This window comes from Psychrobacillus sp. (assembly GCF_032154225.1).
Lineage (GTDB): Bacteria > Bacillota > Bacilli > Bacillales_A > Planococcaceae > Psychrobacillus.
Genome location: NZ_JALDYF010000003.1, coordinates 173,014 through 288,356 on the forward strand (window position 1 = coordinate 173,014; position 115,343 = coordinate 288,356).

The 115,343-nt window shown below is 36.6% G+C and carries 118 protein-coding genes, 2 riboswitches and 4 other annotated features (1 of these 124 running past the window's edge); of the genes, 40 read left to right on the top strand and 78 right to left on the bottom strand.

Translation table 11 applies throughout. The annotated features are described in order from the left end of the window. Positions 1-101: 101 nt before the first annotated feature. The 5 genes from RUH95_RS06570 to RUH95_RS06590 form a co-directional block, all read right to left on the bottom strand. Positions 102-530, bottom strand: a complete 429-nt coding sequence (locus RUH95_RS06570) for a DUF1801 domain-containing protein (protein WP_313892041.1) — start codon at positions 528-530, stop codon at positions 102-104. A 136-nt stretch (positions 531-666) separates the two neighbouring features. Beyond that, on the bottom strand, positions 667-1,179 hold the full coding sequence (locus tag RUH95_RS06575; protein WP_397469483.1) for a DUF2179 domain-containing protein: 513 nt from the start codon (positions 1,177-1,179) through the stop codon (positions 667-669). Between the two features lie 224 nt (positions 1,180-1,403). Further along, positions 1,404-3,116, bottom strand: a complete 1,713-nt coding sequence (locus RUH95_RS06580; protein ID WP_313892042.1) for a methyl-accepting chemotaxis protein — start codon at positions 3,114-3,116, stop codon at positions 1,404-1,406. 606 nt (positions 3,117-3,722) lie between these two features. Further along, complete coding sequence (locus RUH95_RS06585; protein WP_313892043.1) at positions 3,723-4,154, bottom strand: MarR family winged helix-turn-helix transcriptional regulator; 432 nt, start codon at positions 4,152-4,154, stop codon at positions 3,723-3,725. A gap of 80 nt (positions 4,155-4,234) precedes the next feature. Continuing rightward, the gene (locus RUH95_RS06590; RefSeq protein ID WP_313892044.1) at positions 4,235-5,830 is read right to left on the bottom strand and encodes a DUF2339 domain-containing protein; all 1,596 of its coding nucleotides are present in this window, start codon (positions 5,828-5,830) and stop codon (positions 4,235-4,237) included. Between the two features lie 102 nt (positions 5,831-5,932). Between RUH95_RS06590 and RUH95_RS06595 the strand changes: the two genes are divergently transcribed. Continuing rightward, positions 5,933-6,325 (top strand): NUDIX hydrolase, encoded by a 393-nt coding sequence (locus RUH95_RS06595; protein WP_313892045.1) that lies wholly within the window; start codon positions 5,933-5,935, stop codon positions 6,323-6,325. Positions 6,326-6,386: 61 nt separating this feature from the next. Continuing rightward, complete coding sequence (locus RUH95_RS06600) at positions 6,387-7,250, top strand: AraC family transcriptional regulator (RefSeq protein WP_313892046.1); 864 nt, start codon at positions 6,387-6,389, stop codon at positions 7,248-7,250. 68 nt (positions 7,251-7,318) lie between these two features. On the opposite strand, the gene RUH95_RS06605 is transcribed toward RUH95_RS06600, so the two are convergent. Beyond that, the gene (locus tag RUH95_RS06605; protein WP_313892047.1) at positions 7,319-7,732 is read right to left on the bottom strand and encodes a VOC family protein; all 414 of its coding nucleotides are present in this window, start codon (positions 7,730-7,732) and stop codon (positions 7,319-7,321) included. 75 nt (positions 7,733-7,807) lie between these two features. Between RUH95_RS06605 and RUH95_RS06610 the strand changes: the two genes are divergently transcribed. Beyond that, positions 7,808-8,275 carry a VanZ family protein gene (locus RUH95_RS06610; protein WP_313892048.1) on the top strand — a complete coding sequence of 156 codons (468 nt, stop codon included), beginning with the start codon at positions 7,808-7,810 and terminating at the stop codon, positions 8,273-8,275. Positions 8,276-8,293: 18 nt separating this feature from the next. Here RUH95_RS06610 and RUH95_RS06615 read toward each other — a convergent pair whose 3' ends face one another. Both RUH95_RS06615 and RUH95_RS06620 read right to left on the bottom strand, forming a co-directional pair. Further along, positions 8,294-8,692 (bottom strand): GerW family sporulation protein, encoded by a 399-nt coding sequence (locus RUH95_RS06615; protein WP_313892049.1) that lies wholly within the window; start codon positions 8,690-8,692, stop codon positions 8,294-8,296. Between the two features lie 60 nt (positions 8,693-8,752). Then, positions 8,753-9,259, bottom strand: coding sequence for a GNAT family N-acetyltransferase (locus RUH95_RS06620; protein WP_313892050.1), 507 nt, complete (start codon positions 9,257-9,259; stop codon positions 8,753-8,755). Positions 9,260-9,440: 181 nt separating this feature from the next. On the opposite strand from RUH95_RS06620, the gene RUH95_RS06625 reads away from it, so the two are divergent. Continuing rightward, on the top strand, positions 9,441-10,289 hold the full coding sequence (locus RUH95_RS06625) for a DegV family protein (protein WP_313892051.1): 849 nt from the start codon (positions 9,441-9,443) through the stop codon (positions 10,287-10,289). A 265-nt stretch (positions 10,290-10,554) separates the two neighbouring features. Here the strand turns inward: RUH95_RS06625 and thrS are convergent, their stop codons facing one another. Continuing rightward, the gene (thrS, locus tag RUH95_RS06630) at positions 10,555-11,757 is read right to left on the bottom strand and encodes a threonine--tRNA ligase (protein WP_313892052.1); all 1,203 of its coding nucleotides are present in this window, start codon (positions 11,755-11,757) and stop codon (positions 10,555-10,557) included. Positions 11,758-11,807: 50 nt separating this feature from the next. Continuing rightward, positions 11,808-12,031 (bottom strand) — a binding site (T-box leader). 38 nt (positions 12,032-12,069) lie between these two features. Next, positions 12,070-12,295: a binding site (T-box leader), on the bottom strand. A gap of 51 nt (positions 12,296-12,346) precedes the next feature. Then, complete coding sequence (locus tag RUH95_RS06635; protein ID WP_313892053.1) at positions 12,347-13,684, bottom strand: CoA-disulfide reductase; 1,338 nt, start codon at positions 13,682-13,684, stop codon at positions 12,347-12,349. Positions 13,685-13,862: 178 nt separating this feature from the next. Between RUH95_RS06635 and RUH95_RS06640 the strand changes: the two genes are divergently transcribed. Together RUH95_RS06640 and RUH95_RS06645 are read left to right on the top strand one after the other, a co-directional pair. After that, positions 13,863-14,210, top strand: a complete 348-nt coding sequence (locus RUH95_RS06640) for a PadR family transcriptional regulator (RefSeq protein WP_313892054.1) — start codon at positions 13,863-13,865, stop codon at positions 14,208-14,210. After that, a complete protein-coding gene (locus tag RUH95_RS06645) occupies positions 14,197-15,204 on the top strand; it encodes a hypothetical protein (protein WP_313892055.1) in 1,008 nt (335 codons plus the stop codon). Before RUH95_RS06640 ends, RUH95_RS06645 begins: the two co-directional genes overlap by 14 nt. A gap of 40 nt (positions 15,205-15,244) precedes the next feature. Here the strand turns inward: RUH95_RS06645 and RUH95_RS06650 are convergent, their stop codons facing one another. Both RUH95_RS06650 and metG read right to left on the bottom strand, forming a co-directional pair. Then, entirely contained in the window at positions 15,245-15,775 is a 531-nt protein-coding gene (locus tag RUH95_RS06650) for a GNAT family N-acetyltransferase (RefSeq protein WP_313892056.1), read from the bottom strand. Positions 15,776-15,793: 18 nt separating this feature from the next. Beyond that, a complete protein-coding gene (gene metG / locus RUH95_RS06655; protein WP_313892057.1) occupies positions 15,794-17,428 on the bottom strand; it encodes a methionine--tRNA ligase in 1,635 nt (544 codons plus the stop codon). Positions 17,429-17,476: 48 nt separating this feature from the next. Continuing rightward, positions 17,477-17,734: a binding site (T-box leader), on the bottom strand. Between the two features lie 784 nt (positions 17,735-18,518). Between metG and RUH95_RS06660 the strand changes: the two genes are divergently transcribed. The 6 genes from RUH95_RS06660 (at position 18,519) to RUH95_RS06685 (ending at position 23,615) form a co-directional block, all read left to right on the top strand. Further along, positions 18,519-19,061: a hypothetical protein gene (locus RUH95_RS06660; protein WP_313892058.1), complete on the top strand. Its 543-nt coding sequence runs from the start codon at positions 18,519-18,521 to the stop codon at positions 19,059-19,061. A gap of 98 nt (positions 19,062-19,159) precedes the next feature. Beyond that, positions 19,160-19,264: riboswitch (SAM riboswitch) on the top strand. Between the two features lie 109 nt (positions 19,265-19,373). Next, complete coding sequence (locus RUH95_RS06665) at positions 19,374-20,549, top strand: acyl-CoA dehydrogenase family protein (RefSeq protein ID WP_313892059.1); 1,176 nt, start codon at positions 19,374-19,376, stop codon at positions 20,547-20,549. Between the two features lie 13 nt (positions 20,550-20,562). Further along, positions 20,563-21,411, top strand: coding sequence for a transporter substrate-binding domain-containing protein (locus RUH95_RS06670; protein WP_313892060.1), 849 nt, complete (start codon positions 20,563-20,565; stop codon positions 21,409-21,411). Position 21,412: 1 nt separating this feature from the next. Next, complete coding sequence (locus RUH95_RS06675; protein WP_313892061.1) at positions 21,413-22,120, top strand: amino acid ABC transporter permease; 708 nt, start codon at positions 21,413-21,415, stop codon at positions 22,118-22,120. 12 nt (positions 22,121-22,132) lie between these two features. Then, positions 22,133-22,846 (top strand): amino acid ABC transporter permease, encoded by a 714-nt coding sequence (locus tag RUH95_RS06680; RefSeq protein WP_313892062.1) that lies wholly within the window; start codon positions 22,133-22,135, stop codon positions 22,844-22,846. A gap of 13 nt (positions 22,847-22,859) precedes the next feature. Beyond that, a complete protein-coding gene (locus tag RUH95_RS06685) occupies positions 22,860-23,615 on the top strand; it encodes an amino acid ABC transporter ATP-binding protein (RefSeq protein ID WP_313892063.1) in 756 nt (251 codons plus the stop codon). 47 nt (positions 23,616-23,662) lie between these two features. Here RUH95_RS06685 and fabI read toward each other — a convergent pair whose 3' ends face one another. Then, the gene (gene fabI, locus RUH95_RS06690) at positions 23,663-24,442 is read right to left on the bottom strand and encodes an enoyl-ACP reductase FabI (protein WP_313892064.1); all 780 of its coding nucleotides are present in this window, start codon (positions 24,440-24,442) and stop codon (positions 23,663-23,665) included. 337 nt (positions 24,443-24,779) lie between these two features. On the opposite strand from fabI, the gene RUH95_RS06695 reads away from it, so the two are divergent. From RUH95_RS06695 to RUH95_RS06735, 9 genes are all read left to right on the top strand, one after another. Further along, complete coding sequence (locus RUH95_RS06695) at positions 24,780-25,784, top strand: LacI family DNA-binding transcriptional regulator (protein ID WP_313892065.1); 1,005 nt, start codon at positions 24,780-24,782, stop codon at positions 25,782-25,784. 11 nt (positions 25,785-25,795) lie between these two features. After that, complete coding sequence (locus RUH95_RS06700) at positions 25,796-26,752, top strand: nucleoside hydrolase (RefSeq protein WP_313892066.1); 957 nt, start codon at positions 25,796-25,798, stop codon at positions 26,750-26,752. A gap of 23 nt (positions 26,753-26,775) precedes the next feature. Then, entirely contained in the window at positions 26,776-27,378 is a 603-nt protein-coding gene (locus RUH95_RS06705; protein ID WP_313892067.1) for an ECF transporter S component, read from the top strand. Between the two features lie 66 nt (positions 27,379-27,444). Next, complete coding sequence (locus tag RUH95_RS06710) at positions 27,445-28,188, top strand: energy-coupling factor transporter transmembrane component T (protein WP_313892068.1); 744 nt, start codon at positions 27,445-27,447, stop codon at positions 28,186-28,188. Then, entirely contained in the window at positions 28,185-29,045 is an 861-nt protein-coding gene (locus tag RUH95_RS06715) for an energy-coupling factor ABC transporter ATP-binding protein (protein ID WP_313892069.1), read from the top strand. Before RUH95_RS06710 ends, RUH95_RS06715 begins: the two co-directional genes overlap by 4 nt. Further along, a complete protein-coding gene (locus RUH95_RS06720) occupies positions 29,038-29,850 on the top strand; it encodes an energy-coupling factor ABC transporter ATP-binding protein (protein WP_313892070.1) in 813 nt (270 codons plus the stop codon). Before RUH95_RS06715 ends, RUH95_RS06720 begins: the two co-directional genes overlap by 8 nt. Positions 29,851-29,867: 17 nt before the next feature. Beyond that, complete coding sequence (gene rbsK / locus RUH95_RS06725) at positions 29,868-30,764, top strand: ribokinase (RefSeq protein WP_313892071.1); 897 nt, start codon at positions 29,868-29,870, stop codon at positions 30,762-30,764. Continuing rightward, complete coding sequence (locus tag RUH95_RS06730) at positions 30,761-31,645, top strand: DMT family transporter (RefSeq protein ID WP_313892073.1); 885 nt, start codon at positions 30,761-30,763, stop codon at positions 31,643-31,645. Before rbsK ends, RUH95_RS06730 begins: the two co-directional genes overlap by 4 nt. 83 nt (positions 31,646-31,728) lie before the next feature. After that, positions 31,729-32,892 (top strand): aminotransferase class I/II-fold pyridoxal phosphate-dependent enzyme, encoded by a 1,164-nt coding sequence (locus RUH95_RS06735; RefSeq protein WP_483880130.1) that lies wholly within the window; start codon positions 31,729-31,731, stop codon positions 32,890-32,892. Between the two features lie 28 nt (positions 32,893-32,920). Here RUH95_RS06735 and RUH95_RS06740 read toward each other — a convergent pair whose 3' ends face one another. After that, a complete protein-coding gene (locus RUH95_RS06740) occupies positions 32,921-34,309 on the bottom strand; it encodes an MATE family efflux transporter (protein WP_313892074.1) in 1,389 nt (462 codons plus the stop codon). A gap of 139 nt (positions 34,310-34,448) precedes the next feature. After that, positions 34,449-34,546, top strand: a riboswitch (guanidine-I (ykkC/yxkD leader). Positions 34,547-34,614: 68 nt separating this feature from the next. On the opposite strand from RUH95_RS06740, the gene RUH95_RS06745 reads away from it, so the two are divergent. Both RUH95_RS06745 and RUH95_RS06750 read left to right on the top strand, forming a co-directional pair. Beyond that, entirely contained in the window at positions 34,615-34,956 is a 342-nt protein-coding gene (locus tag RUH95_RS06745) for a DMT family transporter (RefSeq protein WP_313892075.1), read from the top strand. After that, positions 34,956-35,270 carry a DMT family transporter gene (locus tag RUH95_RS06750; protein ID WP_313892076.1) on the top strand — a complete coding sequence of 105 codons (315 nt, stop codon included), beginning with the start codon at positions 34,956-34,958 and terminating at the stop codon, positions 35,268-35,270. Before RUH95_RS06745 ends, RUH95_RS06750 begins: the two co-directional genes overlap by 1 nt. A 35-nt stretch (positions 35,271-35,305) precedes the next feature. On the opposite strand, the gene RUH95_RS06755 is transcribed toward RUH95_RS06750, so the two are convergent. The 10 genes from RUH95_RS06755 to RUH95_RS06800 all read right to left on the bottom strand — a co-directional run bounded on the left by RUH95_RS06755 (position 35,306) and on the right by RUH95_RS06800 (position 45,496). Beyond that, on the bottom strand, positions 35,306-35,563 hold the full coding sequence (locus RUH95_RS06755) for a hypothetical protein (protein ID WP_313892077.1): 258 nt from the start codon (positions 35,561-35,563) through the stop codon (positions 35,306-35,308). A gap of 864 nt (positions 35,564-36,427) precedes the next feature. Continuing rightward, positions 36,428-37,102, bottom strand: a complete 675-nt coding sequence (locus RUH95_RS06760; protein WP_313892078.1) for a response regulator transcription factor — start codon at positions 37,100-37,102, stop codon at positions 36,428-36,430. Next, a complete protein-coding gene (locus RUH95_RS06765; protein ID WP_313892079.1) occupies positions 37,099-39,417 on the bottom strand; it encodes a sensor histidine kinase in 2,319 nt (772 codons plus the stop codon). Before RUH95_RS06765 ends, RUH95_RS06760 begins: the two co-directional genes overlap by 4 nt. Positions 39,418-39,452: 35 nt before the next feature. Then, the gene (gene comX / locus RUH95_RS06770; protein WP_313892080.1) at positions 39,453-39,611 is read right to left on the bottom strand and encodes a competence pheromone ComX; all 159 of its coding nucleotides are present in this window, start codon (positions 39,609-39,611) and stop codon (positions 39,453-39,455) included. A 10-nt stretch (positions 39,612-39,621) separates the two neighbouring features. After that, on the bottom strand, positions 39,622-40,536 hold the full coding sequence (locus tag RUH95_RS06775) for a polyprenyl synthetase family protein (RefSeq protein ID WP_313892081.1): 915 nt from the start codon (positions 40,534-40,536) through the stop codon (positions 39,622-39,624). A 506-nt stretch (positions 40,537-41,042) separates the two neighbouring features. Next, the gene (locus RUH95_RS06780) at positions 41,043-41,732 is read right to left on the bottom strand and encodes an aspartate/glutamate racemase family protein (RefSeq protein WP_313892082.1); all 690 of its coding nucleotides are present in this window, start codon (positions 41,730-41,732) and stop codon (positions 41,043-41,045) included. Positions 41,733-41,832: 100 nt separating this feature from the next. Next, a complete protein-coding gene (locus RUH95_RS06785) occupies positions 41,833-42,588 on the bottom strand; it encodes an IucA/IucC family C-terminal-domain containing protein (protein ID WP_313892083.1) in 756 nt (251 codons plus the stop codon). Beyond that, positions 42,589-43,401 carry an ABC transporter ATP-binding protein gene (locus RUH95_RS06790; protein ID WP_313892084.1) on the bottom strand — a complete coding sequence of 271 codons (813 nt, stop codon included), beginning with the start codon at positions 43,399-43,401 and terminating at the stop codon, positions 42,589-42,591. 38 nt (positions 43,402-43,439) lie between these two features. Further along, positions 43,440-44,495 carry a FecCD family ABC transporter permease gene (locus RUH95_RS06795; protein WP_313892085.1) on the bottom strand — a complete coding sequence of 352 codons (1,056 nt, stop codon included), beginning with the start codon at positions 44,493-44,495 and terminating at the stop codon, positions 43,440-43,442. After that, positions 44,492-45,496, bottom strand: coding sequence for a FecCD family ABC transporter permease (locus tag RUH95_RS06800; protein ID WP_313892086.1), 1,005 nt, complete (start codon positions 45,494-45,496; stop codon positions 44,492-44,494). Before RUH95_RS06800 ends, RUH95_RS06795 begins: the two co-directional genes overlap by 4 nt. 196 nt (positions 45,497-45,692) lie before the next feature. On the opposite strand from RUH95_RS06800, the gene RUH95_RS06805 reads away from it, so the two are divergent. Beyond that, positions 45,693-46,682, top strand: a complete 990-nt coding sequence (locus RUH95_RS06805) for an ABC transporter substrate-binding protein (RefSeq protein ID WP_313892087.1) — start codon at positions 45,693-45,695, stop codon at positions 46,680-46,682. A gap of 586 nt (positions 46,683-47,268) precedes the next feature. Here RUH95_RS06805 and RUH95_RS06810 read toward each other — a convergent pair. From RUH95_RS06810 to RUH95_RS06875, 14 genes are all read right to left on the bottom strand, one after another. Beyond that, complete coding sequence (locus RUH95_RS06810; RefSeq protein WP_313892088.1) at positions 47,269-47,802, bottom strand: peptidylprolyl isomerase; 534 nt, start codon at positions 47,800-47,802, stop codon at positions 47,269-47,271. A gap of 2 nt (positions 47,803-47,804) precedes the next feature. After that, a complete protein-coding gene (locus RUH95_RS06815) occupies positions 47,805-49,484 on the bottom strand; it encodes a peptide ABC transporter substrate-binding protein (protein WP_313892089.1) in 1,680 nt (559 codons plus the stop codon). A 19-nt stretch (positions 49,485-49,503) separates the two neighbouring features. Beyond that, positions 49,504-50,478: an ABC transporter ATP-binding protein gene (locus RUH95_RS06820; protein WP_313892090.1), complete on the bottom strand. Its 975-nt coding sequence runs from the start codon at positions 50,476-50,478 to the stop codon at positions 49,504-49,506. Further along, the gene (locus RUH95_RS06825; protein ID WP_397469484.1) at positions 50,471-51,508 is read right to left on the bottom strand and encodes an ABC transporter ATP-binding protein; all 1,038 of its coding nucleotides are present in this window, start codon (positions 51,506-51,508) and stop codon (positions 50,471-50,473) included. The genes RUH95_RS06820 and RUH95_RS06825 overlap by 8 nt, the downstream gene beginning before the upstream one ends. A 26-nt stretch (positions 51,509-51,534) precedes the next feature. Further along, complete coding sequence (locus tag RUH95_RS06830; RefSeq protein WP_313892091.1) at positions 51,535-52,734, bottom strand: ABC transporter permease; 1,200 nt, start codon at positions 52,732-52,734, stop codon at positions 51,535-51,537. Position 52,735: 1 nt separating this feature from the next. After that, on the bottom strand, positions 52,736-53,665 hold the full coding sequence (locus RUH95_RS06835; protein WP_313892092.1) for an ABC transporter permease: 930 nt from the start codon (positions 53,663-53,665) through the stop codon (positions 52,736-52,738). A gap of 107 nt (positions 53,666-53,772) precedes the next feature. Continuing rightward, positions 53,773-54,663, bottom strand: a complete 891-nt coding sequence (locus RUH95_RS06840) for a DMT family transporter (protein ID WP_313892093.1) — start codon at positions 54,661-54,663, stop codon at positions 53,773-53,775. 44 nt (positions 54,664-54,707) lie between these two features. Further along, on the bottom strand, positions 54,708-55,100 hold the full coding sequence (locus RUH95_RS06845) for a hypothetical protein (protein WP_313892094.1): 393 nt from the start codon (positions 55,098-55,100) through the stop codon (positions 54,708-54,710). Between the two features lie 33 nt (positions 55,101-55,133). Further along, positions 55,134-56,198 (bottom strand): DmpA family aminopeptidase, encoded by a 1,065-nt coding sequence (locus RUH95_RS06850; RefSeq protein ID WP_313892095.1) that lies wholly within the window; start codon positions 56,196-56,198, stop codon positions 55,134-55,136. A gap of 681 nt (positions 56,199-56,879) precedes the next feature. Next, the gene (locus tag RUH95_RS06855; protein WP_313892096.1) at positions 56,880-57,788 is read right to left on the bottom strand and encodes an NAD-dependent epimerase/dehydratase family protein; all 909 of its coding nucleotides are present in this window, start codon (positions 57,786-57,788) and stop codon (positions 56,880-56,882) included. A 69-nt stretch (positions 57,789-57,857) separates the two neighbouring features. Then, a complete protein-coding gene (locus tag RUH95_RS06860) occupies positions 57,858-58,778 on the bottom strand; it encodes an NAD-dependent epimerase/dehydratase family protein (RefSeq protein WP_313892097.1) in 921 nt (306 codons plus the stop codon). A 149-nt stretch (positions 58,779-58,927) separates the two neighbouring features. After that, positions 58,928-59,554, bottom strand: a complete 627-nt coding sequence (locus RUH95_RS06865; RefSeq protein ID WP_313892098.1) for a hypothetical protein — start codon at positions 59,552-59,554, stop codon at positions 58,928-58,930. After that, positions 59,538-60,791 (bottom strand): glycosyltransferase family 4 protein, encoded by a 1,254-nt coding sequence (locus tag RUH95_RS06870; protein ID WP_313892099.1) that lies wholly within the window; start codon positions 60,789-60,791, stop codon positions 59,538-59,540. Before RUH95_RS06870 ends, RUH95_RS06865 begins: the two co-directional genes overlap by 17 nt. Before the next feature lie 93 nt (positions 60,792-60,884). Then, positions 60,885-61,244, bottom strand: coding sequence for a DUF4183 domain-containing protein (locus RUH95_RS06875; protein WP_313892100.1), 360 nt, complete (start codon positions 61,242-61,244; stop codon positions 60,885-60,887). A gap of 196 nt (positions 61,245-61,440) precedes the next feature. Between RUH95_RS06875 and RUH95_RS06880 the strand changes: the two genes are divergently transcribed. The 3 genes from RUH95_RS06880 to RUH95_RS06890 all read left to right on the top strand — a co-directional run bounded on the left by RUH95_RS06880 (position 61,441) and on the right by RUH95_RS06890 (position 64,578). Then, positions 61,441-61,818, top strand: coding sequence for a DUF4183 domain-containing protein (locus tag RUH95_RS06880; RefSeq protein ID WP_313892101.1), 378 nt, complete (start codon positions 61,441-61,443; stop codon positions 61,816-61,818). 1,144 nt (positions 61,819-62,962) lie between these two features. Next, positions 62,963-63,589 (top strand): DUF1796 family putative cysteine peptidase, encoded by a 627-nt coding sequence (locus RUH95_RS06885; RefSeq protein WP_313892102.1) that lies wholly within the window; start codon positions 62,963-62,965, stop codon positions 63,587-63,589. 14 nt (positions 63,590-63,603) lie between these two features. Further along, positions 63,604-64,578 carry a polysaccharide biosynthesis protein gene (locus tag RUH95_RS06890; RefSeq protein ID WP_313892103.1) on the top strand — a complete coding sequence of 325 codons (975 nt, stop codon included), beginning with the start codon at positions 63,604-63,606 and terminating at the stop codon, positions 64,576-64,578. A 111-nt stretch (positions 64,579-64,689) separates the two neighbouring features. Here RUH95_RS06890 and RUH95_RS06895 read toward each other — a convergent pair whose 3' ends face one another. The 6 genes from RUH95_RS06895 to RUH95_RS06920 all read right to left on the bottom strand — a co-directional run bounded on the left by RUH95_RS06895 (position 64,690) and on the right by RUH95_RS06920 (position 70,145). Continuing rightward, positions 64,690-65,217, bottom strand: coding sequence for a tubby C-terminal domain-like protein (locus tag RUH95_RS06895; protein WP_313892104.1), 528 nt, complete (start codon positions 65,215-65,217; stop codon positions 64,690-64,692). Between the two features lie 580 nt (positions 65,218-65,797). Then, entirely contained in the window at positions 65,798-66,355 is a 558-nt protein-coding gene (locus tag RUH95_RS06900) for a hypothetical protein (protein ID WP_313892105.1), read from the bottom strand. A gap of 137 nt (positions 66,356-66,492) precedes the next feature. Then, positions 66,493-67,071 (bottom strand): ATP-dependent Clp endopeptidase proteolytic subunit ClpP, encoded by a 579-nt coding sequence (clpP, locus tag RUH95_RS06905; RefSeq protein WP_313892106.1) that lies wholly within the window; start codon positions 67,069-67,071, stop codon positions 66,493-66,495. 14 nt (positions 67,072-67,085) lie between these two features. Beyond that, positions 67,086-67,904, bottom strand: coding sequence for an RNA polymerase sigma factor (locus RUH95_RS06910; RefSeq protein WP_313892107.1), 819 nt, complete (start codon positions 67,902-67,904; stop codon positions 67,086-67,088). A gap of 80 nt (positions 67,905-67,984) precedes the next feature. Further along, a complete protein-coding gene (locus tag RUH95_RS06915; protein WP_313892108.1) occupies positions 67,985-68,725 on the bottom strand; it encodes a hypothetical protein in 741 nt (246 codons plus the stop codon). Between the two features lie 172 nt (positions 68,726-68,897). Then, positions 68,898-70,145: a glycosyltransferase family 4 protein gene (locus RUH95_RS06920; RefSeq protein ID WP_313892109.1), complete on the bottom strand. Its 1,248-nt coding sequence runs from the start codon at positions 70,143-70,145 to the stop codon at positions 68,898-68,900. Between the two features lie 280 nt (positions 70,146-70,425). Between RUH95_RS06920 and RUH95_RS06925 the strand changes: the two genes are divergently transcribed. Beyond that, positions 70,426-70,953, top strand: coding sequence for a hypothetical protein (locus RUH95_RS06925; protein WP_313892110.1), 528 nt, complete (start codon positions 70,426-70,428; stop codon positions 70,951-70,953). Positions 70,954-71,055: 102 nt separating this feature from the next. Here RUH95_RS06925 and RUH95_RS06930 read toward each other — a convergent pair whose 3' ends face one another. Together RUH95_RS06930 and RUH95_RS06935 are read right to left on the bottom strand one after the other, a co-directional pair. Then, positions 71,056-71,670, bottom strand: a complete 615-nt coding sequence (locus RUH95_RS06930) for a kinase (protein ID WP_313892111.1) — start codon at positions 71,668-71,670, stop codon at positions 71,056-71,058. Positions 71,671-71,701: 31 nt separating this feature from the next. Then, on the bottom strand, positions 71,702-72,490 hold the full coding sequence (locus RUH95_RS06935) for a GNAT family N-acetyltransferase (protein WP_313892112.1): 789 nt from the start codon (positions 72,488-72,490) through the stop codon (positions 71,702-71,704). A gap of 132 nt (positions 72,491-72,622) precedes the next feature. On the opposite strand from RUH95_RS06935, the gene RUH95_RS06940 reads away from it, so the two are divergent. Both RUH95_RS06940 and RUH95_RS06945 read left to right on the top strand, forming a co-directional pair. After that, the gene (locus tag RUH95_RS06940) at positions 72,623-73,117 is read left to right on the top strand and encodes a nucleoside 2-deoxyribosyltransferase (RefSeq protein WP_313892113.1); all 495 of its coding nucleotides are present in this window, start codon (positions 72,623-72,625) and stop codon (positions 73,115-73,117) included. Positions 73,118-73,261: 144 nt separating this feature from the next. Further along, complete coding sequence (locus tag RUH95_RS06945) at positions 73,262-73,798, top strand: GNAT family N-acetyltransferase (RefSeq protein WP_313892114.1); 537 nt, start codon at positions 73,262-73,264, stop codon at positions 73,796-73,798. A gap of 25 nt (positions 73,799-73,823) precedes the next feature. On the opposite strand, the gene RUH95_RS06950 is transcribed toward RUH95_RS06945, so the two are convergent. Further along, positions 73,824-74,321, bottom strand: a complete 498-nt coding sequence (locus RUH95_RS06950) for a DinB family protein (protein ID WP_313892115.1) — start codon at positions 74,319-74,321, stop codon at positions 73,824-73,826. A gap of 730 nt (positions 74,322-75,051) precedes the next feature. Continuing rightward, positions 75,052-75,327, top strand: a binding site (T-box leader). 71 nt (positions 75,328-75,398) lie between these two features. Between RUH95_RS06950 and RUH95_RS06955 the strand changes: the two genes are divergently transcribed. The 5 genes from RUH95_RS06955 to RUH95_RS06975 all read left to right on the top strand — a co-directional run bounded on the left by RUH95_RS06955 (position 75,399) and on the right by RUH95_RS06975 (position 79,794). Continuing rightward, positions 75,399-76,259, top strand: a complete 861-nt coding sequence (locus RUH95_RS06955; protein ID WP_313892116.1) for an SAM hydrolase/SAM-dependent halogenase family protein — start codon at positions 75,399-75,401, stop codon at positions 76,257-76,259. A 38-nt stretch (positions 76,260-76,297) separates the two neighbouring features. Further along, positions 76,298-76,855: an ECF-type riboflavin transporter substrate-binding protein gene (locus RUH95_RS06960; protein WP_313892117.1), complete on the top strand. Its 558-nt coding sequence runs from the start codon at positions 76,298-76,300 to the stop codon at positions 76,853-76,855. Between the two features lie 18 nt (positions 76,856-76,873). After that, positions 76,874-78,607: an ABC transporter ATP-binding protein gene (locus tag RUH95_RS06965; protein WP_313892118.1), complete on the top strand. Its 1,734-nt coding sequence runs from the start codon at positions 76,874-76,876 to the stop codon at positions 78,605-78,607. Further along, positions 78,579-79,409, top strand: coding sequence for an energy-coupling factor transporter transmembrane component T family protein (locus tag RUH95_RS06970; RefSeq protein WP_313892119.1), 831 nt, complete (start codon positions 78,579-78,581; stop codon positions 79,407-79,409). Before RUH95_RS06965 ends, RUH95_RS06970 begins: the two co-directional genes overlap by 29 nt. Before the next feature lie 91 nt (positions 79,410-79,500). Next, entirely contained in the window at positions 79,501-79,794 is a 294-nt protein-coding gene (locus RUH95_RS06975) for a potassium channel family protein (protein WP_313892120.1), read from the top strand. A 51-nt stretch (positions 79,795-79,845) separates the two neighbouring features. Here the strand turns inward: RUH95_RS06975 and RUH95_RS06980 are convergent, their stop codons facing one another. The 5 genes from RUH95_RS06980 to RUH95_RS07000 form a co-directional block, all read right to left on the bottom strand. Continuing rightward, complete coding sequence (locus RUH95_RS06980; protein ID WP_313892121.1) at positions 79,846-80,961, bottom strand: response regulator; 1,116 nt, start codon at positions 80,959-80,961, stop codon at positions 79,846-79,848. Positions 80,962-81,002: 41 nt separating this feature from the next. Beyond that, the gene (gene cyoE, locus RUH95_RS06985) at positions 81,003-81,938 is read right to left on the bottom strand and encodes a heme o synthase (protein ID WP_313892122.1); all 936 of its coding nucleotides are present in this window, start codon (positions 81,936-81,938) and stop codon (positions 81,003-81,005) included. Between the two features lie 919 nt (positions 81,939-82,857). Next, on the bottom strand, positions 82,858-83,502 hold the full coding sequence (locus tag RUH95_RS06990) for an FMN-dependent NADH-azoreductase (RefSeq protein WP_313892123.1): 645 nt from the start codon (positions 83,500-83,502) through the stop codon (positions 82,858-82,860). A gap of 148 nt (positions 83,503-83,650) precedes the next feature. After that, positions 83,651-83,998 (bottom strand): DUF3147 family protein, encoded by a 348-nt coding sequence (locus tag RUH95_RS06995; RefSeq protein ID WP_313892124.1) that lies wholly within the window; start codon positions 83,996-83,998, stop codon positions 83,651-83,653. Beyond that, positions 83,998-84,399: a MarR family winged helix-turn-helix transcriptional regulator gene (locus RUH95_RS07000; protein WP_313892125.1), complete on the bottom strand. Its 402-nt coding sequence runs from the start codon at positions 84,397-84,399 to the stop codon at positions 83,998-84,000. Before RUH95_RS07000 ends, RUH95_RS06995 begins: the two co-directional genes overlap by 1 nt. A 400-nt stretch (positions 84,400-84,799) precedes the next feature. On the opposite strand from RUH95_RS07000, the gene RUH95_RS07005 reads away from it, so the two are divergent. After that, on the top strand, positions 84,800-85,648 hold the full coding sequence (locus RUH95_RS07005) for a pentapeptide repeat-containing protein (protein ID WP_313892126.1): 849 nt from the start codon (positions 84,800-84,802) through the stop codon (positions 85,646-85,648). A gap of 60 nt (positions 85,649-85,708) precedes the next feature. Here RUH95_RS07005 and RUH95_RS07010 read toward each other — a convergent pair whose 3' ends face one another. Beyond that, complete coding sequence (locus RUH95_RS07010) at positions 85,709-86,293, bottom strand: LysE family transporter (RefSeq protein ID WP_313892127.1); 585 nt, start codon at positions 86,291-86,293, stop codon at positions 85,709-85,711. A 115-nt stretch (positions 86,294-86,408) separates the two neighbouring features. Between RUH95_RS07010 and RUH95_RS07015 the strand changes: the two genes are divergently transcribed. The 3 genes from RUH95_RS07015 to RUH95_RS07025 all read left to right on the top strand — a co-directional run bounded on the left by RUH95_RS07015 (position 86,409) and on the right by RUH95_RS07025 (position 89,123). After that, positions 86,409-86,963, top strand: coding sequence for a helix-turn-helix domain-containing protein (locus tag RUH95_RS07015; RefSeq protein WP_313892128.1), 555 nt, complete (start codon positions 86,409-86,411; stop codon positions 86,961-86,963). 14 nt (positions 86,964-86,977) lie between these two features. After that, the gene (locus RUH95_RS07020; protein ID WP_313892129.1) at positions 86,978-87,763 is read left to right on the top strand and encodes an ABC transporter substrate-binding protein; all 786 of its coding nucleotides are present in this window, start codon (positions 86,978-86,980) and stop codon (positions 87,761-87,763) included. A 79-nt stretch (positions 87,764-87,842) separates the two neighbouring features. Continuing rightward, positions 87,843-89,123, top strand: a complete 1,281-nt coding sequence (locus RUH95_RS07025; protein ID WP_313892130.1) for a glucose-6-phosphate isomerase — start codon at positions 87,843-87,845, stop codon at positions 89,121-89,123. Between the two features lie 48 nt (positions 89,124-89,171). Here RUH95_RS07025 and RUH95_RS07030 read toward each other — a convergent pair whose 3' ends face one another. The 20 genes from RUH95_RS07030 to RUH95_RS07125 all read right to left on the bottom strand — a co-directional run bounded on the left by RUH95_RS07030 (position 89,172) and on the right by RUH95_RS07125 (position 109,236). Continuing rightward, on the bottom strand, positions 89,172-90,839 hold the full coding sequence (locus RUH95_RS07030) for a glycoside hydrolase family 13 protein (RefSeq protein ID WP_313892131.1): 1,668 nt from the start codon (positions 90,837-90,839) through the stop codon (positions 89,172-89,174). A gap of 29 nt (positions 90,840-90,868) precedes the next feature. After that, on the bottom strand, positions 90,869-91,900 hold the full coding sequence (locus RUH95_RS07035) for a LacI family DNA-binding transcriptional regulator (RefSeq protein ID WP_313892132.1): 1,032 nt from the start codon (positions 91,898-91,900) through the stop codon (positions 90,869-90,871). A gap of 22 nt (positions 91,901-91,922) precedes the next feature. Beyond that, the gene (locus RUH95_RS07040) at positions 91,923-92,738 is read right to left on the bottom strand and encodes a carbohydrate ABC transporter permease (RefSeq protein ID WP_313892133.1); all 816 of its coding nucleotides are present in this window, start codon (positions 92,736-92,738) and stop codon (positions 91,923-91,925) included. Continuing rightward, positions 92,738-93,598: a carbohydrate ABC transporter permease gene (locus RUH95_RS07045; RefSeq protein ID WP_313892134.1), complete on the bottom strand. Its 861-nt coding sequence runs from the start codon at positions 93,596-93,598 to the stop codon at positions 92,738-92,740. Before RUH95_RS07045 ends, RUH95_RS07040 begins: the two co-directional genes overlap by 1 nt. 124 nt (positions 93,599-93,722) lie before the next feature. Next, positions 93,723-95,048, bottom strand: coding sequence for an ABC transporter substrate-binding protein (locus RUH95_RS07050; RefSeq protein WP_313892135.1), 1,326 nt, complete (start codon positions 95,046-95,048; stop codon positions 93,723-93,725). A gap of 210 nt (positions 95,049-95,258) precedes the next feature. Continuing rightward, positions 95,259-96,170 carry an ROK family protein gene (locus RUH95_RS07055; protein WP_313892136.1) on the bottom strand — a complete coding sequence of 304 codons (912 nt, stop codon included), beginning with the start codon at positions 96,168-96,170 and terminating at the stop codon, positions 95,259-95,261. Between the two features lie 4 nt (positions 96,171-96,174). Beyond that, positions 96,175-97,863, bottom strand: coding sequence for a glycoside hydrolase family 13 protein (locus RUH95_RS07060; RefSeq protein ID WP_313892137.1), 1,689 nt, complete (start codon positions 97,861-97,863; stop codon positions 96,175-96,177). A 169-nt stretch (positions 97,864-98,032) separates the two neighbouring features. Beyond that, positions 98,033-98,371, bottom strand: coding sequence for a zinc ribbon domain-containing protein YjdM (locus RUH95_RS07065; RefSeq protein ID WP_313892138.1), 339 nt, complete (start codon positions 98,369-98,371; stop codon positions 98,033-98,035). Positions 98,372-98,567: 196 nt separating this feature from the next. Further along, complete coding sequence (locus tag RUH95_RS07070) at positions 98,568-99,266, bottom strand: glucosamine-6-phosphate deaminase (protein WP_313892139.1); 699 nt, start codon at positions 99,264-99,266, stop codon at positions 98,568-98,570. A gap of 81 nt (positions 99,267-99,347) precedes the next feature. Next, positions 99,348-100,439 carry a DUF871 domain-containing protein gene (locus RUH95_RS07075; protein ID WP_313892140.1) on the bottom strand — a complete coding sequence of 364 codons (1,092 nt, stop codon included), beginning with the start codon at positions 100,437-100,439 and terminating at the stop codon, positions 99,348-99,350. A 33-nt stretch (positions 100,440-100,472) separates the two neighbouring features. Then, positions 100,473-101,750 carry a PTS sugar transporter subunit IIC gene (locus RUH95_RS07080; RefSeq protein ID WP_313892141.1) on the bottom strand — a complete coding sequence of 426 codons (1,278 nt, stop codon included), beginning with the start codon at positions 101,748-101,750 and terminating at the stop codon, positions 100,473-100,475. A 44-nt stretch (positions 101,751-101,794) separates the two neighbouring features. After that, a complete protein-coding gene (locus tag RUH95_RS07085) occupies positions 101,795-102,127 on the bottom strand; it encodes a PTS sugar transporter subunit IIA (RefSeq protein ID WP_313892142.1) in 333 nt (110 codons plus the stop codon). 12 nt (positions 102,128-102,139) lie between these two features. Continuing rightward, positions 102,140-102,451 (bottom strand): PTS sugar transporter subunit IIB, encoded by a 312-nt coding sequence (locus RUH95_RS07090; RefSeq protein ID WP_313892143.1) that lies wholly within the window; start codon positions 102,449-102,451, stop codon positions 102,140-102,142. A 210-nt stretch (positions 102,452-102,661) separates the two neighbouring features. Beyond that, positions 102,662-103,837 (bottom strand): GNAT family N-acetyltransferase, encoded by a 1,176-nt coding sequence (locus tag RUH95_RS07095; RefSeq protein ID WP_313892144.1) that lies wholly within the window; start codon positions 103,835-103,837, stop codon positions 102,662-102,664. A gap of 34 nt (positions 103,838-103,871) precedes the next feature. Next, positions 103,872-105,578, bottom strand: a complete 1,707-nt coding sequence (gene ptsP / locus RUH95_RS07100; RefSeq protein WP_313892145.1) for a phosphoenolpyruvate--protein phosphotransferase — start codon at positions 105,576-105,578, stop codon at positions 103,872-103,874. After that, on the bottom strand, positions 105,572-105,841 hold the full coding sequence (locus RUH95_RS07105; protein WP_313892146.1) for a phosphocarrier protein HPr: 270 nt from the start codon (positions 105,839-105,841) through the stop codon (positions 105,572-105,574). The genes ptsP and RUH95_RS07105 overlap by 7 nt, the downstream gene beginning before the upstream one ends. A 20-nt stretch (positions 105,842-105,861) precedes the next feature. Then, positions 105,862-106,581, bottom strand: a complete 720-nt coding sequence (locus RUH95_RS07110; RefSeq protein WP_313892147.1) for a sugar isomerase domain-containing protein — start codon at positions 106,579-106,581, stop codon at positions 105,862-105,864. A 4-nt stretch (positions 106,582-106,585) separates the two neighbouring features. Then, a complete protein-coding gene (locus RUH95_RS07115; RefSeq protein WP_313892208.1) occupies positions 106,586-107,308 on the bottom strand; it encodes a GntR family transcriptional regulator in 723 nt (240 codons plus the stop codon). A gap of 30 nt (positions 107,309-107,338) precedes the next feature. Then, positions 107,339-108,493: an N-acetylglucosamine-6-phosphate deacetylase gene (nagA, locus tag RUH95_RS07120; RefSeq protein WP_313892209.1), complete on the bottom strand. Its 1,155-nt coding sequence runs from the start codon at positions 108,491-108,493 to the stop codon at positions 107,339-107,341. 140 nt (positions 108,494-108,633) lie between these two features. Further along, positions 108,634-109,236 (bottom strand): LysE/ArgO family amino acid transporter, encoded by a 603-nt coding sequence (locus RUH95_RS07125; RefSeq protein ID WP_313892148.1) that lies wholly within the window; start codon positions 109,234-109,236, stop codon positions 108,634-108,636. Between the two features lie 103 nt (positions 109,237-109,339). Between RUH95_RS07125 and RUH95_RS07130 the strand changes: the two genes are divergently transcribed. Further along, positions 109,340-110,770 carry an aminotransferase-like domain-containing protein gene (locus RUH95_RS07130; protein WP_313892149.1) on the top strand — a complete coding sequence of 477 codons (1,431 nt, stop codon included), beginning with the start codon at positions 109,340-109,342 and terminating at the stop codon, positions 110,768-110,770. Positions 110,771-110,800: 30 nt separating this feature from the next. Here RUH95_RS07130 and RUH95_RS07135 read toward each other — a convergent pair whose 3' ends face one another. The 5 genes from RUH95_RS07135 to RUH95_RS07155 form a co-directional block, all read right to left on the bottom strand. Beyond that, entirely contained in the window at positions 110,801-111,280 is a 480-nt protein-coding gene (locus RUH95_RS07135; protein WP_313892210.1) for a DMT family transporter, read from the bottom strand. Between the two features lie 21 nt (positions 111,281-111,301). Beyond that, positions 111,302-112,000, bottom strand: coding sequence for a Crp/Fnr family transcriptional regulator (locus RUH95_RS07140; protein ID WP_313892150.1), 699 nt, complete (start codon positions 111,998-112,000; stop codon positions 111,302-111,304). 16 nt (positions 112,001-112,016) lie between these two features. After that, on the bottom strand, positions 112,017-112,442 hold the full coding sequence (locus RUH95_RS07145; RefSeq protein ID WP_313892151.1) for a DMT family transporter: 426 nt from the start codon (positions 112,440-112,442) through the stop codon (positions 112,017-112,019). A gap of 73 nt (positions 112,443-112,515) precedes the next feature. After that, a complete protein-coding gene (locus tag RUH95_RS07150) occupies positions 112,516-112,950 on the bottom strand; it encodes a VOC family protein (RefSeq protein ID WP_313892152.1) in 435 nt (144 codons plus the stop codon). A 258-nt stretch (positions 112,951-113,208) separates the two neighbouring features. Then, on the bottom strand, positions 113,209-115,343 hold the 3' portion of the coding sequence (locus RUH95_RS07155; RefSeq protein ID WP_313892153.1) for an efflux RND transporter permease subunit. Its footprint extends 952 nt past the window's final position; 2,135 of the gene's 3,087 nt are visible here — the last part of the coding sequence; the start codon falls outside the window, past its right edge; its stop codon occupies positions 113,209-113,211.

Genomic DNA, 115,343 nt, shown 5'->3' on the forward strand with positions numbered 1-115,343 from the left:
GTCCCACTCTCTTTCGATTAAGTTTCTACTTTTATACTGTAGTATTATACATTAATTTTTTATATTTTTACAGAATTATAGACATTAACTTCCATTGAAGTTTACTTACTTGGATATAAGTTCTGTAAAAACGTAATAGATTGGATAATCAATTCTTGTAAAACAGCTATATCAATATCGTCTACTTTGTTAATATATACGCATCCTTTTCCAGAAGTATGCTTGCCGAATCTTTCTAAAATAGCTTCACGTTCTGTATCACCAGTTGCAAAATAGAGACTAGTCTTCGCTTTACGTGGAGAGAATCCAACAAGTGGAGCGTCTCCTTCATGACCCGTCGCATATTTATAATGATAAGATCCAAACCCGATAATACTCGGGCCCCACATTTTCGCTTCAAAACCAGATGTTTGTTCAAAAATCTCAAGAAGTTTATAAGCATCTTCCTTTTTCTTCATACTCTCGATTTTTTCGATAAATTCCACAACATCGTGATCTGTTTCCTTTGTCTTTTGCTCATATTTACTCAAATTTTATACCCCCTTTAGTAATAACCATTTCACCTGTTATCTTTACCCTTATTCTACAGGCAATTCGAGTTTTTGACGAATTGCTATAAAAAAAGAGCCTTTCCCGATTCCTCGAAAAACGGCTCATCTAACTACTCTATTTAGGTGGTTTCACTAAGAAACCTCCATTAAACCTAGTCGGCTCATATGAAATGATAAAGGCTCTTGGAGATAGTGTCATAATATAATCCTTGAGTTTTAATTCATTTTTCCGCTTCGCTAGTACTTTCATACAAAGTCTTTTCCCGTCTTTTCCGTCTGCGACCCAAGATGTTACACCATAGCCTTTTGCACGAATTTGGATAGGCAGTTCTATTTCCAGTGAATCCACAATTACTTCAAATACTACATAACCAAGTGCTAACCGATTTTCAATAATACTGCCGCAATATACACCTAAACCCCATCCTAAACAGTAGGCAGCAATATTTAGAGGTTTATCTAAATTATCTAATACCATTGTTAGTCCCATCAGATAGATAAATACTTCCGCCATTGATAAAAATGATGCTACTACTCTGTACCCCTTAATAACCAATATTAGTCGTAGAGTAGTTAGTGTCATATAAGCTACATTTATAACAACAATTAGCAATACTATTGATTCCACGATTTCCCCAGTCTCCTATCCGTTTTAGTTTGAAACAATATTACCATTTATCTTAGAAATATTCCTCTCCACTTAAACACTCACACATAAATATCTAAATCTATCTATAAGTAATCTGATATGCCTCCAAGTCAAATCCTACACACCTGAACTATAGTACATATTTCGTTATTAGAAAAGGACCGAGACATAACAGTCTCAGCCCTAAACAATTAAAGTAATTCTTAGATTTTAAATTTACCAACCAATTCGTTTAATTCCTCCGCCATTTGTGCTAAAGATTTAGAAGAACCACTAATTTCTTCCATTGAGGCTAATTGCTGTTCTGTAGATGCAGCAACCTCCTCTGAGCTTGAAGCATTTTCTTGTGCAAATGCTGCAAGTTCTTCTGCAACATCAGAAACAGATTGTATATTCCCTGAAATCCCCATAACTGTGGACGTAATTCCCTCAATTTGTGGGGTAATACTTCTCGTTTTTTCAACTATTTGTACAAATTTATTTGCCGTTTCTGTAGTAATTTCCATGCCTTCTCTGGCATTCGTCATTACTTCACTCATATACTGTACCGACTGATTTGAATCGTACTGAATGCTTGTAATAATTTCTGCAATTAATTTAGTTGACGAAAGAGATTGTTCCGCAAGCTTTCTTACTTCGTCTGCAACAACTGCAAAACCTTTTCCATGCTCACCCGCTCTTGCTGCCTCTATTGCTGCATTTAAAGCTAAAAGATTTGTTTGAGCTGCAATAGCATTAATTACATCTAGAATTTGTCCTACTTCATTAGAACGCTTAGAAAGTGAAGAAATAACTTCGTGCGACTTCTGAACAGAAGCTTGTATATTGCTCATTTGGTGTAAGTTGTCTTCAACGATTTTATTTCCTTCTTCTGCTTCTCTTGAAGTTTCCCTAGCTAATTCAGAAACCTGATTCGTACCTTCTGCAATTATGTTAATACCCTTTAATACATCTTGTAATTCACTTGAATTATTTTCTAGTTTATTTGTAGAATGCTCTGCTCCTATCGCAATTTCTTCAATAGCATGAGCAACGTGATTAGTTGCAGCTGAAGTCTGCTCCGCACTAGCTGTGAGCTCCTCGGATGCTGCTGCAACCTGTTGTGAAGTTTCAGCAACGGTTTGAATGATTCCCCTAACTCCATCAATCATTTTGTTAAAAGATGTCGTCAATGCTCCAAGTTCGTCTTTCGATTGATATCCCCCTTGTACAGTAAAATCACCTGCCTCCACTTTTGAAAGAAGTTCCTTCAGTTCATTTGTCGGATTCACAATCATTTTCATAATAACTAGACCTATTAATACGGAAATAGCTATTCCAATGAATAAAATAGCAACTAACATAATTGTCGCTATGGTAATATCTTTCTCGTTTTGTTGATTGGTTTTTTCTGCATATTCGAGGTTAAATTGTTGAAGAGTCGTCAATAACTCATCGATTCGCTCTCTTTTTTCACTTACTACATTTGTATAAATTTCATATGCTTTTGCATTTTCATTTTTAGCAGCAAATTCAATCATTTGATCTCTTGATACTGTTAAGTCAGCGGTACTACGATCATATTCCTCTAGAGCTTCTCTCTCACGATCGAATAACTCCAATTCACGATACTTATCCATTTGAGCAAGGATAATGTCAATGGAGGCATCCATTTCTTTTTTCAATTGTAAATTTTCAGTTTCATTAGAAGTTAAAGTTAAACTCAATAAATTACTATCAATTCTTCCATTTTCATATTGCACATCGCCAAGCCATTTAGTTGGCTTTAATAACTCATTAAATACCATCTCTGACTTATCAGCCATTTCCTTAACATATTTAAATCCTGTCAAACCAATACATAAAGAGGATAGTGCACCAATTACTATTAACACTAACAATTTTTGAGTAACCTTTAAATTCCGTAAAAAACCCATTCAACATTTCTCCCATTCACTTCTAATATTATTATGTTAAAAACATTTGAAAAGGAAAATTAGCAAATGGGACAAAGACTGTATTTCTATTTGCACCATACTATAATTCACTATTCTAATCATATTAAAGCACAGCTTTACAAGCAAATATATACTTTTTTATTGTAAATAACACCATATAAAAGGTAATCCAAACCACATATTATTATTATTAGGATAGTATTTAGGTATGATTTCAAATTTTCTAGGTATTTCACCTTGATATTTATATAAAATATTACTTTAATTTATAATATATTTTTATTTGAGTACAAAAAAACTTACACGTCTCAAGTTCGACATGTAAGTTTTATTTCAAAGTAATATCCGTCACTATTCTCTATAAATATAGAAACTTACCCATTTAGCGCTGCTTTTCAAGAATAATTTTATAATTCCCTTTATCACTAAAGGTTTCCATATCGTACCTTCCCCATAAGCAACAAATTCATGTGTATGAGAAAAAGAATGAAAAACTCCCTTTACCATGACATCTGTAAATTTTATAGGTAGTTCCATCTCACAAACTTTAGGTGATAATCTTTGACGAATACCGAATGGATATTCCTATTTCGCTTCAGTTCCTATGTTTTTCACCATTTTTTCATATAGAAATAGCAGTTGATTTAATTCCTCATCGTTTAATGCATTAAATAATTCGCCATGCAAATCATCGCCAGTTTTTCTTGCTTCTACAAGTAACTCTTCTCCCTTTGGCGTAATTTTCAGCAGTACATGGCGTCGGTCCTCATCATTATATAAACGCTCTGCGTATTCTTCCTTTACAAGCTTCGTCGATATATTTGTAATAGCACCTGGAGTATATCCTAATGCATTTGCCAATACGGTTTGTTTTTGTGGTCCGTATTTTTTTAATTGAGATAATACGAGAATAGGCGATAATCCAATATTTCGATTAAATGATTTCGTAAATCTAATAATCGCTTCATCTGTATATAATTCCATTGTTCTTATTAATTTAAAAATATCTGGTTTCATAAAAATACCTCCAAAATTTCAACTACTTATACTATTCTAGCGTATTTTCACAAATAGTTCGTCTTTTTTTCATATTTCGTTTATTTTTTATAATAAACCCGCGATATAAGCAATCCAACAACACCAAGTACAATAAATAGAAGTGATTTAATAACGACGGAAACAAATAAAACATCAAATAAAATTATTTTCGCTAACGTTACAAATAATATTCCAACACCTACATATTTACCTTGTTGTAACGAAAACCTTCGACCGAAAAGCATGAACAGAATAGCTGTTATAATCCATAGTGCATTCATCGTAACGCTTTCTGCATTACTTCCCATTTTATCTCCAATCAAACTTGAAGCGTTGGATAAAAAATAAAGAACTATGAATGCAAAATACGGAACTCCAAAATTAGCGACAAGTGTTTTATTTTTAGATTGACCTTTTCCAAGAAAATAAATCCCGTAGCCTGTTACGCTTACAAATACAATCCAGTGCAGCATTTCCCACGAAAACCAGCTCATAATATCTAAACTAAATACATAAAAAAGTGTTATAAAATATGTAATTCCACTAAGAATGGCATGCAAAATAGTATGGAATTTTTTATAAACGAATAAATAAACAAAGCTTACACCGACTAATCCTTCTAGCAAAAGATCGCTCGCCAACATCTGTATAAAATACAACACAGAAATCAATGCGTTAGCAATAAAAATTGGTGCTCGAATAATGTCTTTTTGATACATATATAAGCAAAGACCATAGATGATACTGATAACCCCAAACAAACTAGCTGCTTCATTGCTCGTGAAAACAAAGGAAATCCAAAATGCAGTAGTAATCATAATAGAAAACAGAATAGTTGCTTGTTGGTTTACCCATTCCTTTACCTTCAAAATTCCAACTAGTAAAGCACCATGTTGAATAAATATTGGTAAGATTGCAATCCATCTAAATTCATCTGGAATATCAGTAAAAAAGAAAAATAATACTAACGCTATTTGTAAGAACACAACGGATACATAATATAGTATTCTATGTTTATACCGAAGTGCAATCCATAAAAACAAAGTGAATAGAAGGGATTCATACAAAGAAAAAACAGGAATATTCGGCATAGTATTTTGTATTAAAAAGGGAACAAATACCCCTCCTACCGTTGAAACAACCCCTATCCCTTGCGACTTATATTTATATGTAAAGAATAAACCTAATGCTATCCAAGCTACATTCAAAGCAAAAGATGATATTGGACCAGTCATTTCATATAACTGATGCATTGCAAAAGTGGTCAACATCAAAATCGGTATAGCGCCTCCAACTAACATTTGCCCTAATACTTTTCGTCTTTGTTTTAATTGCCAGATTCCAAGTATAACTAAACTTAATGAGACTACAAAGCCTAGTAACACTTTTACATAATTCGTTAAAATCCCATAATCTGAAACTGCCTTTAACCCCCAAAGAACTCCGATAATAAAAACGATTATAAATAAAGGAGGAAGGATTTTCTGAAAAATAAGTACATCCCACTCGACGGATTTCTTCTCCTGTTGAACAACTGGCCTAGCGGAAGTCACTACGGGTATTTTTGACGGAGTCACGGATAATTTATCTTCTAACAGACGCACACGCTCTTCTAAGTATTTAACCCGTTCTTCTAATGGTTTGTTCTGCTCCATATGCACCTTACCTTTCCACATTCACTCTATATACTATTAGACAAATAATGAAAATATCCTTTATGTTATACTTTTAGAAAAAAACACGTATGGGGGAGCCACATGAGAAATAGAGGAGCGACAGTCATTATAGAGAACGGTAAAGTCGCGCTAATTAAAAGAACAAAGCCGAATAGTGTTTATTATGTTTTCCCAGGTGGTGGCATTGAAAAAGAAGAAACTCCAGAACAAGCTGCCATTAGAGAAACTTACGAGGAAATTGGTGTGCACGTTCGTATCGAGCGCTTATTCGAAAAACTAGAATTCAACGGTATGCAATATTATTACCTCGCACATATCATAGGCGGCACTTTTGGGACTGGCACTGGTGAAGAATACTCGCATACTTCTATTGAAAGAGGAAACTATGAACCAATATGGGTCGACTTAGCGGAACTTCCTTCATTAGATGTACGCCCTAAGGAAATAGTCGACAAGATTATCAGTCCAACGTAAGCACAAAATGACAGGCTAGAATTTAAAACTATGCTTAAAATAAATACAAGGAGTGAAATTAGTGGGCTGGGTAGAATCAATTCAGAAAGCAATTCATTATATGGAAGAACATTTACTAGAGGATTTGTCTATTGAACAAATTGCTAAGGAAGCAAATTCTTCTGTATTTCATTTCCAACGTACATTTGCAATTTTAACCGACATGTCTATTGCAGATTATATTCGACGTAGACGATTAACTTTGGCAGCACAGGAGCTTATAAATACAACAATCAAAGTTATTGATCTATCCTTCAAATACGGCTATGACACTCCCGAAGCATTTACAAAAGCATTCCGCAAACAACATGGCGTTACGCCAAGCGATGCTCGAAAAAAAATTGGCAATCTACAATCATACAATCGCCTAGTAATACAGGTGAATTTGAAAGGGGCAGAACCGATGAAGTATAAAATTTTAGAAAAAGAAAGCTTTCAAGTCGTAGGGATCAAAAGAACATATAATGGTAAAAACGGAGAAAACACCACAGGCATTCCTCTATTTTGGGATGAGGTAAACGCTGATGGTACGGACGATTTACTCTTCCAATTAAACAATGGGGAAATAAAAGGTGTACTGGGAGTTTGTGTTGCCGACGAGAGTTTTAAAGATAACGGCCTACTCGATTACTGGATCGCAACTGATCATAAAGGAGAAGTTCCAGAAAATTTATTAACGATGGAAATTCCTGCTACCAAATGGGTCGTATTCGAAGTCCATGGCCCAATGCCAGATGCCATGCAAAACGCGTGGAAACAAATTTTTTCTGAATGGTTTCCATCCAACTCTTATGAACACGCAGGCGGACCTGAACTTGAAGTATACTCCAGTGAAGACGCATCTAACGCCGATTACTATTCCGAAATTTGGATTTCAATTAAATAACAGTAAAACACCGGAGCCACAAAGCCGCTCCGGTGTTTTTTTGTGTCGAGCCATCCGATTTTCGGTATTTATCGTCCGTCTGATGTAAATTTATCTAAGTTTAATTGCCATGAAACGCCAAACTTATCTTGCACCCAACCAAACTTTTTACTAAATGAGTAGCTGTCCAATGGCATTAAAAGTTGTCCACCATCTGAGAGTTTGGCATAAGCTTCATCAATTTCCTCTTCCGAATCACAATTCACATATAAAGAGATCGATGGTGTGAACGTGAATGCATGCTTAACAGAACTATCTGTACATAAAAACTCTTGACCATTAATGGAGATTACTGCTCGCGACACTTCTCCTTCATTTCCAGGTTCTCCAGCTTTGTAACGAGTAAGATGAATAATTTCTGAGTCTTGGAAGATAGAAGTATAAAAATTAATTGCTTCTTCGGCTTTTCCTTCAAACATTAAAAAGGGAGTTATTTTAGACATAGTAGATATGCTCCTTTGTACTTGTATTCAAAGTTATTTTAACAATAAACATCCCATATATGCTACTGTGTGTATATGAAAAAACTTATTCCTTTAATCATCCTATTAATTATTGTGTTTCTATCCTCTGGACAAACTTCTGAACAACAGTCGATTATTCCAGTACTTGAGAAATGGTTGCCGAACAAACCTTTTGAATCTATATTATCTATGCTCCATATCCCATATTGGGGTATATACGTATCTATAGAAGAACGTGGCTATTATCGTTTTGTTGAATTTCTTGTTCGAAAAGGTACTCATTTTTTCTATTTCGCCATAATTGCGCTTGCCATTTATACTGCCTTACCTAAATTCAAGTTACGAATGGTGATCGCAGCTATTGTTACGATGCTGTTTGCAATCGCTGATGAATATCATCAATCCTTAACAAGGGGTCGGGTCGCTTCTTTTCAAGATGTCATGCTAGATACTGCTGGTGCTATTACTGCGCTGTTATGTTTATATTGCATTCAGCTCATGAAACAAAGAAACTCCGCATAGCCTTTGCGGAGTTTTCTATTATTTGCTGGATTTCTTCCAAATCAAAGCGAGCCCTACTGTACATATTGCCAAAATCCCTAGAATAAAGTTTAAATGAATTACGGGCTTAAACTTCACTTTCTCTGCTGTTATTTCAAAAACACCTACTGGTTTAATAGCGAAATGACCACCCCCACCTTCTCCTTGAGTAGTTGGTGTCTTCTCCGTTTGATCAGAAAATCCCCCTCCACCACCAACAGAATATTGTACTTTGGCAACAGGAAGTACTAGTTTGTTGTCCATTTCAATTGGTTCCCCGTAAACAAACGAAGCATCCTTTTGACGAGAGAACTTTTCAAATATTGTCTGAATAGGTGAATGATAAACAGAAGCTTTATTAGTTGTATTCACATGATCAATTTGCTCTTTAGTTTTCATTGGTGATCTCCTCCTTACATTACTAACTACTTCGACAAAATTGGAATAATTCCTTCCTATCTATTTCAAAATAAGGGTCATATGCTCTTCTGTATAGTATGTATCTGCCAGCTTCAACGCTTTTTCTTCAACACCAAATACTTTGAAACCTAGTTTTTCATATAGACGTTTTGCTTGTTTATTGCTTGAAACGACAGATAAATTTAGTTTTACTAACGATTCTATGCTCTTCGCTTTTTCGATTGCCTTTGTTACTAAAGTATTTCCTACCCCTAAACCACGAATGCTGGGACTAACATACACTGCAAAAATATTTGCTCGATGCTTTAGTTTTAAAGGCTGCTCCACTAGTAATGTCAGCATTCCAACAAGCTGCCCATTTTCAAGTGCACCATATGTATAATTTCCTTCTGTACGCAAGTTATTAGCTACTTTTTCTACCGGGTGCTGTCGTTCAATTGCTTCTTCATAGCTTGTCGCAAAAGCTTCTGGATTTTGCAGCAAAGCTTCTAGCCTAAGCTCCCAATATGCATTTGCATCTTCTGCTGTTAATAATCTAATTTCCATAATTTATTCCTCCAAAAAATAGTGTCTCGAAGCCAAATATGTTCAAATTATGTCACCATATACGAAATTTCTACATTATATGATATATATCACTACTCACTTATTCTATGTGTAGTGTACATTAGCGTTAATAGATAATACTTATTTCAGCGCTAAAACAAATTAAGGGGTTCATTTTATAATGACTAAAAAAATTGCTTGGATTACCGATACCGCTCCGTTGCTAGATAAGGCTTTCATTAAAAAGCATGAAGTGCATATTTTGCCACTAAATATAGTGTTTGAAGAAGGCGCTTTCAAGGAAACGATCGATATGACGCATGATGAGTTTTATGATAAATTACGAGTTGCAAAGCATCATCCAAAAACATCTCAGCCAGCTATTGGTGAAATGGTAGCTCTTTATGAGAAACTGAAAAAGGAAGGCTATGATTGTGCTGTTGCCATTCATGTTTCTAGTGAATTATCTGGTACGTTTCATAGTTCACAATCTGCCTCACTAATGGCGGACTTCCAAGTATATTCGATTGACTCGAAAATCGGTTCATATCCTATGGTCAAAATGATTGAAATCGGCCAAGATATGGTTGATAAAGGACATGACGTGAAAGAAGTAGTTGCATATATTGAAACAATGGCAAAAAACTCTGAGTTATCCTTCATCCCATCAAGCCTAAATCAATTGCATAAAAGCGGTCGTGTATCTGGAACACAAACGTTTTTAAGTAACTTATTAAACATTAAAGTCGTTATCTCATTCGATCATGGAAAAGTCGTGATGAAAGAAAAAGTCCGTGCTGATAAACGGGCAAGAAAATATGTGACCAACTTACTTCGTAGCGATATGGACAAAGCCTCTGTCCCAGAAGTTGCTGTGATCAATTGCAACAATACTAAGGATGCGGAAAACTGGAAAGAAGAACTTCTGCTAGAATTTCCAAATTTAAGCGTCCTCGTTCTCCCACTTAGTGCTTGCGTAGGCGTACATGCTGGCGAAGGTACAACTGGGTTAAGCTGGGTTAAATATTAATTCAGAAAAGAGTAAGCGCCTATGTCTGCCCCGACAGGCATGCTCTTCTGCGACGAGTAATCGCAGGAGCAAAATGGGGAAAAGCGAGGAGGCAGCTCCCCAGCCACCACAGCTTTTTTACATTTGACCCCGAGGGGCTAGGCGCTGAAGCTAGACAATTACTTAGTAGAAAAGTTTATACTTTCTTACCAGTTAAGGAAAGAAGGGTGCGTAAACTTGTACGTACTCTTCTTTTCATTCGTGAAAGATGCTCTAAATTCCTCTTTCACTCTGCTTGTGAGTCAGTTAGATGGTCAATAAGCTCATGCATATTCATCTCCCCAATGCTCCCAACTTTATGTTTCCTCACCGACACAACGTTATTTTCCATTTCTTGATCTCCGATAATTAGCATATACGGATGCTTCTGCAATGCCGCTTCTCGTATTTTCAAACCAATTTTCTCAACTCGATTATCGATTTCTACTCGGTAGCCTACTTCCTCTAGCTGTTGTTTTACTTTTTCTGAATAGGCAATATGTGCATCTGCTAACGGCAAAATTTTCACTTGCACAGGTGCTAGCCAAAGTGGGAAACTTCCTTGGAAATGCTCCAAAAGAATTGCCATAAAACGTTCAATAGAGCCGTAAATTGCTCGGTGAATCATAATTGGTTGTCGCAATTGATTTTCTTCATCGATGTATTGGCAATGGAACTTTTCTGGCATTTGGAAATCTAGTTGCACTGTTCCACATTGCCAACTTCGGCCAAGGGAATCTAAAATATGAAAGTCGATTTTCGGACCGTAAAATGCTCCGTCTCCTTCATTCACCTGATAATCTAGACTCTTTTCCTTCAACACTGTTTCTAATGCCTGCTCCGCCTGATCCCAAGCTTCAACTGCTCCCATAAAATTTTCCGGTCGAGTGGAAAGCTCTATTTTATAATTAAAACCAAATTTCGAATAAAACTCATGAACTAAATCCAATATTTTGTCGATTTCACTCTCAATTTGATCCTCGCGGACGAAAAGATGTGCGTCATCTTGTGTAAAAGCTCTCACTCTTAAAAGACCATTCAATGATCCCGACAATTCATGACGATGTACTAGACCAAGCTCTGCATAACGAATTGGCAGCTCACGGTAACTTCTTTTTTTACTATTAAAAATGAGTAACGCCCCCGGACAACTCATTGGCTTAATCGCATATTTTTGATCATCCACATCGGCAAAATACATATTTTCATGGTAATGATCCCAGTGCCCAGATTGCTCCCAAAGCTCTTGCTTCATCATTATTGGAGTTTTTACTTCCTGATATCCGGCTCGTTGATGCTTCATTCTCCAAAAACTTTCAAGCTCATTTCTCAAAACCATTCCCTTTGGCAAATAAAATGGCATTCCTGGTGCTTCCTCCATCGACATAAATAATTCTAATTGCTGTCCTAGTTTTTGATGACTTACTCTTTCCTCTGCTTTGATTGACATTGTAAATTCCTCCTATTTTTTTAACGTAAAAAAGACCACACCCGTCCCGGTAAAGGGACGAGTGTGGTCGTGGTTCCACCCTAATTTTGCAACACAAAAAAGCATTGCGCTCATAGTAGATAACGGTTACACCGATTACGGATAATGACAATATTGCGTTCCCCATAATAGCTCTAAGGTGGTAAATCATTCTTTTTCTGCAAGGCTTTCAGCCAATGACCTTGCTCTCTTTAAGAAAATAATGAATGATTCATGTCCTTTTCTTCGCTTGAAATATTAAATTTTACATACAAAAAACCACACCCATCCCTGGAAAGGGACGAGTGTGGTCGTGGTTCCACCCTAATTTTGCAACACAAAAAAGCATTGCGCTCATAGTAGATAACGGATTTCCCGATTATGGATAATGACAATATTGCGTTCCCCATAATAGCTCTAAGGTGGTAAATCACTCTTTTTTCTTCAGGGCTCTCAGCCAATGACCCCGTTCTCTTGTAAGAAAATAATAAATGATTCATGTCCTTTTCTTCGCTTTTCAATATTTTTACTAGTATATGCAACTATTTTTTTTTAGTCAAGTAATAATTTTTTACACGTTCTTTTTAAAAGCCCTTTTAGCAACTTGCTGTATTGGGTCCCAAACACCATTAAATGGAGGTGCGTATGCAAGATCTAAATCAAGCAAATCACCCAATGACATTTCGTGAAAAAGAGCTGTTGCGAGCACGTCAATTCTTTTGTCTACACCTTTTCCTCCAATGATTTGAGCACCAAGCAGCAACTGATTATCCTTTCGATAAATAAGCTTCAAATTCATCTTCTCTTTTCCTGGATAGTAGCCTGCAATATCAGTTGCTTGCTGAACATGCTTATCATATGGAATACCCAACTTCTCTACTTCTTTTTCGGAAATACCTGTTCGAGCAAGTGTTAAATCAAAAAATTTCATAACAGAAGTACCTACGATTCCTTTAAATATCGTTTCATATCCCGCCATATTTAAACCCGCTATTCTCCCTTGCTTATTAGCTGTTGTACCGAGTGGAATATAATCATTTTGTTGCTTAACACGATTAAAATGAGTGGCACAATCACCTGCCGCGTATATATCTTTCACATTCGTCTCCATGCAAGAATTAACAATAATAGCACCATTAGAAGCAGTTTGTATACCCGCTTTTTCTATAAATGCTGTGCTTGGCTTTACACCAGCAGCTATTAATACAAGATCCGTTTGATAGTTCCCTTTATTCGTTTCGATCGTTTGCACTCTTTTATCTCCAGTGAACGCTTGCACAGATTCATCCAATATAAGCTCTATATGTTGTTTTTTTGCTTCCTCGTGGATAATCTCTGCCATATCCCTATCAAATATCTTCGCTACTTGGTGACCTCGTTGAATAATTCGCACATTCTTTCCAAGCGAGTGGAAACTCTCGGCCATTTCCAGCCCAATATAGCCTGCCCCTATAATTGTAATGTTGTGTGCATGAACCAAATCAGCCATTATTGCTTCTGTATTAGGAATTGTTTTAATCGTGTGGATCCCTTCCAAATTTACTCCATCCCAATCTGGAATTATTGGTGCTGCTCCTGTTGCAATAAGCAATCGATCGTATGAAATTTCAAATGAATTTTCAGACTCTATTATTCCAGACACAGTTTTCGATTTTGGATCAATAGCAGTCACTTCATATCCTATTTTGGCATCGATTCCATACTTCGCTCGAAATGCTTCAACGCTTCGTGCAATTACTTTGTCTGTAGATTCAATCCATCCATTCACAACATAAGGTAATCCACATTGCCCATAAGAATATATCGTGCCCTTTTCAAGTGTAGTAATTTGAGCATCTTTGTCATTTCGCACAATTTCCATTGCAGCACTCATCCCTGCTGCATCTCCACCAATAATTACATAATGCATATTCGCCCACACCTTTCCAATCCTATTGTTTCCTTATTCATCGACATTAATCTAACCATTTCAAATGATGCAAAACTAATTATTTCTTTCAAACAAAAAAATTATGCAATACTATGCCCATTGTTTTCATTTTTATAATAGTGTATTATATACACTATAAAGAAAACGAGGTGATTGTGTGAGTGATTTGTTAAATTCTCTAACCACCGAATTACGCAGAGGAACATTGACACTTGCGGTGTTAAGTCAGTTAAGCAAACCACAATATGGATATTCTTTAGTGCAGCTTTTGGAGAAATCAGGAATTGTCATTGATCAAAGTACACTTTACCCCCTGCTTCGTCGCTTGGAAAAACAAGAGCTACTATCAAGTATTTGGGATACAACGGAAAGTAGACCTAGAAAGTATTATGTATTAAGTGATTATGGAAAAGAAGTATTTGAAACATTAAAAACAGAATGGGAAAAAACATCTAAAGAGTTATCTTTATTACTAAAAGGAGCTGAAGAAGATGGAACGGATTGACTTGTACATTTATGAAGTAACAAGACGGTTACCCGAAAATTCACGTGCCGATATCGAAATGGAATTACGCTCAACTATTTTAGATATGATGCCAGATGATTATACGCAAGATGATGTGGATGTTGCTCTTACACAACTTGGTAATCCATCTAAACTAGCAAATCAGTATAGAGAACGACCAAATTATCTTATTGGTCCGATGTTTTTCGAATCATATATTACCATTTTAAAAATGGCAGCTGCAATTGCTGTTCTAGTTAATATAACTGTACTAGCAATTGAACATATAACCCTTTTTACTGAAGATGTCACCTTCCTCGAATCAAGTATTTCTTTCATTGTCGATTTCATTGGAAGTATCATTGCCGCTTTAGTCGGTGTTTTCTGCTGGGTTACAGCCATCTTTGCGATATTAGAACGAGTACTTGATGACAAATCAAAAGCTTCTATGAAATCAAAACCTTGGAAGCCAGAAGATTTAAAACATGTTATACCAGTAGAAAAAAAGAAGCGCATTTCAAAAGTAGAAACTTTCATTGGTCTTTTAGGGACAGCTATGTGGGCTACCATTTACTTTAAAGCATCTGATATTGTTGGGCTTTATGAAACAACGGAACCGAATGGCAAACTTCAATTTGTAGCGCCATTATTTAATCAAGATGTATTACTTTCTTTTGGGCCAATAATGGGAGCACTCATCGCCTTTCAAGTTGGGCTACTCCTATATAAGTGGATTGTCGGTAAATGGACAAATAAAATAGCTATTTGGAATATGATTTATCACATTGCTCTGATCATTTTCACACTTTTTTTCATCAATCAAGCAAACTTGTTTAATATGGAGTTTATTCGATATACAGGTGAATTATTTGATGTTGTTAATGATAATGTGTTAATTAGTTGGTGGAATAATTCTATTTGGGGATTTGTGTTCGTTGTCATTATTATCTCGGTCGTAGATATTTTCAGCGGTTTCCGGAAAGCAAAAATATAAAATAAAAGTAAGCCCAGTTGCTATTCTGGGCTTATTTTTATTACTCCGAAAATGCACTTGAATATTCGACAATACCTGAAACATGTTGAAGTGCATTTTTTTCTAGTTCCAATGCCATAAACGCTTCTTCTGGCACCTCAAAAGGAGCATTTATATCCCAGCGAGATGCTTTTTCGAATCCAAATTTAGGATAGTATTCATGATGTCCTAGTACAATAACCGATTGATGGCCGAGCTCTTTAGCTATTTTTAGAGCCTCCCGAATTAACAAGCTCCCTATTCCTTTATGCTGATGCTCAGGAAGAAAAGAAACTGGTGCAAGTGCCAATGATTCAACAGCTGTGTCATTTCCTTTAATAGCAATTTTAGATAAAAGAATATGACCTACTATCCCAGAGTTATCCACCGCCACTAGGGATAACTCTGGGATGAATGCCGTTGATTTTCGAATGCGGGCTACTAACTCATGCTCTGTTTGATCACTGAATTCCATTTTAGTAAATGCATGTTTTACAACAGCTTCCGCCTCTTTATAGTCTTCATAACGCTCTTGTCTAATCGTAATTTTCAATTGCTAACACGACCTTTCTTACTTTACTTGCCCATCTAAATAAGCAAGTTCTTCATTTATCAAATCGACATCCAAACGCTCAAATAAAGGAGTAACAACGTTCAACGTGTAAGTAGATTTCTCCATCACTTCCCACTTGTATTCCTCTAAATTTAACATTTCCTTCACTTTCTCACTAGTAAATGGCAAGAACGGCGATAATAATTGTGAAATATTAACGATAATAAACATACAAGTTAGCAACGTATTATCGCACGCTTCTTTGTCTTCATTAATTTGCTTCCAAGGTTGCTCTGTGTCGAAATATTTATTTGCAAATCGTACAAACTCAAAGACCTCATCAATCGCTCGCTTAAAATGACCTGCCTCGATTAACTCCCCAACCTTACTATATAAGCTTTGTATTTTACTTCGTACTTCTTCATTTACAATTCCATCTGCTATTGTACTTCCATATGACTTCTCGATAAATTTCAACGTCCGATTAATAAAGTTTCCGTATGCTCCGAGCAGTTCCGAATTATGGCTTAATATAAATTCTCTCCACGAAAAGTCCGCATCACGATTTTCTGGTGCATTCGTTGTTAAAAAATATCTAATCGAATCTGGATTATACTTTTCTAGAATATACGGTACCCATACAGCCCAGTTTTGGCTTGTGGAAAGCTTCTTTTTCTCAAGCGTTAAATATTCATTCGAAACAATATGTGTTGGTAATGATTTCTTATTAATCCCTAATAATATCGCTGGCCAAATAAGGGAATGGAAAGGAATATTATCTTTCCCATGCACGTAATAAGAAGTTGTATTTTCATCCCAAAATTCTTCATCGTTTAAGTTGTGAATAGAAGCCCATTCTTTACTTGCAGATAAATAACCCGAAACCGCCTCTATCCATACGTAAACCTTCTTGTCTTCGTAGCCTTTTACTGGAATGCTAACCCCATTCGGTAAATCCCGTGACACTGCGCGATCGAGCAGTCCTTCTTGAAGATATCTTTCCGATAAGTTCAACGCATTTTCTCTCCAAGCCCCAGTTGCTTTTGCTTCCCTCACATAAGATTTTATTTCCTGTTGAAATTGACTTAAAGCAAAATAAAAATGCTCTGTTTTTTTCACAGTTGGTTTATTCCCGCATATTTTACATTTTGCATCAATTAAATCTAGCGGATCTAAAATCGTTGAACAATTATCACACTGATCTCCCCTAGATGGATGTGAACAATTTGGACATATGCCCTCTACATATCGATCCGGCAAAAATTGTTTATCGTATTCACAATATGTTTGATCTATTTCTTTTTTATAAATATAGCCGTTTTCTAATAAGGTTAAAAATATTTTTTGTACCACATCATGATGAAATTGCCCGTCCGTCCTTGTATATAAATCATACGTGAATCCTAGTTTATTAAAGCAATCTAAAAATTCCTCATGGTAGCGATCTGCAATTTCCTTTGTCGTTACCCCTTCTTGGCTAGCTCTAATCGAAATTGGCGTCCCATTGCAATCACTGCCAGAAACATATAATACTTTTTTTCCTTTTAAACGATAATACCTCGCTAATACATCACCTGGTAGCAACGCTGCAATATGTCCTAAATGTAATGATCCATTCGCGTAAGGCCAAGCTCCACCTATATAAATACTCATTTCTTTCTCTCCTTTTATTAAAATAAACACAAAAAAAACCCGTCCTTAAAAAAGGACGAGGTTAAACTCGCGGTACCACCTAAATTTATAAACAACTCACGTTGCTTACCTTAGTGAGTATCAAATATAATACTCCGGCTTTTATAACAAGTGCCGTATCTTGTCGTAGCTTACTAGTCTAGTCAATAAACGTTCAGTACGAAGCTCCGAGGTCATTTTCAAATGAGTATTTTTTGCTTCTTTTCAGCAACCGAAGCTCTCTACAAAAAAACAACATCATTTTACTTTTCTCTTCATAGCATGTAGATATATTGTGTTCATCAGAATATATCAAAAAAGAATGCGGAAGTAAAGCAGATCATACTTATTTACTTGTTTCAGACGCAATTGAGCCTTTCCACAAAATAATTTTCATATACAATAACATGCCTGTTGATTAACCATTTTATTCAATTTTATATTTTCGTTCGTTTTCTACATAAAGTGCGTCTCAGTAGAGAGTTTCCGCTGGGATTTACGCTGCAGGGAGGACGCTTTCCGTGGGGCGGGCGGTGAGCCTCCTCGGTCGCTAGCGCCCTGTGGGGTCTCACCTGTCCCGCTTAATCCCACTGGAGTCGCCTCCCTTTCACTTCAATCCACTAGAGCTGGCTACTTAGTTAGAATGGTGGAGCCATTTCTTAAAAAGAGAGAGCAAATGAATGCATTTCCAACTAAACCCTCCATTTTCCCAACTAAGTAGAGGGAAGCTAGATGAAAGTGTAAAAGCATTGAGAAGAGGCAAATTCTTCGTCACTTATTATAGATAAGCTCAAATCTCCATGAATAATAACCTATATAAAAAGCGAAACACTTGTTGCCTTAGCGCGTCGGGCCGCATGAGCCGAAGTATGAGACCCACTTGGGCGCAGCACAAGTTGGCTCATGCAAGGTGCGGCAAGCGCGGAGGCATAGTGGCTATTCATTAAGACGCACTTTATGTAAAGTATGAATGAGTGCGCTTTTCTTTCCTATTAGCAAGAATTCCCAAGAAACTGGACAATCCACAGGCGTGATACAATAAAGATAATAATTAATTTAAAGGAGTGGTATTTTGAATTTAATCGCTTGGACGATTATTGCTTGTGAAATTGGTTTTTGGGTCGTTATATTACTAGGACTTATTACGCGATACGTATTTAAACGTGAAAAACTTGGCTTGTTCTTCTTGGCACTTACTCCTGTTATTGATCTCATTTTGCTCGCTGTTACGGCAAATGATTTATATAATGGGGCAACTGCAACAAGGGTACACGCGATTGCTGCAGTTTATCTTGGATCCTCTATCGCCTTTGGTAAGAGCATGATTCATTGGGCAGATGAAAAATTTCTGTATTACATTCAAAAACAAGGAACGAAACCTGTTCGTAAGACAGGAATGGAGTATGCAAGACACTCATTGAAAGGGTCATTCCAACATCTTCTTGCATATATTATTGGAGGAGGGTTACTTTTTGCGTTAATTTACTTCATCAATGACTCTTCCAGGTCTGAAGTTTTATCTGAAACATTGAAAATATGGGGAATCATTCTTGTTATCGATTTTGCCATTTCCATTACTTATTTCATTTGGCCACGGGGTACAAAATCAAAATAAAAATAAAAAACAAATCATACAATCCAGATTAAAATAATATGAATTAATATTGACTTCTCATTGTTTAGAAAGTACAATCAATTTCAACAACTTCATATTACTTATCAAGAGAAGCGTAGGGACTGGCCCTTTGATGCTTCAGCAACCGCCTACTTTTATGGTATGGTGCTACTTCCAGCAAGAAACATCTTGAGAGATAAGTGTAAATACTACTACATCTTACTCTTTTCGTTTTGGGAAAGGGTTTTTATTTATCCATAAAACCAACTATTCCAATATGATTAACACATATAATTAAGGGGAGAATATTTCATGAGCAATTTGTTTATAAAAAATGAAAACCAGCAACAATGGATTGACCGTTTGTATGAGTTGGAAGAGAAATTTAAAAGTAAATCGGCAGAAATTGACGAGCTCTCTATCTTTCCAAAAGAGAATGTACAGGAATTAGTTAAACTCGGCTACACAAGCTCTACATTACCAAAACAATTTGGAGGAGAAGGACTTTCTGTTTACGACATGGTTCTTTTACAAGAAACGTTAGCAAGCTTTGATGCAAATACAGCACTTTCTGTCGGATGGAGTTTAGGAGTTGTTGGGGAATTATTTGAAAAAAAACTTTGGCCCGAAGAAAAACTAAACTTTTTTGCCAATGAGGTTATAAATGGCGCTCTTGTAAATCGATCCGTTAGCGAAGCACAAACTGGAAGCCCGACTCGTGGAGGACGTCCTGGGACGACTGCTATTAAGAACGCAGATACCTGGGTGTTAAACGGAAGAAAAATTTTCACGACAGCTTCCCCAGTGCTCACCTACTTTTTAACTTCTGCATGGATAGAAGAAAAGCAAAAAATAGGATTTTTCCTCGTTCATCGAAGTTTAGATGGGGTTTCCATTGAAGAAACATGGGATGTTGTATCGATGCGAGGAACTAGTAGCAATGATTTAGTACTAAACAATGTTGTCGTACATGAAACAGATTTAGTAGAACTTCCTGAGTTTGCAAGTGGCGGTAAGATTAATGGTTGGATGCTTCATATCCCAGCTACTTATCTGGGAATTGCCCAAGCAGCTCGCGATTATGCAGTTCATTTTGCTAATACACATGCACCTAATAGTTTGAATGGACCAATTGCACAATTACCAAATGTGCAGCAGTTAATTGGAGAAATTGATTTGGAGCTTACAAAAGCAAGATTTGTCATTTACGGAGTTGCATCTGCCTATGACCATGAAGCAACACGGGATTTATTATCAAATGAAATTGGAGTTGCCAAACATATCGTAACGAACTCAGCTATAGCAATTGTTGATAAAGCGATGCGCTTAGTCGGTGCAAAAAGCTTACAACGAACCAATCCATTACAACGCTATTATCGAGATGTTCGAGCTGGGCTACACAACCCACCAATGGATGATATGACGATAAAAAAACTTGCATTGTCTGCACTTGAAGAAGAAAAAATAAAAAATCTAGTGAACTATTAAGGAGAGTAAAACGATGAAAAAACATTTAAAACTAGCAGTATTAGGCTTAGCGACAATTTCAATTTTAGCAGCTTGTAATTCAAGTGAGGCTTCTAGCCCCTCTGAGGATAAAGCACAAAAAGTAAAAGTGGCATACGATCAAGCTTCTAAACCAATCTCTTGGGTAGATGAAAAAGGAAATCCTACTGGTTATGACGTAGAGGTCATGAAATTAGTAGATGAGCTATTGCCTGAATATGAGTTTGAATATGTTGGAACAACAAGTGATGATTTATTGATCGGCGTGGAGCAAGGCAAATACCAAGTGGGCGTGAAAAATGCATTTTGGACACAAGAACGTACGGAAAAATTTATCTTCCCTAAAGAATTTCTTGGTTTAAGTAGCGCTGGTCTTGTGTTGAAAAAAGAAAATGCACATATTAAATCACTCGCTGATTTCGCGTCTGCTGACTTCTCTCTTGCACCTATTGCCGCAAACAATGCTCAGTATACAATTATCGACGAGTACAATAAAGAAAACCCAGACAATCTAGTAAAACTGCAGGCTGGAGATGCATTTTCAGTGGATGTTGTGCAATGGGTCAATGAAGGACGCGTTGACGGTGGGGTAATTATCGAAGGACCATTTCAAAAACAAGTGCTCGCTGAAGATGGACCTTACTACAACATAAAAGATGAAGTTGTTTACAATGAATTCGCAGTTATAAAGACATGGCCATTATTCAATAAAAAAGAGCAGGCTTTTGCAGACGCATATGACAAAGCGATTAAACAATTACAAGAAGAAAAGAAAACAAATGAGCTTAGCAATGAATTTTATGGTCGTGATCTATTTGAAGTGCTAGAAAATGTAGAACGTTAATATGGATAAATACTTTGATGTGTCCTATATATGGAATTCATTTCCAGCACTACTTCCATTTTTGAAAGTCACTTTCTTAGTTGCAGGATTATCGATTATCTTTGGGATATTTTTTGGTTTTGTTCTTGCTGCCATGAAGCTCTCCAAGAGCAAAGTAGCTCAAAGGCTAGCAAACTTTTATACGACGATTTTAAGGTGTACCCCATCCATCGTCCTGCTATTTTTAGTCTATTACGGGCTGCCTGCGTTAGCGGAAAATATCGGCTTGAATTTGCATAATTTGAATACGGCTGTATTTGTAGTCATTACATTTACACTACAATTCGCAGCCATTATGTCTGAAGTTATTCGTTCGGCCTATGAATCTATCGAAAAAGGTCAATTTGAAGCGGCTGTTAGTGTTGGTTTGAGCCCTTTTCAAGCATATCGACGCATTATTTTTCCACAAGCACTTGTTGTAGCACTCCCTAACTTTGGAAATGGCATGATTGCACTGCTACAAGAAGGTTCTCTAGCTTATACAATAGGGCTGATCGATGTTGTTGGAAAAGCAAACTTAATCATTGCAGCAAATTATAATACGCATGCACTAGAGATATTTATCTCATTAGCCGTAATTTACTGGACATTATCCATCGTAATAGAGAAAGGCTTTTCTAAGCTTGAGAAAATATTTAGTAAAGGTAAACAATCAATTAACGCTACGTAAGAGGTGAAAAAGATGGCGGAAGGTTTAAATTATACGTTTTTATTTGATACATTTTTCATTGCATTATCTGGTGTGCCGATTGCATTGTTCGTTACCATTGTATCTATGCTCATCGCACTACCTCTCGGGTTTTTATTGGCATTAACACGGATTAATCAAGTACCTGTACTCAATCGATTTTCACAAGTATACGTATCATTTGTACGAGGAACACCTATTATTATTCAAATTTTTATCGTGTATGCGAGCATTCCGTTAATCCTCTCTTCACTGTTCGAAAAGTACAATATGAACATCAATGTGTATGATGTGAATCCTATTTGGTATGCTTTTATCGTCTTTTCATTTAGCACAACTGCCATTTTGATCGAAGTGTTCCGATCTGCGCTAAACACGGTAAATAAAGGACAGTTGGAGGCTGCGCAATCTATTGGATTATCCAATTTCCAAGCATACCGACGAATTGTTATCCCTCAAGCTCTAGTAGTAGCGTTACCTAATATTTGCACGGCGACGGTGAATCTAATCAAAGCAACATCTTTAGGTTATGCCATGTCTTTACCCGAAATCACGTTAAAAGCAAAAGTCGCTGCAAATGTAGGCTACAACTACGTAGAAGCATATATCGATATTTTCCTTGTCTACATTATCTTATGTAGTGTCGTGGAATATGGGTTCAAGCTGTATGAAAAACGACTGCGAAAATACAAATATATTGCAGCATGAGGAGGATGTCAGTATGTTAAAAATTAAAAATATCCATAAATCTTTCGGGAAAAATGAAATACTAAAAGGCGTTGATTTGACGATTGATAAAGGAGACGTAGTAGTTATTCTTGGCCCTAGTGGCTCCGGCAAAACAACGCTATTACGCTGCATCAACTTTTTAGAAAAAGCCGATAGCGGAAATGCTTCTTTTGGCGATTTACACGTAGACTTGCATGCTGCATCAAAAAAAGATATTCATAGCATCCGTCAAAAAACAGCTTTCGTGTTTCAAAACTATAATTTATTTAATAATAAAACAGCTTTGGAAAATGTAATAGAAGGCTTAATCGTTGGTCGAAAAATACCAAAGGCGGAAGCAATTGAAATTGGCAAAAAAGCACTCGAAAAGGTCGGATTATCCGATAAATATGATTCTTATCCAAGTCAGTTATCGGGTGGTCAGCAGCAACGAGTTGGAATTGCTCGAGCTGTAGCATTAAACCCAGACATTATTTTATTTGACGAGCCGACTTCTGCCTTAGATCCTGAGCTAGTAGGGGAAGTATTGGAAGTCATGAAAAACATAGCGAACGAAGGTACAACGATGCTTGTCGTAACACATGAAATGTCTTTCGCAAAAGACGTTGCGAAACGAGTTATTTTCATGGACGGCGGCGTTGTAGTAGAAGAAGGCACACCACATGAGATATTCGTTAGACCAAAAGAAGAACGCACGAAGAAATTTTTAAAGCGAGTACTTCCAGAGGATTATACGTTTTATATCTAGCCATAAGAAAACCGGATGAAGACCCCCTCATCCGGTTTTCTTTATTGTTATCCCATAATATTATATCCAGCGTCTACATACACGATTTCCCCAGTTACCCCACTTGATAATTTACCTAAAAGAGCTACCGTCATGTCTCCCACTTCTTCTTGCGTTACGTTTCGTTTTAGTGGTGCTGTTTCTTCAATTTTACGCAAAATCGTATTGAATGAAGAAATTCCTTTCGCCGCTAACGTACGTACTGCTCCAGCAGAAATAGCATTCACTCGGATATTATTTTTTCCTAAATCTAATGCCAAATATTTCACAGATGCTTCAAGCGATGCTTTTGCTACTCCCATCACATTGTATCCATCTAATACACGCTCTGCTCCTAAATAAGTCATTGTGACAATTGAGCCGCCTTCCGTCATGAACGGTGCCGCCTCTCTTGCTGCAGCAATTAATGAATAGGCACTAGTATCTTGCGCAAATGCATAGCCTTCTCTTGAAGTATTAATAAAACCATTCTTTAAATCCTCTGCATGTGCAAACGCAACAGAGTGTACTAATCCGTGGATCACTCCGACTTCATTTCCGATTGCTTCAAATGCAATTTTCATACTCTCGTCGCTATTTACATCGCATTCAACGACTAATTTAGCTTCTAAATTATTATCTGCTAATAGTTTTTCAATCTTCCCTAGCGAACGCTCCTTACGATAAGTGAAGATGACGTTTGCTCCTACTTCAAATAGAGATTTGGCTACTCCCCATGCAAGACTACGCTCATTCGCTACGCCCATAACAACCACATTTTTATCTTTTAGTTTAATTAAATCTTTCATATGAACCTCCAATTATTATCCGTCTATACTGTACCTATTATTAGTACCAGTTACTAATTTTATCATATCATATTTCTTCTCTTTTTACCTAGCTAAAAAATAGAAGACTCCTTTCGTTTTCAAGATAAAGTGCGTCTTAGAGGTTTCGGCAAGGATTTCCGCTGTTGGAAGCTAATATGACCCACTTCATCTAGAAAACGAACAAAAATATAAAATTAATTCACTAATAATCCATAAATACGTATTGACAAAAGAAAGCGTTTCCAATATTCTAAATACTAATTAGAGAAAACGTTTTCGTAAAACGTTTTCTCTAACATAAAGAATAGGTGATCTTATGGAGAAGGTAACGATTAAAGATATCGCTAGAGAGGCAGGTGTTTCAATTACCACCGTTTCACGCGTGTTAAACAAAAAAGAAGAAGGCATGTCTAAAGAAACGCGTGAGAAAGTTCTTCGTGTCATAGAAAAAGTTAACTATCAGCCAAATCAATTAGCACGCAGTCTAGTAACGAAACGGTCCAAAATGCTTGGATTAATCGTCCCAAACATCTCTAACCCTTTCTTTCCCGAACTTTGTCGCGGAGCTGAAGACGAAGCAAATAAAAGCAATTATAGTTTAATCATTTGTAATTCAGACGACCAATCTGAAAAAGAAGAAAATTACTTGCGTCTATTAAAAGAACAACAAGTGGATGGAATTTTACTTTCAAGTAAAGACCAATTATCCCAAACTAGCAAAATACAATTACAAGAAAGCAAGACTCCTTTCATCATATTTGATCGGGGCGAAGAAAGTAATCAACATCCTGGCGTTTTTCTTGATAATGAAAAAGGTGGATATCTTGCTGGTCAACATTTAATACAACTTGGTCATACACAAATTGCTTGTCTAACCGGACCAACTAATATTAATAACTCACAAAAAAGGCTTGCCGGCTTCCAACGAGCATTAAAGGAAGCCTCTATCGAACTACCGGAATCATTCATATTAACTGGTGACTTCCAAATGGATACTGCGCATCGGATAGCAAGAGAATTTCTACCGAATAATACGGTAACCGCAATATTTGCTTGTAATGATTTAATGGCCTGTGGTATTTATCAAGCAGCCCATGAAATAGGTATTCAAATACCTGAGCAACTATCCATTATTGGTTTTGACGATATTCCTTTAATTACTGCTTTAATCCCAAAACTGACGACAATTAGACAAAACACTTATGAAATGGGAAGAAAAGCAATCGAATTACTCATAAATGAAATCGAACATAAACCTTCTGAAGGAGTAATTTTTGAACCTACTCTAGTCGTTCGAGAAAGCACAAAAAAAATCAACTGAGGTGTAGACACATGACAATTCCAGTAATAATCGACTGTGATCCTGGTATAGATGATGTAATGGCATTAACACTTGCTTTTGCACATCCTGAGCTGGACATTAAACTAATTACAACAGAACCAGGTAACCAAACCCAAGCAAAAACGATACACAATGCATTAGCTTTCACTAGCTATATGAAGCAAGATATTGAGATTGCTAGAGGATTGGATGCTCCTTTCTTCCGCAAACTTGAAATTGCAGCTGAAGTGCATGGTGACAATGGACTTGGGGATGTACAATTTCCAGAACCAACTATCCAATTAAGTAATCGAACTGCAATCGAAGCGATGAAAGAGACTTTAATAGCTAGCGAAGAACAAATTGTTCTTATTGCAACAGGTCCACTTACAAACATTGGGGCACTATTATTGGCTCATCCCGAAGTAAAATCAAAGATTAAATATATCTCTTACATGGGTGGCGCAGCTGTTGGTGGGAATATGTCACCTACTGCAGAATTTAATGTATATGTTGATCCACATGCAGCAGAAATTGTTTTCCAATCTGGTATTCCAATTGTAATGAGTGGGCTTGATGTAACACATAAAGCATACGTTACATTAGAGGAACTAGATCGCATTGAAGCAATTGGCTCTGATTTTGCACATAAAGTAGCGGCTATGCTTCGTTTTTATGTACATGCCGCTAAGCAAACTGCATTCCATAGTCCAGAATTCGAAAATCGTATTCGTTTACATGATTTATGTGCCGTGTCCTATGTTTTAACACCAGAATTATTTGAAGGGGACGACTGCTACGTTGCAATCGAAATAGAAGGAAAATATACTGCTGGAACAACTGTTGTCGACTATGAACAACGCACTGGGCTTCCGCATAATGTAAAAGTATTACACACTGTTCACAGAGAGAAATTCGTTGAACAATTTATGGATGCCGTGAAAGTAATGAGCCGTCACATCGGCTAAAAACGATAAGGGGGAGAATAAATATGAAACGTAGTTTTAAAGATGATTTTAATATGATGGCAATGTTACTTATTCCTATTGCAGTAGCTATTAACTTGGTAGGATTTCAATTAGCCAATGTACTTCGTTTACCAATTTTCTTAGACACAATAGGAACAATTTTAGTTGGGGTAATTGCAGGTCCTTGGGTTGCACTGCTTGCTGGACTTATTACTAATTTGATCAATGCCATTTTTAACCCTGTGTACTTGCCTTATGCATTAACATCAATAGCAATCGGGGTTGGAACTGGTTATCTTTCTAAATCTGGATTCTTTAAAACAGTACCAAAATCAATTATATCCGGTGTTATTATTACGTTTATCGCAGTAATCGTTTCTGCTCCAATTACTGTTCTTGTATTTGGAGGAGCAACAGGAAATACTTCTTCTCTTATTACAGCAACATTCCTAGCTTCAGGTCAAGAGCTATGGTCTGCAGTATTTTCGTCTACTTTTATTACTGAGATAGCAGATAAAGTTGTTTCTGTATTAATCGTATTCTTTGTTGTTAGAAAAATGTCGGATCGCTATTTATCTAAGATGAACTACGGTCATTTATACATGAAACGAACGAATAAAAAATAATTTATACTCTTCTCGTTCGATCGGTTGAGCGAGAAGAGATTATTTATTTAAGGAGGCAAATTTATTATGAAAAAGAACGCTCTACTTCAACTTCATCCAATGACTAAATTCTATTTCTCTCTTTTCATTTTAGCAATTGTACTTGTAGTTCCTGGGCACTTATTTGCATTTGCTATGTTCCCTGTTCTAGTGCTTGTTGCAATATTTGCAGGTGTAGCAAAAGAGTTTCTCAATATTGTATTAAAAGCGCTGCTAAGCGTGCTAATCATCGTTTTTATAATGCAAATGTTTTTCTACCCAGGAGAGCATGTACTTTGGAGTTGGAAAGTATTCTCTATAAAACAAGAAGGATTAAATTATGGACTTATATTAACCTCTCGAATTCTTGCGATAGGTTCTGCTTTTATCCTATTTTTCCGCATGACTGAAGTTCGCGATTTTGTTAAGTCGTTAGAAGACAAAGGTTTACCACCAATGGGGGCTTATGTTGTGTTATCGACGCTACAAATTATTCCAGAAATGAAGCGCCAAGCAAATACAATAATGGAAGCGCAAAAAACACGTGGTGTCGAAACAGAAGGTTCTTTATTTATTCGAGCGAAAGCTTTCATACCAACATTAACGCCTCTTATTCTATCCTCTATTGCGGGTACGGAGGAACGTGCCATTACTTTAGAATCTCGTGCATTTTCTGCACCGGTTAAAAAGACGAGCTTACATAAACTTACGAAAAGCTCGGCAGATCGTGTACTACCAATTATGTATGTAATTATTTTCGTAGCTCTATTAGTATGGAGGGTTTTCTTATGACAACTATGATTGATTTGAAAAATGTATCGTATCGTTATCCTGTCAGTGATGATTTCGCTTTGAAAAATGTTTCATTTTCGATTGAAAAAGGAAAATTCACTGCGATTATCGGAAATAATGGTTCGGGAAAAACAACATTATGTAATACAATTCGCGGCTTTGTTCCGCACTTTTACAAAGGTGATTTAGAAGGCGATGTTATTGTTGACCAAACGAACATGAAAGATTATCAACTTGGACAACTCGGAGAGAAAGTCGGCTATGTATTCCAAAATCCTTTCATTCAAGTTTCGGGAGTAAAAGACAATGTCTTTGAAGAAGTAGCATACGGTTTAGAAAATCTTGGAGTTCCTGTCGAAGAGATTAAAGTACGTGTAGAAGAAGTGTTAAAGCTTGTAAAAATCGAGCATTTGCGCGAAAAAAATCCTTTTGAACTTTCAGGTGGACAAAGACAGCGCGTTGCATTAGCATCTATTATCGTAATGGACCCAGAGATTTTAGTTATTGATGAGCCAACTTCACAACTAGATCCAATCGGTACGGAGCATATATTTGATATTATTCGATTAATGAAAGAACGTGGAAAAACTATTATTTTAGTTGAACACAAAATGGATTTAATCGCGGAGTATGCAGATAATTTACTTGTTATGCACGAGGGACAATTAGTTATGCAAGGTCCTGTTAGAGAGGTGTTTGCTAATCCAGCATTCGAACAATATCAGATTCAATATCCACATGTGACGGACATTGCGCTTCAATTACAAAAATCCGGCATACCTCTTTCCTTCCTGCCGATTCGTGATGAAGAATTAGCCGATGCATTAAATATGACTGGAGGGGTTACACATGACTGAACTTCGTTTAAATAATGTAAGCTTCTCCTATCCAGATGGAACAAAAGCGCTTGAAAACCTTACATTATCGATTACAGCTGGAGAACGTGTTGCCATTGTGGGACAAAATGGAGCTGGGAAAACAACCGCTGTTAAACTAATGAATGGTTTACTTAAGCCTACAGAAGGTACTGTACTCGTTGGAGAGTTAGATACGAAAGACTATACAACTGCAAAAATCTCGAGAAAAGTAGGTTATGTTTTTCAAAATCCAGATGATCAAATTTTTCATAATGATGTAGAATCTGAAGTGCGTTTTGGTCCAAAAAACATGGGCTTCGATCCAGAGCGAGTAGATCAACTTACAAATTGGGCAATGGAATTATGTGGAATTGCTAATTTTGCGAATGAAAACCCATATAATCTCCCTTACTCGGTACGAAAATTCGTCACAATCGCCTCTGTTCTTGCAATGGATTCGGATATTATTATTTTGGATGAACCTACTGCTGGACAAGATAAAATAGGATTAGAAGTATTAGGTAACTTACTTCAAGTACTATCCGAAAAACAAAAATCAGTTGTGACAATCACGCATGACATGGAATTTGTAACGGATTATTTTGAACGAATTATCGTAATGGCAAATCGTCAATTAGTTTCAGATGACAGTGCACAACATATTTTTTATAATACGGAAGTTTTGGAGCAAAGTATGTTAAAACCACCGGCTGTTGCTCAAATGGCGAAGTTACTTAGTTTCCCATCTGGAATTTTATCAAAAGATCAATTAATTCAAGCAATTGTAGCACAACAAAAGAAGTGAAAGGAGCGGTACAATTCATGAAAATAGCAATCGTTGGAAGTACCAATATGGATCTTGTCTACCAAGTTCCCCATATTGTTAAACCAGGTGAAACATTACACAGTACAAAACATGAGTTGTTTTTCGGAGGAAAAGGGGCAAACCAAGCTGTCACTGCAGGACAATTAGGTGCAAATGTACACTTTATAGGAAATGTCGGAGCCGATAGTTTTGGAGATCAAATAAAGCAAAACTTGCAAAATAAAGGCGTTAATACAGAAGCTATACAGCAAGTTGGGATGACTGGTCAAGCAATTATCCAACTTTCTAATTCAGGTGAGAATTCAATTGTTTTATTTCCAGGTGCTAACTTCCTTGTAACAACGGAACAAATACAAGATTATAAAGAAAAAATCGAAACGAGTAAGGTTCTTCTTTTACAATTAGAAATTCCAATGCAAGCAGTGGAATTCGCTGCAAATATCGCTGGTCAAAAAGAGGTACAAATTATTTTAAATCCTGCTCCTGCTCAAGCAATAAGCGATTCGCTATTAAGCAAAGTTTCTATTTTAACACCAAATGAAACCGAGTTGGAAGTACTAACTGGGATGAAAACAAATACAGAAGAAGAATTGATACAAGCGTGCTCCTCCTTACTTAGTAAAGGAGTAAAAGCAGTTGTTGTTACTTTAGGTGAAAAGGGTGCTTTCTACATGAATGATAGTGAGCATGGTCATGTACAAGTAAGTAAAGTAGATGTGAAAGATACGACAGGCGCTGGTGATGCATTTAACGGCGCACTAGCAGTAGCATTATGCCAAGGAAATTCGTTGAAGGAAAGCATTGAATACGCTTCAAGAGTTTCTGAATATGTTGTTACACAAATGAGTGCACAGCCAGCTATTCCTACAGCCTTTCAGATGAATAAGCAATGAAGTCTTATGTCTATTTAATCATCCTTAGCTTACTATGGGGGTCTTCATTTCTTTGGACAAAAGAGCTGTTAGCGGTTTTTGCTCCCCCGACTATTGTTTTTTTCCGCTGTTTGTTCGGGTTAGTTGTACTAGTACCTTTTTTATTTTTGAAAAAAAATCGGATAAAGCTGGAAATTCGTCCTTTTTTTCTATTCGTTTTAGCTTTAGCAGCTGCAATCCCATGGAATATCATGGCGTTTTCTCTGCAAGGGCTTGATACAGGCCTGACAGGAATATTAAATGCGACAACTCCTCTATTCGCTTTGTTATTTTCTATTATTATTTTGAAAGCAAAACCTCTGTGGAACCAAACAGCAAGTTTAATCATTGGCTTTGTAGCTGTAACTATTTTGATGATTTTTTCAGGGCAAGCAACTGGTAGTCAGTTTTCAATTTTCCATGCGCTGCTTATGTTCGCAGTTACGATGTGCTACGCTTTAAATTCCATTTGGGTTAAAAAATATTATACGAATATCCCTGCTGTACTATTAGGCTTTTGGACGCTTCTCATATCAGCTGTGATTAATGGAATTATGAGTATCATAATCGAACCACAAGCTTTTATTCACATTGGTTCATGGGAAATATTCTTATCCCTTCTCGTTCTAGGATGTTTAAGCTCTGGTCTCGGCTATGTTATTTTCTATCAAATCGTTTCAACAGGAGGACCTCTCCTGGCATTAATGGTTACGTTTATCGTTCCCTTCATCACCATTGCATTAGGCATTTTCTTTTTACAAGAACCGTTCCATCTTGGAATTGCAATCGGATTACCATTAATGATTGTAAGCTTGTTCATTATGAATATAGACTTTTTCAAAAAAAGGAAAAACATACAATAATATATTCACATTTTTCTCACTACTAACGCGACTTGTGTTATTATAAAAAATAAAATTATTTTATACGCAAGGAGTGCTTTTAATTGAATATCGAGCCATCTAAAAAAATGTCTATATTTGAACCTGCTATTTTCGGTGATTTAAAAGCTGCTGCTGCGGCTAAAAAAGCAGAAGGCTATGAGCTATATGATTTAAGCTTAGGTAGCCCTGATCTTCCACCAGATGAAAAAGCAAGACGTGTTTTATCAGAACAAAGTTTTTTAGCCAATACATATGGATATACACTTACTGGAACAATGCGTTTTTATGAAGCTGTAGCGGACTATTACAAACGTCGAACCGGCGTCATATTAAACCCAGAAACAGAAGTAATTCAAACATTGGGCTCACAAGAAGGACTCGTCCATCTTCCTTTAGCATTTTGTAATGAAGGTGATATCGTACTCACAACCAACCCTGGCTACGTTGCATATGATGCTGGTATTAAACTAGCAGGTGCTGTTCCCTACTATATGTCACTAGTAGAAGAAAACAATTTTTTACCTAACCTAGATGCAATTCCAGAAGAAGTTGCTTATAAAGCAAAACTAATGATTTTAAACTTACCAGGAAACCCTGTTCCAGCAATGCCAAATATAACGTTTTTCGAAAGAGTAGTTGCATTTGCCAATAAATACAATGTCATTATTTTACATGACGCTGCCTATTCAGAGTTTTACTTTTCAGGGGATTCACCAAGTAGTTTCCTCACCACTCCTGGAGCAATGGAAGTTGGTATGGAAATCAACTCACTATCTAAAAGCTTTAGCTTAGCAGGCGCGCGCATTGCTTATATTGTAGGAAATGCTGAAATGATAAGTATCATGAAACAGCTAAAATCCAATTTGGACTACGGCATTTTTGGACCTATTCAAGAGGCTGCAATTGCTTCGTTAAATAACGCTGAAAAAATTACAGATCGTCTACGTAAAACTTTTGCAGAACGCCATCGAGTGCTAATGCAAGGTTTGACCGCTATTGGTTGGACAGTCGCTCCGTCCAATGGTGGCATGTTTGTATGGGCAAAATATCCTTATGACTTAAATGATAAGAAATTTGTTTTTGAAGTTATCGCTCAAACAGGAGTGGTTATGGTACCCGGTACTGTATTCGGCTCAGAAGGCGCAGGGTTTGTACGAATTGCACTTGTGCAAGATGTAGAAATATTGAGACAAGCTGTTGAGCAATTAAAAAAATTGAATTTCTAACACAAGAAAAGCTAGACGCATATCGCGTCTAGCTTTCATTTGTTCCTTCTTTTCTATCAGCAGGATGTACGAGCGCAAATTTCTCCCATCTTCTGCCCTTCCATCTGAAATACATGATAATCGCTCTCGTCCACTCATCGGCCGCAATTGCCAGCCAAATACCCGGGAGCCCCATATCCAGCACAAACACTAACAAATACCCAAGGGGCAAACTCATCATCACCATGGATAATGCACCAATTGCTACTGGAAATCTTGCATCCCCTGCTGCACGTAAAGAGTTAATAATAACAATATTCATCGTTCGACCAGTTTCTAATATAAAACTTAACACTAATACAGAAGCACCTATTTTAATAACTTGTTCATTATCTGTAAATAAGCTAATAAGCGGCACTCGGAAAATGATTACGATGGTAACCATTACTACTGTAAATAATAATGCCCATTTCACACTCGACCAAACAGATCGATACGCTTCATCTTTTTCATTTGCCCCAACGAATCTACCTACAATAATTGCAGTTCCCATTCCAATAGCAATCGCAAATAAATACGTAAACATCGAAATATTTACTGCATATTGCCTTGCCGCTAACGACTCTGCTCCTAAATATGTAACATAGTACAAGAACACAATTTGACAACCTTGATACAAAATTTGTTCAAACGCAGATGGGAGACCAATCTGCATAATTTTACGAATATATTCCTTGGAAATCGTAAAATAATATTTCACTTTTACTCGGTATTCCATTACTCGATACAATAGCCAAAAGAAAAATAGAACTGCAACAAGTCGACTAAGAACAGAAGAAATCGCTGCACCCTGTACGCCTAATTCCGGAAATCCAAACTTACCGAAGATTAATACATAGTTTCCGACAACGTGAATAATATTCATTCCCAAAGAAACGAACATCGTCTCCTTTGTATATCCATGCACACGAATAATTGCGGCTAACGCATTAATAACCGCCTGTAGGAAAATACCTCCCCCTACAATCGTTAAATATTGGTGCGCATGAACGAGCACTTCTCCTTGCAAATTCATCGCAACCATCATGCTTTTAGAAAACAATAAAAACCCAATACTTAATAAAATACCGACTCCTAAATTCAACGTCACCGCTAAACCGGAAATCTTCGACGCTTCCACATATCGCTTAGAGCCTAAATATTGAGACACGACTATTGCTGCACCGTTCCCAACTACTTCTAATATTAAAATCGCAATATGGATATACTGATTTGCTGCTCCAACTCCTGACACAGCATCATCTGATAATGCACTAAGCATGAACGTATCAGCAATACCCATCATCATAAACAAAAATACTTCTAAAAAAATAGGCCAAGTTAAAGAAAACAAACTTAACTTTTCCCCTAAACCTTTTTTCCCATTAGCAGCGTCCATATATCTACCTTCTTTAACAATTCATTTTTCAAATAAGATGAATCTTACCATATTTTGAGATATGGCGCTAGCCATGTTTATACTTGGTCTTTCTTGAAAAATTATGATTTATACAGTATAATTTGCATTAACTATATAAACGAATGATTTCTAGGGTTCCGCAACTACTTGTTGGTCTGGTCCGAGAGGAATCTCACAGCTATTGCTGTGTCACGGAAGGATAAAAGCCTGGGAGATGACTGTATATATGTCGTTCCTTAGGCTTTTTTATTTTCAATCAAATTTTTTAGAGGAGTGGAAAATAGTTGAACAAACATTGGATTATTGTATTTGTTGCTGCATTTTTTGAAATATTTTGGGTTATTGGTTTAAAGCATTCGGATAATTGGTGGAGTTGGATTGGAACAATTATCGCCATTGTCTTCACTTTTTATTTATTACTAATTGCAGGTAAAAATTTACCAGTCGGAACTGTTTATGCTGTTTTTGTTGGTTTAGGAACTGCTGGAACTGTTTTGGCAGATGTTCTTTTCTTTGGTGAACCAATTAGTGTAGCAAAAATATTATTAATATCTCTTTTATTAGCTGGGGTTATTGGATTGAAATTAGTAACAAATGATTCTAGTCAAGAAGAGGAGGTAAACTAATGGCTTGGGTAGCATTAATTATCGCGGGATTATTAGAAGTTTTTGGAGTTGCCATGATGAACAAATGGCATAAAGATCATAACTGGAAAGCAATCGTTTTCTTAGTACTTGGATTTGGGCTCAGCCTGTTCTTTCTTTCCTTCGCTATGAAAACATTACCTATGGGAACAGCTTATGCAATTTGGACAGGTATCGGCGCATCAGGAGGAGCCTTAGTAGGTATGATATTTTTCGGCGAATCAAAAGACTGGAAAAGAATTGTTTTCATTACAATGGTACTAAGTGCTGCTGTCGGGTTAAAGTTAATATCGTAAACAATAAGGTCAGGCTTTTAAAGTCTGATCTTTCTTTATAAACAACAGAGCATAAAAGCTAAAAAATGTACTCCAATTGCCATTCCAACATATTTCACTTTTTCTTCAGAACGAGGTATAAAAAAGTATTTAATCGTAAACCAATATAAAAAATACATAAATGCAATAATAGTCGTAAATGTTAGCAATTGTACTGGGTCTCCATCTGTCGGTAGGGGCATAAACATAAATAATAATCGAAAGGTTATAAATGCCATAGAAAACAAACTTAAAGTAAAAAGTATTAATCTCATGATAGCCCTCCTAAAATATTATCCTCGTTGTTAAATTCTAATCCACCTAGTATACATCCTCTCAAATATTCCTTATTTTGTCACCGTAAAATAGAGTCGTATTTTCCGCAAAAACTATTGCGGTACGCTTTTATTTCTTTCTAAGAAAAAAACGGGCAAAATGACGCCCGGTCCCTTAAAGCAAAAACATCTTAGTGACGCAGTTTCCGGCTCGCTCTAGGCTTCCCATTGGGCTATACGATGAACGGTAAAATTTAGAAAGCTTGTTGGAAGTGGCTGCGCCGCTTCCAACAAGCTTTTTCGTCGGTCATCGTATAGCAACTGTTCGCCTTCCGCTCGCCAGAAACTTCAGTGCCACGTAGTTTGGTACTTTTGGGAATAGGAGAAGCAAGTCTCATTCTATATCATTTGAAGGCCGCCAAAGATACAATTTTGGCAGCTCTTTGAAGGATTTTATAAAGGGACACCACTACATTTAGCTATAAAGTGAAGAGGAGATGGCAAAATTACATCGTATGAAAATTGTCGGTCTATTTCTAACTAGAAGTGTTGATGAACTTTTTTCTCTTCCTTTTAGCTTAAGTAGAAGGAACATGAATACATTCCTATAAGCAGGATGGATGTAGTGAAAAGCGGCGATACCAACGGGATAAGCTTTAGTCGAAAACCACGCAGTAGAGCCGCTAGCGACCGAGGAGGCTGAGGCAACGCCCGTGGTAATCGTCTGCTTGTAACGAAATCCACTCCATTCATTCCTATACTTTCTTCCTTCCCTTTTTATAATGTAAACCCTGTGTTCATGGAACATTTTTATATACTTTCTTCAAAAAAAAATGACTCCCTTTTATAAGGAGTCATCTTTGCTCAGCTAAAGTGTTCATTATTTATTCGTTCAACTTGCAAAAGTCCAAATTCCTTCGCTTTCAAAAAAGCTTCCATCCTCGACTCTACACCTAACTTTGAAAAAATCTTCGTTAAATGATGCTCTACGGTTCGTTGGCTCATAGACAACTCATTCGCAATTAACTTATTCGTATACCCTTTTTCAACTTTTCTTAAAATCAACTGTTCCTTTTCCGTCAAACGAAGATTCACCAATGGAAATTCCTCTCCTAATTGACTCTTTACTACATCCACACGCTTCAATTGCTGTAACAGGGACAACGGAACAACTACTTCTTCTCTCAGCGCACAACGAATCGTTGTAATGATCTGTTCGCTCGTTGCTGTTTTGCTCAAAAATCCAGACACTCTTGCTTCAATTAACAAATCGTAATGAACTTCTATATCAAACCCTGTATAAATGACAATGATGGAATCTGGATCCTTCTGACGTATCATCTGCAAAAGTTCTAAACCATTCGGCTCCGGCATATACAAATCGATTAAATACACATCATAATCCGCATTTTCTAAATGCCCCATAACAGTTTTACTATCCGTTATTACCGTTACATTCATATCTAGCTCTTGATTAATAATCGCCTTGGTTCCTTCGCTCACTGAAGGATGATCATCAACAATTAACACTTCAATCACTTTAAATCACCTTCCATTCCAACATCTATCGTTACTTTCAACCCTTGCCCTAATGAAGAAACAATATCTATATCCCCTTGTATACTTCTAATTCGTTCTTTTATACCAACTAGCCCCATTGAGCTAAACGAATATCCTTCATCATTTATCTCAAAGCCATCCCCATCGTCTTCGTATATTAAATGAATGGACTCATCCGATTGATATAACTTTAAGTTAACCGATCTGGCATTAGAATGTTTCATCGCATTATTAAACAATTCTTGCACAATACGATAAAGAATAAGCTCTTTTTCCTTATTCATCTTAATCTTTTCATCTAAAGAAGTATGAAGAAGAAAGCTGCTCCGTAGTTTTGTTTGACGAATCAATTGGTACAAAGATTCCATTAAACCTTGTTCATTCAAAAGCGGTGGTCTTAGTTCCATACACGTTTCCCGTATTAAATGCACATTATCAAGCATTTGCTCCTTAATAACATTTAGTTTATCTTTTAAAGTTGTAGAGTCAGCCATTCTTTCTAAGTCTTCAATTTCTCGTAAAAGCTGTAGTTGCTCCTGCAAAATTGAATCGTGCAAGTCATTAGATAAACTAGCTCTCTCTTTTTCAGAAATTGTAAATAGTAATCTTGATAGCCAAGTTGGATGCTGATTCGTTTCTTGTAATTTCAGATTGCTAATTTGAACGACTAATCCTTCAATCAACTTCATATTTTCCAAAACAATACTTGAAAAGTATGCCATCATTTCAATCCAAATTTTCTCTTCCACATTCAAGTTCGTCCCAGATTTCTTTTCGTCACATAAAATAATTTGCCTCATTCCTACTTCACTACCTATGACAACTGCGAATCCTTTTGGAAAGAATATTAATGTTCCAATCGTCTGAGACTCCCATTTTACTTTTTCGAGTTCCATTGAATCGATGAATATCTCGGATGAAGCAGTATGCACACGCCAATTGCGGGTTTCTTCATCTTGCTCAAGCTGGATAAAAATTGCTTGCTGTATCTCTAAATTTTCTTCCATCTCACTTAAAATACGAGCGACAATACCTTGCACTTTATTTTCCTCTTGTGTCTTATGAAAGAACGTATATAAATTCGTTTGTAAATCACCCTTGGAAGAAAATAAATACTTTCGACTTTTATAATCAATCCATTCTTTCCAATATAAAAATAAAATACTGCTTACGAAAGTCCAGATTAGTGTAGTTCCAAATGGAATTGAAAATAGATCATTATTTAATATAAGGTTAATCCCGCCAGCCAAAAGTACCGAAAAAGGAAATGCTAGCATTGTATAATACTTTAACCGGCCAATGATATAGTCAATATCAAATAACTTCTCTGCTAACTGTAAATAAATAAAACCAATTGGGATCAACAGTAAAAATATGACGGCAATTTCAGCATTTAAAAAATACTGATTAAAAAGAATCGAAGGCACTGCATACAATAAAGTAAATGGACTAAAAGCTAATGCAAATATTAGAACGAGCAATTTGATTGCCTGACTACCTGGTTGATTCATGTATTTTGAATAATTTTTAATTAATAACGTAATAATAACAATTAACAATAAGCTAAATACGCCCAATTCAGTGATCGTTTGGATATTACTTAATGCTGGTATAAAGAAAAGCACTACATTTTCAACTAAAATTAATACAATTAACATGTAAAGCTTCCATAAGTGAGATTCCTTTATAAAAGAAACTTGAAATCGTTTTAAAAAGATATTTAAAAAACGTATGTATAATACTAAGCATCCAGTAAACGTAACGGCGTTGACAAACCTAGCGATTAAATCCCCACGGCTTGATGCTCCAGCACTGCCATACGCTAATGCAATACATAATAGAAACTGGATGAGCACGATGACTGATACATCATGCTTTTGTTTTCGATACAAATAAAGTGAAACATAAATAGTAAGAATAGTATAAGCGATAGGTAGGAAAAAATGGGAAACAAGCTGACCGATCTCTGTCTGATAGGAAACGATATAATGTTTCTCTTGCCCATTTCCATCTAATAAAGTAAGTGACTTTGCAGTTCTAATCAACTGTGTTTTGATAATTTCGCGATTTTCACCAGAATACTCCCCATCAATTTCTACAATAATATCATCTACATGAATATTTTGATTGTATGCCCATCCATTTTCAAAAACTTCATCTACAATCCACTTTCCGCCCTCTTCCTTTACTGAAAAACCTACTAATGGGGACTGAATCGTGATATAGGACACATACGAAATAAATAGCAGCAAAGCTACTATTGGTAGGAGTATTTTTTTGTCTGGGAGTCGCATATTTTCAACCATCTTTTTTGTTTTATTTTAGTAAATTAGTTCCAGTAAACTCCAAGTTCCGATGCGTCTTTTGAGTATGTTTCTAAGATAGATTTTGTTTCACTTTCACTTACTCCAACTAAGCATACTTTCTCTTCTTTCAAAAGCTTTAATAATTGTGGTTGTTTATTTAAGAGTTGAATTGTTTTTAACATGTGCTATTCCTCATTTCATATATTGTTGTAAAAACTGTATTTGGTTTTCTGTATAAGATAGCCTTTGTAACTCATCCATTATTTTGTTACGCAGTACATTTCTTATGACTAATGCATACTTAATCGCATCCGTATCGACTAGCTTTTGCTGGATGATGTCTTGATAGCTTAGAAAAACTTCTTTGCTCATGCCGCCTGCATAATAGTCGGTCATAAATTTCAGTTCTTCATCGTCATATTCAAGCAAGTAAATGATAGGCAATGAATACTTTTTATTCATCATATCATTTTTTTCATGCCAACTCTTCAAATCCATAATATCATTATTAATTTGCCCAACTACACCCATCCACTTTGAGTAGCTTTCTATTTCTGGCAATACATCCCCATTTGCAATGACCGAGCCTACAGAACAAGCCAAGCATACTAACGAACCCGATTTTTCTTGCATCATGTTCATATAATCATTTTCATTTTGACAAATGTTTAATAGGTCCTTATGCTGCCCTTGAATAGCGTTTAATGCATACTTTTCCATAATAGCTATCGCTTGCTCTTTATACGAAAACTCCGTTTGGCTGATTGCACTCGTACATAGAAACAGCAATGCAGTAGAAGCATTTAACGATAACGCTGGGTGACTAGACCACGGCTTATCAATAACGTCACCATCTTCTATATCATCTAATATATCAAATGATAGAATGAGTAGTTCAATCGCAGCGGCAACTTGATAAATTTCTTTATCAAATGAAGGTGCAAACTGCTCATAATGAAAGACGCATAACACCCCAAAAGGATAATGATCCTCCACTTTATGCTGCACAAAACTTAAAAGTAAACGCTGTAAATCTTGTTGCTGAATTGTTTCTTTAATAATACTTTCCATCGACAAACGTATTTCTTTTGACTCTATATTTACCATGCTATCCCCTACTTCTCTAGTACACTATTCTCACATCGTAAAGATAGCACAATTGTCACCACATTTACCATTGCGGCATCACGCGTTTTTCGTTGCGGTAGTTGATTAACCATTCTATTCAATTTAGTAGTATCGGCAGGGATTTGCTCTACAGAGTCGAACTCTTTCAGGCTATCTCTCTATCGAAATTTTTTCCAAATAAATGCGCTAAAATTCCAACTAAAACGTAGAGTGACAGCTGGGAAAATAAATGTAAAAGCATTGAAAAATAGAAAATGGATCATCACATTTTATCGTGAAGCCCCATGATTACTAACCTATATAGATAGAGATTTACAACGCGTCGGTCCGCATGAACCGAGTATGAGACCCACTTGGGCACAGCACAAGTTGGCTCATGCAAGGTGCGGCAAGCCCGAAGGCATGTGGGCTATTTACTAAGACGCACTATACGTAAAGTACGAATGAGGACGTAAAGCAAGTCGAAAACGAGTGTTATTCCGTTTCTATTCTAGCGCTTTATTGACAGCTTCTTGTGCATGTATAACGGTTGTATCAAATAAGGGAACCTTCGAATCTTCTTGTTTCACGAGAAGACCAATTTCTGTACAGCCCAATATGATCCCTTCAGCACCATTTTCTATTAATCGCTCAATAATTTGCTTGTATGCTTCCCTTGAAGCTTGTTGAATAGTTCCTAAACACAGTTCATCATAGATTATTCTATTCACTATTTCTCTATCTTCTTCACTAGGAACCAATACTTTGATTCCTTTCGATTTAATGCGGGACTTATAAAAGTCTTGCTCCATCGTATATTTCGTTCCTAGAAGCCCAATTGTGCTAATCTTAGATTGCTGAATTTGATAAGCTGTTGTATCGGCGATATGTAAAATAGGTATAGTAATTTTTTCTTCCATATATTCACTTACTTTATGCATTGTATTTGTACAAATGACGATAAATTCTGCTCCAGCTTTTTCTAAAGACTGTGCAACAGTTGCCAATAAATGCCCCGCACTTTCCCAATCACCATCAGCTTGATACCGTTCTACTTCCGCAAAATCAACACTATATAAAATACACTTTGCAGAGTGAAGTCCTCCTAATCTATTTTTCGTTTCCTCATTAATAATTCGATAATATTCAAGGGAAGACTCCCAACTCATTCCACCTATTAGTCCAATTGTTTTCAACCCTATTCTCCTCCATCCACTTGCTTTACATTATTCGTTCTCCTTATGTGAAAATCCTTTATAATGAAATAAAAAGGGGCGAGTAGACACGTCTTGCCGTCTACTTGACCCTTTTTTCTTTTGAAATTAATGGACATGTTGCACAACGCTTCTTCATATTAGTTAAATGCGAATAGCAGCAAGTGTCTCTTTTCCGAATTTCTTTACCTAACTTCTCGACATATAGTCGCTCGTTATAATACCTTGTGATCGGGTTCTCAACATAGTTCCCAAACATAGTACCTGAAGCCTGAAAAATGATAAACTGAAAATCTTCCTTTGCACGATGCTGAATCTCTTTCGGAATATCCTCTCCCATAAAAACTGCTTCGTATAACCAAAAAAGATATACCGCAATATTCTCCCATAAAATAAGCTTCGACACTTTTGTAGTGTAATAAAGACGTTCTATTAATGGAGATATATGATCATTGAATAAAGTCTCTATACACTCAATTCTCCACTTATCCCTATCTAACTCGAATTCCTTCGTATCCAAATGATTGAATCGGATACCCGGTAACCACAATTTTTCATCATCTTTCGTTTCTAACGATATGTTACCGTAGGATACATCTAGTTTTTCATTCCACGCGGTCATGGCATACAAATAAATAACTGGTAAAAATGCATACCGTTTCATAAAAATAGATGCAGTCACTTTAGCGTTAGAAGCATCTAAATGTTCACCAAGCAACTTTAAATAAGCTTTCATTGCATGTTCCGATAATATTTCTTTCATCTTCACAGAAAGGGACGAATCCACTTTTTCCATAGTCAAACGCAGTTCGCGGAGTTTATCTAACTTCGATTCCACCTACACTCCAACTTCCTTTAAAATGCAACGTCCTTTCCCAAAAGGGATACAAAGGGGCGTTCCAAACAATGGATCCGCTGTAATCTGACAATCCATTCCAAACACATTTTTCACTAATGGACAGCTAATAATATGCTCTGGTTTTCCTTGAGCATAAACTTTTTGATCTTTTATCGCTACAATATTGTCTGCATATCGACATGCTAAGTTTATATCATGTAACACCATCACAATCGTTCGCTGCTCTTTTTCGTTTAAATCATAAAGTAAATCGAGAATTTCGATTTGATGTGTCATATCCAAATACGTTGTTGGTTCATCTAAAAGAATAATATCTGTATCTTGCGCTAAAGTCATGGCTATCCAAACTCTTTGGCGCTGTCCCCCCGACAATGTATCTACTGGGCGATCTTTTAAATCTTCAATAGCTGTTGCCTTTAAAGCCTTCATTACTTTTTCTTCGTCTTCCTCTGTCCACTGTTTTAACCACGTTTGATAAGGGTATCTACCTTGCTTCACTAGCTGAAGAACTGTTAGACCTTCCGGTGCAACAGGCGATTGAGGAAGAATTGACATTTGTTTTGCAACATCTTTTGTAGACATTTTGGAAATTGCTTTCCCCTCCAACAACACTGCTCCTGATTTCGGTTTTAACAGTCTAGCAATAGAACGAAGAAGCGTGGATTTTCCACATCCGTTTCCACCGATAAAAACTGTAATTTCCCCTTTAGGAATTTGAAGGTCTAATTCTTTTATTATAATGCTGTCCCCATATGAAAGAGTTAAGGCTTGTGTTTCGATCGTTTGAACCATTTCATTCGCTCCTTTTATCAAAAATGAATAGCAACTAATTAGCGACTGCGAGTTTTAAATAATAAATAAATAAAGTAAGGAGCACCTATTCCAGCTGTAAATACACCTGCTGGTATTTCTAATGGAGAAAATAATGTTCTACCGATTAAATCAGCTAACATAACTAAGATCGCGCCGATAAATGCAGAAACAGGTAATAATGCTCCAAATGAAGAACCTACAAGTCTTCTCGCCATATGAGGAGCCATTAAACCTACAAATCCAATTCCTCCGGCGAATGCTACAGAACCCCCAACAAGAGCTGTACTAATCAATAATAAGAAAAAACGCTGACGTTGAATTTTTCCCCCAACACCTGTTGCAACTTCATCTCCAAGCTCTAGAATATTAATACTCTTGACCATGAAAAACGCGATCAAAATAAAAGTCACTGTCCAAGGTACTAATATCGCTACATTACTCCAACTCGACCCATATACAGTACCTGTAATCCAAATATTAGCCTGGCTCGCTTTATAAATAGGTCCCATGATCATTAGCATGGTCGTTAAAGCCTGCGTAAGAGCGGAAATTCCAATACCTATTAATATAATCCTTATCGGAGATACTCCACTTTTCCATGCTAAAAAGTACACAAGTAATCCAACAATTACTGCTCCAGAAAAAGCAGCGAGAGGCATCCATTTTATACTCACAGTCAAAGAATGGTTGCTATCACTAAAATAAGCTAGAAAACTTACAACAGCGACCGATGCTCCTCCTGTAATTCCAAGAACATCAGGTGAAGCTAGAGGATTTCGAATCATTCCTTGAAGAATACCACCAGCAACTGCTAATGCCATTCCTACCATCAGTGCAACAATAATTCTTGGAAGGCGGAAAGATTGGACAACAAGTCTTTCCATATCTGTCCCACCACCAAATAGTACTTGTAAAACTTTCAGTGGGCTTAACTTCATATCACCCATTCCTGTACTCAAAACGAAGACTGCTCCTGCTACTAGCATCAAGACCATTAATACAACCGTTGCTCTTTTATCTAAAAGAAAGGACACTTTTCCTTTCATCATTCTAAAATTCTTATATTGATTCATCGAGCATTAAACCCCTTTCTTGCAATGTAAATGAAGAATGGAGTTCCTATAATAGCAGTCATCACGCCAACAGGAACTTCCTGCGGCATAATAACATACCTTGCCACAATATCCGCTGCGAGCAAAAGTATACCACCTAAAATTCCTGCAAAAGGTATGAGCCAACGATGATCGATGCCAACGATAGATCTCGTTATATGAGGAATAACAATGCCAATAAATCCAATAGGACCTGCGATTGCAACAGAACCCCCAGCTAAAAAAATGACGATGATTGCAACTATTATTTTTAAAATTCCAGTATTTAATCCTAATCCCTTCGCAACATCTTCGCCCATGGATAAAACATTCATCTTAGAAGCGACGATAAGGGATCCTACCCAACCAATGATTAAATACGGTAAAACAGTAACTAAAATCTCTATTTTCCGTCCTTCAACAGAACCTGCTAGCCAAAATAACACTTGCTCAAAAGCTGCTTCATTTATCACTAAAAAACCTTGAGTAAAAGAAGCAAACATTGCAGAAATTGCAGCTCCTGCTAAGGTTAACTTCATGGGTGTAAGTCCTTCTCTTCCTGAGGAACCTATTACATATACACTTATCGCTGCTACAGCTGCTCCGAAAAAGGAAATCCATGTAAACGCTTGAAGATTTCCTACTGAGAAAAGAGTAACTGCTACAACGACCGCAAATCCAGCTCCAGCGTTTACTCCAAAAATTCCAGGTGATGCAAGAGGGTTTTTCGTAAGTGTTTGCATTAACACTCCTGAAATAGCTAGACTACTTCCGACCGCCGCTGCTATTAAAGCACGAGGCAATCTCACTGTTTCGATAACTATATGCTCATTCGAACCATTATTATTTTGAAAAGCTTCTAATACCATCTTCCATGTTGTGTTTGTATATCCATAAACAATGCTTAAACACATTAAAATTAATAATAAAAAAATGGCAATTACAAGACCAAGCACTCTTTGCTTATTATTTTTTAATAACATATATAAAAACCTTTCTAACATCATTTTAATAGAGTGAATTTTACACACCTAAGTCTATTCTATCCTATTACATACTGTCAATGAGTTTGAAAATCATTTTCATTTAGAAGTTGACATAATGACAACATAGGCTTTATTATAAGACTTGCATTGAAAATGATTATCATTGGCAATCACATTTAGGAGGAACTATAAGATGAAATCTTTTAAACTTTTGTTCACGCTTATTTCTATCATGAGCATTTTATTTTTAGCTGCGTGTGGAAATACAGAAGAAAAAGCTGAGAATACAGAGGATACAAGCAATAAAACAGAAGATACAAGCTATACTGTTGAACACTCAATGGGATCAACAACAATAGACAAAACACCTGAAAAAATAGTCATTCTTTCAAACGAAGGGACAGAAGCACTTCTTTCATTAGGAGTAACTCCAGTTGGAGCTGTTCAATCTTGGCTAGGAGACCCTTGGTACGATCATATTACAGATGCGATGAAAGACGTAGAAGTTGTAGGAACTGAGGGAGAAGTTAATTTAGAGAAAATTGCTGCATTAAAACCAGATTTAATTATAGGTACTAAAATACGTCAAGAAGCTGTGTATGATCAATTAAGTGCAATTGCTCCAACTGTCTTTTCTGAAACTTTAAGAGGCGACTGGAAAGATAACTTCAAATTATATGCAAAAGCTTTAAACCTTGAAGATAAAGGTACGGAAGTATTAAGCCAATTTGATGTCCACTTAGAAGAAGTGAAGCAAAGTCTTGGTGATAAAGTTAATCAAGAAGTATCTGTCGTTCGATTCATGGCTGGTAAATCTCGCATTTACTATACAGATTCCTTCTCCGGAGTTATTTTCGATCAACTTGGATTTAAACGTGCTGCTCAGCAAGCTGAATTATTTACTGCTGACAACAAATTAGGGAATCTTGCTATAGAAGTAGGGAAAGAGGTTATTCCTAAAATGGATGGCGATGTTCTATTCTACTTCACATACGCTCCACAAGGTGACCCTGCTGCTCTTGATACAGCAAAAGAGTGGACTACAGATCCTCTTTGGAATAATTTAAGTGCTGTGAAGAGTGGAAATGTTCATGAGGTTAGTGATGCTATTTGGAACACTGCTGGTGGAGTATTGGCTGCTAACTTAATGTTAGATGATATCCAAGCTATTTTTGAGAAATAAAAAAAACATCTTAGCGATAAAATTTTTAAAGCTTGTTGGGAGTGGCTGCGCCACTTCCAACAAGCTTTTTCTTCGGTCATCGGATGGCATATGTTCGCCTTCTGCTCGCCAGAAACTTCCGTGCCAGATAGTTAAATACTTTTGGCAATAGGAGAAGCAAGTCATTTCTATCTACTTTGCAGGTCGCCAAAGATGCAATTTGGGCGACTCTTTGTAGGTTTTTAGAAAGAGACACTTCTACATTTGGACATAAAGTGTAGAAACAAATGACAGATTTACTTCATAAGAAAATTGTCGGACTCTTTCTGATTAAAAGTGTTGATGAACTTTTTTCTATTCCTCTTTCATGAGTCGGCTTAAGCAGGAAGAGCATGAATACACTCCCATAAGCTGGATGGATGTAGTGAAAAGCGGCGACTCGAGTGTGAACAGCGGATGTTTTCTGTGACGAGTAACCGCAGGAGCGTCTTTTTGCTACGAGGAGATTGAAGCCGTTCCCCACGGAAAGCGTCCGCTTGTAGCAAAATCCTCTCTACCGAAAACCCTGTGTTCATGGTACATTTTTATATACTTTCTTTTTTGTCGTTCAGACTTCTGCAAGTGTTTCTGGCTTTTCATAAACTACATCGAAAAGTTCTACTGTCACTTCCACCATTTCTTGCTTCTCCAACGGTTTATCATTTTCACCTGTTCGCACATTCGCAATTCTTTCTACTTCTTCATACCCTTCAATTACCTTACCAAACGCGGCATATTTTCCGTCTAATCGAGCCGCTGGTTTGTGCATGATGAAAAATTGTGAGCCAGCCGAATTTGGATCTCCCGCTCTTGCCATTGATATGACACCTTCGACATGCTTTATATCATTAGGATGCCCATTTTCTTCAAATTCACCTTTAATGCAATAGCCTGGTCCACCTTCACACGTATTAAGTGGATCTCCACCTTGAATCATGAATCCAGAAATTGTTCGATGGAACGTTAAACCGTCAAAAAAGTGACTATTCGCAAGGTCGATAAAATTTCTTACTGTATTTGGTGCAACTTCTGGGAACAGCTCCACACGAATTTTATTGCCATTGGACATACTAATTGTTGCAATTGGATTTTTTTGCTCCATTACTATTCTCTACCTTCCACATAAGCATTTCGGAAATAAATATTACCAAGAATACTTCTATTCCAGCCCTTCACATGCTCAGCCATCATCATTACATTTGTACTATGATAAATAGGAAGAATTCTCATCTCTTCTATCAAAATATTTTCTGCATTATGCATCGCTTCAAGTGATTTTGCTGGATCTAATTCTCTTTTAGCAAGTTCTAGGTATTTATCATATTCTTCACTTTTCCAATTCGTTGTATTATTTGGACTTTGTGAAGCAAATACATCTAAGAACGTCATTGGATGCGCATAATCTCCGCCCCATCCCATATTTCCAATAGCATAATCATAACTTGAAATCTCATTATAATAAACCTTCCATTCAGCAGATTTCAATTCTAAATCAATATTCAAGTTTTTCTTCCACATTTGTTGTAACGCTTCTGTTACTTTTTTAGCCGTATCATTTGAATAATACTTTAAAGATAATTTAGGAAAACCTTCGCCATTTGGAAAACCAGCTTCAGCAAGTAATCTCTTTGCTTCTTCAATATCTCCAGTTTCTGTTAATCCATAAGATCCGCCTGCTTCTCTAAAGTCTTCCCCTTCCAAAATCATGCCATTTGGTACGAGAGCAAACGCTGGCTGTTGCCCCCCTTGTGTGACATTCTCAACAATTTCTTTTCGATTTAGAGCTAAAGATAATGCTTTTCTAACTCGTTCATCATCTAAAGGCTTAACTTGATTGTTAAACAAGAAATAAGTAGTACCTAGTGCAGGAAGAACAATTAAGCGATCATCACTCGATTTTAATCTAGCTATTTCCGCTGTAGGAACTCCGTTAATACCGTCCACGGTGTTTGATTCTAGAGCTGTAAGGCCAGTTGCTTGCTCTGGTACAATACTGAATTTAATTTCTTCAAGCTTCACGTCATCTTTACCCCAGTAGTTTTCATTTTTAACTAAGATATACGACTCTCCGAAGTTTAATTCTTGCACCTTAAAAGGTCCATTACTAACATAGGTTGCTGGGTTTCTATGCCATGCTTCTGGATCTTTTTCAACTGCACTTTTCTGAACAGGAAAATAGGAAGAAAAAGCAAACATTTGCATCATATAAGGAACTGGAGATTCTAACGTGACCTCCAATGTCGTGTCATTTACAACTTTAATACCTAATTGATCGGCCCCTACCTCTCCGTTGAAAAACTTTTCTCCATTTTTAATGTACGGATACATCATGAATGAATAGTCAGAAGCAGTTGCAGCTGTCATTACTCTCGTCCAAGAATAGAAAAAGTCATTCGCAGTCAGTGGAGTTCCGTCCGACCACTTAGCATCTTCTCTAATATTAAATGTGTATATAAGACCATCATCACTAACTTCCCACGACTTCGCCACACCTTCAATTGGCTCGTATTTATCATTCACCTGTACTAATCCTTCAAACACATTCGACAAAATTGGAGAAGCATACGTTTCTGCGGTAAGCCCTGGATCTAGCTTATCTGCTTCATTGTTGAGTACATAAACAATCTTTTGAGAATCCTTACTTTCCACTTCCCCAGTATCCGGTGCAACTGGATCTGGTGCCTTTGTTTCCTCTTCTTTTGTTTCTGTTTGAGTTGAACTACATCCTACAATTAACATAAAAAGAATGACATAGAATAATAAAAACTTCCCTCTCTTTTTCATCAACTTCCCCTTTCAATTTTTAATATAAATGGCAAGCTGCCATATGTTCCGTACCTACTTCTTTGAGCTTCGGTTCTTCTCGTTTGCATACTTCCATTGCATATTTACATCTAGAAACAAATCGGCATCCCTTTGGAGGATTTAACGGACTTGGCATATCTCCATCTAATAGTGCATCTTCTTCTCTTTTCAACGCTTTCGGATCCAAATAAGGTACAGAAGATAGTAATGCTTTTGTATAAGGATGTGCAGGATTTTTATATACATCTTCACTATTTGCAATTTCAACTAGCTTCCCTAAATACATTACGCCCATACGATTAGATATATATTTCACCATCGACAGGTCATGTGCGATAAATAAGTAAGTCAATCCCATCTCTTCCTGCAAATCTTGTAGCATATTTACTACTTGCGCTTGAATCGAAACGTCTAGTGCAGAGATTGGTTCATCACATATTACGAAACCTGGGTTAACTGCCAGAGCTCTTGCAATACCAATTCGTTGTCTTTGTCCGCCACTAAATTCATGTGGATATCTAGTCGCATGCTCTTTTTTCAACCCTACTTTATTCAATAAATTTTCGATAATATCCATTCTTTCATGTCTAGAATTACTTTGATGCACTAAAAGTGGTTCCGAAATGATGTCCTTTACTGTCATTCTAGAATTCAAGGAAGCGTATGGATCTTGAAAAATCATTTGCATTTTTTTCCGATGGGATTTTAATTCCGTTTCCTTTAGATCAGTAATATCAACCCCGTCTAATACTATTTTTCCTGACGTTGAATCGTGAAGCCTAATAATTGTTCGAGCTATTGTCGACTTACCACATCCCGATTCGCCAACCAATCCAAGAGTTTCACCTTTCTTAATTGAAAAACTAACATCATCTACCGCTTTTAATAAAGTAGGCTCTTTACTAAATAGCTTCTTGCCCATATGAAAATACTTTTTCAGCTGATGCACTTCCAACATATTTTCATTAGACATCCTTTGTACCCCCTGTACTCACGAAGTCACTTAAAGGTGCTTCTTCGTGTAAAACCCAGCACATAGATCTGTGCCCCTCTTGTATATACGTATATTGTGGGCAAGAAATGGTACATATTTTCATAGCGTAATCGCATCTTGGTGCAAACGGACATCCTTCAGTGGGATTTATCAAGTTAGGTGGAGAACCTTTAATTGGTTCAAGACGCTTGTTTTGATCCATATCTAACTTAGGTACTGACTTTAAAAGCCCTTGCGTATAAGGATGTTTGGAGTGGTAGAATATATCCTCTACTGTCCCTTCCTCCATAATCATGCCACCGTACATAACGATTATTTTTGAGCATATATCCGCTACTACACCAAGGTCATGTGTAATAAGCATGATGGATGCATTAAATTCCGACTTAAGACTTTTCATCAATTTTAAAATTTGTGATTGAGTCGTTACATCAAGTGCAGTCGTTGGTTCATCAGCTATAAGTAATCCAGGATCACAACAAAGCGCTATCGCAATCATTACACGTTGTCGCATTCCTCCACTAAATTCAAAAGGGTAATCAGTCATTCGCTTTTCAGCATCTGGTATCTTCACCATTTTCAAAAGCTGTAACGCCTTTTCTCTTGCTTGCTTCTTATTTAAAGACTGATGTTCTAAAATTGTTTCAATAATTTGTTCACCTACCGTAATTAAGGGATTTAATGACGTCATTGGGTCTTGAAAAATCATCGATATTTCATTCCCTCGTATGTTCCTCATCTCTTTCTCCGATTTACGAGCCAAGTCTTCACCTTTGTAAGTGATGTTGCCATTTATGATCTTTCCGGGATGTTGAAGCAATTTAAGAATGGACAAAGCTGTTACACTTTTTCCGCTTCCTGATTCACCTACAACTCCAACAACCTCACCTTTGTTTATAGTGAAATCAACATCCCTAACTGCTTTCACTTCACCAAAGTGTGTAAAAAACGATGTTTGCAAATGATTTACTTTAAGTAATGGTGTATTTTCATTCATTGTTTGCTTCATGCCACACCTCCTGAATTAAGTGAAAACTATTTACGAAGCTTCGGGTCCAAAGCATCTCTTAAGCCATCTCCCATTAGATTAAAAGCAATCATTGTAATACAAATTGCGATAGAAGGAAAAAACAACTGATAGGAAAATGACCGAATCGATTCTAACGCCTCGTTGCAAAGCGTTCCCCATGAGGCCATTGGGGCAGTGACACCTAGTCCTATAAAACTCATAAACGCTTCCGTAAAAATGGCACTTGGAATAAGCATCGTTAATGTAACGATTATTGCTCCCATAGCATTTGGTAAAAGATGAGTTGTTATTATTTTTAGTGGCTTCGTTCCAATCGTTTTAGCGGCATAAACAAATTCTTCCTCTTTCAAAGAGAGCATCTGTCCACGAACTACTCTGGCCATATCAACCCAATATACAGATCCTAGAGCAATTATGATGCTTAATAGCCCAGAATTAAGAACAACCATTATTAAAATAACGTATAAAGTTAATGGAATAATACTAATAATATCCACGATTCTCATCATGATATTATCTACTTTTCCCCCGAAATAACCTGCAATTCCTCCATACATCATTCCAATAACAAAATTGACCAGTGCAGCAACTACAGCTACAAGAAGAGAAACCCTTGCCCCATACATAATTCTCGTTAATAAGTCTCTTCCTAAATGATCCGTGCCCAATAAATTAGTTTTGTTCGCAACGTTTTTATAACTTTCAAAAGTGGTTCCATTTTCATCGATGAGCGTTAATATATTTTTTGTGCTGTAATCAATTATTAAATTGCCATTTCCAACTGCATAAATAAGTTGTTTTTTAAACAAATCTTCACTATCTTTTTCTAGCATTTTAATAATACTTCCATCTTCCTCCGTCAAATATAATTTCAGGTTTTTATGAAGATAAAAATACTCGTTATTCACTTTATATATTTCGTATCTCGGTGGGATATTAGACAAAGTTAAAGTTCCATCATCATATGAATGATTGGTCAGTAATGGCCCAATAAGTGCAAATAGAATAAGAGCTATGATGATAATTAAACCGAAGAGCGCTCCCTTATTACTCCTTAACCTTCTCCAAACATCCTGTGAGTAAGTCAAACTAATATGAGATAGACTCTTTTCATCCTTTTCGATTTCCAAAAGTTGGTTCCATAGGGAAGGATCTATAACAGGCCGTTTTTGAGACATCGCATTTTCTATTGAATCTTTTGCCATATCACTTCGTCCCCTTATTTAATTTAATTCGGGGATCAATTAATCCATAGATTAAATCCACGATAAATATGATGACTACTAATATAACAGCATAAAATATAGTAATTCCCATAATAGTTGTGTAATCTCTATTCGTTATACTTTGTACAAAATGCCGGCCAATCCCAGGAAGTGCGAAAATCTTTTCAATTACGAATGAACCCGTAAGCATAGCGGCAATAAGTGGCCCTACTACCGTCACTACAGGTATTAAGCCATTTCTAAGACCATGTTTCACAATAATTTTGGAAGTTCGTAACCCCTTTCCCCTAGCAGTTCGCATATAGTCTTGCTGAAAAACTTCGATCATGCTTGACCTAGTCAATCTAGAAATAAAAGACAGTGAGTATCCTGAAAGTGCTACAACAGGTAAGATATATCCTTGCCATTGGTCAATTCCATAAGCAGGTGTCCAGCCTAGTTTTAGCGAAAATACATAAAGGAGTATTGTCCCAACTACAAATGAAGGAATCGTGACACCTAATGTCGCCAGTAACATTGCCAACGTGTCAGGCCATTTATTTTGATAAAGGGCCGCAAAAATTCCAATTGGTATACCTACCAATAAAATAAGAATAATGGAGAATAACCCAACCTTTGCTGAGACAGGCAAACCAGCCTTTATTAACTCATTGACAGTCATTCCTTCGTATTTAAAAGAAGGCCCTAGATCAAACTGCGCTACACTTTTCAAATAATCGACATACTGTTTCCACAAAGGGTCGTCCAAATGATACTTTTCGTTTAATGCTTTCATTACCACTTCAGGAACATTTTTCTCTCCTGTAAAAGGACCACCAGGAATAGAATGCATAAGAAAGAAAGTCAATGTAATAATCATGAATAAAGTAATGACGATAGCTACTAACCTTTTAACGGTATACAGTCCCATACTATAACTCCTCTTAAAGTAGTTTCCTAAAAATGAAATAACACTTTAAGCTAGTATATTAAACTTAATTATTATTATTCTTTTCATTAAATAATTAAAAACACCATTCATAATTTCTGAATGGTGTTTTCTACCTGAAGTATATTCGGTTTAACAAGCGTATAAATAATTCCTCCAAAAATAAGTGCAATCCCAACAGTTTGTAAAATAGACGGGCGGAAATCTAAAAGCAGTGTATCGAGTAATATCGCTACTACTGGATCAACAAAAACCAATGCGGAAATAATAACGGTCGATAGTTTTCTTAAACTATCAAAAAATAAATAGTAAACAAAGCCTGTATGTATCAAGCCTGTCCCTAATATGTATAACCAATTCGACATGCTTAATCCGTTGAAAACATCATAATTCATAAATGGGAACAGCATTAAAATACCCATCGAAGTTTGCACAAAGGTCATTGCATACGCACTTAATCCTTTAATTCCTTTTCCAAGTATCATCGTCATCGCATAGCATACAGCTGATAGCAGTGCCCAAACAAATCCAGAGCTCATGAAACTTGATGGCGTGGTGAAGTTTTGAATGCCTATTATGAATATACTTCCAAGAAAGCATACTACGATAGCAAACAATGATGTCATCGTCATTCTCTCTTTTAAAAACAAACTTCCGATGATCAAAACAAATATAGGTGCTAAATTATAAATAGAAATCGCAATTGTAATAGACATTTCTTCAAAAGCTTTAAACAAAAACACCCAGTTCAATACTAGAAAAACACCACATATCATTGTTTGTATAACTTCTCGTTTGTTCCAAACTTCAACTCTGTGCTGACCAGTAATAAACCAACATGCCCCTAAGAAAAGAGTTGCACAAATACATCGTACAAACACTAGCTCAGCTGCTGGAATACCCGTTTTCACTGTAAAAAAGCCAATGGATCCGAAAATAGCCATCGATATAGTCATTTTCAGCATGGCAGAAATATTCATGAACATCCTCCTTACTTATAAATACTTCTAATATAGTAGCAACTTTATATTCGTAGAAATTTTTTACACAAGAAATCAAATACATAATAAATTAAGGAACATACCATTCCACATTTAAAAACTATTCCTGCATACATAAAAAAGTCCTCTTCGATTACAGGATAAAAGATTAAAAAAGCTACTCCTGTGAAACAGACACCAAAACCTATATGCAATAAAAACAGTATAGGCTCTATCGTAGCTTCACCTTTGCGAGCAATACGATCCGCTAAAATCGAAGTAAAAATTCCATACGTAAAGATAATAGGAACCGTTACAATACTCACAGCAAACGCTACTTCAAAATAAGTACCATATGGCTGCATAATAACAAGAGGCAATAGAAAGTAAGACAATACAGAAGTAAGAAAAGCAGCGAATAATTTTCTATCTATCATTATCCCTTCCCCTTCATTCAAGAATATCGTTTCCTATACAAGCTTAATATTATATTGAGCTAATAAATCCTGTAAAGCAGGTCTTTCATTGCCATCTCTACCAACTACATGCGTTGCAGTTACTAACGAATTCAGTACTGCCTCTTCAATTGCCTCTCCAACTGCTCGAAATGCTAAGTCCATATCTTCTTCATGAATCGTTGAGTAAGACAAACATTCCGAAGGCTTATCATGCGGAATTTTTGTTGCTGTTGAAAAACCAAAAACAACTTCCCCACTTCCAGTTGTAATAATCGAGCCAGTTCGTGATAAACCTGTCACCGTTCTTTTTAAAATTCGATTCAGCTGTCTTTCCGATACTGGGAGATCTGTCCCAACAACCATCATAATAGATCCTTTATCTTGCTCTTCCTTCGTTTGCAAAATTGCCTCTTTCAACTCTTGTCCAACTGCTTTTCCATTCACACGTAAATCACTTAAAATACCAAAATTCGTAACAACAAGTACTCCCATCGTGTATGTTCCATGATCCATTTCCATCAGCCTAGAAGCTGTCCCAATACCGCCTTTTAATGAATAGCAGAGCATGCCAGTACCTGCTCCAGCAACGCCTTCTAGGAATTCTGTTGATGTGTTGTTTAATGCTTCCAATACATGCTCTTTTTCTACAAAGCGCGCTCTAACGTCATTCAAAAACATATCATTACATTCACCAACAATAGGATTTACGGTTCCAGTCGTTCTGCCGATTTCTGGATTGTCTTCTAGCATATATTCGATTAGTCCATCAGCTGCTGTTCCAATGCTTAATGTATTTGTTAATAAAATAGGCGTTTCCAAAGTTCCTAGTTCATTAATTTGGATTGTCCCCATCGACTTTCCGAAACCATTGATCACATGCGAGGATGCAATTAGTTTTTCCTTAAATGTATTTCCTGGATGTGGAATAATAGCAGTTACCCCTGTCTGCATATTTCCCTCACTTAAAGTAACTTGTCCAACTGTAATACCTGCTACGTCTGTAATGGCGTTGTATTTCCCCGTTTCTAGTCTACCTATTTGTACTCCGTAGTCTCTTATTCTTTTTTGCCCTAACATTTTGCTTACTCCACCTTTCGTGCATTTCCATATATATTAAAAATACCACATTTTCCACAAACGATCGTTACTTTATTTTCAGAAAAATGTGCAAATAAATAATAACTATTTTAATATCTAGGGATATGTCTGTTGATTATTCTATTTCTTGAAAATTTACGCTAAATAGTTTGTCATAGTGAATAGCCACTATACCTTCGCGCTTGCCATACCTTGCATGAGCCAACTTGTGCTACGCCCAAGTGGGTCTCATACTTCGGCTCATGCGGCCCGACGCGCTTCGGCATGAAGTAAATCTCTATCTATATAGGTTCGTAATCATAGGGCTTAACGATAAAATGTGATGGTCCATTTTCTATTTTTCAATGCTTTTCTATTTTTATTTACTTCCCCATCTGTCACTCTGCGTTTTAGTTGGAATTTCAGCACATTTAGTTGGAAAAATTTTCAATAGATAGATATACTGAAAGCTTCTGACATGCTCCATTGGACTGGAGCGAAAGAGGCGGCGACACCAACGAGAATAGCAGATGTTTTCTGCGACGAGTAACCGCAGGAGCACCGAGCTGAAGACTCTGGACCGAACTTCGGCCGAAGCCATTCCCGCGTCCGACTCTGTAGCGCAAATCCCTGCCGAAACAACTAAATTGAATAAAATGGTGAATCATCATGTGTATCTAGTTATAAAATTTGGTCTCTATGATAATGAAGAAGATCTTCCATAGATTTTTCAAACGGTATAAGAGGATTCCACCCAGCATCAAAAAGTACCTTAGATGAGGTGATAATATTAATATTTTCTATAGTGTCCTCCATAGTTTGTATCGTGAAATCTACATTGGATAAGGTTTTCAAAGTATCTGTAATTTCCTTTAAATACCTTGGATGACCAGAAGAAATATCATAAACTAATCCCGATTCTCCTACTTTGAAAATTACCTCATATGCACGAATAACATCCCTCACATCGATAAAATCTCTCTGTGCAAATAAATTATTCACAACAAGTACTTTATCTGCATTCTTTAACTCCATCTCGGAAACTTTCTTTGCTAAAATCGAACAAACACCATTTGAAACTCCAGGACCAATTAAATTAGTAGGCTTTGCAATCATAATTGTCATTCCATACAATAATTCCCAAGACTGCGCAACTAACACTTGAATAGTTTTACTTAGACTATATGGATGTAGAAGAGAGCTAATCTCGCCTATATCGAATTGAAGAACAGAACCAACAATAATTACTTTGCAGTTGATATTCACTTTACGGATTGCATCGACTAAAAATACTGTAGACATCACATTCGCTTCAAATGATGTAATAGGATCTTCCCAAGACTTTTGAACATGATTTTGTCCAGCAAGATGAAGTAAAATGTCTGGTTTTGTTTTTTGTATTAGGTCGTTCACTTGATGTCGGTTAGTTAGATCACAATACTCCAAATCAATACCTTTACTAGATGCACTTTTGGAAAAAGTTCTAGAGACAGCTATTATTTCATACCCAGCGTTCTTAAAGTAATCGCAAGCATGAATACCAGTAAAACCATTTGCTCCTGTTATCATTAACTTAGGCTTAATTGTCATAACTTCATCCACTTAGTTAAGAATTTATGCCCTATCAATACCCTTCCTCCTTACTCATACCAACTTTCCCTATTCATCCAATTCATTATGATAAGCATGTGTTTCTTTTAATCCTTCTCCTATTTTGTAAGCAGGATTCCAGTTCAATAACTTTTTCGCTTTTTCATTACAAAGGCAACTGTGCTTAATATCTCCTTCTCTTGCATCTGTGAATTCTTTGTCCACGGAAATACCATAAGTATCCGTTAACAGACCTAAGATTTCATTAATAGAAGTTCTTTGTGAGGTACTGACTTGTATTGTTTCCTGCGCCCCCCGATCTAAAGCTGCAATATTAGCCGCCACTATATCTTTAACATAAATAAAATCTCTAGTTTGTTGTCCATCCCCATGTACGTGAATATGTCCACCTTTTTTAATTCGGTCGAGAAAAACAGCCACTACTCCGCCTTCCCCTTTAGGCTTTTGCCTAGGTCCATAAACGTTTGCATATCGAAGAATTGTATACGATTGTCTATAAAGCTCATAAAAAAGCCTTATGTAAGACTCCGCAGTCATCTTAGAAAGACCGTAATAAGATGCAGGTATTGAAACATCTTTTTCTGAAAGGAGATCTTTGCTCAAGTTTCCATATACAGCCGAAGTGCTAGCAAAAATAAATTTCCTCACTTTTGCCTGTCGACATGCTTCTAACATATTAATCGTTCCAATAATATTTACATCAGCATCATACTTAGGATGCTGAACAGATTTCCCCACATCGGCTTGTGCTGCTAAGTGGAAAAATGCATCTGGCTGAACATCTACTACGATTCTCCTTGCCTCTTCACTACATATATCAACGACATACATATGAGCATGTGGATTTACCTGTTCGAGCTTTCCAGAAACTAAATTATCCAAAATATGGACTTCTACCCCTCTTGAAATAAGTTCATCCACGAGATGTGAACCTATAAAACCAGCTCCACCTGAAACGATTACCTTCATATTTAGTCTCCTATCCAGTTTTCCATATTATATGCACTACTTAGGTCAACTTATGGGACACATACCAAATCGAAGCTCTACTCTTTCAAAAAAAGATGAATGAATGGTTTCTTTCACCAGAGCTCATTCATCGAAATAGATTTCTAAAGTTAAAAAGATTTGTCTAACTGAGGTGTTGCTGCCGTTGAAATATAACTATTACCTTGGGGAGGATGCACAAGTAAATTAGATTCAGGATCAGGGAGACAATAATTCTCTGGAAGGTTCGTCAAAATTTTTTCCCAAATTCGATTATCTACAAAAACTTTTGGTGCTCCTAGCGGACGTGTGAACAGGCTATCATAATACTCACTGCCCATCGGTTTCAACGTTTTATCAAAGAGCGGACTCGGTAATACGTAGTTTCCCGGTAAGTTTTTCTCAATTTCATTCCATACATCACGATCTACATACATTGCAGGAGCTGGGGAAGGTTTGTGAAATAACATGTCATAGGAATCTGCTTTCAGAGATGAAAAGAAATCCATTGTATCAGGGTTCGGAAAAGTATATTTTTCCGGTAATACATCTTTTACTCGGTCCCACACCTTTCCAGAAACGAGTATATCCTCCTCTGTTTGAGACTCGGAAAATAAAGAGCTGTATTTGGCTGCTGATACATCTTCTTTATCTTCTAATTCTTCTTTTTTCCCAAAGACAGTATTCCATATCCTTTTACAAAAAGCCTTTCCTTTTTCGAACCAAGATAAGAATAAAACTTTAAAGAATTGAATCATTCGGGACATCTTGTTCACCATTCTTTCTCATTGAAATGGCTTCTTGATAAACTTCTAAAAGACTCTTTATTCCTTGATCAATTGACCAATGTGTCATTCCCCATTTTTTCGCATTAGATCCCAAGTTTTTACGAAGCTGTTCGTTGCTTAATAACAAATTCAAGTTTTCATACAGCATGTCAGAATCAGCAGGAGGTGTTAACAAGCCTGTCACTTTATGTTCTACCATTTCAGGAAGCCCTCCTACATCACTTACAATGGCCGCCTTTCCTGCTATTTGTGATTCAATAAGTGATAAAGGCTGGTTTTCTAACAATGTTGGTAAAACATATATATCTGACTTTGCTAGTAGATATGGTACATCATCACGTTTTCCTAAGAAATGCACATGGCTTTCTAACCCAAGAACCTTGCTTTTAATGCGTAGTTTCGATTCCTCAGTACCTGAGCCAATAATCCAACATACCCAATCTTCTCTTACTTTTTTTAACTTACTTAATGCCGTAAGAAGATATTGTACGCCCTTCAAATCAGTCAATCTCCCTGTATAAATAATAATTTTTTTATTTCTCGGAGATGATATATGAGACTTCACTTTCATTTGTTTAATAAAATTCTCCGTATCAAATCCATAACGGAGTACTTTTATTTGTTTATCAGCCACTTTAAATTCATCTGTCAAAATATTTTTCAACCAATTATTCGCTACGATTGTAATTTCAGACGAAGTTGCTCCATTCTTTTCTATCTCATCATAATAAGCTTTTGCAATATAAGAATTAGCCGATTTATGAATAGTGGTCAACTGATGGTGTATTTCATGCGCCACCGATCCATGCAAAGTAGCTACAAGTGGGATATGACGAGGACGAATTCGATCTATACATGCAGTAGAAATAACATCTTGTGTGTGTATCAAATCATATTTATCTAATCCAAAATAAGCTGCTCCAAGTTCAAAAATATACCGTTGAAATTCTGTATACTCGACCAGTTTATTCTCATAAATCTCAGGATAATTTCTTGTATTCAATTTAGCCTGCAATAAAGGTAGCAACTTATCTCTAGAAACCTTCTTCCCTTCATTGACTAGATAAATATCTAAATTTTCTTCATCGTAACCAAGCATATCCACTTCATGTCCGAGCAATTCCAACTTATTTTTAAGCTGTGTCATGTAATTCCATACTCCACCAAGATGCGGAATAGGCCAATACGTCGCTAGCAATATTTTCAAAATATACATCTCCCTGTTTTAACCGTATACCCTATACTTATTTTAAACATAGGAAAAAAGATTGGGCGATTCCGGTATTTCATCAAATACTTCTCAAATTGTAATCATCTGTAAAATGATTGGGCACTCTTCCGATGGAATATCTTCAGTCAATAGCACGATCTTTCCTTCTGTAACTTCATAGTTCACTTTTGGTTGCAAAATACCATTTATAAAAAGATTCATATAGGAGACCGTTGACGGATCCAATATTTTTTGAATACCATATTCACTAAGTGCGTCACTCTCCGTATAAATCCTTTTATTTCCGTCTGATAACACAAAAAATTCATGACTGCTTGCTTCTTTCAAATGGGTAACTTTTGACTCTACTCTATTCACCGTAAGTGGGATAATCAAAGGCTTCGGGAAATACATATTCGTTTTATGCGGTACATATGGTTGGTTTTTCATCCTAATCCTCCTGTTATTTGAAATGAAATAGGAACCATTTTCAAACTATAAAATCATTGTATCCAAGCAAAATAAAATATGTGTATGAACTAGGTCCTTGTTCTCATTTTCAAGAACTTTCTTGTTTCTGTATAACCTCTTCTACTTAGGCTTCATATGTTGTTAGATGCCGCTTATCTTAAAAGGAGGAAAAAGTTTGTCATTAAAAATTATTAAGCTTTCTGTAATCCCTAAACAAAGTGTGTCAACTTCACCGATGGTTGCTCGTTTTTTTCATGAAGTGCCCGAGACCATAACAGAAGTGAGTTCGTATAAGATTAATGCATCCGAGTTTTTAGATGACCGTGGTGAAATTGTTAAAGATTTGCCTACACTAAATTTAAATAATAGTTATTTTAATGTATATATTAATGGTGTATTACAGATGGACGACAATTTTGCATACACAGCAGGCGAGGATGGAATTGGTTCGTTACTAATATCGCTAACAGAGGATTCTGAGATTCCAGCAGCGACCCCAATTATTATGGAAGTCATTAACTTCAATCCAGAAATAAATATATTAAATACATGATTTTTAACTAATAATCTTTTTAGTGTTGCAGTTTCCACTCGCTCCAAGCTTCATATTAGTCTATAAAACAAACAGAAAAATTTAGCTTGTTGAAAGTGGCTACGGCCCTTCCGACAAGCTTTTTATAGTCGTTCTTCAAATGAAAAATGTTCATTTGTAATGGAATCCATTCTATTAACTTATATACTTTTTCACGCCTGTTGATTAACCATTTTATATTATCGACCGGTTTCTAGATAAAGTGCGTCGTTTCCGCTGAGATTTTCGCTACAGGGGTGGACGCTTTCCGCGGGCGTTGCCTCAGCCGCTTCCTTCGCATGCGCTCAGTCCAGGGTCTTCGACTAACGCTTTTCCCGCCGGAGTCGCCACCCCTTTCGCTACAATCTAATGGAGAATGCTCCTGCGGTTACTCGTCGCAAAAAAGAATACTACTTATTTAGAATTGAAAATTATAGTTGAAAATGAACGGTAAATGAAAAGCTAAAAGTATGTAACAAGTGCAAAGTGCAAATTCTTCGTTACTTACAAGATGGTATATCATACATTTTATAAATGGGCTGCCATGATTAAAAACCTATATAAATAACGAAACACTTGTCGCCTACACAGCAAAGATATAATAGCTGTTCGTTAAGAAAGTCTATTTTGCTCGACATAGAAGTATGATCGTTTCTCCTTGCAAAAATAGGGCTTTCATTCTAGCTAAGTAACCTGCACTAATGGATTGAAGCGAAAGGGAGGCGACTCCTGTGGGATTAAGCGGGACAGGTGAGACCCCGCAGTGGAGTGATAGCGACCGAGGAGGCTCACCGCCCGCCCCACGGAAAGCGCCCTCCCGGCAGCGAAAATCCTAGCGGAAACTCTCTACTAAGACGCACTTTACCTAAAGTACGAATGAGGACGTAAAGCAAGTCGAAAACGAGATTTTTTTTTAAGGGTGCTCTTTTTTCCTATTAACACAAATTTTCAAGAAATAGGATAATCAAAAGACATGATACTTTTTTATAAAACTCCCTTTCTTGACGTGAAAATTTTTTATAAGTAGGAATCTAGCCCTTTCTAATTCTTTTTTTCCGCATTAACTACTAAACAAGGAGGATGATTTGATTCCACACTTGTGAATTAACTAGTAGGAGGTGAAAAAATGGAGTTAGCTCAACTTAAAGGGAATTATGATGCGATATTCAGCTTAGGAGATCTTTGCTTGGCATCTATACAACTAAAAAAGCATAATCTAAGGCCCTATTCTGGAGTACTTGACTGGCTAGCAAGCCCAGAACTATCAGCAGTAAGCTTAGTACTTGAAAATAGATTCCTTGGATTTATGGAATATGAAAACTTACGTGTCATAGGATATGCAGATGATTTTATTTGTGTATCCGACGATGGCTATAATTTTGTTTCCAACCATGACTTTGATGGTGGGAAAAATACACTGAAGAACTTAGATTCCTATTTCGAAGTAATGGAAAAATATGAACGTAGAATTCAACGGTTCCTTACTGCAATGGAATCCTCTAATCGTATATTATTTGTTCGCACAGAAGGGGATTTAGAAGATGCAGCAATGCTACAAGATGTTTTATCAAGATTAGTAAAAAAAGATTTTAGTGTCTTACTTATCAATCATACTTCTGTTAGTGGGATGGTAGAGAGACATTGTCCCTTAGAAAAAGTATGTTCAATAGAATTCCCGAACGTGGATAAATGGGAGGGCAATCATAGCTTGTGGGAAGCGATGTTAAATGATATTCATTTAACAACAAAATAATGGGAGGAAATATTGTGTTTACAAATTCAACGATACTGGTAACCGGGGGGACAGGCTCATGGGGTATTGAGTTAATAAAACAACTTTTATCTTTCGACCCTAGGAAAATTACAATATTATCACGAAATGAGAATAGACAAGTTACAATGCGTAGAAATTTTGATGATACAAAATTAAATTATTGCATTGGAGATATAAGAGATAAAGAGGCTATGAATTTAGCTTGTTCGGGAGTAGACTACGTTTTTCATTTAGCAGCATTGAAACATGTGCCAATATGCGAGGAAAATCCGTTAGAAGCAATCAAAACAAATGTACTAGGAACGCATAATATCATTGAAGCATCTATCGAAAATAAGGTAAAGAAAGTAATTTATGTATCCACAGACAAGGCTGCTGACCCAGCTAACACCTATGGGATGACAAAAGCACTTGGAGAAAAACTAATCCTTCATGCAAATGAAGCAAATTCTACCACAAAGTTCCTATGTCTCCGAGGTGGAAACGTACTAGGTAGTAGTGGAAGCGTGCTACCATTATTTTTAAAACAATTGGAAGAAAAAAATCAAATTAGTATTACTGATAAAAGGATGACACGCTACTTCGTTACACCCCAGCATGCTATAAAAACTCTTCTCCAAGCAGCTGAGTTAGGAACTGGCGGAGAGATTTTTGTCATGCATATGAACGCTTGTAAAATTCTCGACTTGGCGGAAGTTTTAATAGACTTCTTCGAAAAGAAAGACGTTAAAATAGTGGAGATTGGCGCAAGGAGTGGAGAGAAAATTCACGAAGTATTAATAGCTGAAAACGAGGAACCGCTAGCAAGTGTTTTTAATGAAGATTTAATTCGAATCTCTCCAAATTTTTCTAGTAGTACCGTCTCAGCATTGCCTACTAATTTACTAAATGCAAATCAAAAACTAATGACCAAGAAGGAAATTTTAGATCTATTAACTGAAGGTGGATTTTTGAATAAGCTCAATTAGATTGCTCCGGAAAGCAATTTAATGCACATTATTAGGAAAAGCGCGTTCTAAAAAGCAGGATTAAACCGAGCTTTTAGATCACGCTTTTTTCAACTACCAGAGCACAAAACATCATGCTCCAATAAACAATGTGCACTGACTAATTGCTATAAAGAATGCGGCATGCTGAATCGGAGAATCTTCTGCTACTTCTAGCTGCATTCTAAACTCATCACTTATTACTTCTGCCTTCCATCGAGCAATTTCCTTATCATTTATCGTAAAGCGTGACCAATCTTCCATTTCTTTATGTATTTTAATCTGGATCTTCCCATCTGAAATCATCAAATCAGGGACAAGTTCTTTCCACGTATCGTAGGCAATCATATACTTATGTTCATGCACATAATCGACTGCTTCGTAGTACACTCTGCCCTTTCTTGAAATCTTTTTACACATAAAAATAAGCTGATCATTTGTATCATATACGTGATAACGTAAAAAATAACGAAAATCCATTAACAGCTTATCAAAGAATCGCTTCACGCCATTGCTATAATGCCGTTGAAACGTATAAGCAAAGGCACCATTATCATTATAAACAGATGTCATTGGTGTTGTTTCAATCGAAATAGGCTGTTTGTAAGTATAAATTTGCATATGAATTCTCCTTTTATTCTATATGAACAGCTACCGTTTCGTAGTAGTTATATCTTCATTCACGCTTGTCGATTAACCATTCTATTCAATTTAGTGGTTTCGGCAGGGATTTGCACTACAGATGCGGACGCTTACCGCAGGCACGGCTTCAACTGCTTCTTTCACTTCAATCCAATGGAGCATGTCAGAAACTTTCAAGCTATCCCTCCATTAAAAATTTTTCCAACTAAACCTACTTTTTTTCCAACTAAATGCGCTAAAATTCCAACTAAAACGTAGAGTGACAGATAGGAAAGTAAATGAACATATAAAAGCATTGAAAAATAGAAAATGGATCGTCACATTTTATCGTTCAGCCTTATGATTACGAACCTATATAGATAGAGATTTACTTTATGCCATAGCGTGTCGGGCCGCATGAGCCGAAGTATGAGATCCACTTGGGCGCAGCACAAGTTGGCTCATGCAAGGTGCGGCAAGCGCGAAGCCATAGTGGCTATTCACTTAGACGCACTGTTTAGCATGAGTTTTCAAGAAATAGGATAATTAACATACGTGATCTTCATTCATTTTATGCAAATTATTCAATGTAATCAACATCTACACCTACTGATCTCACTTTTTGGTTTAAACGCATTTGAATATCCGACACATAATAGTTTTGAGATATCGTCAGCATTTCTCCATCTTTAAAATAAAACTCATAATAAGATAATCCGTCGTCCTCTTTGTCTACAACATAATAAAGAAATTGATCGAGTTCATTCCAGCTATATGTTTGTTCTTGCTTAGAAAATAGCGTTCGATAAGAAATTTCTTCATCAGACAATGTCACGTGTGGGAAAGATGCCATATAAAATAATACGCTACTTGACAACAAACAAACGACACTTATTCCAATTGCCACTTTTTTTACGTTTAACAGCCAAAGTAATGCACATGCCAATACGATCAAAAACATGGCTACACCAACTACAACAAAGCTTTCCTTCGGTGTATATGTAAGCCATATCTCCTTTTGATAGTACAATATTTCAACGAGCGCTAAAGGTACAATAAGTACAATGATTGGAGAAAAGAATAAAACACATATGCCAATCGCCATAAAAATATGCCTAGCTCCATAATTTTTATACAATAAAAAAACTCCTTTTTACACCATATTAGTTAAAGCACTCAAATTTTCTATACCTTAAGAATGTTTATTCGACAAAGGAATTATTAATACCTTTAAAAAAGCTCCTCACCCAGTTGGATGAAGAGCTTCTTTACATATTACGAAATAACTTGATCAATTATCCCATAGTTTAGCGCTTCTTCCGCCGTCATGAAATAATCACGATCTGAATCGTTTGCAATTTTATCTATTGATTGACCTGTGCGCTCTGAAAAAATCTTATTGATCCGTTCTTTCATTAACAAAATGCGCCTTGCACTAATTTCAATATCACTTGCTTGACCTTGTGCTCCCCCGAGTGGCTGATGAATCATGATTTCACTATTCGGCAAAGCAAATCGTTTTCCCTTCGTACCAGCAACTAATATCGTAGCCCCAAATGATGCTGCTAAACCTGTGCAAATCGTACGTACATCTGGTTTAATAATTTGCATCGTATCGTATATAGCAAAACCAGCACTTACTGAACCACCAGGACTATTAATATACAAAGAAATATCCTTTTCTGGATCGTCTGCCTCTAAAAACAGCATTTGCGCCACAATATTATTCGCTACAACATCATTAATTTCTGAGCCTAGAAAAATAATTCGATCTTTCAGTAACCTCGAATAAATATCATACGAACGCTCTCCATGACTTGTTTGGTCCACTACATACGGAATAAGATTTGACATATTATTTCCCCTCTCTATGCTACTGCTAAAAATTCCTTTTGCTTCAACCATGCTATTTGCGACAATAAAACAGCTAGCTCTAATTGATAAAATGGAATGAATAGAACCCCACCATTTTTCTTCGAAATGGGGATAAGCACATAAGAAGTATTGCTACCTACAAGAGACTGAACCATTGGAGTTGAAGAAAATACAGACTTATTTTTTCCGTCCTGCATGAACGGTTCTTGCATTTCTTTTCGATAAAGACGTACGACAGCATCTGGATCTCCACTATTCAAAGCAGTTATATAAGGTAGTGTTTTTTCTTCATCTAGTTCGTTCAGATAGCTATGAATGTTTATACGTTTGAAACCCTTTCGAGCACGATGAAGTGCCGCTTTAACAGACCCTTCACTAACAGAAAGCAACCCTGCTGTTTCCTTTGCTGTATAGCCAAACCCGAAAATGAACAATATTACTGCTCTTTGCTTGGCAGTCAGTTCGCTCAATAAATTACTGATTACAGGAACGACCGACGCCACTACAAAATCATCTTCCCGTTTCAATTGACTCAAATCCCGATTCATATCTTCTTCTATTTTTCGTTTGCGGTGTTTATCAATCCATGTATTAGAAGCAATGCGATATAAATAAGCCTTCGCCATTGGTTTAGGTGTCTTCATCCAGCTTTTATACGCTTTTACGAGAGTTTCCTGCAATAAATCTTCTCCATCCCACTTTGTTCTCGTTAAGGATAGACAGTACTTTCTTAGGACGTGCATATATGGCAAAACAGCCATCTCAAATTCTTCATTCATTTCATCGGGAGTCTTTTCAACAAGCGGCCGCATGTTTTTCCCTCCTCCATATTTGTCTTTCATTTATATAAACGAAAAAAAACGTCGAAAAGGTACGGGCATGAAGTATTTTATTACTTCTGACTTTCCTCAAAATACTTTGTTAAAGGGATTTCTCGACCTTTTTCATGCCATTCTTTATATAAACTAAATATATGATGAACATTTCCATCCGCATACTCAATTAACGATTTTACTTTAATATAGCTTCGCCAGTAGTCGAACATAATACTCGAAACGGACCCTTTGTAAGAAGCCATTCCAAATTCATCTAAGCTATGCATGCCGTAATCCTCTACAAAACAATTAACCAACGACTGTTCAATGTCTGTTATCTTTTGGAATTCTGCTTCAGACAAGCAAAATTTTCTTGGCAAGTAGAAGCACATTCCTTCTTCGAACCAAATACTATCATGTCTTTCATCATCAAACTCATCTACAAATAGATCAATATGATGCGTCAATTCGTGGGCAAGAATAATAAAGAGATGCTCCTCACTAAAGTTCTCATAAAATGCATGAATTTCATCCATTTCCTTACTTTCTAATTGGGACACCAATAAACTTTGCCAAACCTCTAGTTGTGGAGACATATAAATAAAGTCTTCTCTCGTAAATGCAGGTATTGGTATATTCGAAAAAGTCGTTGTTGCTAATAGATCATTTGTCCAAATAACGCCTTTTGGTAATGTACTCAACTGAAAATGTTGCTCTAGATGCTGCTGATAGCTTATTAGCTTTCCCATCATTTCATTTGTTAGTTCTTCATGCGTAAACGCCTCTTTAGATGTTTCAAATGCCAAAATACTTTTCAAGTTCATCCCTCTTTTTTATTATGCCTGGATTTCGAAATAGATTTTCTTCTCTTTTCTTTCGAAATTCAAAAAGCCTTACATCTGAAATGTAAAATGTACCCTATAGAATAGACACTTTGAAAAAAGTCTATTCTATAGGATATATTTTAAAGTTATATAGGATTTTTTCAATCTAATTTTCACTATTTCCAACACCACCTTTTATGGAAAGAGCAAGTTCGTATACCTCTACCACTTTTTTTACTCCCGCTTCTAGAGACCAATGCACCATTCCCCATTTTTTAGCATTAGAACCTAGTTCTTGTCTATAAGATTCATTTTTTATTAATGATTCCAGATTGTTGCATAAACTCATTACGTCTCCCACTGGTGATATTAACCCTGTAACTCCATGCTCCACCATCTCAGGCAATCCTCCTGCATCACTAACAATTACAGCTTTCCCAGTAATTTGTGCTTCTATTACGGATAAAGATTGGTTCTCAATCAGACTAGGAAGAACAAAAATATCCGTATTAGACAGTATTTTAGGTATGTCCTCTCGTTTTCCTAAGAAAAAAATGTCGTTTTCTACTCCCAAGGCTTTACTTTGTACTTGTAGCTCTGCTCGCTTTTCTCCTTCTCCAACAATCCAACACACCCAATCACTTCGAATTTTTTTAAGATGGCTAAGAGAAGAGATTAGATGATGTACCCCTTTAAGTTCCACAAGTCGCCCTGTATATAAAATTGTTTTTTTATCAACTGGACGCTCCACGGGGTGCTGAAGTTGAATAAAAGGTTTTTCCTTTATTTTTTTCAGGAAATTTGCTGTGTCATATCCATAGTTAAGTATTTTAATCTGTTCATTTGGAACGTGAAATTCATCCGTTAAAATATTTTTTAACCATTCATTTGCGACGATGGTAAATGTAGCGGATGTGGCTCCGACATGCTCAAGTTCATCAAAATATGCCTTGCACATGTAAGAAGTAGGGGAGGAATTAGTTTGAAGTCGCATCTCATGAGCTACACACCCATGAAGGGTAGCTACTAATGTGGGACCTATAGGTTTCACTCGATTTAAACATACTGTTGAAATGACATCTTGAGTATGGATAACATCATATTTTTCTAAACCCAAATAGGAAGCGCCTAACTCATAAACATGACGTTCCGTTTCACAATGTTTCACTACTGGATCGGCATAATTTTCTGGCTCGAGTTGAACGTTCAGTTTATCATTGACTAGAGGAAGCAATAAACTTCTTTCTACTTTTCGAAATTCATTTACAATATAAACGTACTTATTCCCTTCACCGTACCCAAGTATATCTACTTCGTGACCAAGAGACTCAAGTACTTTTTTTAGTTGACTCATATAATTCCATACTCCACCTACATGTGGAATAATCCAAAACGTTGCAAGTAGTATTTTCAATAAAAATATCTCCTTTTGTTCATATTTTAGAACTTTGATTTTGATTCTTCCTTATATATATATTATAGAAACAGAACAATGGTATAGACGATGTCCTTACTGAAGGGAAATACTTTTTACTATCTGTTTTAATCTTTCATTTATTAAAATCAGAAGGTTCTATGTTTCTAATAAATGTTCTTACTAGAATTGGTACTTTGTCCAAGTAACATTTAGTAAAGTGCATAATATAAGATTATGTCACCTGTTGACAAATATATTTTGAAAGGAGGGAATTTATATGCCATTAGCTTTACAAGCTTTTACTACACCTTCTAATACTAATGTCGTAGCGGATACAGCAGCACCACCAGCTAGTCTTCCAACTCCTGCGGTATTCACAACACCATCTACACCATTAATCAATGGAAATGGAAACTATATTTGGTCACCGAATACTGCATCTGGTCAAACCGTAACATTTAATACTCTGTTTAACCTTCCAGGTCTGCCAATTATTAATTTAGGTTTACCAGTTAGTGTTTTCTATGCATTTGCAGGAAATGAGACGGTAACAGTATCAGCCTCTCTAGAAGTTGTTAACGTATTAGGGATAGTTATACTGACTGTGCCTTTATTTGTTGGTGCAAATGGTTCAAATCCTGAGAATGTGGTAACTCTTTCAGCAGACACATTACTTGCGCTAGCTGTACTAGACACTGTCCGTATTAATGTAACAACGACAGTAGTTGCACCTGTAACATTGCCATACGACCCAGCAAACACAGGACGATACCTTGGAGAAGTTATCGTTCGTACGATTATCTAATCTTCATGTGTTTACGCTAAACAAAACAAGACCTTGGGATAATCTTCAGTCCCATGGTCTTGTTTTACATAGAGATGATAGTTACTAGTTTGTTCAGCAAACCTAACTTTTTATAATAATATCCGCAGTTTGTAACGGGTTTTCTTTTTCAAAATAGTAATCTTCTGCTATCCAATACCTTCTTTCATATTTACTTATCCTTTCATTCATATCACCTATGTATGCATCCCGCTGTAAAACCCTTTCGTATCTTGTCTCTTTTGGACAATCTAGATAAATCATATAATCAAAAAAGGTACTCCACTCTTTTCTTTGGAGAAAGATTCCTTCGATTAGTATCAAAGTACATTGCGATAACTCCATTCTTTTCAGATTACATTGGTCCTTTTCCGTTTCATAAAAGTTTAAATTGAGATGATTTTGATTTTGATGTACTGCCCCAAATAGATTTTCCTTAATAAATTGCACATCCCATTGCAACGTATAGTATTCATACCATTCTGGATATCCTGTGTTATATCTTTTCGCTCGTTCCACGATTAAATCATCGATATGAATAACTATTAATTTATATTCTTCTTTCGTCAGCTTTTCTTTCATTCTTTCTGCTATCGTCGTTTTACCGGCGCCACTTAATCCATCAATGCCAATAATGTAGGGCCGATCTATCTTCTGTAATTGCTTGATTCCTTCTATTGCTTTTTGCATGTCCGTCATAAATTAATCACCTTCTCTTTCCTTCCCACGACTAAAACTTTTTCCAAAGTGCTTTTGTATACGCTAATTTGAGACCTACCCGTTCCATATTTCGATGGCTGACACTTCCGAAAGTAGCTTCACTTGTTATATACTTGGCACCTTTTTCAATAGCTACTTGAGAACGCTTGTGAAGTAATGCCGATTGTACTCCCATACTACAGTATTCTTGTAATGTTGCTGCTGCAGCTAAAGAAGCAATTTCATCTTTAACAAATAACACGGCAATTCCAGCAGGTATGCCCTTTACATATGCCACATAAAATTCCCATCCAGGCACCTCAAAAAGAACTTCATTATTTTGCTTAATACCGTTTTGAATAAAGGTTGGAAGACCAAAAGCTTTCACATAAATAGAAGCAAATAAATCAAATTCATCTTTCTTTAAAGAATGGACCTCGACATAGGCTGAACTACTAATCTCTTTTATTTGCGAAGCTTCCCCTACAAAAGATGCATGAAAGCCATACTGAAAAAACTCTTTGTCTATTAACGCTCTGAATAAAAGCTCTGAACTATTTGGAGGCGTAATTTCGATTCGAAAGTCAATCGATAACTTGTGATAAAAATCTAGTATATCCACTAAATATGGAAGGTCATTTTCTCTTAAACCTCGTACTGTATTAAATGCTGGTCCAGGAATATTTTCCGCTGCAAAAACATATGTATTTCCTTTAACTAATTGATACACCCCCATCGGATTTCCTTCTATTGTTTGAATTGAGGTAAGCCTTGACTGCAATGTTTGGTTTTCAGCTCGCTCTATTATAGATAAATCCATTCAAATCCCTCCTTTTATGAAAGTAAATGTTCATAACAATTAATTCGTCATGAGTTGTTTATTTCCTTTATCTCCTTTGCTTTTTACAAACTTTTCCCTACAATAATATAGATGGAAATTGGAGGAATGGTGATGAAAAAAGGATATTTAGCGAATGGATTGTTTGGTTTAGGAGATAGATTGGTGAACGAATTGGTTGCCAAAGAAGTACGAGCAACGATTCCAGGAGTCGAATTATATGTGCCGCAAGAAAATGGGGCTATTAATGATAAGTCGGCTTATGCAGATAGTTTAGCAATTGCTAATGCTGACATTGCTGCATTAAAGGAAAGCGATTTTTTAGTCGCTATTATTGACGGAGTTGAAATTGATGCTGGAGTTGCTGCAGAAATCGGAGCATTTTCTATGTTGAATCGTCCAATATTCGCACTCTATACAGATACACGTCAACAAGGGCGAGACAACACGAAAAAAATAGAAGCACTAGTAGCTGATGGAACTGAAAATCAATTTATGTACCGAAATTTATTTGTAGTTGGTTTGATCAAACAAAATGGGATAATCGTTAGCTCTGTTGAGCAATTATGTGAAGCATTGAAAGACATTAGGTTTAACTATTCAGAATAATAAACTATAATAGTATCTATCTAGTTGAGAGGAGTGTTACAAATGAAAAACTTATTAATGGTGATTGAAAAGTAACAGGCATACGCCATCTCTTTTCAGTCCAATAGGGTGATTTTTAAATTATGACATGAAAAGAGGAATTGAATGTTTTATCAAGATAAAGAAGTAATTATTCGACCGATTCAACTGGAGGACTTACCTCGATTATGGGAACTAATGTGTAAAGACGAAACTCCTGAGTGGAAAAAATGGGATGCGCCTTATTATGAATATAAAGCTGTTCCTTTTGATGAATTTATGGAAAAAGCACATTCCTACGTTGAGCGGGAAAACTTTTGGGCAGTTGAAGTAGCCGGAGTTGTTCGTGGAATTGTTTCATATTATTGGGAGCACGAACCTTCTAAATGGCTTGAAATGGGCATTGGACTACATGAAGCCCCAAGCTGGGGACAAGGTATTGGAACAAGGGCTCTCACATTATGGATGAAACATTTATTTACGACAATGCCACTCGTTCGTGTCGGTTACACAACATGGTCTGGCAACGAACGTATGATTCGCGTTGGAGAAAAGTTAGGTATGACGATGGAAGCACGCATCCGCAAAGTACGTTTGTATAATGGTGTATACTATGACTCGATCCGAATGGGAATTTTACGTGAAGAATGGGAATTAATTTAATCATAATTGCCTGGTTAGGAACAATCTAACCAGGCTTTATTTCACTATCCACCTGCCAGCTTTTTTGAAGCTTTCGAATGTAGATAATTTGTCCAATATGATATGCATTGTGGGTAGTAACATTTCCAAGCACCTGCCACCAGTTGACGGACTCTGAAAATCCCACTACTTCACTTTCTACCTTTTCTTTTGTGAGTAAATCACGCCATTGTAGCAACACCTCAAGTAATTGCTCTGCTAGAGCATAAAATGTTTTTCCTTCTGGAATGATAAAACTTTTATCATTATCCCCTATAGATGGCACTGCATTTACATGTGATTTCCTATACCTTGTTTGCCATGTTTCATTCCAATAAAGTAAATGGTACACAATTTCAGCAATACTTTTACTATCCTTATTTGGCCTCCAAAATGCTTCTTCCTCAGACAAACCTTTCACTGAGTCCGAAAATGGTAAATACCAACTTGGATCATTTGCATTTGCTAGTAGCTGGTCCGATAAAACATCCTTCGCATGACACATATTTTCCACACCCTTCTTTTAATTTTTACTGTTATTTTATCACGTTTGTTGATTATCCTGTTTATTGGGAATTTGTGCTAATAGGAAATAAACACTATGCCTCCACGCTTGCCGCACCTTGCATGAGCCAACTTGTGCTGCGCCCAAGTGGGTCTCATACTTCGGCTCATGCGGCCCGACGCGCTAAGGCAACAAGTGTTTCGCTTTTTATATAGGTTATTATTCATGGAGATTTGAGCTTATCTATAATAAGTGACGAAGAATTTGCCTCTTCTCAATGCTTTTACACTTTCATCTAGCTTCCCTCTACTTAGTTGGGAAAATGGAGGGTTTAGTTGGAAATGCATTCATTTGCTCTCTCTTTTTAAGAAATGGCTCCACCATTCTAACTAAGTAGCCAGCCCTAATGGATTGAAGCGAAAGGGGGGCGACTCCGGCGGGAACAGCGTTAGCCGAAGACCCTGGACTGAGCGCATGCGAAGGAAGCGGCTGAGGCAACGCTCGCGGAAAACGTCCACCCCTGTAGCGAAAATCCCAGCGGAAACTCACTAAGACGTATTTTATGTAGAAAACGAACGATAATATTAAGTGGTTAATCAACACGCGTGTTATTTTATATTCTCTTTTTTAATAGAGATTCCTTTTTTTCAAAGATAATAAATCCAAATAGCTTTTATTATATATAAATGCTTGACAGTTTTTATAATAGGGTGTAAATTCACTATTATAAGAAAATGCGATGAAGAGAAAAAGTAGAATGGCAGAATTTCTTTTAGAGAGCTTCGGTAGCTGAAAAGAAGCAGAAAAACTCCGTTTGAACAATGGCCTCTGAGCACTACATTGAACACGCACATTGTTGCGCTTGAAATGTAAGCGGGATTTGGTACCCGTTATCAATACCACAGTCTAAAATCCATCACGAAAGGATTTTGTACTTGTTGAGGTTACTTATGTGAATAAGTAACGCATAAAAGGTGGTAACACGAGTATTATTCTCGTCCTTTTCAATCTATACGATTGATGAGGGCGGGATTTTTTTTATTCAAAAAAATTAAAATCAACTAGGAGGATGTTAACATGAGTGAAGGTTTATTAGTTTTACAATCAGATTTTGGTATTAGTGATGGTGCAGTTAGCGCAATGCATGGAGTGGCAAATTCGGTACAACGCGGCTTGCCGATATTCGATTTAACACATCAAATTCCACAATATAATATATGGGAAGCTTCTTATCGACTTCTACAAACGATTAATTATTGGCCCGAGGAAACGGTATTTGTATCTATTGTAGATCCTGGTGTTGGCTCTGATCGAAAAAGTGTCGTCGTGAAAACGAAGAAGAACCAATATATTGTTACTCCTGATAATGGAACACTAACGCATGTGTATAAACACATTGGCATTAAAGAAATCCGTGAAATTGACGAAACTGTAAATAGACTGCCGAATTCTGGCGAGTCCCATACTTTCCATGGTCGTGATATTTATGCCTATACTGGTGCTCGTCTTGCAGCAGGTGCCATTCAATTTGAAAATGTTGGACCAATTCTTTCTCTAGATTCTATTGTTGAATTACCTTTAAAAGAGTCTACACTTGAAAATGAAGTCATTACTGGTGTTGTCGATGTAATTGATAGCCCGTTCGGAAACTTGTGGACAAATATTAGCCGACTGCAGTTTAAACAACTAGAAGGAGATTATGGCGATTCCTTCAAAATTTCTATTACAACAGATAGACGTACAATTTATGAAAGTACATTAGTATATGGTCGCTCTTTCGCTGCTTCTCAAATCGGGGTCCCTCTTTTATATATAAATTCTTTGGATAATATCGCTATTGCTATTAACCAAAAATCCTTTGCAGACACTTATGGCATTGGCACAGGAATAAATTGGATTGTGACTATTCAAAAAGTTGAAAAAGTTGTATATAATTAATTGTTCCACAAATTTATTAAAAGACAGGGGAAAACGAAATGAAGAAATCTATTTTTTCAACGAAGACAATTGTTGCAATTGGTATTGGTACCGCAATATTTTTTATTTTATCTAGATTTGTTGCAATTCCTTCAGGTATTCCAGATACAAACATCAACACTGCATATGCCTTTTTAGCACTTATTTCTATTCTATTTGGTCCTATTGCAGGAGTATTTGTTGGCTTTATCGGTCATACATTAACTGATTTACTAATGTACGGTTCGGTTTGGTGGAGCTGGGTAATCGTCTCTGCTTTCATTGGACTTGGAATTGGTTTATTCTACAAACAATTTAATATAGAAAACGGCGAGTTCGGTACAAATAAAATTATTACGTTTAACATTGTGCAAGTAGTCATTCAAGCAATTGGTTGGGGTCTAATTGCCCCTATTTTAGACATTATAATTTATGCTGAACCTACGAACAAAGTTTTCGCGCAAGGTATCTTTGCAGGACTAAGTAATATCATTACTGTCGGTATTCTTGGTACAATCCTTTTAGTAGCTTATGCAAAAACAAGAACTAAAAAGGGAAGCTTGAGCTACGAGGAATAAGTAGATAAGGAGATTTACATGAAAAAACCCGTTATCGAGTTTAAAGATTTTTGCTTTCAATATAATAGTCAATCAAAACCTACACTCCACAATATAGATTTAACTATTTATGAAGGAGAGAAAGTTTGTATTGTCGGCCCATCTGGGTCAGGAAAGAGCACGCTCGTTCATTGTTTGAACGGGCTTGTTCCTTTTGCGTATAAAGGAAATATTACAGGCAGCCTCAAAATTTTAAACGAAGAATCGCAGAATCTTGATCTCTTCGCTATTTCACAAAAGGTAGGAACAGTTTTACAAGATACAGATGGACAATTTCTTGGGCTATCTGTAGGCGAAGATATTGCCTTTGCATTAGAAAATAATGCAGTGCCCCTTCCTGAAATGAAAGAACGTGTGAAACAAGCAGCAAGTCTAGTTCATATGTCCTCCTTTTTAAACGCACGTATACCAGAACTATCTGGTGGGCAGAAACAGCGAGTTGCACTAGCGGGGGTACTTGTGAATGATATTGAAGTTGTATTATTCGATGAACCACTAGCGAATTTGGATCCGGCTTCTGGAAAAGAAGCAATGTTGCTTATTGACGAGCTTCAAAAAGAATCGAAAAAGACGATTATTATTGTGGAGCACCGTTTTGAAGATGTTCTATCACAACCATTAGATCGAATTATATTGATGAACCATGGAAGAATCGTTGCAAATATTACACCAAATGAAGTGCTTGCCAGCTCTCTATTAGCAGAAAATTGGATAAGAGAACCGCTTTATATTAAAGCATTGAAGTATGCAGGCTGTGAATTATCAACTGATATGTCTTTAACAAAAGTGGAGAATATATCGAAGCCACATTTTCGCGAAAAGCTAATTCATTGGCAAGAAAATGTACAAGCTGTTTCGCATAAAGTCGATACTTCCGAGGCTGTACTATCTCTTAAAAACATAAGCTTTCATTATCCAAATAAAGAAAACACGATTAGTGATGTTTCTTTTACATTACATAAGGGTGAAATGATCAGCCTGATTGGAGCAAATGGAGCGGGGAAATCCACCCTTTCTTCCCTCATTTGTGGATTCGAAAAGCCGAGTGAAGGCTCCATCTTCTTTGGCAACATTGATTCAAAAGATGATTCGATTAAAGCCCGAGCAGAACGTGTAGGCTTTGTTTTGCAAAATCCAAATCATATGTTTTCCGAGCAAATCATTTTTGAAGAAGTTGCTTTTGGATTAAAACAAAAAAATATAGATGAAGAGGAAATTAAAAAACGAGTAGAAGATACGCTCACAATTTGCGGTCTCTATCCATTTAGAAACTGGCCAATTTCTGCACTTAGCTATGGACAGAAAAAAAGATTATCAATTGCATCTATCTTAGTTTTAGAACCTTCTATTCTATTGCTAGACGAGCCAACTGCTGGACAAGATTACAGACATACGACAGAGCTAATGTCATTTTTAGAACAACTTGCTCGCAAAGGAATGTCTATCGTACTTATCACGCATGATATGCATTTAATGACAGAGTACACAGATCGCGCAATTGTGTTATCAAATGGAAGCATTCTAGCAGATGATTCTCCTGCTCGTATCTTATCTAATACAGATCTTATTCGCACAGCGAATTTAAAGGAATCTTCTTTATACGAGCTAGCAGAGCAGTTCAACATGGTTGACTCTTCCCATTTCGTAGAGCAATTTATCCAATATGACCGGGAGGTGCGTGCGGATGAGCAACGGGCTACTGAGTTATATTGAACGTGATTCCATTGTTCATCGTTTAACTGGGGCTACTAAATTGATTTGTTTTCTCCTTTGGTCGTCTGCAGTAATGTTCACATACGATACTCGTGTATTATTCGTTATTTTAGTTGCAAGTATTGTTGTGTTTTTTATATCGAAAGTAAAACTAAAAGAAATTAGCTTTATACTTGCATTCATCCTGTTTTTCTTATTGTTAAATAATGTTGCCATCTACTTATTTGCACCACAGCATGGCACTGTTATATACGGCACTTCGCATGCAATTACAGGATCGATTGGTCGTTATTCAATTACACTTGAGCAGCTTTTTTATCAATTTAATATTACACTTAAATACTTTGCGGTTATTCCACCTGCTTTATTATTCATCGTAACGACACATCCGAGCGAGTTTGCCGCTTCTCTTAATCGAATTGGCGTAAGCTATCGACTTGCTTATTCCGTTTCTATTGCGTTACGATATATCCCAGATATTCAGCGTGATTTCAAAACGATTGCTCGCTCTAAACAAGCCCGTGGTGTTGATCTATCAAGCAATGAAAAATTAGGTAAGCGGTTTAAAAATATGATTTCGATTATGTTCCCACTCATTTTTTCGAGCTTAGATCGCATCGAAACGGTAAGTAACACAATGGATTTACGAGGCTTTGGAAAGCGTAATAATCGAACTTGGTATAGCGCTAAAAACTTTGTAAAAAGAGATTATATCGCTATCGCTATTACATTTCTTTTATTCGCATTAATGGTTGTCTTTATGTTCATCAATGGTGGACGTTTTTACAATCCATTTGTTTAAAAAGAAAGGTGGAAACAACATTTTTTCGTTTATATTAACCTTAAAACGATTGATAAAAGCACTATTTAAAGCCTTTAAGGAACCAATATTTTTGTCTTTATTTACTACGTTGTTTTTTATCATTCTTTCAGGTACTATCTTCTATACAACAAAAGAAGGTTGGAGTATACTAGACGCTATTTACTTTTGCGTCGTTAGCCTTATCCCAACGAGTATGGACACAAATCTTTCACCCGCTACTAGCCTTGGCAAAGTATTCACGATGTTTTACTTAATCGTCGGAACTGGGGTTATGTTTGTCGCATTACTCACGCTTGGTAAGACGATGATAAATACCGAAGCATTAGAAGACAAAATGAAAGACCGACGAAATCGAAAAGCGTAATAACAGATTAAAAAAGCGTGTTGTAAAGGCTTAGCCATTTACAACACGCTTTTATTTTAAGATGGACTCGTACAATTCACTTGCCATTTCCGAAGGAGTAATACCGATGTCTTTATGCAATGTAGACTTAAAGTTAGTATAAAGCTTTATCGCTTCTCCACGGTTACCAGCCTGAATATACCATTGCATAAGCCGTTGTACTGTAGAATCGGAATATGGGCTATGGTAAATAAGCAATTGTAAGTATTCATGCTGCTTATTTGGCATATTTCTTTGAGTATAGTAATCTATCATTTTTTCAAGAGATGATAATACTTTATGACGAATAGGCTGTTTTTTTATCAAAGCCCATTCATAATCATTCTTCGTCATATAATCTCCTGTGTACAAATGCATAACTCGTTCCAGCTCCGCAATATTATATTCATTAACATCCAAGCAACGATCAAGCACTTCTTCTAACTCTATTACATCACAATGAAAATTCTCTAATCTTAACGAATAACTTTCATTTGAAAATGCTAATACACCTGGATAACCAACCGCATCTAATGTTTTTCGTAAATAAGAAACAGCCGTATGTAATTGTACTTTTGCCTTTTGGTAATCCGTATGAGGCCAAAGATTTTCAATAATAATATCTCGATTAATATACGTTTGTAAATGGGTGATGAAGAAAGCAAACAGCTCTTTTGCCTTTGTAGTTCTCCACTTAATAGGCTCATTATTACTGTATACAGTAAATTCTTCGAAACATACTACTTGTAACGAAGAAATAACAGGTGTCGTCACCGAATCTGGTGTTAAATCTAATTGTTTCTCAATTCGTTTCAATGTTAATTCAAGCCTATCTTTCAGAATTGGCTTCAACAAATAGTCAATCGACTGAAGTTCGAATGCTTCAATTGCATAGTCTCGATAAGCTGTGACAAAAACGATGCAAGCATCATTTTTCTGCGCTTTAATCTGTTTGGCTAAATCCAATCCATTTACACTTGGCATTTCTATATCTAAAAAAGCAGCATGAAAGTCGAGTTCGTTTAGCTCGTCTAATAAATCTAAGCCATTTGAAAAAGTCTTAACAACCTCAACTCCGGATTCTTTTAACTTCCGCGTATTAGATTGTAAAGAAAGTAATTCATCATCTATCACTATTGCCCGAATCATGAAAACACCCCTTCGAGTTTCTCAACTTTTACTGTCTAAGGTTAGTACAATTTGAAAAATACTCCGATTAATGAGTACAGAATAACTGTTGAGAATAGAACCGTCATATGAATAAGCGAAAAGATAAACAACGTTTTTGCCCATTTCTCCGAGTCTTTCTTTTTATAACCAGTAATACTTAAAACAAGCCAGATAATACTTAAAACAAGCGCTACTAGTGTAATTCCTATACTTAAAGACCAAAAAAGAAAACTAGCAGCTATTAAAATAACTAAGTAAACATTTGTTTGTATATATGTTCGTCTAATCCCCTTTACCACAGGAAGCATCGGAACATTAGCGGCTTTATAGTCATCATGTTTGCGAATTGCAATTGCATAAAAGTGAGGCATTTGCCAAATAACTGTAACTAAAAAAAGTCCTATAACTGCAGGGTGTGTTACATCTGGATGAATCGCAGCCCATCCTATTAGTGGAGGCATTGCCCCGGAAATACTGCCTATTTCCGTATTATAAATCGTTCGACGTTTGCTCCACATTGTATATGGACCTACGTAAAAAAACAAACCTAGAAATCCTAAAAATCCAGCTAATGGCGTCGCTAATGCAAGAATCCCTATTCCTGAAATAGCCATTAAAATACCGAGCCATAATACAAACGTTGGATTGATCTCCCCCGTTACGGTTGGTCTATTTTTCGTTCTCTCCATAATGAGATCAATATCACGGTCGTATAAATTATTAAAAGACCCTGCTGCCGCTATTACTAATGCTGAACCGATAAAAGCAAATAACACTTCTGGAATTTTATCAAAGGGATTCATTTGGTACGTATACAAAGCCAATGTTAAACCTGCAAACATTGGAATAAGATTTGATTTAATAATTCCCGTCTTCACAGTTTTCGCTAAAATCGTTGACCACGCTTGCTTTGATTGCGTAGATGAGTCCTTCTCTATATTATTGTCTGTTTGCATGATTTCTGTTTCATTCCTTTTCTTATGCTACTCTCTATCATACAATCTAAATGCATATAAGTAATTTAAGTTGACCTTCTTTTTCACACTTCTTTAATAAAGTTCACAAATATGTACGTTTCTTGCCAAATTCCGTATTAGTTCCCTTTAATATATACTTCGTCATCTTCTTCGTACTTTTTCATCTTTTTCATACAAAATTTTCTTATTTTATCACGTCTGTTAAAAATTTGTGCTAATAAAAAAAGAATATCCTTTAAAACTAAAACACTCATTTTCGACTTGCTGTACATCCTCATTCGTACTTTACATAAAGTACGTCTTAGTGGTTTCGGCAGGGATTTGCTCTACAGAGGCGGACGCTTACCGCGGGCACGGCTTCAGCCGCTTCCTTCACTTCGTTCAGTCCAGGGTCTTCAGCTCGTGCTTTTCCCGCTGGTGTCGCCGCCTCTTTCGCTCCAATCCAATGGAGCCAGCTACTTATTTAGAATGGTGGAGCCATTTTTTTAAAAGAGAGAGCAAATGAATGCATTTCCAACTAAGCCTTCCATTTTTCCAACTAAAACGTAGAGTAGCAGATAGGTAAGTAATTGAAAATGTAAAAGCATTGAAAAATAGAAAATTGACCGTCAGATTTTATAGGTAAGCCCTATGATTACTAACCTATGTAGATAGTGATTTACTTCATGCCGTAGCGCGTCGGACCGCATGAGCCGAAGTATGAGACCCACTTGGGCGCAGCACAAGTTGGCTCATGCATGGTGCGGCAAGCGCGAAGGCATAGGGGCTATTCACTAAGACACACTACTTGGAATAAAACTCTGAAAAAAGTTAATCAACGGATGTGTATTTTATATACTTTCTTAAAACAAAAATCCCTCTCTGCTCGACTGAACAGAAAGGGATTCTACTTTTATTATTAAGCCTTAACAAGCTCAGCAGATAATGATTTTGCAACTGCAGTTACTTTTTCAAGACCTTCTGCAATAATTTGTTCTGCTTTATCTGGCATTGCGTTATGTCCTTCGATAATTACTTCTTCAATTGACATACCGAATACGCCACCAATTACATTACGCATATAAGTAGCAGCCATTTCCATTGGTGCAGTTTCTGGAGTTGAGTAAATTCCACCACGTGCACTTAATAGAATTGCTTTTTTCTCAGGCATTAGGCTAATTAATTGACCTTCTGGGCTATATTTAAATGCAAATCCAGCTTGGTATGTGTAGTCGATAAAAGTTTGTAATTTCGCTGGAATTGTTAAGTTCCATAATGGGAAAGCAAAAACTACTACATCTGCAGCTGTTAAAGCGTCCATTGCTTTTTGCTTAGCAGCTAAAATACGTTGCTCCACATCTAATAATTCTTCTCCGTTTTGCATTTTTCCAAATGCGTTGAACAAATCTTGACCAAAGTATGGCATATCTTCTGAGAATACGTCGAAAGTAGTTACGTTAAGACCTTGTGCGTCTTTAACCCCTTCCATAAATGTTTCGTACATTTTACTTGAAACAGCCTCTGCAGCTGGACGATTGTTTGCTTTTACTACTAATATGTTCATTTCTTAATTCCTCCGAGTTGTATAATTCCTGTGATTTTTATTCTCTTGTCTCACAAGAAATGATTCTAGCACAGCAATTAGTTCGAACTCAAGTGATTTGACTTGAAGGCTTTTTTATTTGTTTTAAGCTAATAAAAGCATAGTAAAATTATAAAGCTAATCCAAAAAAGTTAAGAGCAAGTTTTTGACACATTAAAAATAATCCCCAAGCTACACAACCTAATACGATTGCTACACTTAAATGCCATGATTGTTTTAATACAATATGTATCACAACTAACATGACTGCTGTTGCAGGGAGTCCCATCAATACACCAATTATGAATTTATTATTATGTTGAGCATCCCCACCTTGAATCGTTAGCCAGATGATGCTCAAAATACTGATTAGTGGTAGTGCTGCCAGTAATCCACCGTATGTTGGAAATCGCCTTGCAATCTCTGTCACAAAGCCAATAATAAGTCCCGAAACTAAAATTTTCACAACTACATACATTACTTCACAACCTCACTTAGCAATCGAAAGCCTTCCAACACTTTTTGTTGATCTTCCTCCGATAGCTTTGCCAATGCATTTGTTAATTTTCGTTCATCCAACTCCGTATTCGCCCTCAACATAATCCAACCATCCACTGTCAAAGATAAATACACTTTACGCTGATCTTCCTGCGAACGTTCTTTTTGTACCCACTTGCTTTTCTCTAGTTTTTTCACATGTTCAGATGCTGTGTTATGTGAAATATGAAGATGCTGCGCTACATCTTGAATTGTGACATGCTGTTGCTTTTGAATCAATTGTAAAATCCGCACACTTTGATGTGAAATTATTTCTTGCTGGCTGGGATGTAAATAAAAATAAATATCCGTAAAGTACTCATTTATATTTTTTATTATCATGCACCTCTTTATGTCGTATAAACAGATTATATCTGCTTACACGACATAAATCAATCTACTATTTATTGTGCTTCATAATTTCAGACCCTATTACACCTATTATTAAAATGATAAGCGAAACGATACTATAATCTGTAAAAAAAGTGATAAATGGAATATCAAAAAATCTAAACGCTAGTGTAGTAATCCTTCCTAGCAATAACAACAACCCTATTATTAACATCCAATTAAATACCTTTTCTAAAAAATTCATATAAATCTCCTTCCTATTTAAAATTCTGTTACACAGTCGCTTTCTAAACTTCCTTATATTTACTGATAAAATCTCCTATGTTAGTATAAAATAAATCCGAAATACATTCCAGAAGATTCAGACTACACAATTAAAGGATGTGCGATATTGTTTATAAATAGTGATTATCCAAAACGCGAGAATCTGCAAGCTGATTGTGAGAATTGCTTCGGACTATGCTGTACTGCACTTCCCTTTGCAGCTTCAGCAGATTTTGCAATCGATAAAGAAGCAGGAAAGCCATGCCCAAACTTGCAAGCAGATTTCCGATGTAACATTCATAAAAGCCTTAGACAAAAAGGTTTTAAGGGATGTACTGTTTTTGATTGTTTCGGTGCAGGGCAAAAGGTTTCTCAACTCACTTTCGAAGGAATCGACTGGCGTGAAAGTCCTGAAATAGCAAAAAACATGTTTCAAGTTTTCCCGATTATGCAGCAGCTTCATGAAATGCTTTGGTATTTAACAGAAGCTCTAGCCTTAAAAGTGACACACTCAATTCATAAGGAATTGAATATCACCATAGATAAAACGAAACAACTTACTATGCTTGATGCTAATTCACTTATAGAAATAGATATTCCGTCACATCGAGCAAATGTAAACTCTTTACTTTTACAAACTAGTGAACTAGTGCGCAAAGAAGTACTACAGCTCAAAGATTCCAAAAAGAGAACTAAAATTGATCATCGTGGAGCTGATCTTATGGGAGCTAACTTGAGAGGAGCTAATCTCATAGGCGCTAACTTAAGAGGAGCGTTTCTTATTGCCGCAGACCTTCGAAATGCCGACTTAAGATTTGCTGATCTCATAGGGACTGATTTCCGTGATGCCAATCTTAGTGGGGCTGATTTCACAGGAAGCATCTTCCTCACTCAAGTTCAGCTTAACTCTGCAAAGGGAGACGTGCATACAAAATTACCTAGCGTACTCACTATTCCAACACACTGGTCAGTGTAACAAAAAATCCCAAACTCTTATTTATAAAAGATAGTTTGGGATTTTTTCTTTCTATAATGACTAACCGATAAAGATTGAAATTGCACTGTAAGCTAATAACAAAGCCATCGCTACATTAAATTGACTTCTATACTTCGATAGAAACGTCTGAAAAACAGAACCAAACAAACTCCAGCAACTAGTGCTCAGAAAACCAACAAAAGCTAAAAATAATGAAAACAGTAGTAGACTAATATTGGACGTATAACTCGGTAGGATGAAAGTTCCTACAACTGTTATGCCATACAAAATACCTTTCGGATTTACAAATTGTAAAAGCATCCCCGCCAAAAAACCATTATATTTCCCTCCATCATCGTCTTGATCACTAGCCCTACTAGTAATTATTTTAAAAGCAAGAAACAACATATAACCTGCTCCTAAAATCATCATTGGAAGTTCAATTTTCGGAATGAAATTATGAAGTACTAGATTAAAATAACTAGACAATATCATTATGACAAAAAATCCTGCACCAACTCCAAAGCAAAACTTTATTGTCTTATTAAATCCGTATTTATTTGCAAATAGCATTGCCATAATGTTATTTGGACCTGGCGTAAAACTAGTTATAACAACATATAACAAAAATGATACTAGTGACATATTGAACCTCCCCATCCTGATATATGTTACAATGTCTAAAACAGACGTTATAACGATTACGTTTTATTGTACATTACTGACGTTATGATGTCCAACAAGAAAAGGAGTGTTTTTGATGGAGGAAATACATCTCATCCTTGCAAGAAATTTAAAAGCTTTAAGAGAAAGCAAAAAGTTAAGTCTTGAAAAGGTAGCGGAATTGACTGGAGTAAGCAAAACAATGATTGGCCAAATTGAAAGAGGAGAATCGACACCAACGATTACGACGATTTGGAAAATAGCAAATGGATTGAAAACTTCTTTTAGTACGCTTATAAATGCTCCGCAATCAGATACAGAAATTATTTTGGGAAGTGAAATCCAAGCATTATCCGAAGACAATGGAAAATACCGAGTGTATCCCCTTTTCCCATTCGAAAATGAAAAGCGGTTTGAAGTGTATTCGGTCGAAATCGAAAAAAATGGATTTCTAAGTGCTGATGCACATTTAGAAGGAACAGAGGAGCTTATAACTGTTTTCGATGGTGAACTTACAATACATGTAAATAACGAGGTTTACACGATAAAAAGTGGCGATTCCATTCGCTTCAAAGCTGACAGACCCCATACCTATCATAATCCTGGAAAAGTATTAACTCGGTTGAATATGACCTTGTACTACCCAAATTAAAAAGGAGGATTTCAATGATACACTCTTTGACAGACCATCTTGGCAGACAGTTGAACATTCCTGCTCCACCAAAACGTATTATTTCTATTTGCCCAGCAATTACGGAAACACTTTTTGCTTTAAATTTGGAAAATGACATAGTTGGTCGGACAAAATATTGTATTTTTCCTAAAGGAACTGTCGAAAACGTGCCGATTGTGGGAGGAACAAAGGAAGTAAATATAGAAAAAATTATCGAACTAAAACCTGATCTTATCCTTGCTGAAAAAGAGGAAAATACAAAGGAAATTGTTCAAGTACTTGAAAAAATTGCCCCTGTTTTCGTTATGGAAGTACAGTCGATAGAAGAGTCATATCGACTAATAAAAACGCTAGGCTCATTAACAAATAAAGAACTAGTAGCAGATCAACTTATAACTTCCAGCAAGACAGCATTTTCTGCTCTTCTTCCTAAAGAGCATGTAAAAGCAGCATACGTTATTTGGCGAAAACCATATATGGTTGTTGGAGGCACTACTTATATTAATAATGTCCTGCATACACTTGGTTTTGATAATCCATTCGTGCAAGGTAATTCTAGATATCCCGCGGTGACGAAAGAAGAGTTAGCTGCTGCAAACCTTGATGTGCTCTTACTTGCTTCCGAACCATTTCCTTTTCAAGAAAAGCATATAGCAGAATTTCAATCCTTCCTTCCAAATACGAAAATAGTATTAGTAGATGGTGAAATGTTTTGGTACGGCTCCAAAATGATCGAGGCCGGACCCTATTTCAAGGAATTAATCGAACGCACATTATAGACTACTGAATTTTCTGTATTTCATTAGTTAATTAATGATAAAATAAAAGATAAATACGCAAGATAAAAAGGAGATAAGCATGAACATTTCAATTAACTATTCAGGAGATTATTCACAACTCCTTTCACCTGAGCTTGAACAAAAATTACAAGCTATCCACGAGGGTATTCAAACGAAGTCTGCAAAAGGTGCTGACTATTTAGGATGGACAGATTGGCCGAGCACTATTAGCGAGGAACTTTTACAAGACATTAAAGGAACTGCTGAGCATATCCGTTCCACTTCGGACGTATTAGTCGTTATTGGAATTGGTGGCTCTTATCTTGGCTCGAAAGCAGTTATCGAATCATTATCTACTCCGTTCCAAAAATTAAACGGTGTAGAAGTTATTTTCGCAGGTCATTTAGTAAGTGGTACATACTTAAAGCAACTGATGGCTTATTTAGATGACAAAGAAGTTACGTTGAACATCATTTCTAAATCAGGAACAACGACTGAGCCTGCTATCGCATTTCGCTTTTTACAGCACTATATGGAAAAACGTTATGGCGATCAAGCGGCTGCTCGTATATTTGTCACAACAGATGAAGAAAAAGGTGCTTTGCGTTCATTAGCAATCGAAAAAGGGTATCCTCGCTATGTTGTACCTGGTAATATTGGTGGACGATATTCCGTCTTCACTGCAGTTGGTTTATTGCCTATTGCAGCTGCTGGGTACGATATCGAAAAGCTAATTAATGGAGCAAAAATAGCGGAGCAAGAATTCGAAGTGTTTGATACAAAATCCAATCGTGCTATTCAATATGCCGTTATCCGCAATCATTTATATAACGCTGGATACCCGATAGAAATTATGGCAACATTCGATGACAAGCTGAGCTATGTGCAAGAATGGTGGAAGCAATTATTCGGAGAAAGTGAAGGGAAAGAAGGAAAAGGAATTTTCCCAGCATCTGTCCTTTACTCGACTGACTTACACTCGTTAGGGCAATACATTCAAGACGGAAAGCGCATGTTATTTGAAACATTTTTAAATGTGGAAAAAGCAGTAGACGATCTAACTGTTTTTGAAGCAGAAAATAACGGAGATGAGCTGAACTATTTAAGTGGTCTAACACTTCATGCGTTTAACTTAGCATGTCATGAAGCAACGTCTTCTGCACATCTCGATGGCGGCGTACCGCAAATTACGCTTACGATGGAACAGCTAGATGAGCAGCATTTAGGTCATCTTTTATACTTCTATATGAAGGCCTGTGCATATAGCGCTTATTTACTCGACATTAACCCATTCGATCAACCTGGTGTGGAAGATTACAAAAATAACGTCTTTAAGATTCTAAACAAACCAGGATATTAATAGTTTTAGTAAGTAAAAAAACGTTTTGTCCGAGGACAAAACGTTTTTTTACATTACTTTATATATTCTTGCCTCATACGGTGCAAGTTCTAAACTCGCTAGTTCTTCATGCTCTCCTACTTCTAAGTTCGCCAACAAAAGGTTCTCGCTCTTATAGAAAATACCATCTACCTCATCTACTGTTACTAATTCATCAGATAAATTACTTAACACAATAACCTTTTCTTGACCTAATGTGCGAGTGTACGCATAAATCGTTGGATGTTCCTCTAGCACTAAATCATATTTGCCATATGTGAAAATATCCTGTTGCTTACGTAGACGAATCATCTTTTTATAATAATTTAAAATGGAGCTTGCATCTATTTCCTGCGCATCTACATTAATTTTTGTATAGTTTGGATTTACACCTAACCATGGTTCTCCTATTGTAAAACCTGCATTTTCATCCGCAGACCATTGCATTGGCGTTCTTGAATTATCACGACTCGTCGCTCGAATAATTTCCATCACATATTCATGTGAGTTCCCTTGCTCTATTCGATGTGCGTATAAATTTTTAGTTGCTACATCATTATAATCTTCAATAGATGCGAATTTTACATTCGTCATTCCTATCTCTTGTCCTTGGTAAATAAATGGTGTCCCTTGCATGAAAAAGTACATCGTTGCTAATGCTGTTGCACTTTCACGCCAGTATTCTTGATCATTCCCCCAAGTTGAAACATTTCGAGCTTGATCATGATTTTCTATAAATAGCGCATTCCAACCGCTTCCTTCTAACGCTTTTTGCCATCTCGTTAAAACTTGTTTAAGTCCTGGTACGTTCAGCTTTTCCTTTTTTTCTGCATCCCATAGGCTCAAATGCTCAAACTGAAAAATTAAATTAAACTTGCCATGTTCCTCATCTACCCAGTCATGAATTTCATCAATACCAACACCATTTGCCTCGCCTACCGTCATAATATCGTATTTTGCAAATGTTTCTTTTTTTAATTCCTCTAAAAAGGGCATAATTCCTTGCACATTCATATATCGACCCCACGCTGGAACGTGCGCAAGCCCTGTTGGGTTCGGCATATTTGTGTATGAATTATCTTTTTTGATATGACTAATAGCATCGACACGGAAGCCATCTATCCCTTTATCAAGCCACCAATTCATCATCTCATATAAAGCACTTCGTACGGCTGGATTCTCCCAGTTTAAGTCGGGCTGTTTCTTTGAAAATAAGTGGAAATAATATTGCTTCGTTTCCTCATCAAACTCCCAAGTAGATCCATTGAAAATACTTCCCCAGTTATTAGGTTCTTCTCCATTTTTACTATCTTTCCAAATATACCAATCACGCTTATCACTCGTTTTAGAAGAACGTGATTCGATAAACCAAGGATGTTCATCACTTGTGTGATTAATAACTAAATCAATAATAAGCTTCATACCACGGCGATGTACTTCTTGAAGTAGTTCATCAAAGTCTTCCATTGTTCCAAACTCTTCCATAATGGCTTGATAATTACTAATATCATACCCATTATCATCATTTGGTGACTGATACATCGGACAAATCCAAACAACATCTATCCCTAAGTCTTCTATATAATCTAACCTTGATAGGAGTCCCTTCAAGTCCCCAATACCATCACCATTGGAGTCTTGGAAGCTGCGAGGGTAAACCTGATAAGCAACCGCTTCTTTCCACCATACTTTTTTCATATCGTCCCTCTTCTTCTTTTTAGTATTTATTAGCCAAATCCATTTATATTTCTACATGATTCACGCTCAATAAGAGTTGTTGGTACAAAATGATGCTTCACAGTTGCTTTTGGATCTTGCACTTTTTCAAGTAAGAAATTGGTTGCCTCAAACCCTAACTCAAATATCGAAATATCGACTGAAGTTAAAGGTGGCTTCACATAAGCCGATAATGCGTGATTATTAAAGCTCACAATAGAAACATTCTGTGGCACTTGAATGGAAAGCTCTTCTAAATATCTAATGACCTCATACGCTACTAAATCATCATGTGCAACAATTGCTGTTGGTGGCTTATCAAGTTTCATCAAACTATAAATACTGTTTTTTTCCTTTGATTTAAAAGCATTGTCATGTATAAAATATTCGTCTGCATAAGATAGTCCCGCATCTTTTAAAGCCTGCTTGTAACCTCCTAAACGATCCATTGAAACGACAAACTCAAGATTTCCTCCAATGAATGCAATATGTCGATGCCCTAATTGAAACAGATAGTCCACCACATCATGAGCAATTGCCCTATTATCATTATCGATATATGTAATTTCACTTTCATATTTATAAGGACGCCCAACCATCGTAAATGGGAATTTCGAATCTTTTAAATATGTCATCGTACGATCATTCACACGGGAGTAAAGCAGAATAATTCCATCTACCTTTCTTCCTTGCACCATCGATACAACTTCTTGATAAATTTCTTCTTCGGTAGCCCCTGTAGACAAATAGATGCCATACTGGCTAGCATGAGCACTTGTACATATCCCACGAATAACTTCTGGGAAGAACGGATTTTGAAATGCTAATGAAGTAGAATGAGACATAATGACACCGATTGTCTTCGTGCTTTTTGCTGCTAAATTCCTTGCTTGAAAGTTAGGGTAGTATTCTAACTGTTCCATTACCTCTCTTACTTTGCGCTTTGTCTGTTCACTAATTCTTGGGTTGTCTGCAATAACCCGAGAGACTGTAGATGGAGAAACATTCGCTTCTCTTGCCACATCAATAATTGTAACAGTCAATAAGTCCCCCTCCTTCCAACATTTATTTTACGGCTCCATCGGATACACCTTTTATAATTTCTCGTTGAGCAAAGAAATAAGCAATGATGATCGGAATAATGGCTAATGTTAATCCAGCAAGTGCTAGATGCCATTGTTTTGTATATTCTCCGAAGAAAAAGAACATTTTTAACGGTATTGTCTCCATTCCTTTTTGATTAATAACAAGAGAAGGGAGTAAATAATCATTCCAAATCCAAATCGTATTTAAAATTCCTACTGTTACAGTTATTGGCTTTAGCATCGGAAATATGATGTACCAAAACACTTGAAATCTATTTGCTCCATCTATTGTAGCAGCTTCATCTAAAGTTTTTGGAATCGAATTTAATGCACCGTGGTATAAAAAAATCGATAAGCTAGCACCAAATCCGATATACATAAATATAATACCTACTCGATTTAACATTTCAAACTTACCGAAAATGGTGACGAGTGGAATCATAACAGATTGAAACGGAATGAGCATAGCTGCAACAAACAGAAAGAAAATGACTGTACTGATTCGACTTTTTGCACGTGAAAGTGCATATGCTGCCATTGCTGAAAAAATAATTATAAGGACAACACTAGCCCCTGTAATGATTAAAGAGTTTGCAAATGTTCTAAAGAAGTCTAACTCTGAAAATGCCTGCACATAGTTATCGAATGTAACGGAACTCGGAAGCTTTAAAGTATCTTCAAAAATTTCACGCTTCGTTTTTAAAGAGTTTACTATCATTAAATAGAACGGTGCTAACCAAAGGAGAGCCAACAGTACTCCTAATATCTCAAGTGGAATTAAATACTTTTTACGCATTACATTTCCACCTCACGTTTCTTAGAAATATAAACTTGCAATAACGCTATGATAGCAACAATTACAAAAAAGATAACAGCTTTCGCTTGTGCATATGCCATATCATATCGACCAAATGCTGTATTAAATATTTCCATAGCCACCATTTGAGTTGAGTTATATGGACCCCCTCCTGTTAAAGAAAGGTTTTGATCGTATAGCTTAAATGTATTTGATAGTGTTAAAAACATACTAACAGTAAAGGCTGGAGCAACAAGCGGGAATACTATATGACGAAATCTTTGAAATGCATTAGCTCCATCGATTTCAGCTGCTTCAATCAATTCCTTTGAGACTCCTTCTAAGTAGGCAATATAGATGACCATTATATACCCTGACATTTGCCAACTCATCAAAATGACAAGTCCCCAAAAACCAGTAGTAGGAGTGGATAACCATCCTTTTAAACTTTCAATACCTACAATTGAACCGAAACCTGCGAATGCTTTTGTAAAGATAAACTGCCAAATGAATCCCAGTATTAACCCACCAATTAAATTTGGCATAAAGAAAATAGTACGTAATAGCTTATTTGTTTTTAATTTAGCTGTTACGAGAAGCGCAAGTGACAAACCAATAAGATTGATCAGAATGACAGATACGACGGAAAACTTCGTTGTGAACCAAAGTGAATCAAGGAAACGTTCGTCTTGAAGTAATGCCATGTAATTATCAAACCCGACGAAGCCTTTCGTCTGAATTCCATTCCAATCGGTGAAAGAATAGTAAACTCCTAATAGTAAAGGAGCTATAACAACTAATGTTAATGCAGCTAATACAGGCATTAAAAATACCCAGTAGGATAAATCTCGTGTACGCATTTGCTCACCTCCAAAGTGGCAAACATGTCCCTTTTACCCCTGAAAAGGTAAAAGGCCATGTTTTCTTTCTTCTTACTAAACAAAGTAGCACGGAGGCTACTTTGTTTCAAAACCAATTATTTTATTATGGACGTGCAGCTTCCCAAGCTTTCTTCGTTGCATCAACAACTTCTTCCCAACTTGCTTCATCGCTTAAATATTTTTGGATTTGAACACCTAACTCATCTTGGCCCCATCCAGTCGGATACCCCATGAATGCCCAACCAATTGTTTTGCCTTGCTCTGCATATTCATAAACATCTTTTGAAAGCGGATCAGAGATTTTAGAAGAATCATACCCTTCATATGCAGGGATGAATTTAAAATCATTTAACACAGTGTCTTTTCCAGTATCAGAAGTATATAACCAGTCTAAGAAATCTTTTGATGCTGCTACAACTGCATCATCCGCATTACTGTTTACGCCCCAGTACATTGGAATTCCAACTGGAATGTTATCTCCTCTGTATCCATCAACAGGAATCGGTAAAATGCCGATACCGTTGTTTGCAAACTCCTCATCAATTCCTGCGATTGAACCATATACCCAGTTACCTTGTTGAATCATTGCAACTTTTTGAAGAGAGAATAACTCCTCTACTTGTCTTGAATAATCTAGACTTACAGTCGGTTGTACAGAATAGTCATTTTGAAGATCTAATACTTTTTTGAATGCATCACCATATTTGAAATCAATCGTTTTTGAATCAAAAGCCGTTAATACATTGTTATCAAATTCTGGAGCAATAAAAGTATTGGATAAATGTAATCCCGTTACCCATGTTTCTTTTCCTGGTAAAGCAAATACAGCTTCAAGACCTAATTCAGCTTTTTTGCTATCCAACTCTTTTACTGCCGCTTCTAAAGAGGCAAGATCTTTAATAGAAGCTGGATCAATTCCTGCTTTTTCAAAAACGTTTTTATTATAAATTAAACCATATCCTTCTTGGTTATATGGAAGACCTAATACTTTCCCTTCCACTGAAACTCCTGCTAATGAACCGTCTAGTGCTGCTTTTGCTGCCGCAGTATCTGATAAGTCTGCTAATTTATCTAACCAGTCTGCTACATCTTGTGGTCCACCAATATTATAAATTGCCGGTTCCTTACCAGACGCGAATTTTGAACGTAGTGCCGCGCCATAATCTTCCCCACCACCGACAGTCGTGATATTGATTTTCACGTTTTCGTTTTCCTCTTCGTACGCTTTCGCTACTGCTTCAAACTGATCTTTAAACTCTACTTTAAATTGAAAAACATCTAAGGTTACTTGCTCTACTTTTGGATTGTTATCTTCTGGTTTCGGTTTTGATTCTGAACCAGTGCTTTCTTCCCCTGAACTACAACCTGCTAATACTCCTGCTAAACCTAAAGAAGCTGCTAATATACCCGCGCGCCATTTACTTTTCATACGTTCTCCCCCATGTTTTTATTTTTGCGAAAACGTTTGCACAAACTATCAAAAAAAATCAATAGCGAAGCCTATGAAAACGTTTGCACAAATATTTATTAAATTTATCCTAACACACCATATATATGAAAACAATACTTAATTGATACGCAATTCTGTTTTTTTTAAAAAAAGTGCATTCACTTAATGGAATGCACTTTTTCCCAACTTTTAGCGTTTATTCGAGTAATCTTTTGAATCAATAACAAGCATAGCTGCTCCTAGCATCCCTGCTTCATTTCCAAAGATAGCACGTTTCAATTCTAGTGGCTTAAGCTTTAGTGGTTCTACTTTCTCCAGTAGAAGTTCCCACCAATCATCTGCTGACTCTGAAACCCCTCCACCAACTACAACACAGTCCATGTCCAATATTGCTTGAAGATTAGCAATAACTATCGCAAAATCGGACAAAAAGCGATCGCGCGCTACTATTGCACTTGGAACACCAGCTGTAGCTAATTGAAAAAGATCCTGTGGTTTCACAAGTTCTTCTGTTTCTGGATGAAGAACATTTTCTTCTTTAATCAACCTTTTTAATGCAGTCCCTGACACATACTGCTCACTGCATCCAGCTCTTCCACACTTACAAGGAATTCCATTTGGATATAAGATAAAATGACCGACTTCACCTGCACCACCATGTGCGCCGTTCATAATTTTCCCATCAAAAATAAGCCCTCCACCTAACCAAGTGCCAATGGTAAAACAAACAACTCGCTTGAATTCAGATGCTGCTCCTAATCGTGCTTCTCCTAATGCTGCACAGTTAGCGTCGTTGTTAACCTCTACACGCAAACCTGTTGCTGCTTCTAATTGAGATTTCACCGCTGTTCCTTGCCAGCCTTCTAGATCTGTTTCGAATGTTATAACACCTGTTTCAGCATCAACCATTCCTCTTGTACCAATACCAATACTTGCAAGATCAGGAAAATCTGCTTTTACTTTTAAAATCTGTTCTTCTAAATAAGGATATAACGGAACAATTGTAGGAATTGTTATGTCGGTTATAACCTCACCAGCCTCATTTACAACACCCATCCGTATTTTGGTTCCACCAATATCAACACCTAATACTTTCTTCAATCTTCTATCTCCTTTCAAAAGCTAGCACAAACGCCTCATACGGACGTATTTCTAAAATTTCCCCATCTATTTTAGGAGTTTCATAGTTAGCTATCATAATTTTAGCATTTTCTTTTTTTACATTACAGACGTTCCACTCAAGCTGTTCCGTTTGATCGGAAAAATTCGTTATGATTAACCATTCTTCTTGCACTGTTTGCCGTTTATATACAAAAAGATTCGGATGATCAGGCACTAATAAATTGAAACTACCGTTTGTAATAATATCGTATTCTTTTCGTAACTGGATAAGCTTTTGATACGTATAGAAAATAGATGAGGGCTCAGCAAGTGCCTGTTCCGCATTAATATATGAACTATTCGTATTCATTTGTATCCAAGGTGTTCCAGTTGTGAATCCACCATCAGCTGTCCATTGCATAGGGGTTCTTGCATTATCTCGACCTTTCGCATAAATACTCGACATAATCGTTTCATGCGCAATTCCCTGCATCTTTTTTTCTTCGAATATATTTAGTGTTTCAATGTCTCGATAATCACTAATCTTATCAAGCTTTATATTCGTCATGCCCAGCTCTTCTCCCTGATAAATATAAGGAGTTCCTTGGAGCAAGTGCAGACAAATTGCTAACATTTTAGCAGACAGCTCACGGTATTCTCCGTCATTACCAAAGCGAGAAACAATTCGTGGCTGATCATGGTTATTCCAATATAGGCTATTCCAGCCCACTTTATGTAGTGCATGCTGCCACTTTTCAAAACTTCGTTTCAAATCAACTAAGTTTAGTGGTTGTACGTCCCATTTTTCATAAGGTCCACTATCTAAATCCATATGCTCAAATGTAAAAACCATATTCATTTCTTTATTGTCAGGATTCGTATAAGCTGATGCATCTTCTGGTGTAGTCCCAGGCATTTCTCCAACAGTTAGGACATCATAATGACTTAAAACCTTTTCGTTCATTTCACGCAAATAAGTATGAATTTTTGGCCCATTCATAAAATATGGGCTGCCATCTCCATATACTTGGTTAGGATGGATTACTCCGTCAGGTAATTGCTCATCTTTCGATATGAAGTTAATGACATCCATACGAAAACCGCCAATTCCTTTTTCCAACCAGTAAGTCATCATATCGTAAATTTCATTTCGCAAGGGCTCGTATTCCCAGTTCAAATCTGGTTGTTTTTTAGAAAATAAATGCAGATAGTAGGAATCCGTGGCATCATCTTTTTCCCAAGCAGATCCCGAAAATATAGAACCCCAATTGTTAGGCAGCTGTCCTTCATTACCATCTCGCCATACGTAGTAATCACGATATTTAGAATGCTTGGAATTTCTTGATTCCACAAACCAGGCGTGTTCGTCCGAAGTGTGATTCACTACAAGGTCCATCACAATTCGAATTCCTCGTTGCTTCGCTTCATTAATCAATTGCTCGAAATCATCCATAGACCCAAACTCTTTCATAATTGTTCGGTAATTTCGAATATCATATCCATTATCGTCATTTGGAGAATCATAGATTGGACTTAACCAAATAACATCTATACCGAGTTTTTCTATATAACTAAGCTTAGAAACAATTCCTTTCAAATCACCAATGCCATCACCATTGGAATCCATAAAACTTCTTGGATAAATTTGATAAACGACACTTCGCTTCCACCAGTTTTCTTTGTGATTTACCATTCTATATCACCATCCAGCCTATCATTTGTTAGAACAATATTAATATTTCGAATAGTATAATACAAGCGTTTGCACAAATTAATTAATAAAAAAGCATATAGAAATGCTTATATACTTTCTTTTTTAAAAAACTAGCCCTTCTAAATTAAGAGGTAGCTAGTTTTCATTGTTATATTTTTTTAACAAACTCTGATTTTAATTTCATCGCACCAAATCCATCAATTTTACAATCAATGTCATGGTCCCCGTCGACTAGACGAATACTTTTCACCTTAGTACCAATCTTCACGACAGATGAAGTTCCTTTTACTTTCAAATCTTTAATAACAGTTACAGAATCACCATCGTTCAAAACGTTTCCATTCGCATCTTTTACAATCTTTTTATCATCACTATTTTCATTTGCTTCTAATGACCACTCATGGGCACATTCTGGGCAAACGAAAAGACTTCCATCCTCATATGTATATTCTGACTTACATTTTGGGCAATTTGGTAAAGCTGACATACTTTATTTCCTCCGTTCAGTATTATAGTGTTCCTTATACGCTTATATACTGCCATAGTCTAAGCATATTAACAAGCTTGTTTAGCCCGAAACCGCCAAAGTAACTATTGAATACCCCAAAGAACAATTTGAAACCCCCAAAACCAACGTCGAAACTCACAAAAAACCTGCCCTTCGCAAAAGACAGAGCTCCTTCTTATATAACATTCAAATCCGTCAAAACAATTACATTCGGATGATTACAAAGGCTTGTTACTGGAATATCTTCTGTAACTTCCCCCTTTACTAATGCTTCAATTGCAGCTCTTTTTTTCTCACCAACCGCGATTAATAAAATACAATTCGCTCGTAAAATTGAAGAAATCCCCATCGTAATCGCTTCTTTAGGCACTTCATCAATTGAGTTAAAAAAGCGTGCATTTGCTTCTCTAGTTGAAGAAGTTAGCTCCACAACATGTGTTTCACTAGCAAACGGTGTACTTGGCTCATTGAAACCAATATGTCCATTTTCTCCAACGCCTAGTAATTGAACGTCTAGATTAAGAGATTTTAATAGGCTTTCATAACGATTCGCTTCTTCATGAACATCTGTTGCTTCGCCATTTGGTAAATTAGTTGTTTGAAACGGCTTTGCCTCAAACAGTTGATTTTTCATAAAAGTGTAGTAACTTTCTGAATGATCTTGTGGAATGCCAACATATTCATCTAAATTTACACTTTGACAATGAGAAAAGTCTAGACTGCTATTTCTTAATTTTTTATAAAGCGGAATCATCGTTCCACCAGTAGCTAGTCCGAATGTCGTAGCCCCATCTTGTAACTGCGTTGAAATGACATCAACTGCACGGTTATATAACTCATCTGGATTTTGCCATACCTCAAATTTAATAGCCATTTTACACCTCTGTTTTCTTATTTTTTTATATTAGAACAAAAAGGATTGGGCAAGTAGATACCATGCCCAATCCTTTTTTCATCAATTAAATGATTTTGTAAAACCAAAGGATTCCCATGGTTGAATTTGTTCTAGTAGAAAACGTTCCTCCGCAACTACTTTCGCTACAATATTTGTACAGCCTGCGTTTGGTATTTCTTTTAACGCTACTTGTAGCTCCCCTTTGTAACGAATATCTAAATCGTTATCGATTGTTATGTCGCCTAATTCAATGCTTTCTACATCATGTGCTGGAAAGGGTTCATTTTTGTATTTAACACGTGACTGTGTGCTACGAATAACATACTCAGACACATCACCGCGGTTAAAATGCGGCTCTTCAAAAATTACTTTCTCTTCCAGAGCAGTTGTTTCAGCTGATGTTACTACAGCTAACTCTAACTTGTTTCGATTCATACTACCCAATGCCTTTAGCTCTTCCTCAGAAGCATACATATTCCCAATGATTAAATCATCGATTAAACCTGTATGCCACAGATCTTTCGCTTGAACAGTAATCGGTAGATGACGATGCTCTTCTAATGTTGGTAACCCGTGCAGTGTAACTTCCCAAGGACCAAATGTAGCATGTCCAGAAGAAATCATTGCCGCTGTACGAATATGATTATTTTTAAAGAGCTGCGAAGATGCTAAAAACTGCTTGCGTGAAAGACCTGTATATTGTCTTGGATAAAAGTTATGACAACCGATAATATTTGCTCGGTTTGGCATATACGATAATATATTTTCTACATATTTCGTACCATTACTAATATTCAACTCTACTTTCAGATTAGAAGCGTCCAATGACATGAACGCCTCCTCTTGACCAGAGAATCCCATATCTAAGCGTAAAGCGTCTAAATAGTAATGTTCCTTTAAATAAGCAATATCTCGGTACGTTAAACCTAACTCTTCAAACACTTGCGGTGCAATATCGGCGGAAATATCAAAGCCAAGTTGTTGTGCAAATTGATTGATTTGTTGAAGTTTTTCTCTTTCCTCATCACTTTTCATAGACATTAGACAAGTGAAGATACGATCAAAGCCATTATCGTGCGCTAGCTGAATATAGCTTTTCATTTCTTCCATTGTACTGTGTTGAGGATAAATTGAAATTCCTAATCTTCTCATTTGAATACCTCCGCTTATTGCACATGCATATGCTTATTTTGATGCTGCTGCTTTTTCTTCCTGAATTTTTGCTGTACGGTTTGCCATTGCTACGAATGGTAAGTAAATACAAACCGAAAGTACAATAAGGAATAAACTTAGTGCCGCTCCTGCCCATGATTGTGTAACTAAGAATCCATTTATTACAGGTGGCGTTACCCAAGGTGCTGCAATAGTTGCTGCTGGAACCAACCCAAATTTTGTCGCAAAGTATGCAATAGATACGTTAACCATTGGTGTCATGATAAATGGAATAACTAATAATGGATTTAAAACTATCGGTAGACCGAACAGCAAAGGTTCATTGATATTGAAAAGTCCAGGACCTGCTGATAATTTACCTACAGTACTATACTGTTTATTCTTCCTAGCGATTATGAAAATTGCGATAACTAACGCGATCGTTGTACCCGATCCACCCATATTAACAAATGCATCAAAGAATGGTTTATTGATAATGTATGGTGCTACATCTCCACTTGCAAGTGCTGCAACGTTTGCATCAATTGCTGGTAGATTAATAGTTTGCATAAATGGATCGATAATATTCGCACCATGAACACCTAATGTCCATAAGAATGCTGGAATGAATGCTAATAGTAATGCTGCAACCCATGTATTCGTTAAGCCCATAAACGGTTCTTGAATTGCTGTATAGAATGAACCAATAATATCTGGAATTTCGAAACCTGCTGAAATAATTGTACGAATTAAAGCAATTGACCCTACAGTAATAATTGCTGGTAGTAATGCTGCAAATGATTTTGAAACTGCTGGTGGTACACTATCTGGCATTTTTATTAATAGTTTGCTATTACCAGATAAACGGGAAAATATTTCTGAAGAAACTAAAGCTGCGATTAAGGCTACGAATATACCGCCTGTACCCGTTGTTAAGCCTGATAAACCACCTTCGCCAAAAGTACCAAATGTCATATAACTCGCTAGACCGATAACCCCTGCGGACAATCCGTCCTTGTCATAGCTTCTTGCTAAATGATAAGCAACTGTGAATGCTAATAAAAGTGAAATAATACCGAATGATGCACTCCACATATTGCCGCCCCATTGCGTCCAAGTACCATGATCCCAAATCGAATCTAGTGCATTTTGATAGAACTTAATAGGTAAGTTGTTAATTAATACCGCAAACGACCCAAGAATAGTAAGCGGCATGATGGAAATAAAACCGTCACGAATTGCTACTAAATGACGCTGACTACCAATTCTTGCTGCTACTGGCACAAAATTTTTCTCTAACCATTGGAACATTCTACACACTCCCCTTTGTAATATCTTTTTTTATATAGTTAACATCATTGCTGATGTTTTCCCCCCGGTAAACGTTCGTATAAATCAATCATTTCCTTTGCTAAATCACGGAAAGTAATTGAATTCATTAAGTGATCTTGCGCGTGTATAAGTAGAATCGAAACTTCTACTTTTTCACCTCTAGCTTCTTGTGTCAGTAAAGCTGTTTGAGAATGATGCGCTTCTACCAGTGACTGATTTGCTAATTCAATTTTCTCCTTAGCCGCACTAATTTCCCCTTTTTTCGCTAATTGAATAGCTTCCATACACTCACTCTTTGTGTTGCCGCTATGCAATATTAACCCCATAATTGACTGCATTAATGCTGTATCTTCCATATTTAACACTCCTTATCCAATTAACTTTAAAGCATGTTCCAGGACATTCGCACCGTTCATCATGCCATAATCCGACATGTTGATGACATCGATAGGAATATTTTTATCTGCATATTTAGTTTCAAAAGATCCTTTTAAATAGCGTATTTGTGGTCCTAGTAACATTACGTCTACACTTTTACTTCCTAGAACTTTATCTACTTCACCTTCTGCTATGGCGAAAATTTCGGCTTCTACATTTTGTTCCTTTGCTGCTTTTTGCATTTTTGTTACAAGTAAACTTGTACTCATCCCTGCCACACAAACTAACATAATATTTTTCATTGTCAGCACTCCTCTACAAGTTGTAATCGCTTTCTTAAAATGAGAATATCACTTATTGGTATATACCACAACCACTTTTTAATCATTTAATTTCCATTAAATGAAGTAAAAGTAATTGGACTAGCTCGCAAATACTAGAAGTTTCAGACTATAACCCTGACTGGTATAGTCCAGTTTAAAGTTCAAAATTTTTTATTAACTCAAATAAAGTTAAAAATACTCGTAAAATGTCGGCTGTTCATTTCGGACTGCTTGCATCCAATTTTCTACCGCCTCTTTTTTTAAAGTATAGTTTGCATACAATAATGCTTCTTTCACCGATAGATAACCAACGATCATCGAAGAAAATATTGTTATCGGTAATGATAAGATATGTTTCGTTTCTACTAAACTTTCCTCCATTATGTCAATTTCACCAAATTTATTTATGTGAAAAAGTTTTTCATTCCAAGGAGCGAAAGGATCTTTAATGGACACATATAAAGATTCTTTTAAGTTATCCCATGAATACTGTTGGAGAAAAGGAAGTACGTCCACGATTCTTACCATTACTTCTTGCGATACTTCTTTTTTAAACTGCGGTTGATCAAAATGGAAACCAAAATGACTAGCAGCAGAAGTGTCCCCTTCGATTGTATAAACACTTGCCTTATGAGACGTTACAAAACGCCAAAGCGCCTGTTCAGCTAACGTATCTAGCACCACAAAATCTTTTACGATAAACGTTAAATTCTTTATGTCGTATCGAATATAGCCAGCTAGTGTTTCACCATCAAAATAAGCAGCAAAATGGCTATCTGGATCTCTTCTAGCAATTCGATTCCACCATGCTGTATTCCTACACATGCCGCCGTTATTGGTCATCGCATGCTCATTATGAAAATGCTGAATGGCCTGAAAAACTTCTTCGTTCATCCATTCAAAACTAAAACGTTTTATATTATCGATTTTATTCCCAAACTGCGGGAAAGATTCGGATGGAATAGAATAATGTAGCTTATCAAAAAATAGTTCCCAACCAAAATGTCGATAGAATGATACGGAAAACGGCGCTAATACAGATATGTATTGCTTATTTTGACGCATTTTTTCTAGCGATTTAGTCATTAGTTTTTTCATAATTCCCTGATTGCGATATTCAGGATATGTTGCTACAAAACCAATTCCACCCATGTCGTAATTCACACCATGCACAGTCATATTTAACGGTAGCACAAGTAATTGACCTACTAGCTTTTGCTCATCATAGGCACCTATTGTCGTACTATGTTCCATCCAATACTGAAAATCATCCCTTCGAGCACCTTTATACTTACTGGGAAAACTATAATCTCTTAATCGGTGGACTTGTTCATAGTCCTTTTCAGGTACTAATTGAATTTTCATCTGAGTGCTCGCTCCTTTGAAATTACATGTTGCCCTACAGGTTTTGCTCTACATATACCTTTACTTCAGCTGAAGTTGGTAACATTAATAGATGATCCATATGCTTAGCCAATTGTTCTTTTGATAGCTGTGCAATCTGAGCACGAGCTTTTAACATCGATGATGCACTCATTGAAAACTCATCCAACCCTAGTCCCAATAAAATAGGAATTGCAACTTCATCTCCAGCCATTTCACCGCACATTCCTACCCATTTACCATTGCTATGTGCAGCATCTATGACCATTTTCACGAGCCTTAAAATGGCAGGATGGTATGGCTGGTACAAATAAGCAACTTTTTCATTCATACGATCTGCTGCAAATGTATATTGTATTAAATCATTTGTTCCAATAGATAAGAAATCTGCTTCCTTTGCAAACAAATCAGCAATTACAGCAGCTGATGGAATTTCTACCATCATTCCAACTTCAATTTGATCCGAAACTGCAATACCTTCATTTTCAAGCAATTGACGCTCTTCTAAAAGCAATGATTTCGCTGCTCTGAACTCGTCTAATGTTGCAATCATCGGAAACATAATTTTCAAATTCCCGTATACACTTGCTCTTAATAATGCACGCAATTGCGTACGGAAAATATCTTGTTGATCCAAACATAACCTAATAGCTCGATAGCCTAAGAACGGGTTCATTTCGGAATCAAATTTTAAATATGGAAGTTCCTTATCCCCACCAATATCTAAAGTGCGCACGACAGTTGGTTTGCCGTCCATTTTCTCTAGAACTGTTTTATAAGCAACGAATTGTTCTTCTTCATTTGGCAGTTCTTCTCGTTCCATATATAAAAATTCAGTACGGAATAAACCTACGCCATCTCCGCCATTCGCAACAATTGCATCCACATCTTCCGGCTTACCGATATTTCCAGCGATTTCTACATGGTGCCCATCTGCACTTACGCTCGGCAAGGCAACATACTGCTCCAGTAGTTCGCTCTCTTGTTCAAAATCTTTTTGAGAAGTAATATAGAAATTCGCTACTTCTTCTGTTGCATCTACAATAACCTTTCCACTTGCACCATCCATAATAATTGACGTGCCATGTGGAATGTCTAGCGTTGCGGTTTTAGCTCCTACAATTGCTGGAATGCCCATTGTACGTGCTAAAATAGCCGAATGTGATGTTCTTCCACCGATATTCGTAACGAAGCCTTTTACATACTTCTTATCCAGCTGTGCTGTCATAGAAGGTGTTAAATCTTCTGCAACGATAATAACTTCTGTCGATAAGCTACTATAATCTAATATCTCTACACCAAGTAAATGAGATAATAAGCGTTTCGCAACATCTTGAATATCTGCTGCGCGCTCTTTCATATACTCATTATCCATCGCTTCGAACATACCAATGAACATAGAAGATACTTCATGCAATGCAAACTCTGCATTCACTCCATCTTGAATCTTTGTTTCAATCGAAGATAGCATTTCCAGATCTTCTAATACGAGAAGGTGGGCAGAAAAAATAGCTGCCTTCTCTTCTCCAAATTTAACTTTCGCTTTTTCACGAATAGCTTCTAGCTCTAGCTTTGCTTTTTGAATCGCTTCTCTTAATCTTGCTTTTTCTTCCTCTACATTCGTAATGTAAGTCTTCTCAAAGGACAAATCTGGTTCTACTAAACAATAAGCACTTGCAATCGCTATACCATCAGAAACAGGAATCCCATGAAGTTCTAGCATTCTTCGCCAATTCCTTGAGAAGTAATTACTTCCGTTACTTTAGCAATTGCCGCTTCCTCATCATCGCCTTCAGCAGAAATTGTAACTACTGCTCCAGGAGAAATTCCTTGCGCCATAACACCCATAATAGATTTCAAGTTTACTGTGCGTTCATTGTAAGTAAGTTGAACATCCGATGTAAACGCAGCCACTGCTGATACTAATAATGTAGATGGTCTAGCATGTAACCCTTCAGGTGTTGTAATTTTAAATGTTTTTTCCATTAATAAAACCTCCAATTTTTTTATTCAAAGTTGATACGATTTCTATATTTGGCAATCATAGTATCATTATGTGCTGAACTACTAGAAACATTCGCGCTTTCAAACACTGGTAAGACATCCATTTCTTCGCCTAATGCATGTATAACCTGACAAAATAACTCAGTCAGTATAGTAGCACCAATAACAGTAGAAGCCGGTCCATATTGCATACCTTGATGATTCATCAAACCATCACCAACTGGTATATGCGTATTTAACGTAAAATCAGCGACTTCTTCTAAGCGTTTCTCACTACTATGTCTGGATAATTGTTCCTTGTACTCTAAAGATTGTAGTGAAATAACTGGAACACCTTTTTCTTTTGCTAGTAGTGTAACATCAATAGGTGCTGCATTGCGTCCAGAGGTCGAAATTACAATTAGTACATCATTTTCATTAAAATCAAAGTCTTCCTTATGTCTATCTATAAAAGTTGGATCCTTTTCATTTCTCGAAGATGTTAATGCACCTTTATGAAGCATAAGTGGTTCGATGGATATCGGTCGTACTGGTACAAGTCCACCAGCTCGATAATATGCTTCTTGAGCTAACAGATGAGAATGCCCACAACCAAATAGTTGAATAATACCACCTTTCCGAAGACTTTCTATGACAATTTTCGAAGCTTCTTCAATATGATCTTGTTCCTTCGTCATTACATTTTGCAATAAGCTTTGGATTTCCTGAAAATAAGATTTCATATCATCACCTCTGAATCTCACTTATGAATTTATAACGATCTGCACGGTACGTACTACGTACCAATTCGAATGGAACACCATCGGTTAAAAAACTTATTCTTTTGATGATTAGTACAGCAGAAACATTATTAATTTGCAAATATTTACTATCTTCTTTTGCAACAATAGCTGCTTCCATTTGTTGAATGGCATTTCCGATTTTCTGATGATACTTTTCTTCAATTAAGGCATAAAGTGATCCGATAATTTCCTTTTCATCTAAATCTGGAAACACCTTAACAGGTATATACGTTCTTTCAATTGCCATCGGTTTCCGGTCAGCATATCTTATTCGTACAACATAGAAGACTGCCTCTCCTTGCCCTAGTTGCAAATCCCTTGCAATATCAGTTGCTGGAATAACCTTCTCAAAACGAACAACTTTGCTACTTGGCTCCATACCCCTTGCTTTCATATCCTCTGTAAAACTAGTCAACCCATTCAACGGCTGCTCTAGCTTAGGATTAGCAACAAATGTGCCTCTCCCTTTTTCTCTGTACAGCAAACCGACATTTACTAAGTTTGTTATAGACTGTCTTACCGTCATTCGACTAACACCTAATTGCTCGGATAATTCTCGCTCAGAAGGAATATTTTCACCGATTTTATAATGTTCTTCATATATACGTTGCTTTAGCAACTCTTCTATTTGAACATATATTGGTACATGAGAACTTTTATCTATCAAATCGCTCATTCCCTTTCGTTACAGCTCCTACTAGTTCTCAAATACTAAATTACCTCGACAAATTGTTTTTTGAACATGTAACCCTTTGTCTAAAATAACTAAATCTGCATCGAATCCTTCTGCAATATAGCCTTTATTTGCAAGGTTTAATTGCTTAGCTGCATTGAAGGAAGACATGGCAACAAGTTCTTGCAATGAGCATCCCGCAACTTTTTGTATATTGCGCACTGCTGCATCCATCGTAAGTACGCTACCTGCAAGTGCACCATTAGAAAGATGCGCACCTTGCTCTGTTACATGCACAGTTTGTCCACCTAAATCATAATCACCATTAGCTAGCCCTTTTGCCCGCATTGCATCTGTAATAAGAATTACACCAGAAGACTTCTTCAGTAAATACGCCATTTTCACAGCATCCGAATGACAATGGATAAAATCAACAATAATCTCTGTTTTTACACGTTCCTCGATTAACACTGCTCCTACAACACCTGGTTCTCGGTGATGAAAAGGACGCATTTGGTTAAATAGATGAGTAGCTTGCCTTACTCCTGATTTCACTGCCTGCTCTACTTCCACTACCGTTGCATCAGAATGCCCAATTGATACAACAATACCTTGCTCACTTAGCGATTCCACAAATGACAAACCATTCGACAATTCTGGTGCAACTGTTATTTGTTTGATCTGATTCCCACTTAGTTGCTGCCACTTGTTAAACTGGTCTATAGAAGGGACAATCATGTGCTCAACTGGTTGTGCCCCCCCTCGCTTTGTGGAAACAAAAGGTCCTTCCAAATGAACACCTAACAACTCCGCTTCATCTGCATGATTTACAAAACGCGCAATATTTTCTAAAGCTGCGTCTATTGCATCAATTGCCTGCGTCATTGTCGTCGCTAAAAAACTGGTCGTTCCTTCTTTTACTAATGAATAAGCCATTCCCCTAAGCGCTTCTTCTGTCGCATCCATTACGTCGAAGCCTGCTGAGCCATGGATATGCATATCGATATAACCTGGCACGACAGTCCATTCTTTAGAAGAAGCATCTATTCGTACATCTGCTTCTACTAATAAATTCTGACCGACTTTTTCTATTTTTCCATCCTTTAGAAATAAATCACCAATAAACTCTACTTGGTCATGATTAACAATTGTAATGTTTGAAATTAGCATTGTTTTCATCACAAGTTCCACCTCCTTTAAATTGGATTCTTTCGTTTTGTTTATATGTGTTTATTCTCCTCGGTATAGTGGTCTATACCAATTATAAAACGTTTTCATTTAAAAGAAAAGAACTTTTTCAAAATAGGCAGTATCCTCACTCAAAATAAATCCGTTAACAGCAATAATGCTGTACACCATATAAAAACTGCGGAGCATTTATTAAAAGCGTTCATAATAGCACCTGATCCATCCATCTTTTTTAAAGTAGCTCCCACAACAGTTAAACCTAAAAACCAACACCATGATACAGTTATACAAGCTACTGTGAAAAGTAGTTGTTCCGTATTTACATAACGTAAAGCACTAGTCCCTATGACTCCAATTGTATCTAAAATAGCATGTGGATTTAATAGTGATACGGACATTGCAAACAGTATTTGTTTTTTCACCGTCATGCTCTGACCTGTTTTTACTGTGGATGCCTTTGATTTCCATATGGAATACCCCATATAAAGCAAAAACAAAATACCTACGACCATCAAGCCAGTTCGTAGCCACTCAAATTGCAGCACAATTGCAGACAACCCAAACACCGCCAATAAAATCAATAACGTATCACAAAGAGCGGCAGTTATCGTTGCTGGTAGAGCTTTAAAAATATTCGGTTGTGTTGCCCCTTGCGTAAAGATAAAAACATTCTGTACACCTAGCGGTAAAATCAGTCCAAACGCTAATAAAATACCATGTATCATAGCTTCCATATGTAAAACCCCCTTCCCTTCTAACTTTAACTATGATAAAACTAAAAGAAAACAACCAATTGGATGGTTTTCTATCCAACCAATTTAAAAAGGATTAATAATTATGCAATGGAAGCCAAATCGCGCATCACATCTTACACTTCACGAACAAATTTATGACTGGATCAGCACGCGCATTCAGCAAGGCGAATGGACAATCGGCACAATACTACCTTCTCAGCGAAAGCTCGCAGAAACGTTAGATGTAAATCGTAGCACTATCATACAAGTGCTAGACGAACTTAAAGCAAATGGCATACTTGAAACGAGAATAGGAGGCAGTACTTACGTATCCAATAGCAGTTGGAACTTACTTCTTCAAAAAGAGCAAGCAAATTGGCATCACCATATTCACGCAAGTATTCATGAAGCAAATATTCATACGATCCAGCTAATTAATGAGTACGAGCAAAACCAAACTATTATTCGGCTAGGTACTGGGGAGCTTTCTCCCGATTTACTTCCAACCACATTACTGGAACAATCTTTTCGTAACCTTACTATACAAGCTAGAGATATTAGCTATTCAGAACCAAAAGGCAGTAAAAAATTACGAATTGCATTAACCGAATATCTACGAAAAAGAGGGATTAATACTTCACCTGAAAGTATCTTAATCACCTCTGGGGCAATTCAAGCATTACAGCTTATTTCTGTAGGCTTACTTGAACAACAGTCTAATATATTTTTAGAGTCACCTTCCTATCTCCAGTCGATTCAACCTTTCCAGTCAGCTGGTATGCGTGTCTTTCCAGTGAAAAGGGTTCGACAGCTTATAGAAAAATTGCAAACATTGAAGGGTAAGAAACAATCACTATTTTATTGTGTACCTACGTTGAATAACCCATCTGGCAATATTCTGTCGCTTGATGAAAGAAAAAAATTACTAGAACTATGCACTTCATTACAAATACCAATCATTGAAGATGATGTTTACCATGAATTAGCGTTTGTAGATACTCCACCAGCAATGAAATCCTTGGATCAAGCAGGGCAAGTAATCTATATTGGCAGCGTGTCTAAAACATTGAGTCCCGGCCTTCGAATCGGCTGGCTCGTCGCACCAGAACCTGTCATTCATCGATTAGCCGATGTTAAAATGCAAATGGATTACGGGTCAAGTGGCTTCTCACAGCAAATCGTTGCACATTGGCTTACGACAGACTTATATGAAAAACATTTGGAAAAATTGCGAGAACAATTAAAAACACGTGCTAATTTCGTAATAGAAATTTTGCTACAATATTTTAAAGAAGTTGCTACATGGGAAACACCAATAGGAGGCTTTTACATTTGGTTACGATTCAATGAACCAATTGTAAACAAAGCTTTTTTTCAACAGTTAATCAAACAAAATGTCCTGATTAACCCAGGGTATCTTTACGACCCAAAAGACTTCCATCATATACGTCTTTCATACGCCTATGCCACATTAGAGGAATTAAAAGAGGGGCTACAGCTAGTGCTACAAGTAGTGAAGCAAAAAAATCAATAGAAATAGCAAAAGAGCCGTCCAAATGTTACTTTAGGACAGCTCTTCTTTCATATTTGACACTTTTGCTTCTTCTGTTTTACCGCCAAATTTAAAAACAATAATTCCGCCAATAATTACTAGCACTCCTAATAGCTGTTGGAATGTAAAACGCACTTGTTCAAGACCTAACCAACCAAGTGAATCCCATAATAACGCAAAACAGAGTTGAGAAGTGAGTGCAATCGCAATGGCATAAGTAGGTCCTAACAACTTAATGCTTTGCATCAAACAACTGACAACTCCTACTCCGATAATTCCACTAAACCAATACCATGTTTCCATATTTCCAAAATTAATAATATGCTTCCCTTCCACGATGAAACCAATGAAAAGAGAAGACAAAAATCCCATTCCCAATATAAGTGCCGTTGCAGCCCAAGGACCTGTTCGTTCATTCACTTTACTATTAAAAATGTTTTGTAAGCTTAAAAAAACTCCACCAATAATCGCCATCGATAACCCTAAACCCATCATTTTCACTTCCTGACTTAATCATTCATAAATATTATGGTGAGCCAGTTCGCTCAGCCGTTTCGAATCTTTAACAAATATAAACTCTTTCGTTCGCTCAATAAGTCCAGCTTCGCATAACTGATTAAGCACACGATTAAGATGTCTATAACTTGTGCCAATTAAGCCAGCTGCATCTTTTAAATTAGCTGTGCTAAGACGCCCTTGGAAATCAGCATTTGATTCATCAAAAGATATGGATAATAAATAACTTGCTAAGCGCACTTCCACTGGATACATCAAGTTAAAAACAAAGGAATTGTTCTTAATATGAAACTTTCTTGTAATAACTTTAAGTAAAAATTGCAAGAATGGCGGATGGTCACTGCCGTATTTATTGAGCCAATCGTAGTGGATACGAATCATCGTAACAGGAGTGACAGCTTCAACTGTATTGATCATTTCAATATTTTGTATGAACTCAATATCCCCTACTATTTCAAGTGGAGACTTAAAAGAAAGAATAAGCTTATTGCCTTCTGTTGAAGTCGTAAAAATCTTTATTTTCCCCTTCACAAGTATATACAAATGACTACGAGGATCTCCTTGCGCACAAATAATTTCACCTTCGTCGAACTCGCATAATGACAAATGCGGTAGCAATGCCTCGTTGAATACAGGTTCAATTTGATGAATACGCAAATAATTATGCAACTGCTCCTGATCCTCCACTTGCTTCATAAGCCTTTACCTCCTATCAAAGTCCCAATATGACTACGCCAACTACCATCATTGCTAAACCAATAAACTGCGGTAGCTTCATTTTCAGCTTCGTTACCCCAAACCATCCTCTGCTATCGATCAAAAACGTCAAACTGAGTTGAGCGATCAAAATAGCAGATATCGTAAGTGTTACTCCTATTTCATGAATAGCTGTAACATTGCTAAAAATAATAATTGCAGCAAATGCACCACCAGTTAAATAAAGTGGTTTAACTTGCTTAAACGCTTGCAATTTGCCATCTCGCACGAACAGCACGATTACCAGTGCTAGTATGAATCCTGTAAATTGTGTCAGACTTGTTGCTTGCCAAGTACCGATGTCCTGACTAATCCTCGCATTAGCTACTCCTTGAAAAGTAATAAAGGCTCCTCCTAATATCGCAAATATGATTCCTTTCATTTTCATCGCCTCCATTTATAACGTTCTCTCTATTAAAAGATAGATTCATACATTTCGAAAAGGACATATGTCCCTAAAATTCATCACTACCCGTATCCCTAAAATACATCGGATGAGTTTCATTAAGCTCGAGTAAATCCCATAGGTTTCCGTATAAGTCTTTAAACACCGCGACGATTCCATACGATTGTTCAGTTGGTTCTCTCACAAACTCTATACCTTTAGAAACCATTTCTTTATAATCAGTCCAAAAATCATCTGTTCTTAAAAATAAAAACACGCGCCCACCAGACTGGTTTCCGATGAAAGCCTCTTGCTCATGGTTAGAGGCTCTAGCTAATAAAATTGCCGTTCCAGAACCCGATGGTGATACTACTACCCATCGTTTATCCTGCTCCGGCTGATATGTATCCTCTACTAGGATGAAGTTCAGCTTTTTCGTATAAAATTCTATTGCTTCATCATAATCTTTCACCACTAAAGCCATATGTAATATTGACTGCGCCATTTTCATTCCCCTTTTAACTGTTTTAAACTATTTTACACCATACGTGACTTTGTTCTATATGTCTGCAAAACAACTACTCTAAACTTTTATAGTTAGTAGTTCAAAACACCTGTTTGCCACATACAACGAAATTAACACCACATAAACTCACTTAAAGCACACATAAAACGCCATGATCGCCACATAAACCCGCTCCAACTACACATAATTACAAAAAAAGCCCTACAAGATGATTTTTCACCTTGTAGGGCCAAAAGATTAGTTTTCTTGTTCTTCTTTACGGTTTTTCTTGAAAAGCTTAGATAATAGTTCATAAACGATTGGCACAACAATTAACGTTAATAACGTTGAACTGATTAAACCACCGATTACTGTAATACCAAGACCTTTCGAGATTAAACCGCCTCCACCGCCAGAGCTAACTGCTAATGGAATCAACGCACCAATCGTTGCGATTGCTGTCATTAAGATTGGACGCAAACGCGTTACACCAGCTTCTAAAATCGCTTCACGCATAGTCATACCATCACGTTCCATATGAATAATACGATCCACAAGTACAATAGCGTTCGTGACTACGATACCTATTAACATCAACAGACCCATCATTACTGATACCGAAATTGTTTCACCAGCGATCAATAAACCAACAAATGAACCAATTACTGCAAATGGTAATGAGAATAGAATCGCAAACGGTGCGACACCTTCACGGAATGTTACAACTAGGATAAAGTACACAATTGCGATTGCGGCTAGCATTGCCACAGCAAGCTGCGTAAATGTTTCTGCCATATCTGCAGCTGCACCAGCAACACCGATCGTAACTCCTTTAGGTAAATCTAATTTATCAATCGCTTTATCTACTTCAGATGTAGCTTTCGAAATATCAGCACCAATAATTGTTCCTGAAACAGTTGCGTAATATTCACCTTTACTTCGAGCAAGCGTATTTAATGTCGTTCCTTTTTCAACTGAAACAAGTTCAGAAAGCTTCATCGTCGTACCAAGCGCAGTCGGTATTTCTGTTGCTAAAATATCATCGACTGACTTCGGTTGCGCAGCTTCTTCTTGCTGTACGATTACTTTTAATGTGTTACCATCTTTTTCAACAGTTGTTAATACATCTTGCGTTTTTGATGGGTTTAACATCATAACAATTTGTCCTGTTGTTAAGCCATACTGTAATAATTCATCTTGCGCTACTTTGAACGTGTATTCTACGTATGCATCTTCGGCACTCGAGGACACGTCTTCTATACCTTTATTTTCATTCATAACGCCTTCTACCATTTTTACAGCTTCATTTAGTTTATCTAAGTTTTCACTGTAGAACGTGTAGCTGACTTCGTTTGTAGCCATCGACATGGAAGTGAAATTTTGACTCTTCCATTCGCCTGATTGACCAATATTGAACACATACTCTTCAATTTCTTCACGAGCTTTCGGGAAGTCCTTCATGTCTGGGTCAAAGATTAGGTACATTAAAGCACCACCTGTTCCTCCGCCCATCATTGCTGACATCGGGTCGCCACTTTCCGTAACAGATAATTGAACAATATCAATATCGTCACGTTTTAATAGCTCTTCTTCTATAACTTCAATATTCGCTAATGTTTCATCCTTTAATTCGCCTGTTTCTGGCGTGTACGTTAAGTACATCACTTTCTCTTCTTCACTACCCATGAAACTAAAGCCGATCAACGGCATTAACGCAATACTTCCAGCTAATAAAACAATCGAAATGATACTAGTAATCACTTTATGATTTAACGTCCATTTAAGGATACCTTTGTACCAAATAGCTAATTTACCAGCCTCTTTATGACTACTTTCCGTCTTCTCACTATATAGTTTTTTCTTAAATAAGAAGTGAGATAATGCAGGAACGATTGTAATCGCAACAATTAATGAAGCAATAAGCGCGAATGCCATCGTTAATGCGAAAGGCATAAATAACTCACCGACCATACCACCAACTAACATAAGTGGTGCAAATACCGCAACCGTTACTAATGTTGACGACATAATTGGTTTGAACATTTCAAGTGTCGCTTCACGTACAAGTGCTCGACCTGTTAATTTCTCTGATTTTAAATGTAGACGACGATAAATATTTTCAACTACTACAATGGAGTCATCAATTACCCGACCTATGGCAACCGTTATAGCTCCTAGCGTCATAATATTTAACGTAATATCTAGCCAGTTTAATAACAATAAAGCCATGAAAATTGAAACCGGAATAGATACAATTGAAATAATAGTTGATTTAAAATCACGTAAGAATAAAAGAATGATCAATATGGCAATTAAACCACCGAATAATGCTTTTTCAATCATCGTTGAAACAGATTTTTCAATTGGCGCACCTTGGTCAAGTGAAACATCTA

Bases quoted from the DNA above. Each gene is read 5' to 3' on its own strand.
- RUH95_RS06580 (WP_313892042.1), bottom strand. From the start codon at position 3,116: ATGGGTTTTTTACGGAATTTAAAGGTTACTCAAAAATTGTTAGTGTTA.
- RUH95_RS06585 (WP_313892043.1), bottom strand. From the start codon at position 4,154: ATGAAACCAGATATTTTTAAATTAATAAGAACAATGGAATTATATACA.
- RUH95_RS06590 (WP_313892044.1), bottom strand. From the start codon at position 5,830: ATGGAGCAGAACAAACCATTAGAAGAACGGGTTAAATACTTAGAAGAG.
- RUH95_RS06595 (WP_313892045.1), top strand. From the start codon at position 5,933: ATGAGAAATAGAGGAGCGACAGTCATTATAGAGAACGGTAAAGTCGCG.
- RUH95_RS06605 (WP_313892047.1), bottom strand. From the start codon at position 7,732: ATGTCTAAAATAACTCCCTTTTTAATGTTTGAAGGAAAAGCCGAAGAA.
- RUH95_RS06610 (WP_313892048.1), top strand. From the start codon at position 7,808: ATGAAAAAACTTATTCCTTTAATCATCCTATTAATTATTGTGTTTCTA.
- RUH95_RS06615 (WP_313892049.1), bottom strand. From the start codon at position 8,692: ATGAAAACTAAAGAGCAAATTGATCATGTGAATACAACTAATAAAGCT.
- RUH95_RS06620 (WP_313892050.1), bottom strand. From the start codon at position 9,259: ATGGAAATTAGATTATTAACAGCAGAAGATGCAAATGCATATTGGGAG.
- RUH95_RS06625 (WP_313892051.1), top strand. From the start codon at position 9,441: ATGACTAAAAAAATTGCTTGGATTACCGATACCGCTCCGTTGCTAGAT.
- thrS (WP_313892052.1), bottom strand. From the start codon at position 11,757: ATGTCAATCAAAGCAGAGGAAAGAGTAAGTCATCAAAAACTAGGACAG.
- RUH95_RS06635 (WP_313892053.1), bottom strand. From the start codon at position 13,684: ATGCATTATGTAATTATTGGTGGAGATGCAGCAGGGATGAGTGCTGCA.
- RUH95_RS06645 (WP_313892055.1), top strand. From the start codon at position 14,197: ATGGAACGGATTGACTTGTACATTTATGAAGTAACAAGACGGTTACCC.
- metG (WP_313892057.1), bottom strand. From the start codon at position 17,428: ATGAGTATTTATATAGGTGGAGCTTGGCCTTACGCGAATGGATCATTA.
- RUH95_RS06665 (WP_313892059.1), top strand. From the start codon at position 19,374: ATGAGCAATTTGTTTATAAAAAATGAAAACCAGCAACAATGGATTGAC.
- RUH95_RS06670 (WP_313892060.1), top strand. From the start codon at position 20,563: ATGAAAAAACATTTAAAACTAGCAGTATTAGGCTTAGCGACAATTTCA.
- RUH95_RS06675 (WP_313892061.1), top strand. From the start codon at position 21,413: ATGGATAAATACTTTGATGTGTCCTATATATGGAATTCATTTCCAGCA.
- RUH95_RS06680 (WP_313892062.1), top strand. From the start codon at position 22,133: ATGGCGGAAGGTTTAAATTATACGTTTTTATTTGATACATTTTTCATT.
- RUH95_RS06685 (WP_313892063.1), top strand. From the start codon at position 22,860: ATGTTAAAAATTAAAAATATCCATAAATCTTTCGGGAAAAATGAAATA.
- fabI (WP_313892064.1), bottom strand. From the start codon at position 24,442: ATGAAAGATTTAATTAAACTAAAAGATAAAAATGTGGTTGTTATGGGC.
- RUH95_RS06695 (WP_313892065.1), top strand. From the start codon at position 24,780: ATGGAGAAGGTAACGATTAAAGATATCGCTAGAGAGGCAGGTGTTTCA.
- RUH95_RS06700 (WP_313892066.1), top strand. From the start codon at position 25,796: ATGACAATTCCAGTAATAATCGACTGTGATCCTGGTATAGATGATGTA.
- RUH95_RS06705 (WP_313892067.1), top strand. From the start codon at position 26,776: ATGAAACGTAGTTTTAAAGATGATTTTAATATGATGGCAATGTTACTT.
- RUH95_RS06710 (WP_313892068.1), top strand. From the start codon at position 27,445: ATGAAAAAGAACGCTCTACTTCAACTTCATCCAATGACTAAATTCTAT.
- RUH95_RS06715 (WP_313892069.1), top strand. From the start codon at position 28,185: ATGACAACTATGATTGATTTGAAAAATGTATCGTATCGTTATCCTGTC.
- RUH95_RS06720 (WP_313892070.1), top strand. From the start codon at position 29,038: ATGACTGAACTTCGTTTAAATAATGTAAGCTTCTCCTATCCAGATGGA.
- rbsK (WP_313892071.1), top strand. From the start codon at position 29,868: ATGAAAATAGCAATCGTTGGAAGTACCAATATGGATCTTGTCTACCAA.
- RUH95_RS06730 (WP_313892073.1), top strand. From the start codon at position 30,761: ATGAAGTCTTATGTCTATTTAATCATCCTTAGCTTACTATGGGGGTCT.
- RUH95_RS06740 (WP_313892074.1), bottom strand. From the start codon at position 34,309: ATGGACGCTGCTAATGGGAAAAAAGGTTTAGGGGAAAAGTTAAGTTTG.
- RUH95_RS06750 (WP_313892076.1), top strand. From the start codon at position 34,956: ATGGCTTGGGTAGCATTAATTATCGCGGGATTATTAGAAGTTTTTGGA.
- RUH95_RS06755 (WP_313892077.1), bottom strand. From the start codon at position 35,563: ATGAGATTAATACTTTTTACTTTAAGTTTGTTTTCTATGGCATTTATA.
- RUH95_RS06765 (WP_313892079.1), bottom strand. From the start codon at position 39,417: ATGCGACTCCCAGACAAAAAAATACTCCTACCAATAGTAGCTTTGCTG.
- comX (WP_313892080.1), bottom strand. From the start codon at position 39,611: ATGTTAAAAACAATTCAACTCTTAAATAAACAACCACAATTATTAAAG.
- RUH95_RS06775 (WP_313892081.1), bottom strand. From the start codon at position 40,536: ATGGTAAATATAGAGTCAAAAGAAATACGTTTGTCGATGGAAAGTATT.
- RUH95_RS06790 (WP_313892084.1), bottom strand. From the start codon at position 43,401: ATGGTTCAAACGATCGAAACACAAGCCTTAACTCTTTCATATGGGGAC.
- RUH95_RS06795 (WP_313892085.1), bottom strand. From the start codon at position 44,495: ATGAATCAATATAAGAATTTTAGAATGATGAAAGGAAAAGTGTCCTTT.
- RUH95_RS06800 (WP_313892086.1), bottom strand. From the start codon at position 45,496: ATGTTATTAAAAAATAATAAGCAAAGAGTGCTTGGTCTTGTAATTGCC.
- RUH95_RS06805 (WP_313892087.1), top strand. From the start codon at position 45,693: ATGAAATCTTTTAAACTTTTGTTCACGCTTATTTCTATCATGAGCATT.
- RUH95_RS06810 (WP_313892088.1), bottom strand. From the start codon at position 47,802: ATGGAGCAAAAAAATCCAATTGCAACAATTAGTATGTCCAATGGCAAT.
- RUH95_RS06815 (WP_313892089.1), bottom strand. From the start codon at position 49,484: ATGAAAAAGAGAGGGAAGTTTTTATTATTCTATGTCATTCTTTTTATG.
- RUH95_RS06820 (WP_313892090.1), bottom strand. From the start codon at position 50,478: ATGTCTAATGAAAATATGTTGGAAGTGCATCAGCTGAAAAAGTATTTT.
- RUH95_RS06825 (WP_397469484.1), bottom strand. From the start codon at position 51,508: ATGAAGCAAACAATGAATGAAAATACACCATTACTTAAAGTAAATCAT.
- RUH95_RS06830 (WP_313892091.1), bottom strand. From the start codon at position 52,734: ATGGCAAAAGATTCAATAGAAAATGCGATGTCTCAAAAACGGCCTGTT.
- RUH95_RS06835 (WP_313892092.1), bottom strand. From the start codon at position 53,665: ATGGGACTGTATACCGTTAAAAGGTTAGTAGCTATCGTCATTACTTTA.
- RUH95_RS06840 (WP_313892093.1), bottom strand. From the start codon at position 54,663: ATGAATATTTCTGCCATGCTGAAAATGACTATATCGATGGCTATTTTC.
- RUH95_RS06845 (WP_313892094.1), bottom strand. From the start codon at position 55,100: ATGATAGATAGAAAATTATTCGCTGCTTTTCTTACTTCTGTATTGTCT.
- RUH95_RS06850 (WP_313892095.1), bottom strand. From the start codon at position 56,198: ATGTTAGGGCAAAAAAGAATAAGAGACTACGGAGTACAAATAGGTAGA.
- RUH95_RS06855 (WP_313892096.1), bottom strand. From the start codon at position 57,788: ATGACAATTAAGCCTAAGTTAATGATAACAGGAGCAAATGGTTTTACT.
- RUH95_RS06860 (WP_313892097.1), bottom strand. From the start codon at position 58,778: ATGAAGGTAATCGTTTCAGGTGGAGCTGGTTTTATAGGTTCACATCTC.
- RUH95_RS06865 (WP_313892098.1), bottom strand. From the start codon at position 59,554: ATGATTCAATTCTTTAAAGTTTTATTCTTATCTTGGTTCGAAAAAGGA.
- RUH95_RS06875 (WP_313892100.1), bottom strand. From the start codon at position 61,244: ATGAAAAACCAACCATATGTACCGCATAAAACGAATATGTATTTCCCG.
- RUH95_RS06885 (WP_313892102.1), top strand. From the start codon at position 62,963: ATGGAGTTAGCTCAACTTAAAGGGAATTATGATGCGATATTCAGCTTA.
- RUH95_RS06895 (WP_313892104.1), bottom strand. From the start codon at position 65,217: ATGCAAATTTATACTTACAAACAGCCTATTTCGATTGAAACAACACCA.
- clpP (WP_313892106.1), bottom strand. From the start codon at position 67,071: ATGTCAAATCTTATTCCGTATGTAGTGGACCAAACAAGTCATGGAGAG.
- RUH95_RS06910 (WP_313892107.1), bottom strand. From the start codon at position 67,904: ATGCGGCCGCTTGTTGAAAAGACTCCCGATGAAATGAATGAAGAATTT.
- RUH95_RS06925 (WP_313892110.1), top strand. From the start codon at position 70,426: ATGCCATTAGCTTTACAAGCTTTTACTACACCTTCTAATACTAATGTC.
- RUH95_RS06930 (WP_313892111.1), bottom strand. From the start codon at position 71,670: ATGACGGACATGCAAAAAGCAATAGAAGGAATCAAGCAATTACAGAAG.
- RUH95_RS06935 (WP_313892112.1), bottom strand. From the start codon at position 72,490: ATGGATTTATCTATAATAGAGCGAGCTGAAAACCAAACATTGCAGTCA.
- RUH95_RS06940 (WP_313892113.1), top strand. From the start codon at position 72,623: ATGAAAAAAGGATATTTAGCGAATGGATTGTTTGGTTTAGGAGATAGA.
- RUH95_RS06945 (WP_313892114.1), top strand. From the start codon at position 73,262: ATGTTTTATCAAGATAAAGAAGTAATTATTCGACCGATTCAACTGGAG.
- RUH95_RS06950 (WP_313892115.1), bottom strand. From the start codon at position 74,321: ATGTGTCATGCGAAGGATGTTTTATCGGACCAGCTACTAGCAAATGCA.
- RUH95_RS06955 (WP_313892116.1), top strand. From the start codon at position 75,399: ATGAGTGAAGGTTTATTAGTTTTACAATCAGATTTTGGTATTAGTGAT.
- RUH95_RS06960 (WP_313892117.1), top strand. From the start codon at position 76,298: ATGAAGAAATCTATTTTTTCAACGAAGACAATTGTTGCAATTGGTATT.
- RUH95_RS06965 (WP_313892118.1), top strand. From the start codon at position 76,874: ATGAAAAAACCCGTTATCGAGTTTAAAGATTTTTGCTTTCAATATAAT.
- RUH95_RS06970 (WP_313892119.1), top strand. From the start codon at position 78,579: ATGAGCAACGGGCTACTGAGTTATATTGAACGTGATTCCATTGTTCAT.
- RUH95_RS06980 (WP_313892121.1), bottom strand. From the start codon at position 80,961: ATGATTCGGGCAATAGTGATAGATGATGAATTACTTTCTTTACAATCT.
- cyoE (WP_313892122.1), bottom strand. From the start codon at position 81,938: ATGCAAACAGACAATAATATAGAGAAGGACTCATCTACGCAATCAAAG.
- RUH95_RS06990 (WP_313892123.1), bottom strand. From the start codon at position 83,502: ATGAACATATTAGTAGTAAAAGCAAACAATCGTCCAGCTGCAGAGGCT.
- RUH95_RS06995 (WP_313892124.1), bottom strand. From the start codon at position 83,998: ATGTATGTAGTTGTGAAAATTTTAGTTTCGGGACTTATTATTGGCTTT.
- RUH95_RS07000 (WP_313892125.1), bottom strand. From the start codon at position 84,399: ATGATAATAAAAAATATAAATGAGTACTTTACGGATATTTATTTTTAT.
- RUH95_RS07010 (WP_313892127.1), bottom strand. From the start codon at position 86,293: ATGTCACTAGTATCATTTTTGTTATATGTTGTTATAACTAGTTTTACG.
- RUH95_RS07015 (WP_313892128.1), top strand. From the start codon at position 86,409: ATGGAGGAAATACATCTCATCCTTGCAAGAAATTTAAAAGCTTTAAGA.
- RUH95_RS07020 (WP_313892129.1), top strand. From the start codon at position 86,978: ATGATACACTCTTTGACAGACCATCTTGGCAGACAGTTGAACATTCCT.
- RUH95_RS07025 (WP_313892130.1), top strand. From the start codon at position 87,843: ATGAACATTTCAATTAACTATTCAGGAGATTATTCACAACTCCTTTCA.
- RUH95_RS07030 (WP_313892131.1), bottom strand. From the start codon at position 90,839: ATGAAAAAAGTATGGTGGAAAGAAGCGGTTGCTTATCAGGTTTACCCT.
- RUH95_RS07040 (WP_313892133.1), bottom strand. From the start codon at position 92,738: ATGCGTAAAAAGTATTTAATTCCACTTGAGATATTAGGAGTACTGTTG.
- RUH95_RS07045 (WP_313892134.1), bottom strand. From the start codon at position 93,598: ATGCGTACACGAGATTTATCCTACTGGGTATTTTTAATGCCTGTATTA.
- RUH95_RS07050 (WP_313892135.1), bottom strand. From the start codon at position 95,048: ATGAAAAGTAAATGGCGCGCGGGTATATTAGCAGCTTCTTTAGGTTTA.
- RUH95_RS07060 (WP_313892137.1), bottom strand. From the start codon at position 97,863: ATGGTAAATCACAAAGAAAACTGGTGGAAGCGAAGTGTCGTTTATCAA.
- RUH95_RS07065 (WP_313892138.1), bottom strand. From the start codon at position 98,371: ATGTCAGCTTTACCAAATTGCCCAAAATGTAAGTCAGAATATACATAT.
- RUH95_RS07070 (WP_313892139.1), bottom strand. From the start codon at position 99,266: ATGGCTATTAAATTTGAGGTATGGCAAAATCCAGATGAGTTATATAAC.
- RUH95_RS07075 (WP_313892140.1), bottom strand. From the start codon at position 100,439: ATGAGAAGATTAGGAATTTCAATTTATCCTCAACACAGTACAATGGAA.
- RUH95_RS07080 (WP_313892141.1), bottom strand. From the start codon at position 101,750: ATGTTCCAATGGTTAGAGAAAAATTTTGTGCCAGTAGCAGCAAGAATT.
- RUH95_RS07085 (WP_313892142.1), bottom strand. From the start codon at position 102,127: ATGGAAGATACAGCATTAATGCAGTCAATTATGGGGTTAATATTGCAT.
- RUH95_RS07090 (WP_313892143.1), bottom strand. From the start codon at position 102,451: ATGAAAAATATTATGTTAGTTTGTGTGGCAGGGATGAGTACAAGTTTA.
- RUH95_RS07095 (WP_313892144.1), bottom strand. From the start codon at position 103,837: ATGAAAATTCAATTAGTACCTGAAAAGGACTATGAACAAGTCCACCGA.
- ptsP (WP_313892145.1), bottom strand. From the start codon at position 105,578: ATGCTAGAACTTCATGGGATTCCTGTTTCTGATGGTATAGCGATTGCA.
- RUH95_RS07105 (WP_313892146.1), bottom strand. From the start codon at position 105,841: ATGGAAAAAACATTTAAAATTACAACACCTGAAGGGTTACATGCTAGA.
- RUH95_RS07110 (WP_313892147.1), bottom strand. From the start codon at position 106,581: ATGAAATCTTATTTTCAGGAAATCCAAAGCTTATTGCAAAATGTAATG.
- nagA (WP_313892209.1), bottom strand. From the start codon at position 108,493: ATGAAAACAATGCTAATTTCAAACATTACAATTGTTAATCATGACCAA.
- RUH95_RS07125 (WP_313892148.1), bottom strand. From the start codon at position 109,236: ATGGAAGCTATGATACATGGTATTTTATTAGCGTTTGGACTGATTTTA.
- RUH95_RS07130 (WP_313892149.1), top strand. From the start codon at position 109,340: ATGCAATGGAAGCCAAATCGCGCATCACATCTTACACTTCACGAACAA.
- RUH95_RS07135 (WP_313892210.1), bottom strand. From the start codon at position 111,280: ATGGGTTTAGGGTTATCGATGGCGATTATTGGTGGAGTTTTTTTAAGC.
- RUH95_RS07140 (WP_313892150.1), bottom strand. From the start codon at position 112,000: ATGAAGCAAGTGGAGGATCAGGAGCAGTTGCATAATTATTTGCGTATT.
- RUH95_RS07145 (WP_313892151.1), bottom strand. From the start codon at position 112,442: ATGAAAGGAATCATATTTGCGATATTAGGAGGAGCCTTTATTACTTTT.
- RUH95_RS07150 (WP_313892152.1), bottom strand. From the start codon at position 112,950: ATGGCGCAGTCAATATTACATATGGCTTTAGTGGTGAAAGATTATGAT.